General features: G+C 66.1%; 112 protein-coding genes and 8 pseudogenes (1 of these 120 cut by a window edge). 58 read left to right on the top strand and 62 right to left on the bottom strand.

What is annotated here, in order from left to right:
* Positions 1-161 precede the first annotated feature (161 nt).
* Together ACV7NQ_RS13980 and lpdA are read left to right on the top strand one after the other, a co-directional pair.
* Entirely contained in the window at positions 162-1,136 is a 975-nt protein-coding gene (locus ACV7NQ_RS13980) for a dipeptidase (RefSeq protein ID WP_463360039.1), read from the top strand.
* Between the two features lie 459 nt (positions 1,137-1,595).
* Positions 1,596-2,999, top strand: a complete 1,404-nt coding sequence (gene lpdA / locus ACV7NQ_RS13975) for a dihydrolipoyl dehydrogenase (protein ID WP_463360038.1) — start codon at positions 1,596-1,598, stop codon at positions 2,997-2,999.
* 316 nt (positions 3,000-3,315) lie between these two features.
* Here lpdA and ACV7NQ_RS13970 read toward each other — a convergent pair whose 3' ends face one another.
* From ACV7NQ_RS13970 to ACV7NQ_RS13960, 3 genes are read right to left on the bottom strand one after another with little or no spacing between them, the layout of a single operon-like run.
* The gene (locus ACV7NQ_RS13970; protein WP_463360037.1) at positions 3,316-3,732 is read right to left on the bottom strand and encodes a PPOX class F420-dependent oxidoreductase; all 417 of its coding nucleotides are present in this window, start codon (positions 3,730-3,732) and stop codon (positions 3,316-3,318) included.
* Between the two features lie 8 nt (positions 3,733-3,740).
* Positions 3,741-4,055, bottom strand: coding sequence for a hypothetical protein (locus tag ACV7NQ_RS13965; protein WP_463360036.1), 315 nt, complete (start codon positions 4,053-4,055; stop codon positions 3,741-3,743).
* A complete protein-coding gene (locus ACV7NQ_RS13960; RefSeq protein ID WP_463360035.1) occupies positions 4,055-4,432 on the bottom strand; it encodes a VOC family protein in 378 nt (125 codons plus the stop codon). Before ACV7NQ_RS13960 ends, ACV7NQ_RS13965 begins: the two co-directional genes overlap by 1 nt.
* A 129-nt stretch (positions 4,433-4,561) precedes the next feature.
* Here ACV7NQ_RS13960 and ACV7NQ_RS13955 point away from each other — a divergent pair, with 129 nt between their 5' ends.
* Positions 4,562-5,386, top strand: coding sequence for a TetR/AcrR family transcriptional regulator C-terminal domain-containing protein (locus tag ACV7NQ_RS13955; protein ID WP_463360034.1), 825 nt, complete (start codon positions 4,562-4,564; stop codon positions 5,384-5,386).
* A 34-nt stretch (positions 5,387-5,420) separates the two neighbouring features.
* Here the strand turns inward: ACV7NQ_RS13955 and ACV7NQ_RS13950 are convergent, their stop codons facing one another.
* Complete coding sequence (locus ACV7NQ_RS13950) at positions 5,421-5,966, bottom strand: carboxymuconolactone decarboxylase family protein (RefSeq protein ID WP_463360033.1); 546 nt, start codon at positions 5,964-5,966, stop codon at positions 5,421-5,423.
* A gap of 221 nt (positions 5,967-6,187) precedes the next feature.
* Here ACV7NQ_RS13950 and ACV7NQ_RS13945 point away from each other — a divergent pair, with 221 nt between their 5' ends.
* Entirely contained in the window at positions 6,188-7,075 is an 888-nt protein-coding gene (locus ACV7NQ_RS13945) for a nuclease-related domain-containing protein (RefSeq protein WP_463360032.1), read from the top strand.
* Between the two features lie 8 nt (positions 7,076-7,083).
* Here the strand turns inward: ACV7NQ_RS13945 and ACV7NQ_RS13940 are convergent, their stop codons facing one another.
* From ACV7NQ_RS13940 to urtA, 6 genes are all read right to left on the bottom strand, one after another.
* Positions 7,084-7,815: a GntR family transcriptional regulator gene (locus ACV7NQ_RS13940; protein ID WP_463360031.1), complete on the bottom strand. Its 732-nt coding sequence runs from the start codon at positions 7,813-7,815 to the stop codon at positions 7,084-7,086.
* Positions 7,816-7,825: 10 nt separating this feature from the next.
* Positions 7,826-8,518, bottom strand: a complete 693-nt coding sequence (gene urtE / locus ACV7NQ_RS13935; protein ID WP_463360030.1) for an urea ABC transporter ATP-binding subunit UrtE — start codon at positions 8,516-8,518, stop codon at positions 7,826-7,828.
* Positions 8,511-9,350 carry an urea ABC transporter ATP-binding protein UrtD gene (urtD, locus tag ACV7NQ_RS13930; RefSeq protein ID WP_463360029.1) on the bottom strand — a complete coding sequence of 280 codons (840 nt, stop codon included), beginning with the start codon at positions 9,348-9,350 and terminating at the stop codon, positions 8,511-8,513. The genes urtE and urtD overlap by 8 nt, the downstream gene beginning before the upstream one ends.
* Positions 9,347-10,513, bottom strand: coding sequence for an urea ABC transporter permease subunit UrtC (gene urtC, locus ACV7NQ_RS13925; protein WP_463360028.1), 1,167 nt, complete (start codon positions 10,511-10,513; stop codon positions 9,347-9,349). The genes urtD and urtC overlap by 4 nt, the downstream gene beginning before the upstream one ends.
* Positions 10,510-11,394, bottom strand: coding sequence for an urea ABC transporter permease subunit UrtB (gene urtB, locus ACV7NQ_RS13920; protein WP_463360027.1), 885 nt, complete (start codon positions 11,392-11,394; stop codon positions 10,510-10,512). The genes urtC and urtB overlap by 4 nt, the downstream gene beginning before the upstream one ends.
* A gap of 69 nt (positions 11,395-11,463) precedes the next feature.
* Positions 11,464-12,744, bottom strand: a complete 1,281-nt coding sequence (urtA, locus tag ACV7NQ_RS13915) for an urea ABC transporter substrate-binding protein (RefSeq protein ID WP_463360026.1) — start codon at positions 12,742-12,744, stop codon at positions 11,464-11,466.
* Between the two features lie 356 nt (positions 12,745-13,100).
* On the opposite strand from urtA, the gene ACV7NQ_RS13910 reads away from it, so the two are divergent.
* Positions 13,101-14,930: an acyl-CoA dehydrogenase gene (locus ACV7NQ_RS13910; protein WP_463360025.1), complete on the top strand. Its 1,830-nt coding sequence runs from the start codon at positions 13,101-13,103 to the stop codon at positions 14,928-14,930.
* A gap of 345 nt (positions 14,931-15,275) precedes the next feature.
* Here the strand turns inward: ACV7NQ_RS13910 and ramB are convergent, their stop codons facing one another.
* A complete protein-coding gene (gene ramB / locus ACV7NQ_RS13905) occupies positions 15,276-16,682 on the bottom strand; it encodes an acetate metabolism transcriptional regulator RamB (RefSeq protein ID WP_463360024.1) in 1,407 nt (468 codons plus the stop codon).
* A gap of 93 nt (positions 16,683-16,775) precedes the next feature.
* Between ramB and ACV7NQ_RS13900 the strand changes: the two genes are divergently transcribed.
* The 4 genes and pseudogenes from ACV7NQ_RS13900 to ACV7NQ_RS13885 all read left to right on the top strand — a co-directional run bounded on the left by ACV7NQ_RS13900 (position 16,776) and on the right by ACV7NQ_RS13885 (position 20,576).
* Positions 16,776-18,287 (top strand): ATP-dependent DNA ligase, encoded by a 1,512-nt coding sequence (locus ACV7NQ_RS13900; RefSeq protein WP_463360023.1) that lies wholly within the window; start codon positions 16,776-16,778, stop codon positions 18,285-18,287.
* A gap of 258 nt (positions 18,288-18,545) precedes the next feature.
* Positions 18,546-19,841 carry an anion permease gene (locus ACV7NQ_RS13895; RefSeq protein ID WP_463360022.1) on the top strand — a complete coding sequence of 432 codons (1,296 nt, stop codon included), beginning with the start codon at positions 18,546-18,548 and terminating at the stop codon, positions 19,839-19,841.
* 138 nt (positions 19,842-19,979) lie between these two features.
* Entirely contained in the window at positions 19,980-20,264 is a 285-nt protein-coding gene (locus ACV7NQ_RS13890; RefSeq protein WP_463360021.1) for a hypothetical protein, read from the top strand.
* 10 nt (positions 20,265-20,274) lie between these two features.
* Positions 20,275-20,576 (top strand): annotated as a pseudogene (locus ACV7NQ_RS13885) (DUF3349 domain-containing protein).
* Between the two features lie 175 nt (positions 20,577-20,751).
* On the opposite strand, the gene ACV7NQ_RS13880 reads toward ACV7NQ_RS13885, so the two are convergent.
* Together ACV7NQ_RS13880 and ACV7NQ_RS13875 are read right to left on the bottom strand one after the other, a co-directional pair.
* Positions 20,752-21,210, bottom strand: coding sequence for a DUF4254 domain-containing protein (locus tag ACV7NQ_RS13880; RefSeq protein WP_463365661.1), 459 nt, complete (start codon positions 21,208-21,210; stop codon positions 20,752-20,754).
* Positions 21,211-21,275: 65 nt separating this feature from the next.
* Positions 21,276-21,536 carry a hypothetical protein gene (locus ACV7NQ_RS13875; protein ID WP_463360020.1) on the bottom strand — a complete coding sequence of 87 codons (261 nt, stop codon included), beginning with the start codon at positions 21,534-21,536 and terminating at the stop codon, positions 21,276-21,278.
* A gap of 185 nt (positions 21,537-21,721) precedes the next feature.
* Here ACV7NQ_RS13875 and ACV7NQ_RS13870 point away from each other — a divergent pair, with 185 nt between their 5' ends.
* Both ACV7NQ_RS13870 and ACV7NQ_RS13865 read left to right on the top strand, forming a co-directional pair.
* Positions 21,722-22,591 (top strand): helix-turn-helix domain-containing protein, encoded by an 870-nt coding sequence (locus ACV7NQ_RS13870; RefSeq protein ID WP_463360019.1) that lies wholly within the window; start codon positions 21,722-21,724, stop codon positions 22,589-22,591.
* Positions 22,588-22,803 carry a DUF397 domain-containing protein gene (locus ACV7NQ_RS13865; protein WP_463360018.1) on the top strand — a complete coding sequence of 72 codons (216 nt, stop codon included), beginning with the start codon at positions 22,588-22,590 and terminating at the stop codon, positions 22,801-22,803. The genes ACV7NQ_RS13870 and ACV7NQ_RS13865 overlap by 4 nt, the downstream gene beginning before the upstream one ends.
* Before the next feature lie 473 nt (positions 22,804-23,276).
* On the opposite strand, the gene ACV7NQ_RS13860 is transcribed toward ACV7NQ_RS13865, so the two are convergent.
* The 5 genes from ACV7NQ_RS13860 to ACV7NQ_RS13840 all read right to left on the bottom strand — a co-directional run bounded on the left by ACV7NQ_RS13860 (position 23,277) and on the right by ACV7NQ_RS13840 (position 28,464).
* Positions 23,277-24,098 (bottom strand): class II fructose-bisphosphate aldolase, encoded by an 822-nt coding sequence (locus ACV7NQ_RS13860; RefSeq protein ID WP_463360017.1) that lies wholly within the window; start codon positions 24,096-24,098, stop codon positions 23,277-23,279.
* The gene (locus ACV7NQ_RS13855) at positions 24,095-25,045 is read right to left on the bottom strand and encodes a 1-phosphofructokinase (protein ID WP_463360016.1); all 951 of its coding nucleotides are present in this window, start codon (positions 25,043-25,045) and stop codon (positions 24,095-24,097) included. The genes ACV7NQ_RS13860 and ACV7NQ_RS13855 overlap by 4 nt, the downstream gene beginning before the upstream one ends.
* Positions 25,042-26,220, bottom strand: coding sequence for an N-acetylglucosamine-6-phosphate deacetylase (locus tag ACV7NQ_RS13850; RefSeq protein ID WP_463360015.1), 1,179 nt, complete (start codon positions 26,218-26,220; stop codon positions 25,042-25,044). The genes ACV7NQ_RS13855 and ACV7NQ_RS13850 overlap by 4 nt, the downstream gene beginning before the upstream one ends.
* Positions 26,217-27,236, bottom strand: a complete 1,020-nt coding sequence (locus ACV7NQ_RS13845) for an ROK family protein (protein WP_463360014.1) — start codon at positions 27,234-27,236, stop codon at positions 26,217-26,219. The genes ACV7NQ_RS13850 and ACV7NQ_RS13845 overlap by 4 nt, the downstream gene beginning before the upstream one ends.
* 283 nt (positions 27,237-27,519) lie before the next feature.
* Positions 27,520-28,464 (bottom strand): SIS domain-containing protein, encoded by a 945-nt coding sequence (locus tag ACV7NQ_RS13840; RefSeq protein ID WP_463360013.1) that lies wholly within the window; start codon positions 28,462-28,464, stop codon positions 27,520-27,522.
* Positions 28,465-28,610: 146 nt separating this feature from the next.
* Here ACV7NQ_RS13840 and ACV7NQ_RS13835 point away from each other — a divergent pair, with 146 nt between their 5' ends.
* The 4 genes from ACV7NQ_RS13835 (at position 28,611) to ACV7NQ_RS13820 (ending at position 32,827) form a co-directional block, all read left to right on the top strand.
* Entirely contained in the window at positions 28,611-29,861 is a 1,251-nt protein-coding gene (locus tag ACV7NQ_RS13835; RefSeq protein WP_463360012.1) for an extracellular solute-binding protein, read from the top strand.
* Between the two features lie 22 nt (positions 29,862-29,883).
* A complete protein-coding gene (locus ACV7NQ_RS13830; RefSeq protein WP_463360011.1) occupies positions 29,884-30,771 on the top strand; it encodes a carbohydrate ABC transporter permease in 888 nt (295 codons plus the stop codon).
* A 73-nt stretch (positions 30,772-30,844) separates the two neighbouring features.
* Complete coding sequence (locus ACV7NQ_RS13825) at positions 30,845-31,750, top strand: carbohydrate ABC transporter permease (RefSeq protein ID WP_463360010.1); 906 nt, start codon at positions 30,845-30,847, stop codon at positions 31,748-31,750.
* Between the two features lie 285 nt (positions 31,751-32,035).
* Positions 32,036-32,827, top strand: a complete 792-nt coding sequence (locus ACV7NQ_RS13820) for a DeoR/GlpR family DNA-binding transcription regulator (protein ID WP_463360009.1) — start codon at positions 32,036-32,038, stop codon at positions 32,825-32,827.
* A 160-nt stretch (positions 32,828-32,987) separates the two neighbouring features.
* Here ACV7NQ_RS13820 and ACV7NQ_RS13815 read toward each other — a convergent pair.
* Positions 32,988-33,158: pseudogene (locus ACV7NQ_RS13815) on the bottom strand (nicotinamide mononucleotide transporter); the annotation flags it as partial.
* A 164-nt stretch (positions 33,159-33,322) separates the two neighbouring features.
* Here ACV7NQ_RS13815 and ACV7NQ_RS13810 point away from each other — a divergent pair.
* The 4 genes from ACV7NQ_RS13810 (at position 33,323) to ACV7NQ_RS13795 (ending at position 37,049) form a co-directional block, all read left to right on the top strand.
* Positions 33,323-34,141, top strand: coding sequence for an ABC transporter ATP-binding protein (locus tag ACV7NQ_RS13810; protein ID WP_463360008.1), 819 nt, complete (start codon positions 33,323-33,325; stop codon positions 34,139-34,141).
* 76 nt (positions 34,142-34,217) lie between these two features.
* Positions 34,218-34,964: an ABC transporter permease gene (locus ACV7NQ_RS13805; RefSeq protein WP_463360007.1), complete on the top strand. Its 747-nt coding sequence runs from the start codon at positions 34,218-34,220 to the stop codon at positions 34,962-34,964.
* Positions 34,965-35,131: 167 nt separating this feature from the next.
* Positions 35,132-35,869 carry an ABC transporter permease gene (locus ACV7NQ_RS13800; RefSeq protein WP_463365660.1) on the top strand — a complete coding sequence of 246 codons (738 nt, stop codon included), beginning with the start codon at positions 35,132-35,134 and terminating at the stop codon, positions 35,867-35,869.
* A gap of 88 nt (positions 35,870-35,957) precedes the next feature.
* Positions 35,958-37,049, top strand: coding sequence for an ABC transporter substrate-binding protein (locus ACV7NQ_RS13795; protein WP_463360006.1), 1,092 nt, complete (start codon positions 35,958-35,960; stop codon positions 37,047-37,049).
* Positions 37,050-37,057: 8 nt separating this feature from the next.
* Here the strand turns inward: ACV7NQ_RS13795 and ACV7NQ_RS13790 are convergent, their stop codons facing one another.
* Complete coding sequence (locus tag ACV7NQ_RS13790) at positions 37,058-38,098, bottom strand: XdhC family protein (protein WP_463360005.1); 1,041 nt, start codon at positions 38,096-38,098, stop codon at positions 37,058-37,060.
* Between the two features lie 13 nt (positions 38,099-38,111).
* Positions 38,112-38,747: a nucleotidyltransferase family protein gene (locus tag ACV7NQ_RS13785; RefSeq protein ID WP_463360004.1), complete on the bottom strand. Its 636-nt coding sequence runs from the start codon at positions 38,745-38,747 to the stop codon at positions 38,112-38,114.
* A gap of 150 nt (positions 38,748-38,897) precedes the next feature.
* Between ACV7NQ_RS13785 and uraD the strand changes: the two genes are divergently transcribed.
* The 9 genes from uraD to puuE all read left to right on the top strand — a co-directional run bounded on the left by uraD (position 38,898) and on the right by puuE (position 49,088).
* A complete protein-coding gene (gene uraD / locus ACV7NQ_RS13780) occupies positions 38,898-39,401 on the top strand; it encodes a 2-oxo-4-hydroxy-4-carboxy-5-ureidoimidazoline decarboxylase (protein ID WP_463360003.1) in 504 nt (167 codons plus the stop codon).
* On the top strand, positions 39,398-39,715 hold the full coding sequence (gene uraH / locus ACV7NQ_RS13775; RefSeq protein ID WP_463360002.1) for a hydroxyisourate hydrolase: 318 nt from the start codon (positions 39,398-39,400) through the stop codon (positions 39,713-39,715). Before uraD ends, uraH begins: the two co-directional genes overlap by 4 nt.
* A 7-nt stretch (positions 39,716-39,722) precedes the next feature.
* Entirely contained in the window at positions 39,723-40,628 is a 906-nt protein-coding gene (gene pucL, locus ACV7NQ_RS13770; RefSeq protein ID WP_463360001.1) for a factor-independent urate hydroxylase, read from the top strand.
* Entirely contained in the window at positions 40,625-41,989 is a 1,365-nt protein-coding gene (locus ACV7NQ_RS13765) for an 8-oxoguanine deaminase (RefSeq protein ID WP_463360000.1), read from the top strand. Before pucL ends, ACV7NQ_RS13765 begins: the two co-directional genes overlap by 4 nt.
* A 295-nt stretch (positions 41,990-42,284) precedes the next feature.
* Entirely contained in the window at positions 42,285-43,142 is an 858-nt protein-coding gene (locus ACV7NQ_RS13760) for an FAD binding domain-containing protein (protein WP_463359999.1), read from the top strand.
* Positions 43,139-45,946 carry a molybdopterin-dependent oxidoreductase gene (locus tag ACV7NQ_RS13755; protein ID WP_463359998.1) on the top strand — a complete coding sequence of 936 codons (2,808 nt, stop codon included), beginning with the start codon at positions 43,139-43,141 and terminating at the stop codon, positions 45,944-45,946. Before ACV7NQ_RS13760 ends, ACV7NQ_RS13755 begins: the two co-directional genes overlap by 4 nt.
* The gene (locus tag ACV7NQ_RS13750; RefSeq protein WP_463359997.1) at positions 45,943-47,166 is read left to right on the top strand and encodes a DUF6986 family protein; all 1,224 of its coding nucleotides are present in this window, start codon (positions 45,943-45,945) and stop codon (positions 47,164-47,166) included. Before ACV7NQ_RS13755 ends, ACV7NQ_RS13750 begins: the two co-directional genes overlap by 4 nt.
* Positions 47,167-48,186 carry an allantoicase gene (alc, locus tag ACV7NQ_RS13745; RefSeq protein WP_463359996.1) on the top strand — a complete coding sequence of 340 codons (1,020 nt, stop codon included), beginning with the start codon at positions 47,167-47,169 and terminating at the stop codon, positions 48,184-48,186.
* Positions 48,183-49,088 carry an allantoinase PuuE gene (gene puuE, locus ACV7NQ_RS13740; RefSeq protein ID WP_463359995.1) on the top strand — a complete coding sequence of 302 codons (906 nt, stop codon included), beginning with the start codon at positions 48,183-48,185 and terminating at the stop codon, positions 49,086-49,088. The genes alc and puuE overlap by 4 nt, the downstream gene beginning before the upstream one ends.
* A 63-nt stretch (positions 49,089-49,151) precedes the next feature.
* On the opposite strand, the gene ACV7NQ_RS13735 is transcribed toward puuE, so the two are convergent.
* The gene (locus tag ACV7NQ_RS13735; protein ID WP_463359994.1) at positions 49,152-49,331 is read right to left on the bottom strand and encodes a hypothetical protein; all 180 of its coding nucleotides are present in this window, start codon (positions 49,329-49,331) and stop codon (positions 49,152-49,154) included.
* A gap of 276 nt (positions 49,332-49,607) precedes the next feature.
* On the opposite strand from ACV7NQ_RS13735, the gene ACV7NQ_RS13730 reads away from it, so the two are divergent.
* The 3 genes from ACV7NQ_RS13730 (at position 49,608) to ACV7NQ_RS13720 (ending at position 51,205) form a co-directional block, all read left to right on the top strand.
* Positions 49,608-50,006: a hypothetical protein gene (locus tag ACV7NQ_RS13730; protein WP_463359993.1), complete on the top strand. Its 399-nt coding sequence runs from the start codon at positions 49,608-49,610 to the stop codon at positions 50,004-50,006.
* Positions 50,007-50,011: 5 nt separating this feature from the next.
* A complete protein-coding gene (locus tag ACV7NQ_RS13725; protein ID WP_463359992.1) occupies positions 50,012-50,683 on the top strand; it encodes a TetR family transcriptional regulator in 672 nt (223 codons plus the stop codon).
* Between the two features lie 285 nt (positions 50,684-50,968).
* Positions 50,969-51,205: a hypothetical protein gene (locus ACV7NQ_RS13720; protein WP_463359991.1), complete on the top strand. Its 237-nt coding sequence runs from the start codon at positions 50,969-50,971 to the stop codon at positions 51,203-51,205.
* A 192-nt stretch (positions 51,206-51,397) separates the two neighbouring features.
* Here ACV7NQ_RS13720 and ACV7NQ_RS13715 read toward each other — a convergent pair whose 3' ends face one another.
* From ACV7NQ_RS13715 to ACV7NQ_RS13705, 3 genes are all read right to left on the bottom strand, one after another.
* Positions 51,398-51,541, bottom strand: coding sequence for a hypothetical protein (locus ACV7NQ_RS13715; RefSeq protein WP_463359990.1), 144 nt, complete (start codon positions 51,539-51,541; stop codon positions 51,398-51,400).
* Between the two features lie 193 nt (positions 51,542-51,734).
* A complete protein-coding gene (locus tag ACV7NQ_RS13710; RefSeq protein WP_463359989.1) occupies positions 51,735-52,466 on the bottom strand; it encodes a dienelactone hydrolase family protein in 732 nt (243 codons plus the stop codon).
* A 234-nt stretch (positions 52,467-52,700) separates the two neighbouring features.
* The gene (locus tag ACV7NQ_RS13705) at positions 52,701-54,140 is read right to left on the bottom strand and encodes an NF041680 family putative transposase (RefSeq protein ID WP_463358523.1); all 1,440 of its coding nucleotides are present in this window, start codon (positions 54,138-54,140) and stop codon (positions 52,701-52,703) included.
* A gap of 382 nt (positions 54,141-54,522) precedes the next feature.
* Here ACV7NQ_RS13705 and ACV7NQ_RS13700 point away from each other — a divergent pair, with 382 nt between their 5' ends.
* Entirely contained in the window at positions 54,523-54,648 is a 126-nt protein-coding gene (locus ACV7NQ_RS13700) for a hypothetical protein (RefSeq protein WP_463359988.1), read from the top strand.
* Between the two features lie 44 nt (positions 54,649-54,692).
* On the opposite strand, the gene ACV7NQ_RS13695 is transcribed toward ACV7NQ_RS13700, so the two are convergent.
* Positions 54,693-55,136: a winged helix-turn-helix transcriptional regulator gene (locus tag ACV7NQ_RS13695; RefSeq protein WP_463359987.1), complete on the bottom strand. Its 444-nt coding sequence runs from the start codon at positions 55,134-55,136 to the stop codon at positions 54,693-54,695.
* A 131-nt stretch (positions 55,137-55,267) separates the two neighbouring features.
* On the opposite strand from ACV7NQ_RS13695, the gene ACV7NQ_RS13690 reads away from it, so the two are divergent.
* Positions 55,268-56,146 (top strand): aldo/keto reductase family oxidoreductase, encoded by an 879-nt coding sequence (locus tag ACV7NQ_RS13690; protein WP_463359986.1) that lies wholly within the window; start codon positions 55,268-55,270, stop codon positions 56,144-56,146.
* A 513-nt stretch (positions 56,147-56,659) separates the two neighbouring features.
* On the top strand, positions 56,660-57,307 hold the full coding sequence (locus tag ACV7NQ_RS13685; protein WP_463359985.1) for a class I SAM-dependent DNA methyltransferase: 648 nt from the start codon (positions 56,660-56,662) through the stop codon (positions 57,305-57,307).
* A 333-nt stretch (positions 57,308-57,640) separates the two neighbouring features.
* Here the strand turns inward: ACV7NQ_RS13685 and ACV7NQ_RS13680 are convergent, their stop codons facing one another.
* The 5 genes and pseudogenes from ACV7NQ_RS13680 to ACV7NQ_RS13660 form a co-directional block, all read right to left on the bottom strand.
* A complete protein-coding gene (locus ACV7NQ_RS13680; RefSeq protein ID WP_463359984.1) occupies positions 57,641-58,084 on the bottom strand; it encodes a transposase in 444 nt (147 codons plus the stop codon).
* A gap of 24 nt (positions 58,085-58,108) precedes the next feature.
* Positions 58,109-60,439 (bottom strand): tyrosine-type recombinase/integrase, encoded by a 2,331-nt coding sequence (locus ACV7NQ_RS13675; RefSeq protein WP_463359983.1) that lies wholly within the window; start codon positions 60,437-60,439, stop codon positions 58,109-58,111.
* Positions 60,436-61,500, bottom strand: coding sequence for a tyrosine-type recombinase/integrase (locus tag ACV7NQ_RS13670; RefSeq protein WP_463359982.1), 1,065 nt, complete (start codon positions 61,498-61,500; stop codon positions 60,436-60,438). Before ACV7NQ_RS13670 ends, ACV7NQ_RS13675 begins: the two co-directional genes overlap by 4 nt.
* Positions 61,501-61,601: 101 nt before the next feature.
* Complete coding sequence (locus tag ACV7NQ_RS13665; RefSeq protein ID WP_463359981.1) at positions 61,602-62,096, bottom strand: IS3 family transposase; 495 nt, start codon at positions 62,094-62,096, stop codon at positions 61,602-61,604.
* An 80-nt stretch (positions 62,097-62,176) separates the two neighbouring features.
* Positions 62,177-62,419, bottom strand: a pseudogene (locus ACV7NQ_RS13660) (transposase); the annotation flags it as partial.
* A 267-nt stretch (positions 62,420-62,686) separates the two neighbouring features.
* On the opposite strand from ACV7NQ_RS13660, the gene ACV7NQ_RS13655 reads away from it, so the two are divergent.
* Positions 62,687-63,145 (top strand): nuclear transport factor 2 family protein, encoded by a 459-nt coding sequence (locus ACV7NQ_RS13655; RefSeq protein ID WP_463359980.1) that lies wholly within the window; start codon positions 62,687-62,689, stop codon positions 63,143-63,145.
* 984 nt (positions 63,146-64,129) lie between these two features.
* On the opposite strand, the gene ACV7NQ_RS13650 is transcribed toward ACV7NQ_RS13655, so the two are convergent.
* The 4 genes and pseudogenes from ACV7NQ_RS13650 to ACV7NQ_RS13635 form a co-directional block, all read right to left on the bottom strand.
* The gene (locus ACV7NQ_RS13650; protein WP_463359979.1) at positions 64,130-64,309 is read right to left on the bottom strand and encodes a hypothetical protein; all 180 of its coding nucleotides are present in this window, start codon (positions 64,307-64,309) and stop codon (positions 64,130-64,132) included.
* A 174-nt stretch (positions 64,310-64,483) separates the two neighbouring features.
* Positions 64,484-65,381 (bottom strand): annotated as a pseudogene (locus tag ACV7NQ_RS13645) (IS110 family transposase).
* Positions 65,382-65,630: 249 nt separating this feature from the next.
* Positions 65,631-65,763 (bottom strand): annotated as a pseudogene (locus ACV7NQ_RS13640) (IS5/IS1182 family transposase); the annotation flags it as partial.
* Positions 65,753-66,592, bottom strand: coding sequence for a helix-turn-helix transcriptional regulator (locus ACV7NQ_RS13635; protein ID WP_463359978.1), 840 nt, complete (start codon positions 66,590-66,592; stop codon positions 65,753-65,755). The gene ACV7NQ_RS13635 and the pseudogene ACV7NQ_RS13640, both read right to left, overlap by 11 nt.
* 186 nt (positions 66,593-66,778) lie before the next feature.
* On the opposite strand from ACV7NQ_RS13635, the gene ACV7NQ_RS13630 reads away from it, so the two are divergent.
* On the top strand, positions 66,779-67,531 hold the full coding sequence (locus tag ACV7NQ_RS13630) for an SDR family NAD(P)-dependent oxidoreductase (protein WP_463359977.1): 753 nt from the start codon (positions 66,779-66,781) through the stop codon (positions 67,529-67,531).
* A gap of 354 nt (positions 67,532-67,885) precedes the next feature.
* Here ACV7NQ_RS13630 and ACV7NQ_RS13625 read toward each other — a convergent pair whose 3' ends face one another.
* Genes ACV7NQ_RS13625 through ACV7NQ_RS13615 form a run of 3 tightly spaced genes read right to left on the bottom strand, consistent with a single transcriptional unit; the run spans position 67,886 to position 69,127 of the window.
* Positions 67,886-68,044, bottom strand: coding sequence for a DUF4158 domain-containing protein (locus ACV7NQ_RS13625; protein WP_463359976.1), 159 nt, complete (start codon positions 68,042-68,044; stop codon positions 67,886-67,888).
* A 17-nt stretch (positions 68,045-68,061) separates the two neighbouring features.
* The gene (locus ACV7NQ_RS13620; protein WP_463359975.1) at positions 68,062-68,505 is read right to left on the bottom strand and encodes a DUF2218 domain-containing protein; all 444 of its coding nucleotides are present in this window, start codon (positions 68,503-68,505) and stop codon (positions 68,062-68,064) included.
* Between the two features lie 4 nt (positions 68,506-68,509).
* Complete coding sequence (locus ACV7NQ_RS13615; RefSeq protein ID WP_463359974.1) at positions 68,510-69,127, bottom strand: class I SAM-dependent methyltransferase; 618 nt, start codon at positions 69,125-69,127, stop codon at positions 68,510-68,512.
* A 104-nt stretch (positions 69,128-69,231) separates the two neighbouring features.
* On the opposite strand from ACV7NQ_RS13615, the gene ACV7NQ_RS13610 reads away from it, so the two are divergent.
* On the top strand, positions 69,232-69,810 hold the full coding sequence (locus ACV7NQ_RS13610) for a TetR/AcrR family transcriptional regulator (protein ID WP_463359973.1): 579 nt from the start codon (positions 69,232-69,234) through the stop codon (positions 69,808-69,810).
* A gap of 51 nt (positions 69,811-69,861) precedes the next feature.
* Positions 69,862-70,542 carry a cation diffusion facilitator family transporter gene (locus tag ACV7NQ_RS13605; RefSeq protein ID WP_463359972.1) on the top strand — a complete coding sequence of 227 codons (681 nt, stop codon included), beginning with the start codon at positions 69,862-69,864 and terminating at the stop codon, positions 70,540-70,542.
* 18 nt (positions 70,543-70,560) lie between these two features.
* Here the strand turns inward: ACV7NQ_RS13605 and ACV7NQ_RS13600 are convergent, their stop codons facing one another.
* The gene (locus tag ACV7NQ_RS13600) at positions 70,561-70,983 is read right to left on the bottom strand and encodes a nuclear transport factor 2 family protein (RefSeq protein ID WP_463359971.1); all 423 of its coding nucleotides are present in this window, start codon (positions 70,981-70,983) and stop codon (positions 70,561-70,563) included.
* Positions 70,984-71,052: 69 nt separating this feature from the next.
* Here ACV7NQ_RS13600 and ACV7NQ_RS13595 point away from each other — a divergent pair, with 69 nt between their 5' ends.
* A complete protein-coding gene (locus tag ACV7NQ_RS13595; RefSeq protein ID WP_463359970.1) occupies positions 71,053-71,643 on the top strand; it encodes a TetR/AcrR family transcriptional regulator in 591 nt (196 codons plus the stop codon).
* 127 nt (positions 71,644-71,770) lie between these two features.
* Here ACV7NQ_RS13595 and ACV7NQ_RS13590 read toward each other — a convergent pair.
* Positions 71,771-72,010 (bottom strand): annotated as a pseudogene (locus tag ACV7NQ_RS13590) (ArsR/SmtB family transcription factor); the annotation flags it as partial.
* 371 nt (positions 72,011-72,381) lie between these two features.
* Here ACV7NQ_RS13590 and ACV7NQ_RS13585 point away from each other — a divergent pair.
* The 4 genes and pseudogenes from ACV7NQ_RS13585 (at position 72,382) to ACV7NQ_RS13570 (ending at position 77,010) form a co-directional block, all read left to right on the top strand.
* Positions 72,382-73,488 carry a tyrosine-type recombinase/integrase gene (locus tag ACV7NQ_RS13585; RefSeq protein WP_463359969.1) on the top strand — a complete coding sequence of 369 codons (1,107 nt, stop codon included), beginning with the start codon at positions 72,382-72,384 and terminating at the stop codon, positions 73,486-73,488.
* A gap of 197 nt (positions 73,489-73,685) precedes the next feature.
* Positions 73,686-75,527, top strand: a pseudogene (locus ACV7NQ_RS13580) (site-specific integrase); the annotation flags it as partial.
* A gap of 626 nt (positions 75,528-76,153) precedes the next feature.
* Positions 76,154-76,774 carry a hypothetical protein gene (locus tag ACV7NQ_RS13575; protein ID WP_463359968.1) on the top strand — a complete coding sequence of 207 codons (621 nt, stop codon included), beginning with the start codon at positions 76,154-76,156 and terminating at the stop codon, positions 76,772-76,774.
* A complete protein-coding gene (locus ACV7NQ_RS13570) occupies positions 76,771-77,010 on the top strand; it encodes a hypothetical protein (RefSeq protein ID WP_463359967.1) in 240 nt (79 codons plus the stop codon). The genes ACV7NQ_RS13575 and ACV7NQ_RS13570 overlap by 4 nt, the downstream gene beginning before the upstream one ends.
* 9 nt (positions 77,011-77,019) lie before the next feature.
* Here ACV7NQ_RS13570 and ACV7NQ_RS13565 read toward each other — a convergent pair whose 3' ends face one another.
* Complete coding sequence (locus ACV7NQ_RS13565; protein ID WP_463359966.1) at positions 77,020-77,379, bottom strand: GFA family protein; 360 nt, start codon at positions 77,377-77,379, stop codon at positions 77,020-77,022.
* A gap of 315 nt (positions 77,380-77,694) precedes the next feature.
* Positions 77,695-77,898, bottom strand: a complete 204-nt coding sequence (locus tag ACV7NQ_RS13560; protein WP_463359965.1) for a GFA family protein — start codon at positions 77,896-77,898, stop codon at positions 77,695-77,697.
* A 272-nt stretch (positions 77,899-78,170) separates the two neighbouring features.
* Between ACV7NQ_RS13560 and ACV7NQ_RS13555 the strand changes: the two genes are divergently transcribed.
* Positions 78,171-78,683: a DinB family protein gene (locus ACV7NQ_RS13555; protein ID WP_463359964.1), complete on the top strand. Its 513-nt coding sequence runs from the start codon at positions 78,171-78,173 to the stop codon at positions 78,681-78,683.
* Between the two features lie 91 nt (positions 78,684-78,774).
* Here the strand turns inward: ACV7NQ_RS13555 and ACV7NQ_RS13550 are convergent.
* A pseudogene (locus ACV7NQ_RS13550) lies at positions 78,775-78,957 on the bottom strand (hypothetical protein); the annotation flags it as partial.
* 1,164 nt (positions 78,958-80,121) lie between these two features.
* Here ACV7NQ_RS13550 and aceA point away from each other — a divergent pair.
* From aceA to ACV7NQ_RS13525, 5 genes are all read left to right on the top strand, one after another.
* A complete protein-coding gene (gene aceA, locus ACV7NQ_RS13545) occupies positions 80,122-81,405 on the top strand; it encodes an isocitrate lyase (RefSeq protein WP_463359963.1) in 1,284 nt (427 codons plus the stop codon).
* Between the two features lie 375 nt (positions 81,406-81,780).
* Positions 81,781-82,653 carry a 3-hydroxybutyryl-CoA dehydrogenase gene (locus ACV7NQ_RS13540; RefSeq protein WP_463359962.1) on the top strand — a complete coding sequence of 291 codons (873 nt, stop codon included), beginning with the start codon at positions 81,781-81,783 and terminating at the stop codon, positions 82,651-82,653.
* 125 nt (positions 82,654-82,778) lie between these two features.
* Complete coding sequence (gene metE, locus ACV7NQ_RS13535; RefSeq protein WP_463359961.1) at positions 82,779-85,082, top strand: 5-methyltetrahydropteroyltriglutamate--homocysteine S-methyltransferase; 2,304 nt, start codon at positions 82,779-82,781, stop codon at positions 85,080-85,082.
* 381 nt (positions 85,083-85,463) lie between these two features.
* Positions 85,464-87,170 (top strand): DEAD/DEAH box helicase, encoded by a 1,707-nt coding sequence (locus tag ACV7NQ_RS13530; RefSeq protein ID WP_463359960.1) that lies wholly within the window; start codon positions 85,464-85,466, stop codon positions 87,168-87,170.
* A 173-nt stretch (positions 87,171-87,343) separates the two neighbouring features.
* Positions 87,344-87,484, top strand: a complete 141-nt coding sequence (locus ACV7NQ_RS13525; protein ID WP_463359959.1) for a hypothetical protein — start codon at positions 87,344-87,346, stop codon at positions 87,482-87,484.
* Positions 87,485-87,499: 15 nt separating this feature from the next.
* On the opposite strand, the gene ACV7NQ_RS13520 is transcribed toward ACV7NQ_RS13525, so the two are convergent.
* Entirely contained in the window at positions 87,500-88,714 is a 1,215-nt protein-coding gene (locus ACV7NQ_RS13520; RefSeq protein WP_463359958.1) for an AI-2E family transporter, read from the bottom strand.
* A gap of 62 nt (positions 88,715-88,776) precedes the next feature.
* On the bottom strand, positions 88,777-89,829 hold the full coding sequence (locus ACV7NQ_RS13515) for an NAD(P)-dependent alcohol dehydrogenase (protein ID WP_463359957.1): 1,053 nt from the start codon (positions 89,827-89,829) through the stop codon (positions 88,777-88,779).
* Between the two features lie 117 nt (positions 89,830-89,946).
* Between ACV7NQ_RS13515 and ACV7NQ_RS13510 the strand changes: the two genes are divergently transcribed.
* Complete coding sequence (locus ACV7NQ_RS13510; RefSeq protein ID WP_463359956.1) at positions 89,947-91,065, top strand: S1C family serine protease; 1,119 nt, start codon at positions 89,947-89,949, stop codon at positions 91,063-91,065.
* Positions 91,066-91,077: 12 nt separating this feature from the next.
* Here the strand turns inward: ACV7NQ_RS13510 and ACV7NQ_RS13505 are convergent, their stop codons facing one another.
* From ACV7NQ_RS13505 to ACV7NQ_RS13480, 6 genes are all read right to left on the bottom strand, one after another.
* The gene (locus ACV7NQ_RS13505) at positions 91,078-91,647 is read right to left on the bottom strand and encodes a vitamin K epoxide reductase family protein (RefSeq protein ID WP_463359955.1); all 570 of its coding nucleotides are present in this window, start codon (positions 91,645-91,647) and stop codon (positions 91,078-91,080) included.
* Entirely contained in the window at positions 91,644-92,417 is a 774-nt protein-coding gene (locus tag ACV7NQ_RS13500; protein ID WP_463359954.1) for a DsbA family protein, read from the bottom strand. Before ACV7NQ_RS13500 ends, ACV7NQ_RS13505 begins: the two co-directional genes overlap by 4 nt.
* 193 nt (positions 92,418-92,610) lie before the next feature.
* Positions 92,611-93,456 carry a polyphosphate kinase 2 family protein gene (locus ACV7NQ_RS13495; protein ID WP_463359953.1) on the bottom strand — a complete coding sequence of 282 codons (846 nt, stop codon included), beginning with the start codon at positions 93,454-93,456 and terminating at the stop codon, positions 92,611-92,613.
* 56 nt (positions 93,457-93,512) lie between these two features.
* Positions 93,513-94,241 carry an ESX secretion-associated protein EspG gene (locus ACV7NQ_RS13490; RefSeq protein ID WP_463359952.1) on the bottom strand — a complete coding sequence of 243 codons (729 nt, stop codon included), beginning with the start codon at positions 94,239-94,241 and terminating at the stop codon, positions 93,513-93,515.
* Entirely contained in the window at positions 94,238-94,930 is a 693-nt protein-coding gene (locus tag ACV7NQ_RS13485; protein ID WP_463359951.1) for a hypothetical protein, read from the bottom strand. The genes ACV7NQ_RS13490 and ACV7NQ_RS13485 overlap by 4 nt, the downstream gene beginning before the upstream one ends.
* On the bottom strand, positions 94,927-95,346 hold the full coding sequence (locus tag ACV7NQ_RS13480; RefSeq protein ID WP_463359950.1) for a hypothetical protein: 420 nt from the start codon (positions 95,344-95,346) through the stop codon (positions 94,927-94,929). Before ACV7NQ_RS13480 ends, ACV7NQ_RS13485 begins: the two co-directional genes overlap by 4 nt.
* Before the next feature lie 157 nt (positions 95,347-95,503).
* Between ACV7NQ_RS13480 and ACV7NQ_RS13475 the strand changes: the two genes are divergently transcribed.
* Together ACV7NQ_RS13475 and ACV7NQ_RS13470 are read left to right on the top strand one after the other, a co-directional pair.
* Positions 95,504-96,247: a GntR family transcriptional regulator gene (locus ACV7NQ_RS13475; protein WP_463359949.1), complete on the top strand. Its 744-nt coding sequence runs from the start codon at positions 95,504-95,506 to the stop codon at positions 96,245-96,247.
* Between the two features lie 114 nt (positions 96,248-96,361).
* A complete protein-coding gene (locus ACV7NQ_RS13470) occupies positions 96,362-96,559 on the top strand; it encodes a hypothetical protein (RefSeq protein WP_463359948.1) in 198 nt (65 codons plus the stop codon).
* Positions 96,560-96,696: 137 nt separating this feature from the next.
* On the opposite strand, the gene ACV7NQ_RS13465 is transcribed toward ACV7NQ_RS13470, so the two are convergent.
* The 3 genes from ACV7NQ_RS13465 to ACV7NQ_RS13455 all read right to left on the bottom strand — a co-directional run bounded on the left by ACV7NQ_RS13465 (position 96,697) and on the right by ACV7NQ_RS13455 (position 100,276).
* Positions 96,697-97,947 (bottom strand): saccharopine dehydrogenase family protein, encoded by a 1,251-nt coding sequence (locus ACV7NQ_RS13465; protein ID WP_463359947.1) that lies wholly within the window; start codon positions 97,945-97,947, stop codon positions 96,697-96,699.
* Positions 97,948-97,975: 28 nt separating this feature from the next.
* The gene (locus tag ACV7NQ_RS13460; RefSeq protein WP_463359946.1) at positions 97,976-99,406 is read right to left on the bottom strand and encodes an ABC1 kinase family protein; all 1,431 of its coding nucleotides are present in this window, start codon (positions 99,404-99,406) and stop codon (positions 97,976-97,978) included.
* A gap of 174 nt (positions 99,407-99,580) precedes the next feature.
* Complete coding sequence (locus tag ACV7NQ_RS13455) at positions 99,581-100,276, bottom strand: TetR/AcrR family transcriptional regulator (protein ID WP_463359945.1); 696 nt, start codon at positions 100,274-100,276, stop codon at positions 99,581-99,583.
* Between the two features lie 362 nt (positions 100,277-100,638).
* Between ACV7NQ_RS13455 and ACV7NQ_RS13450 the strand changes: the two genes are divergently transcribed.
* From ACV7NQ_RS13450 to ACV7NQ_RS13430, 5 genes are all read left to right on the top strand, one after another.
* Entirely contained in the window at positions 100,639-101,856 is a 1,218-nt protein-coding gene (locus tag ACV7NQ_RS13450; protein ID WP_463365659.1) for a DUF445 domain-containing protein, read from the top strand.
* 103 nt (positions 101,857-101,959) lie between these two features.
* Positions 101,960-102,463: a helix-turn-helix domain-containing protein gene (locus ACV7NQ_RS13445; protein ID WP_463359944.1), complete on the top strand. Its 504-nt coding sequence runs from the start codon at positions 101,960-101,962 to the stop codon at positions 102,461-102,463.
* Positions 102,460-103,164, top strand: a complete 705-nt coding sequence (locus ACV7NQ_RS13440; RefSeq protein WP_463359943.1) for a heparin-binding hemagglutinin — start codon at positions 102,460-102,462, stop codon at positions 103,162-103,164. The genes ACV7NQ_RS13445 and ACV7NQ_RS13440 overlap by 4 nt, the downstream gene beginning before the upstream one ends.
* A 62-nt stretch (positions 103,165-103,226) precedes the next feature.
* Positions 103,227-103,532 carry a DUF2516 family protein gene (locus ACV7NQ_RS13435; RefSeq protein WP_463365658.1) on the top strand — a complete coding sequence of 102 codons (306 nt, stop codon included), beginning with the start codon at positions 103,227-103,229 and terminating at the stop codon, positions 103,530-103,532.
* A 391-nt stretch (positions 103,533-103,923) separates the two neighbouring features.
* Positions 103,924-104,205: a hypothetical protein gene (locus tag ACV7NQ_RS13430; RefSeq protein ID WP_463359942.1), complete on the top strand. Its 282-nt coding sequence runs from the start codon at positions 103,924-103,926 to the stop codon at positions 104,203-104,205.
* Positions 104,206-104,277: 72 nt separating this feature from the next.
* Here the strand turns inward: ACV7NQ_RS13430 and purU are convergent, their stop codons facing one another.
* Entirely contained in the window at positions 104,278-105,168 is an 891-nt protein-coding gene (purU, locus tag ACV7NQ_RS13425; RefSeq protein WP_463359941.1) for a formyltetrahydrofolate deformylase, read from the bottom strand.
* Between the two features lie 74 nt (positions 105,169-105,242).
* On the bottom strand, positions 105,243-105,836 hold the full coding sequence (locus ACV7NQ_RS13420) for a GNAT family N-acetyltransferase (RefSeq protein ID WP_463359940.1): 594 nt from the start codon (positions 105,834-105,836) through the stop codon (positions 105,243-105,245).
* A gap of 174 nt (positions 105,837-106,010) precedes the next feature.
* On the opposite strand from ACV7NQ_RS13420, the gene deoC reads away from it, so the two are divergent.
* Complete coding sequence (gene deoC / locus ACV7NQ_RS13415; protein ID WP_463359939.1) at positions 106,011-106,679, top strand: deoxyribose-phosphate aldolase; 669 nt, start codon at positions 106,011-106,013, stop codon at positions 106,677-106,679.
* A 20-nt stretch (positions 106,680-106,699) separates the two neighbouring features.
* Here deoC and ACV7NQ_RS13410 read toward each other — a convergent pair whose 3' ends face one another.
* The 6 genes in view from ACV7NQ_RS13410 to ACV7NQ_RS13385 are tightly spaced (at most 52 nt apart) and all read right to left on the bottom strand, a layout consistent with a single transcriptional unit that may run on beyond the window.
* Positions 106,700-107,938, bottom strand: coding sequence for an allantoate amidohydrolase (locus tag ACV7NQ_RS13410; RefSeq protein WP_463359938.1), 1,239 nt, complete (start codon positions 107,936-107,938; stop codon positions 106,700-106,702).
* A gap of 20 nt (positions 107,939-107,958) precedes the next feature.
* Entirely contained in the window at positions 107,959-109,269 is a 1,311-nt protein-coding gene (locus ACV7NQ_RS13405; protein ID WP_463359937.1) for an FMN-binding glutamate synthase family protein, read from the bottom strand.
* 15 nt (positions 109,270-109,284) lie between these two features.
* Positions 109,285-109,992 (bottom strand): GltB/FmdC/FwdC-like GXGXG domain-containing protein, encoded by a 708-nt coding sequence (locus ACV7NQ_RS13400; protein ID WP_463359936.1) that lies wholly within the window; start codon positions 109,990-109,992, stop codon positions 109,285-109,287.
* Positions 109,977-110,876 carry a class II glutamine amidotransferase gene (locus tag ACV7NQ_RS13395; protein ID WP_463359935.1) on the bottom strand — a complete coding sequence of 300 codons (900 nt, stop codon included), beginning with the start codon at positions 110,874-110,876 and terminating at the stop codon, positions 109,977-109,979. The genes ACV7NQ_RS13400 and ACV7NQ_RS13395 overlap by 16 nt, the downstream gene beginning before the upstream one ends.
* Positions 110,877-110,903: 27 nt before the next feature.
* Entirely contained in the window at positions 110,904-112,259 is a 1,356-nt protein-coding gene (gene glnT, locus ACV7NQ_RS13390) for a type III glutamate--ammonia ligase (protein ID WP_463365657.1), read from the bottom strand.
* Between the two features lie 52 nt (positions 112,260-112,311).
* On the bottom strand, positions 112,312-112,885 hold the final stretch of the coding sequence (locus ACV7NQ_RS13385; RefSeq protein ID WP_463359934.1) for an NAD(P)/FAD-dependent oxidoreductase. The gene runs 617 nt beyond the window's last position; only the last 574 of its 1,191 coding nucleotides appear in the window; its start codon lies beyond the right edge, outside the window; the stop codon is at positions 112,312-112,314.

The raw sequence follows: 112,885 nt of genomic DNA, 5'->3' as shown, positions 1-112,885 counted from the left end.
TGGAAGGCGCGTGGACGCCGAGCCCGACCGTTGTCCGGTCCCTGAACGAGCCAGCCGCGGCCACCTCGCTGAAGATGTTATCCGCTCGGCTCGGCCGCCGCGGCTTAACAAGATCGGGCTCCGTAGTATCGGCATTTCGGCCGAGCGATCAGGAGTTCAGGGTGTCTCCCTTTCTGTGGGAACAGCATTGTTGTCTGCCGCTGCTGCCGTCGGCGGATATCACCGAACTGGCCCGGTATCCACTCGGGTCCTATCTGTCGGTGAATATCGGCTACTCGCGGCAATCGACCGCGGACTCGCTGGCATTGGTTCGCCAATTCCGCCGGGATGCGTTGGAGGACGGGCGATTCCGTCTAGTGCAGCGCCGTGCTGATATCGGCGGCGATGACGCCATCGCGCTGGCCTTCGATCTGGAAGACGCCGGACCGTTGGGCGGCGATCTGGACAATGTCGAACGGTTCTACGAGCTGGGTGTTCGCTCACTGCTTCCCACCTATAACCACGCCAACGATGCGGGTTGCGGCTGCCTGGACGCCGAGGACACCGGCCTGACCGCCTACGGCCGCGACCTGGTCGTCAAACTCAACGAGGTCGGCATGTTCGTCGACGGCGCCCATTGCTCCCGTCGCACCGGCCTCGACCTGGCCGCGTGCACCGCGGTCCCGATGATCTACAGCCACGCCAATTTCGCCGAATTGTGGGATCACCCGCGCAATATCACCGACGAACAGGCCACGGCCTGCGCCGCCACCGGCGGGGTGATCGGTATCAACGGCGTGGGAATCTTCCTGGGACACAACGATCCCGCCGAATGCGCCGAACGCGTGGAAGCAATGGCCACCCACATCGAATACGGCGTCGAACTGGTCGGCATCGAACATATCGGCATCGGCTCGGACTATTCCTTCGACGCCGCCGATTTCAACGACATGCTGATGCAGGACCCGGGCGCCTTTTCTGACGCCTATACGAAAAGGGGCCCGCTGCAATGGGTTCCACCCGAGGACCTGCTCGGCCTGAGTGAACTACCCGGCCTGGACGAGCTACTCGCCCGCCGCGGATTCAGCGAGTCCGACCGCGCCGCAGTATTCGGCGGCAACTTCGCCCGAGTCGCGGCCCGAGTCTGGCGCGACTGACCCTGCCGCCCCGGCGTGGCGCGCCTGCGCGAGGACCAATCGGATCAGATGGGTCGAGGCGGTCTCGTTCGACGGATCGAGTGTCAGCGGTGCGGATCGCCGCGTGGCGAGCGGATCGCTGATCGTCGGTCCGCCATCTGCCACGCGTCCAGCCTGGTGAGCCGGTCGGACCGAGGGCTTTCGCGGATGGGCAGGCGGTCCGGGCCGGAATCTTTCCGGCTCGCGGCGGCAAGCGGTCCGGGGGCGTTCCGTTCATTTTGTTCTGCACCGCGGACCCGCCACCTCGATGTGGTTCACCGGCTGCGGTAGCGAGCCGGTCGTGATCTGGGGCGACGACCGGGATTCGGAAGGCACCGATATCCGACCGCTGACCAGGAGCTCTCCGCCGGGTGGTGCTCATGGTTCATCGTTGGGGGGACCGGTGGGTGAAGTTTGCGCGACGGAGTTAGGCTCGACAGCGTGACTTCCCATTACGACGTTGTCGTTCTCGGTGCCGGTCCTGGCGGTTATGTCGCCGCCATCCGAGCGGCACAACTTGGCCTTCGTACCGCGATCGTCGAGCAGAAGTATTGGGGCGGCGTCTGCCTCAACGTCGGCTGCATCCCTTCCAAGGCGCTGTTGCGCAACGCTGAACTGGCGCACATCTTCACGAAGGAAGCCAAGACCTTCGGCATCTCCGGTGACGTGAGCTTCGACTTCGGCGCGGCGTTCGACCGCAGCCGCAAGGTGGCCGACGGCCGGGTCAAGGGCGTCCACTTCTTGATGAAGAAGAACAAGATCGACGAGTTCGACGGGAAGGGTACCTTCACCGACGCGAACACCCTCTCGGTCGAGCTGAGCAACGGCGGCACCGAGACGATCACCTTCGGCAACGCGATCATCGCCACGGGCACCATCACCAAGCTGCTGCCCGGCACCTCGCTCAGCGCCAATGTGGTGACCTACGAGGAGCAGATCCTCACCCGCGACCTGCCCGGTTCGATCCTGATCGTCGGCGCGGGCGCCATCGGCATGGAGTTCGGCTACGTCCTGAAGAACTACGGCGTCGACGTGCGCATCGTGGAGTTCCTGGACCGGGCGCTGCCGAACGAGGATGTCGACGTCTCCAAAGAGATCACCAAGCAGTACAAGAAGCTCGGCGTCACCATCAGTACCGGTGCGGCCGTGCAGTCCATCGATGACGACGGCTCGAAGGTGACCGTCAGCATCAAGGACAACAAGTCCGGCAACGTGGAGACGGTCACCGTCGACAAGGTGCTGCAGGCCGTCGGCTTCGCGCCCCGGGTCGAGGGCTACGGCCTGGAGAACACCGGCGTCGCGCTCACCGACCGTGGCGCCATCGCCATCGACGACAACATGCGCACCAACGTGCCGCACATCTACGCCATCGGTGACGTCACCGCACAGCTGCAGCTCGCGCACGTCGCGGAGGCTCAGGGTGTGGTCGCCGCCGAAACCATCGCAGGCGCACCGACCGTGACCCTCGGCGACTACCGGATGATGCCGCGCGCGACCTTCTGCCAGCCGCAGGTCGCCAGCTTCGGACTCACCGAGCAGCAGGCCCGCGACGAAGGCTACGACGTGAACGTCGCGACCTTCCCGTTCACCGCCAACGGCAAGGCCCACGGCCTCGGCGACCCGACCGGTTTCGTCAAGCTGATCTCCGACAACAAGTACGGCGAACTCCTCGGCGGCCACCTCATCGGCCCCGACGTCTCCGAACTCCTGCCGGAACTCACCCTGGCCCAGAAGTGGGACCTCACGGTCAACGAGCTGACCCGCAACGTCCACACCCACCCCACCCTCAGCGAAGCCCTGCAGGAGGCCTTCCACGGCCTCGGCGGGCACATGATCAACTTCTGATCATTCGGCCTCGAGGGGGCGTTCGGTCCGTACTGGACTGGACGCCCCTTTGCCTTGCGTCCGGATCACTCGCTGCACAGCCAGATCCACGACGCATACCGATCGCTCGGTGACCCGACGAATCCAGTTGTCTCGCAGGAAGAGTCCATCGTGATCGTGGTAAGGCACCGCGAGGTCGTACCGGCCGGACCGGTAGATCAGATGGCGGGAGTAGTATGCGACGCTCGCCCGTTCGGCGAAACCGCCGGCCGTGCCGAGCTCACGGGATTGCAGTCTCGTGCGGTGTGCGAGGCCTGTGGAGCGAGGGGTTTTGCGGTCAGAGCATGCCGTAGGCATGGGTGGGAGTGAGGCGGACCAGGGCGCGGCGATCGGTGACCATCGCTTTGCGGTAGTCGTCCCAGTCGGGGTGTTCACCGGAGCCGGCGCGGTAGTAGGCGACGAGTTCGTCGACGGTGGGGTCGTCGGGGGCGGCGGCGACGGGGGAGAGGTCGACGGTGCCTTCGATGACGGCGTAGGCGAAGAAGTCGTCGCGGGTCACGTGGATCGCGGCCCATGGATCGCGCACGAGGTTGTGGTATTTGGCGCGGTCGGCGGTGATGGAGATGCGGATGATGCCGTCGTCACCGACCACGTGCAGCACGTTGGACAGTTGGGGGCGGCCGTTGCGGCGGATCGTGGTGAGCACGGACCGGGGGATGATGCGGGCGAAATCGATTGCGGCAGAGAGTTCCATGACCGTATTCAACCGACTGTGCGCGGCGGGCGTTCCCTGCTGACGCAGGATGCGGCGTGCCGGATGCGCGGGTATTCGGCCGGCAGTTCCTCGGATGCCGCCGCCGCGGCGATGAACGGCGCGAGCACGGCATCGATCGGCGACTCCGGCGCAGTTCGATCGGCGGCTCGGGTGACCCGGATGAGCAGGACCTCGACCGGTTCGCGCTCGGGGTAGTCGATCGGGGCGAAGGCCGAGTCGAGGATCAGTCGCGGTGGTAGGCGGCCTGGGCGTCGCGAACCCGGGGCATGTTGGTTTCGAGCACCTTGATCAGCGACTCCCACTACACCCACTGCACCAACTGCAGAATGATCCCGTTCGGATCGCTCATCTGGAAGTACCGCTCACCCCACGGCTCGGTCTCGATGGGCGTGACGATCGGTACGCCTTCGCCCTGTAGCCGCGCGTACTCGGCGTCGATGTCGTCGACCACCAGCGTGAGGAGCAGCCCCTCGCCCGCACTCCCCGCCGCACTCTTCGGTTTGAAGGAGCCCAGCCCGGTGCGCAGGTAGCACAGGGTGAATCCGGCGTCGGGTCGCGCGACGGAGATGAAGCCGTCGGAAGACATCTGCTCGGTGAAACCGAGGTGGTCGATGACGAACTTCGCCGAGGCCTGCGGGTCGGTGACGTTGAGGGAGATGGCGGAAGCGGTGACGTTCATGGGTCCTCCTCTGGCTCGCGAATCAATTCTATACTAAGTACTATGTACTTTGTAAAGAAATTTCCGCCGCGCTGCACTATGACCTGGGTCACGCCGATACGATTGGGTTTTCAGCCGAAAGGAGGACACGTGGCGGACGATCGCGGCACATCGTCGAAGGACCGCAGTGGCGCGGGTGATCCGGTGCGGGCCCTCGAGTTGCTGTGGCGAATACCGGGGACCTCCGCGCCGGCGCGCGGCCCGAAGCAGCGCAGCAGCGTGGATGCGGTGGTCGCGGCTGCCATCGAGATCGCGGACATCGAGGGCATCGGCGCGCTCACAATGCGCGCCGTCGCCAACCGGCTCGGACTCACGCCCATGGCCACCTATACCTATGTGCCGGGCAAGGCGGAGTTGATAGACCTGATGCTGGATGCGGTCTACCACGAGACGTCGCGCGCGGACCTGACCGACCTGCCGTGGCCCGACCGCGTCACCATGATCGCCGCGGAGAACCGCGCGATGCTCGCCATGCACCCATGGGTGGCCTATCTGCCGACCACCCGCCCGCCGCTCGGGCCGGGGCTGGCCGCCAAGTACGACCACGAGCTACGGGCCTTCGACGGCCTCGGCCTCGGCGATGTCGAGATGGATGCGGCGCTCACCTTCGTGCTCGGCTTTGTCACCTCGGTCGCCCGCATCGCCATCGACACCGCTCGCGCCGCCGCCGACAGCGCTATGTCGGACCACGAGTGGTGGGAACGCGCCGGGCCGGTACTGAACCAGGTCTTCGATGCCGAGCGCTACCCCCGGGCCGCCCGCGTCGGCGCCGCCGCCGGCCAGGCTCACGACTCCGCCTACAGCGCCGACCACGCCTATGAATTCGGCCTGGCCCGAGTCCTCGACGGCTTGGCCGAGCTCATCGAAAGCGTTGAGCCGCAGCCGCCGCCCGGCAGACGCCGGAACGCACCGTAAGTCACGGTGACGAACGGTCCGACCTTGCGGAGGATTAGATGCTGTCGCGCTGGATGCGCAAGGCGGTGATGGTGGCGGCCAAGCCCTCGTATTGATTGACCAGCAGCACGATCTCGATGAGGTTGCGCTCGTCGTAGTGCGCCGCCAGCGCCGCCCACTCGGCATCGTCGACATCGCGGGTTTCGACCAGTTGATCGACAACCGTCAGCAGCGCGCGGTGTTTCTCCGACCACTCGGGCGCGGCGGGCCCGCCGCGCAGCCGCTCCATGATCTCCGCGGTGACGCCCGCCCGCCTGCCGAGGCGGATGTGATGGTCCATCTCGTACTCGCAGTTGCGCAGGTGCGCCACGCGCAGGATGACCAGTTCCGATTCGTGCCGCGGCAGCCGTCCGCCGGGCATCAGCCTGCCGGAGAAGTGTAGCCAGCCGCGAAACAGGCCCTTGGTGCGCCCGAGGGTGCTGAACAGGTGCGCGTCATCGGTGCCCGTCGCCAGGGAAAGTACTTGCCAGACAACCCAATTGACCGGACCGAGTTCCCGGAATCGTCCGGGCGAAATACGTGGTTGCAACGCAGAAACCATGCTCGCGTCTCCTTCTCGCCGAAGTCCGAGCGTACTAGCCTGCCTCGGCGTGGGTTGGTGCATGGCAAGAATTACAGAACCGACCGGTCTGTGTTAGCAGCGGTTGTCGGCCTTTCTTTGTTTCCAGTGGTTTTCGCGGTGATAGCGCGTCATCATCAGTACCGGTGCCGTCGTGCGGTGGGTTGGCCGCGCTGGATCCGGAACAGGGGGCAGGAAACGCGATGCTGGTGAAGATCAAGACCGGAGCGAGTCTTTCCGGGGCCGAACAAGAGTTTGTGGAATCTCTGCGGTTGTTTCCGACGACCGGCCTCGCGGTGGTCGATCTGGAGGTGGGTGACAACGGAACCCGGCAGGTCGACGCGGTAATCCTCACACCGCGCGGCCTCACGGTGATCGAGGTCAGAGGCTTTCGGCGGCGCCAGAGCGGGCTCCTCAACGTCCCCGCCGATGGCCCGTGGACGATCAGTGACGCGCCCGTCGATATGGATGACGAGGGCCCTGTCAGCCCGACCGACCAGCTGGAACACGCGGTGTACGCGGTGAAGAGCAGGCTGGAGCGGGGGCTGCTCGATCCCGGTCATGTGTGCGGAGCCGTCGTGCTGGTGCCTTTCCGCGGCGTCGTGGTGCGGCCCGCGCGCACCAACCTGCGCCCCGGCATCGATGTGGTGGTCGCCAATGCTCGCGATGCGACCGAACTGCGTATCTACCTGGAGAGCTTCTCCGCCGGACCACGCAGCTGGACCGCAGATCGCGTCTTCGCCGCGTGCGACGAGCTCGGCATCACCAAGGGGTGGCCCTCCCGCGCCGAGTTGATCGCCGACGGCTTCGACGCCGTGCAACCCGAACCGCACGTGCCCCAGGTGCAGGAGGTCAAACCACGGGTCGCGCCCCTGCCCGGCGAGCCGTCGCGACGCCAGAGCGCGGCGTCCTGGTCCGTTTTCGCCCTGGCGATCGTCGGACTGTTGGTCGTACTCGGCGTGATCATCGACGCAGTGGTCCACGATTCCGGCCACCCCAACCCGGTATCGGACGACCGCACGACGAGCGTGACGCCCGCACCGCCCCCGTACCACCCGGTCGATTGCTGGCCCTTCCAACCGAACTGCTGATCGGCTGGTCAATCACGCACCGCGCGAGCCAGTTTGGTGAAGTCCAGGGCCTGCTGGGCGCGCGAGAGAACGCGGGCTCGGGAGCTATCGATATGGGCGGTGAGGGTGCGTAAAGCCATGTCGGGTTCGCTTGCCAACAGCTGCTCGGCGATGGTGATGTGCTCGGCGGTCATCGTGGCGATGCGCTCCGGTGTTGGCAGGTCCAACGTGCGTACCGGCCGGACCCGGACGTACACCCTGGTGAGCGCGTCGGCCAGCGCCGTATTGCCCGCCGCGGCAAGCAGCGTCGTGTGGAACTGCTCGTCGGCGGCGACCAGGGCGGGGCCGGGCTCGGGCGGGTTGTCGCGCATCCCGCGCCACCTGTCGAGTTCCGTGCGTACCAGTGACAGGTCGTGTGCGGGCGCCGGATCGAGACGCCGCTCCGCTCGCTCGGCGCCGCGCACGGTGTCGAGCACGCGCCGAATTCCCTTGGCTTCCAGGACAGTTCGCAACTCGTACAGATTGTCCAGCTCCTCCAGGCGCGGCCGGTACGGATATAGGCCGTCGGAGTGCCGCTCGACCAGACCGTCGGCCTGTAGCCGAGCGAGTGCTTCCCGCACGGGGGTGCGCGACACCCCGTAGGTCTCGGCGAGCCGCTCCTCGCCGAGGCGTTCGGTCGGCACGATCGCTCCCGTGGCCAGGTCCCGCCGCAGGGAGTGATACACCCGCTCGCTCAGCGGGACCCGCCCCCTGCGCGTCATGGCGGCCAGCTCAGATCGCGATCGCCGAGCGGACTGCGGTCTCCGCACCCGCGCCGCCCTCGCCCGTGGAGGTCACCCGTCCGGATTGCAGGACGTAATAGCGTTGCGCCGCCTGCAAAGCGAAGCCGATATGCTGTTCGACCAGCAGCACGCTCAAGCCGCCACGTCGCGTGAGATCGATAATGGTGCGCTCGATTTCGGCCACCACCGACGGCTGGATGCCCTCGGTGGGTTCGTCGAGGATGAGCAGTTCCGGCTCGGTGATCAAGGCTCGAGCGATCGCCAACTGTTGCCGCTGACCGCCCGACAGCAGGCCCGCTTTGCGGGTCAACAACTCTCGCAGTGCCGGGAACAGATCCAGCGACGCATCGATCAGCGCCTTGCCGCGTTTGCGGCCGTCGGCGACCACCTGCAGGTTTTCCGCGGTGGTCAGCTGCGGGAAACTCTGCTGTCCCTGCGGCACATAGGCGATGCCTCCGCGCACCCGGCGTGACGGTGAGTGTTTGGTGATCACTTCGCCGTTGAATTCGATCCGGCCGGACTTCGTGCCTATCAGGCCGACGGCAGTGCGCAACAGGGTGGTCTTGCCCGCGCCGTTGTGTCCCATGATGGCGATGACGCTGTCGTCCGGAACGGTCACCGAGACACCGTGAATCACCTCGGTGTGGCCGTAACCGGAGTGGATGTCGATGAGCTCAAGCATCGGCGGACTCCTTGCTCTGCACGGTCGTGGGATCTTCGAGGGTTGTGCCGATGGCGGCCGCGGTGCCGAGGTAGACCTCCTGCACCTTCGGATCGGCCTGCACCTGCTCCACGGTGCCCTCGCTGAGCACCTTGCCCGCGGCCAGCACGGTCACCGAGGTGGCGAAGGCGCGCATAAAGTCCATGTCGTGCTCGACCACGATGACGATGCGTTCGCCACCGATGCGGCGCAAGAGGTTTCCGGTCTCCTCGCGTTCCCCGGCGCTCATACCCGCGACGGGTTCGTCGAGCAGCAGCACCGAGGCGTTCTGCACCAGCAGCATGCCGATCTCCAGCCATTGCTTCTGACCGTGCGCGAGTACACCGGCGGGCTTGTCGCGCAGATCGCCGAGTCCGGTGATCTCCAGCGCCTCTTCGATACTCGGCAGCACCGACCTGCGCCGCCGCAGCATGGTCAATGTCGAGCGGCCCGCGCCGGCGGCGATATCGAGGTTCTGCAGCACGGTGAGCCGCTCGAAAACGCTTGCCGTCTGGAAGGTTCGGCCGATACCCATGCGCGCGATCTGGTGCACCTTCTTGCCGAGAAATTCGACGCCGGACTTCTGCGCCGATCCGCTGGCGGACACCAAGCCGGTGATCGCGTCGATGAGCGTGGTCTTTCCGGCGCCGTTGGGGCCGATGAGGAATCGCAGATCACCTTGCAGCACAGTGAGATCCACGGCGGTGACGGCCTTGAAGCCGTCGAAACTCACCGAAAGGCCACGGATTTCGAGGTACTCGCTCGACATTCCGGCATTGCCGCCGGGTTTCGGCTCGTGTGTGGTTTCGGTCATCGGGATTCCACTTTCTCCTCGGTCACCGGCGCCTTGTCGATCTCGGGCAGCCGCTCGTTCACCACCGGTCCCGGTTCGGTCGGCGCGGTCGATCGGCGAAACCGGCTGTCCAGCAAGCTCTTCAGCATCGGCCACACGCCCGCGAGGCCCGCCGGAATAAAGCCCACCACGACGATGAACAGCACGCCCTGCAGATAGGTCCAGCTGGACGGGAACTGCTCCGACAGCGCGGTCTGCGCCCAGGCGACGCCGATCGCGCCGAGCACCGGACCGAGTAGCGTGGTGCGGCCGCCGATCGCGACGCCGATGATGAATGCGATGGACGGCACCACACCGATATCGGCGGGAGAGATGATGCCGACGATCGGGGTGAACAGTGCGCCGGCGATCCCGGCGAAGAAGGCCGCGACGACATACGCGACGATCTTGACATCGGCCGGGTCGTAGCCGAGGAAGCGCACCCGCTCCTCCTGATCACGCACGGCCACCAGCAATTCGCCGTAGCGGCTGCGCATCAGCTGGCGCACCAGCGCGACCACCACGAGCAGTGTGCCCGCCGCGATGAAGAACAGCGTCTGCCGGTTCGCCGGATCCGACAGCTTGAACCCGAAGAAGGCTCGGAAGTCCGAGAGCCCGGTGAACCCGCCGATCTTCTGCTGTCCCGTGAGCAGGATCGCGAGCGCGGCGGCCAGCGCCTGACTCAGGATGGCGAAGTAGGTGCCCTTGACCCGGCGCTTGAACACGCCGTAGCCGAGTGCGGCCGCGACCAGCGCGGGCAGCACCAGGATGCCGATCAGTGCGACCGGTCCGGACGCGAAAGGCTGCCAGAACGCGGGCAATTCGCGAATGCCCGCGATCTCCATGAACACCGGCACGGTGTTGTGCAACCGGGCCGCGTCGGCCATCTGCAGGTGCATGGCCATGATGTAGGCGCCGATGCCGAAGAACACGCCCTGACCAAGGGTTAGCATTCCGCCACGGCCCCAAGCCAGTCCGATGCCCGCCGCGACGATGGCGAAGCACAGGAACTTGGCGAGCAGGTTCAATCGGAAGTCACTGAGCATTGCCGGCGCGACCGCGAACAGCAGGATCGCGGCGATAGCGAAGCCGCCCAACGTGGTGAGCGAGGAGTGCGCGCGCCACCGTTGTACAAGAGTTGTCACGCCAAACTCCTTGTCCGGACGGTGAACAGGCCCCGCGGCCGGACCTGCAGGAAGATGACGATGATGACGAACACCATCACTTTCGCGATGGACGCGGTGGTCGAGTATTCGATGTAGGAGTTCAGCAGACCGAGTGCGAAGGCCGCGATCACCGTGCCCTTGATCTGTCCGAGTCCGCCGATCACGACCACCAGGAAGGCGTCGATCAGATAACTCTGTCCGATGGTGGGGCTGGTCGAGCCGATCAGGGTGAGCGCCACGCCCGCGACACCGGCCAGGCCGGAGCCGATGAAGAAGGTGCTGATATCGGTGATGCGGCTGGAAACGCCACTGGTCTCGGCCAATCCGCGGTTCTGCACGACCGCGCGGATGCGACGGCCCAGCGGGGTCGTCTCGAGCACCGCGGCCAGCGCGGTCACCGCGACGACCGCGAGCACCAGGATGAAGATGCGGGTCTTGGGCACTACCGCGCCCATGATGGTGACGCCGCCGCCAAGCCATTCGGGCACCAGCACGTTCTTGGCGGGAGCGCCGAAGATATCGCGGGCCAGCTGCTGCAGCACCAGTCCGACACCAAAGGTGACAAGCAGGGTGTCCAGCGGCCGGTCGTACATCCAGCGGATGAGGCCCATTTCCAGCGCCGTACCCAGCAGGCCGCCGACGAGGAAGCCGATCAGCAGGGAGACGACCAATGAAACTCCGGCCGACGAAAAGACTTTCTGCACAACATAAGTCGTGTAGCAACCGGCCATGATGAACTCGCCGTGCGCCATGTTGATCACGCCCATCTGACCGAAGGTCAGCGAGAGGCCGAGCGCGGCAAGCAACAGAATTGATCCCAGACTCAGTCCGGTGAAGAGCTGGCCGATCAGCACGTCCATAAGGGTTCCTAACGGTGTCGGCCGGTGCGGGCCCGTCGCGATGACACGGCCCGCAGCGGCGCTGGTCGACTACTTGAGGCCCTTGGCCCAGTCGTAGGACGTCAGGTACGGGTCCGGGGCGACGGCCTTGCCTGAGTCCCATACCGTGTAAATGAGTCCGTCCGGGCGGATTTCACCGATGCGGGCGGTCTTGGTGATGTGGTGATTGGCCCCGTTGAGGGTGACAAGACCCTCGGGGGCCTGGAAGCTCACGCCCTCGGCCGCGGCCTGAATGTCGGCCACCTTGAACGACTTTGCCTTCTCGACGGTGTTCTTCCATAGGTAGACCGAGGTGTAGGCGGCCTCCATCGGGTCCGAGGTCGGCTTGTTCGCACCGTATACGGCCTTGTACGCGTCGACGAATGCCTTGTTCTGCGGGGTATCGACGGTCTGGTAATAGTTCCACGCGGTCAGTTGCCCGGCGATGTTCTGCGCGCCGATGCCGGCGACTTCTTCCTCCGCGATCGACACAGAAACCACCGGCATCTCAGCGGCTTTCAGGCCCGCGTTGGTGTATTCGCGGAAGAACGCCACGTTGGAATCGCCGTTGAGGGTGTTGAACACCGCGCCCGCCTTGGCATTTCGCACCTTGTTCACGATGGTGGAGAAGTCGGTCGAGCCGAGGGGGGTGTAGTCCTCGCCCTTGATCTCGATGCCGTTGGCCGCCGCGTACGCCTTGATCTCACGGTTGGCGGTCTGCGGGAAGACATAGTCGCTGCCGACCAGGTAGAGGGAGGTGATGCCCTTCTGCTTCAGGTAATCCAGCGCCGGGATGATCTGCTGGTTGGTGGTGGCGCCGGTGTAGAAGATGTTCTTGCTGTCCTCCAGACCCTCGTACTGGACGGGGTAGTAGAGCAGCGAGTTCAGGCTCTCGAACTTCGGCTTCATGGCCTTGCGGCTCGACGAGGTCCAGCCACCGAATACGGCGGCGACGCAGTCGGAGCTGATCAGTTTTTCGGCCTTTTCGGCGAAGGTCTTCGGATCGGAGGCGCCGTCCTCGAGTATCAGGTCGATTTTCTTGCCCATGACGCCGCCCGCGGCGTTGATCTGATCGACGGCCAGCTTGGTCGAGTTGGCGACGGTGACCTCGGAAATGGCCATTGTGCCCGACAGCGAGTGCAGCGAACCGATCTTGATCGAGTCCTTCGACGTGTCGACGCAGGACGCGGCGTTGGAGCCGCTGGTCGAGGCGTCGTCCTTGGCGCCACAGGCGGTCAGCAACAGACCGGCGAGTGCGACGGCCGACGGCGCGACCAGCGCTTTTGCGATGCGCCGTGAGCGCTGACGATGGATGTCACGGGAATCTGGCATGGGGCGGGACCCTTCTCACTTCATCAGGTGTTCGGCGGCGCTGCGTGCGCCGCGGGCGAATACGCCCGCCTTTGCACCGGTCAGACGGGTCGACCGGGATGTATACAACGGCTGTATTCGTGGTGCGAACAGTAGACAGAAGTTATTGCGCCGGAATGATTTTCGGTGACGCGTCGGTTGCCTATGTTTCCACCGTGTGAACCTTTGTGGTAAACGCTCGGGGAACGGTGGGAGACCTCGCCGTGGCTACGGTTGCGTAGCGTCGAGCCGGTACGGCAGGCTGCGTTTGTACATCGTCAGAACAGCCGATCCCGTGGTGAGTCCGGCCACGGAATTGTCAGTCGAGGAGGATTGCGATGGGCCACTACAAGTCGAACGTGCGGGATATCGAGTTCAATCTGTTCGAGGTGTTCGGGCTGGACAAGCTGCTGGACACCGGTGCCTACGGTGATCTCGACTCCGATACCGTGCGCGAGATCCTGGCCGAGGTGAAGCGCCTCGCCGAGGGGCCCGTCGCGGAGTCGTTCGCCGCGGCGGACCGCGACCCGGTGGTCTACGATCGGGCCACCTTCTCGATTTCGGTGCCCGAGCCGCTGCGCAAGACCGTCACTGCCGTGCGCGAGGCGGACTGGAGTCGCCTCGGCATGCCGGAGGGCATGGGCGGCACGCCGGCGCCCGCCGCAGTGGTGTGGGCGGTCAACGAGATGATCACCTGCGCCAACCCGTCGGCGAGCTTCTTCAATATGGGCCCGGTGATGGCCTCGGTGCTCTACAATGTCGGCACCGAAGAGCAGAAGGCATGGGCCACAAAGGGCTACGACCGCGGCTGGCAGGGCACCATGGTGCTGACCGAGCCGGACGCCGGCTCCGATGTGGGCGCGGGTCGCACCAAGGCGATCAAGCAGGAGGACGGCACCTGGCACATCGAGGGCGTCAAGCGGTTCATCTCCGGCGGCGATGTCGGTGAGACCGCTGAGAACGTCTTCCACCTGGTGCTGGCTCGTCCCGAGGGCGCCGGTACCGGTACCAAGGGGCTTTCGCTGTTCTATGTGCCCAAGTTCCTGTTCGATCACGAGACGCTCGAGCTGGGCGACCGCAACGGCGTGTACGTGACCGGCGTAGAGCACAAGATGGGCCTGAAATCCTCGCCCACCTGCGAGCTGACTTTCGGCGGCACCGCTGTACCGGCCAAGGGCTGGCTGGTCGGCGAGGTGCACAACGGCATCGCACAAATGTTCCAGGTGATCGAGAACGCGCGCATGGTGGTGGGCATCAAGTCCACCGGCACGCTGTCCACCGGCTACCTGAACGCGCTGGACTATGCCAAGCAGCGGGTGCAGGGCGCGGATCTGACCCAGATTTCGGACAAGGCCGCGCCGCGGGTCACCATCGCCCACCACGCGGATGTGCGCCGTTCGCTGGCCATGCAGAAGGCGTACGCCGAGGGGCTGCGCGCGGTGTATCTCTACACCGCGGCGCATCAGAATGCCGATGTGGCGCAACTGGTGTCGGGCGCGGACGCCGAATTGGCGCACCGTGTAGGCGATTTGCTGCTGCCGATCGTCAAGGGCGTCGGTTCCGAGCGGGCCTACCAGTACCTGACGGAATCGCTGCAGACGCTGGGTGGTTCGGGCTATCTGCAGGACTACCCGATCGAGCAGTACATCCGCGACGCGAAGATCGACTCGCTGTACGAGGGCACCACCGCCATCCAGGCGCAGGACTTCTTCTTCCGCAAGATCATTCGCGACAAGGGCGTGGCGATCGGACACCTCACCGGAAAGATCGCCGCCTTCCTCGACGCGAAGACCGGCCACTTCGAGGCGGAGCGGGAACTGCTGCGCACGGCGCTGGCCGACGTGCAGGCGATGGCCGCGACGCTGACCGGTTACCTGATGGCTGCGCAGGCGGAGCAGGCCGAGCTCTACAAGGTCGGGCTCGGCTCGGTGCGCTTCCTGTTCGCCGTCGGCGACCTGCTCATCGCCTGGCGGCTGCTGGTGCAGGCCGAGATCGCCGCCGCCGCACTGGTCTCCGAGACATCGGAGAAGGATCGGCCGTTCTATGCCGGAAAGGTCGCTGTCGCAAGCTTCTTCGCGAAGAACGTATTGCCGGAGCTGACCGCGGTCAAGGGCATCATCGCCGCGATCGACAACGACATCATGGTGATGGACGAGGCGGCGTTCTAGAGCGGGGTCCTGCTGGTCACCGCCCTCGGCCTGACCATGCTGGGAATGCGTTTCCAGCGCAAGGCAACAGCCGCGACGGCTGCGCAAGACCTTGCTCCGGCTGTGCGGGCTGCCTGCGCAATAGGGACGAATGACCAAGGCCGACACTGGTATTCACCGATGTAAGCATTGTCGTGTTATGCGGTGCTACTGGCGGATCGTGTAGTACTCGGTGTCGTACCGGAACGGCGTATATTCGTACCTGTCCGGGATATCCGAGTTCGGAATGGACGCCCGCAGTGTCGGACCCGTGCTGTAGACATGCCGAATCGGGCTGTCATATCGGGGATCGCAAAAGTGGGTCGACTATTTGAGGACGTACGGAGATACCGAGCTGCGGTGTTCGCTGATATCCAGTACTTTGCCGAGTGGTGGGAACGCGCGCTGTGGGCAATTGGCGCGTTCGCAGACGCGGCAGCCCGCGCCGATCGGGGTGGCCTCGGCCTCATCGAGATCGATGCCGTCGGCGTAGACGACGCGGCCCGCGTGGCGTAGTTCGCAACCGAGGCCGATGGCAAATGTCTTGCTGGGCTGGCCATATCGGGTGGCGCGACGTTCGACGGTGCGGGCGATCCACAGGTATTTGCGGCCGTCGGGCATCTGCGCGATCTGGGTCATGATCTTGCCGGGGTAGGCGAAGGTCTCGTAGACATTCCAGAGCGGGCAGGTGCCGCCGCTGGCCGAGAAGTGGAAACCGGTGGCGGACTGGCGTTTCGACATATTGCCCGCCCGGTCGACGCGGACGAACGAAAACGGCACACCGCGCTGCTTGGGGCGCTGCAGCGTCGAAAGTCGATGGCAGATGGTCTCGTAGCTCTGCGTGAAGGAGGCCGACAGTCGTTCGATGTCGTAGCGGAAGTCCTCGGCGACCTCGAGAAAGTGCGTGTAGGGCAGCACAGTGGCCGCGGCGAAATAGTTGGCCAGGCCGAGCATGGCCAGTTTGCGGGTGTCCTCGGAGGCGAAATTGCCTTCCTCGACCAGCTTTTCGAGCAGGTCGCCGCATTCGAAATAGGACAATTCGGCGGCGAGTTTGAAGGTGCGCTGGCCGCCGGACAGATGCGGCGCGATTTCGAGGTGCTGGGTGTCGGGGTCGTACCGGTGTAGTACGCCTTCGCCGAGGTCGATGCGTTCGACGATCCGCACGTCGTGCGCGCGAAGTGTGCGTGCGATCTCGCTGTTGATGTCACCACCGTGGAACCGGATGCGGGCGGTGAGTTCTTCTGCGGCAGTGTCCAATTCGTGGATATAGTTCTGGCGCTGATAGAAGAAGTCGCGCACTTCCTCGTGCGGTTTGCTGATCGCCGCGCTGCCGGAACCGTCGGCGAAGCGATCCTCGGTGGCGGCGGCCAACTGCGCGGAGGTATTGCGGTAGCGGTTGTGCATATTGACCAGCGCGCGGGCCATGCTCGGGTGCGCGGAGACCATGTCCGCGATCTCCTGGGTATCGGCCTCGATGCCGAGCTCCTGGTCCATCACGACCTCTTGGAGTTCGGCGATCAGTCGAGTGTCGTCCTGGGAGGAGAAGAACGTGGCGTCGACGCCGAATACTTCGCTGATCCGCAGCAAAACCGGCACGGTGAGCGGGCGCACATCGTGTTCGATCTGATTGAGGTAACTCGCCGAGATCTCCAGCTTCTGGGCGAGTGAGACCTGGCTCAGCCCTCGTTCGGTCCGCAGCTGACGAAGCCGCGCCCCGACGTAAGTCTTGGCCACTCGTCCAGTCTATGGGCGTCTTCGCAACTCTGCCAATGGGCAATTAGCAGCAGAGCTGAGCGATATGTCACATCCACGGGTTACCGTCATGTGGTGCTGTTCTCGGATGTTGTGCGGGCCTCGGAGACCGTCCGTGCGACGCGATCCCGGAAGACGAAGATCGCCTCGCTTGCCGGGCTGTTGTCCGAGGCCGTGCCGGAGGAGCTCGTCCCAGTCGTCGCCTGGGTCTCCGGCGAGCTGCGGCAGGGACGTATCGGCACCGGCTGGCGCACGCTGACCGCGCTGGATGGTCCGCCGAATACGGTTGCCACACTGACGGTTTCGGCGGTAGATAGCGCGTTCGAGGAATTGGCGACGATCTCGGGTTCCGGTTCGGCGAACCGGCGCAAGGAACTGCTGACTGCCCTGTGGGCCGCGGCCACCGCCGATGAGCAGACCTTCCTGCTGCGCCTGCTGACCGGTGAGTTGCGCCAGGGTGCGCTGACCGCGATCGTCAGCGAGGCGGTCGCGGCGGCGGCACAGGTGCCGGTGGATCTGGTTCGCCGCGCCTACATGCTGTCGGGCCAGCTGCCCGTCACGGCGGTCGCCGCGTTGACCGGCGGGGTGGATGCGCTGAGCGAATTCAAGCTGGAGGTTGGCCGCCCCATCCAGCCCATGCTCGCCTCGCCCGGTGCGACGCTGGATGAGGCGATGGCCGAGTTCGACGGCGACGTGAGCGTCGAGCACAAGATGGACGGCGCCCGCATCCAGGTGCATCGCGACGGATCGCAGGTATGGGTGTTCACCAGGACGCTGCGCGATATCACCGCGAGCGTGCCGGAGTTGGTGGACCTGGTCGCCGGGCTGCACTGCACCAGCGTCGTGCTGGACGGGGAGACGCTGGCACTGACCGATTCGGGTCGGCCCCGCCCATTCCAGGAGACGATGAGCCGCTTTGCCGAGGTGACCTCCACCAGGGAGCTGCTGCTGCACCCCTACTTCTTCGACTGTCTGCACCTGGACGGCCGCGACCTGCTCGACGCCCCGCTGCACGAGCGACGCATCGCATTGACGAAAGTTGCTGCGGTACACAGCATTCCCGCCCTGATCCGGCCCGATCCCGAGGCCGCCGCCGAGTACTTCGACGGCGCGCTCGCCGCCGGGCACGAGGGTGTCATGATCAAGTCGTTGACCGCGCCGTATGCGGCGGGCCGCCGCGGCCGTGCTTGGCAGAAGATCAAACCGGCGCACACCCTGGATCTGCTGGTGCTCGGCGCCGAATGGGGATACGGCCGCCGCACCGGCTACCTGTCGAACCTGCATCTCGGCGCCCGCGACCCGGAAACCGGCGACCCGGTCATGGTCGGCAAGACCTTCAAGGGCCTCACCGACGCACTGCTGCAATGGCAGACCGCCGAATTCCCGCGCCACGAACACGCCCGCGACAAGACCACTGTCTACCTGTGGCCGGAACTCGTCGTCGAGATCGCCCTCGACGGCGTCCAGGTGAGTTCCCGCTATCCCGGCGGCGTCGCCCTCCGGTTCGCCCGCGTCGTCCGCTACCGCCCGGACAAGGACCCCGCGGACGTGGACACCATCGACGCGGTCCGAGCGCTGCTGCCCTGACCGAGTCACCTCCACCGAGCTGCTGATCCGATCGACCGACGCCAAGGGCCGCCCGGTGCCGGTGGTCGCGACATTACCGGTGCGGTTCGCGCCGTGGACCGGGCCGGGTTCGCGGCCGCTGGTGGCCTGAAACCGCGGCGGGATGCTCGAGCTTCGGCAGGTAGGTGGCTGAAATTTGCATTAGCGCATCCGAAATGGTTGCCCAATAATCGGGTAACCCGCTGCCAACCGTCGACGCCTTTAACGCACACTTGATGGGTGACCGTCGAGTTGCTAGTTCTTCTGATCGTGATCGTCACAGCACTTGCTTTCGATTTCACCAACGGCTTCCACGACACCGCGAACGCCATGGCGACCTCGATCGCCACCGGCGCGCTGCGGCCGCGGATCGCGGTCGCCCTGTCGGCGGTGCTCAATCTCGTCGGCGCCTTCCTGTCCGTGGCGGTCGCCGCCACTGTGGCCAAGGGCATCGTCCGGCTCGATGCCGTGCACGGCCAAGAATTGTTGATCATCGTGTTCGCCGGCCTGGTCGGCGGCATCCTGTGGAACTTGCTGACCTGGCTGTTCGGCCTGCCGTCGAGTTCCTCGCACGCACTGTTCGGCGGCTTGATCGGCGCGACCATCGCCGCGCTCGGCTGGTGCGGGGTGATCTGGGCGTCCGGAGCGGACGGCGTGCTGACCACGATCGTGCTGCCCGCCGTGCTCGCCCCGATCGTGGCCGCGCTGGTCTCGGCCATCGGCACCTGGGGGGTCTATTGGATCACCAGGCGCTCGGATGCGGACAAGGTCGAGGGCGGCTTCCGCTGGGGCCAGATCGGCTCGGCCTCGCTGGTCTCGCTGGCGCACGGCACCAACGACGCGCAGAAGACGATGGGTGTGATCTTCTTGGCGCTGGTCGCGAACGGCACGCTCACCAAGAACGCCGACATGCCGCTCTGGGTCATGGCGGCCTGTGCCGTCGCCATCGCCTCGGGCACCTACCTCGGTGGTTGGCGGATCATCCGGACGCTGGGGAAGGGGCTCGTCGAGATCGATTCGCCACAGGGTCTCGCCGCCGAAACCTCGTCCGCCGCGATCATTCTCACCTCGGCGCATTTCGGGTTGCCGCTCTCGACCACGCAGACCGTCACGGGTTCCATCCTCGGTACCGGGCTCGGCAAGGGCGCGGAGGTGCGTTGGGGCGTGATGGGCCGCATGGTCGTCGCCTGGCTGCTGACGCTGCCGCTCGCGGCCGTGGCCGGGGCCGTGTGCTGGGGCATCGCGCACGTTATCGGCGGGCTTCCCGGGGTGCTCGTGGTGTTCGGGATCCTGGGCGTGCTTACGGCCGTGATGTACCTGCTGTCTCGGCGCCATCCGGTGAACACCACCAATGTCAACGAATGGCCCGGCGATACACCGGGCGTGGTCGACACGCCGGACGCCGCTTCCGATATTGCGAAGGGGAGTTCGACGTCGGCGGATGCCGCGGGCGGTGGGAACGCCGACGGGTTGTCGCCGCCTACCGACATGTCGTCGGCAGGACCTGATACTCAACCCCGTTCCGCACAGGTCTGAAGCATGTCGAACAACACCGAGTCGGGTGCACCGGTCCGCGAGACCGGCGTCGGGTTCGGGGCCGGCGTTGGTAGCCCGGCCGCCATTCGCCAGGCATCGGGAATCGTTCGCGACGTGTGGCTCACAGGAGGAGGATCCGTGCATACGCTCATAACGAATCTGAACGCGCTATGGAAGGTAACCGCCGCGGGTCTGGTATTCGGCGCCGGCCTTCCGATCATCTTCGCTTTCGGGGTGCGGTTCTGGTCGGCGGCCGATTCGGTCACCGCGGAAGGCCGTGCCGCACCACGCAATTACCCCGCTGTGGCCGGGGCGCTGGTGTGCTTCGGGCTGGTAATTGCCGCGGTCGTCACCGGCATCCTCTACATCGCGAAGGCATTCATCGCCGCCAAGTTCGGCAGCCATTTGTTCGGACAGTCCTGAAGGGCGCACGGTGACCGATCAACCGAAAATCACGCAGGCGCGGCCGAACGTGCTCAGCCGGGTCATCGGCTGGTTGCGCGCGGGATACCCGCACGGGATTCCCAGTTCCGACTATGTGGCACTGTTTGCGGTGCTATATCGGCATCTGACCGATTTCGAGGCGTCGCGATCGTCGAAGAAATGGTGAGCGAGAACCTCGACACCGAGATCAGTCACGCCGATATCGAGGCGGCGATCGCCCGGTTCGCCGTGGAGCAACCGGACACGCACGATATCGCCAGGGTCGCTTCCCATCTCGCCGCAGGCGGATAGCCGCTGGCCACACCCATCGCCGACGTCGAGTGAAAATCGTCGATGGGGTATGGCTGGGGCGAATTCGAGGCCACGATGGCCGGGCCGTTCGAGATGTCGGACATGAGACCGTTGCTCGGGTGTTGCAAGGCTGGGCCTTTACCGAGCGCGGGGGAGCGCTGCCCTGGTCCCGGAGTCAGAGCCAGCGTCGATCGGAGTCGTAGGGGCGGTGGCCGCCGAGGTCGGGGAGGCGGCGGATGCCAGCGGAGACTTCGAAGGCGAGGTCTTGGTAGCCGAGAGCGAGTTCCGCGAGTCGTACCCAGGCATCGTGCACCACCCATTCCGGTGCGCCGAACAAGGTTTCGTAGGCACAGATGGAGAATTGGGCCATGCGGTCGACCACCGTACCGACCGTCTCGGAATGCATGTGCGCGCCGCCGTGGGGGAGTGGGACCTCGGTGGCCACCCAGCGGTCGATGGCGAGCACGAGGCGGGCGCGGTGCTGGTCGATATCGGCGGTAGAGCCCAGCGCGGCATGCCTGCGGCGCTCGTGCAGTTCCGCCAGTAGGTGCGCGGATTCCAGCACCGGATGATTGCTGCGTGGCATGGCGCGGCACGCTTCCAAAATGTGTTCCTTCGACGGCAGTGGTTCCATCACGATTACCCCCTCATTCGAATAATGTTGCTGGACAACGATCTATGCGCACGACCCACGCGTACTTACCGCCGGTGCCGCCCATTGATCTTGGGAATGCGATGGCGATGCCGAGATGGCATTGTCTCCCAAGGGCTTTCGGTAACCGCAAGCCCCAAAGCCTCCAGCGCGGTGAGCCCGATCCGCCCCGCGAGCTCATCCATCACCGCAACAATCTCGGCCGCCTGAATAGCCGCGGTCGCCTGCTCAGTAGTGAGCATCCGCCCCCGCAAATACGAAACCACCCAAGCATCGTCACTGACCCGCCGAGCCTGATGTGCGGTCAAATCACCAACCATCCACGCCCGATCGACAACATGCACAGCCATACGACCCCCCTCGACCTGCGCCGTGCGGGCCCGGCTGAACGCTCCCGCCTGTGATCTATAACACGCAGACTGTAGATTCGTAAAGTATACGAGTCAAGCTACTGGCAAACTTCCGCGAGAGTTTGGGTTGTACTATGCGCGACATGGCCCTGTCACCTGCGGTTGCACGCTGGGAGCTGGCGCTCCGGCTGCGGCAACGACGCCTGGAGTTGGGCATCGGCGCCTCCTCGATCACCAAGGCGCTCGATGTATCGCCCGCCTATTGGTCGCACATCGAGAACGAACGCAACCTCCTGCCCAAGGACAAGCTCGAGCAACTGCTGGACATCCTGGAGATCGACGACAAGGAACAGGACGAGCTACTTGGCCTGCGCGAGGTGGCCAAGGGCCGTGGGTGGTGGACGCGCTATTCGGCGCTATTCGGTGACGACATCATGCGGTACTACGGCATGGAATGGGGTGCGGAATGCATCCGGACGTACGAAAGTGTCCTCATGCCAGGGCTACTCCAAGGTGAGGAGTTCATCCGGGCGCTGATGACATCCGGCAGCGCAACAGTGCCGGCGATCGAGGTCAATCAGCGAATCGAGGCGCGACTACAGCGCCAGCAGCGGCTAGGAGGCAGTGCCCCGCTGCAGCTGCTGGCGGTCATCGGTGAGGCTGCGCTCGTGCACCAAATCGGCGGGCCCGATGTGCTTGCGCGCCAACTGATTCACCTGGCCGATGTTGTCGAGTCCCATCCGGACAATATCGACCTACGAGTCATCCCGTTCACCGCATCGCACAGCCTGCCGACCGGATCGACGTACCACCTCTTGGATTTCGCGAGTCCGCGCCTGCCGACCCTGGCGTGGCACGAATCAGCGGTGTTCGGCCAGATCATCGTCGACGACGTGGGCAGGAAGGAAACCAAGGTGCGCGACCTGCGCTTCGTACACGACCGCGTACAGTCGCTCGCCCTCGCCCGCGCGGACTCGTTAGCGCTGATAAGGACCGCAGCCCGTCGATTATGATCCAGGGGGTGAGCAGTACCGGTTGGTTCAAGTCTTCTTATTCGAACGACAGCCAAACCTGCGTCGAGATCCGATACGTTGGTGATCGAGTCCTCGTGCGAGACAGCAAGTATCGGGGCCTGCCTGATGCTCGACCCATCCTCGGGTTCGAGGGTGAAAGCTGGTCAGCCTTCATAGCCGCCGTCCGAGCCGCCCAGTTCCCGTTCGCCTGATGAGTGCGATCGGGCAGCCGAGTGGTCCGCCTTCATGACAGCCAACCGAGCTGTTGTCGCGTTTCCGCCCGCTTGATCCGCAGCCGACACGCGGCGGGTTCTCCCGGGGGTGCGGCATTCGCGGCGGCAATTCGAGTAGCTGGATCTCCTATCGGTAGGGCAGGGCGATTCATTCTCCTGGCGCACCACGGTTTGAGCTGCGTCGCTACTCGTGGACCAGTGGTGCCGGCCCGCTTCCCAGCAGACTCACAGGCTCGTCGCGGTAACCCTCGAGGTCGCTGGCGCAGGATTGTTTCGTCGGCGAACGGAAGCGGCTCATCCACCCCTTCCGTCCCGACCCGGTGGTTCACTGCCCTGAACCACCTCCCCGCCGACCGGCGGCGCCGGACCCTCGCCGCCGCCGCCGGTCCGCAACTCTCCTCGACCCCGAATGGCACATCGGGATTCGGCACCGCCGTCGACATAGGGCAGGGTTAGGGGGCTAGGAGGTCGAGGAGGTGCACAACCTCCTGCTGGACGGCGGTGCGGGCGGGGGTTAGGTATTTGCGGGGGTCGGAGAGGTTGGGGGTGAGGGTGGTGCGGATGGCTTCGGTGGCCAGGACGTTCAGGCGGGTGGCTATGTTGATTTTGGTCATTCCGTGTTCGACGGCGGCGCGGAGGCCTTCGTCGGGGACGCCGGAGGAGCCGTGGAGGACGAGGGGGACGGGGACTTTCGCGGCCAGGCGGGAGATGAGGTCGTTGTCCAGATCGGCGGTGCGAGTGTGCATGGCGTGGGAGGAGCCGACGGCTACGGCCAGGGCGTCTACTCCGGTGCTGGCGACGAATTCGACGGCTTCGTCGGGGTCGGTGCGGACGCCGGAAGCGTGGGCGCCGTCTTTGCCGCCGACCTCGCCGAGTTCGGCCTCGACGAAGACGTCGCGGGCGTGGCAACAGCGGGTGACCTCGGCGGTGGCGGCCACGTTGGCGGTGTAGTCGAGGGTGGAGCCGTCGTACATGACCGAGCGGATGCCGAGATCGACGGCCGCTTCGATGAGCTCGAACGAGGTGGCGTGGTCGAGGTGCACGGCGATGTCGGCGGTGCTGTCTGTCGCGATGCGCAGGCAGGCGAGCGCGATGGGCGCCAGGCTGCCGTGGTAGTGGACCGTGTTCTCCGAAAGCTGGAGCACCACTGGACGTTTCGTGGACTCGGCCGCCGCGGTGATAGCTTCGGCATGCTCCAGTGTGATTACGTTGAAAGCGCCGAGGCCGCCAGGACGCGCGGCGGCGATCAGATCGGGAACCGACGTGAGGGTCACGTGGCCTCCGAAGTGCTCGGTTCGGGGAGTTCTTCGACGCGCACGGTGGGGGCTATGCGGGTGCGCAGGCAGCGGTCGATTTCGCCGGCTACGGGGATGACCACCGCGGCGGCAGAGGTGGCTACGGCGTCGACGAGGATGGCGGGCCAGTCCGGTTCGGCTTCTTCGGAGAGTGCCGCTATTACTGCTGCGGTTGCGGAATCGCCTGCGCCGGTGGGGTTTCCGGCGAGGGGCTCGGGGAGGGTCGCGGACCAGGCGCCGTCGGCGGTGATCGCGATCATGCCCTCCGCGCCGCGGGTGGCGATGATGGCGCGGATCCCGCGTTCGAAGAGCGGGCGGGCGGCGGTCACGACCTCGTCCGGGGTGATCGGGACTCGGCCGGTGAGGCGTTCGAGCTCTTCGGTATTGGGCATCAGGATGACGCCGGGGACCTGGGCGGCCAAACGTAGTGGCTCGCCGTCGACATCGCAGATGGTCGCAACGCCCGCGGCGATGGCGGTGCGCGCGAGCTCAGCGGGCAGCGCGGGATTGATGCCGCCCGGCAGGGACCCGGAGATCACCAGGCCGTTGATGTCGGGCAGCAGGCCCGCGACTCGGACGGCTAGTTGGTCGGCGGCGTGCGGATTCGATACGCGCGCACCGGGCTCCCATAACGCGGTGGCGGTGCCGTCCTCGGATTCGCTGATCACCACCGTGCGCCGGACCCAGGGCAGCGCGTGCACGAAATCGACCGGCATTTCCAGTTCGGCCGCCGCCGCAAACGCATGATCGGAGAAACCTGTTGCGCGGGCGTACTTTCCGAGCTGATTCAGCACCCGCGTCACATTGATGCCTTTGCCGCCGATGCGCTGTTCGACCGAGCGGACCCGGTGCGCTTGGCCGCGCTCGAAACGCTCGACGCGATAGGTCATGTCGTAAGCGGGGTTCATTGTCACGGTGAGGATCACGTCAACCACTGTCCACGTCTGAGTACTCGGCGCAACAGTACGTTGTCATCGACTATCAGTAGGTCGGCAAACTGGTCGGTACGTAGGTCGCCCACATCGGGCAGTCCGGCCGCGGCGGCCGGAATCGAAGTGGCGGCAATCACGGCATCGCGCAGCGGAACGCCGCAATCCCGGACCGCCCAGGCCAGGCAGTGCCGGAGATCGGCGATGCCGCCCGCGATGGATCCACTGGCAATCCGGGCCACCCCGTCGGCCACCCGGACAGCCTGCGGACCCAGTTGATATTCGCCATCGGGCATGCCGACGGCCTGCATGGCATCGGTGATCAGCGCGATGCGTCCTGGTGCGGATGCGAAAACCAGTGCACCGAAACCGGAATCGATATGCACACCGTCACCGATGAGCTCGATCACCGCGTGCCCGGTCGCTGCCGCGACAAGTGCGGCGGCAACCGGGCCGGGCGCCCGATGGTGCATCGGCGGCATGCCGTTCGCGAGGTGGGTGACCAGACTGCCGAACCCATTGGGCCGCAACGCCTGCCGGAACCGGGCGAAGTCGGTATCGCTGTGGCCCAGCGACACCACCACGCCACTGTCGGAAAGACGCTGCGCCACCTTGTCATAACCCGGCAGCTCGGGAGCCAACGTCATCACCCGCAGATGCCCGTTCGCGGCGGCCAGCAGCTGATCGGTGAGATCGAGATCGGGATCGCGCAGGAAGCGTGGATCCTGAGCCCCGCAACGCGCGGCCGCCAGAAACGGGCCCTCGGCATGGATTCCGCCGATGACCCCGGCCTCCGCCACCTCGCGAAGCGCACCGACCTGCGCCACCATATCCGCCGCGGCCCCGGTGACAACGCTCGCCAGCACCGTCGTCGACCCGCGCGAATGATGAAACTCCGCCGCCGCCCGCGCCTCGTCGGCATCGACCGTATCGAACCGATGCCCGAACCCGCCGTGATTATGAATATCGACAAGCCCGGGAAACACCGTGCCCGAAAACGCCGGAGCAGCCGAATCGGGATGCACCGCATGCCATTCCGCGAACGACCGCACCGCCGCGATCCGCTCCCCACGAACCGAGACCACCCCGTCGTCGAGCACTCGCGCCGCCGAAACGATCCGTCCACGAACCTCGAGATCGGCCGCTGCTCGCATGGATGCCTGCCTGCTCATCCGAGCACTCCTTGGCGGGCGAAGCGGGCGGCGCCGACCAGTCCGGCGCGGGCGCCGAATTCGCCGACTACAACCGGGGGTGGGGGAACTAGGCGGGTTCGTTCGGCGAGGGTTCGGTAGAGGGGGTCGGTGAGGGCGGCGCCGGCGCCGGCGAGGCCGCCGCCGAGGACGATCAGTTCGGGGCAGGTGGCGTGGATGATGCCGAGTAGGCCGTCGGCCAGGGCGCTGATGGCGTCGTCGACTACCGCCTTGGCGTCTGGATCGGCATCTAGTAGCGCGAAAACGTCGGCGGCGCTGTCTATTTCGTGTCCGGTGCGGCGGCGGTAGGCGCGGGCGATGGAGGCGCCGGAGGCCACGGTTTCGACGCAGCCGATATTGCCGCACGGGCAGCGCAGGCCGTCGGCATGGCGGACCGGGATGTGGCCGTATTCGCCGGTCTGGCCGAATCGGCTACGCACGAGCTTGCCGCCGACCGACAGGGTGCCGCTGATGCCGGTACCGAGTATGACGACGCACACGTCGTCGTGGTCGCGCCCGGCCCCGAATCGCCATTCGGCCCAACCAGCCACTGCGACATCGTGTTCGATCAGCACCGGTATGCCCCAGCGGGCGGTGAACCGATCGCCGATGTGCACGTCACGCCATCCGACATTGCTACTGAATATCGCAATCGACCGCACGGGGTCGACGATCCCGGGCAGCACCACCGCGGCCCGAGCCACCCGGCCGCGCTGTTCATCCGTCAGCTCGGCCAGCAACTGATCACCCAGCACCCCCATGGTCTCGAACGCCGCCTCGCCCTGCGGTGTCTCGAGGACGGCCGCCGCCAGCACCGCGCCGGTCGAGCCGGTGATCTCGCCCTTCATCGTGGTCCCGCCGACATCTACGCCGAGCACCAGTGCGTCCGCGGGCAGAGTCGAGATGTCCGGCTGTAGCACCGCATCGGAGCGGACTGCATCGGTCGCATGGCTCGCTGTATCGGTATGTTCGGCTTCGGGATTCGCGGTGTCTGTCATACCGGCGGCCCGGCTAGCTCCGGGTGCACTGGAGGATGCTCCTGCGTGCGACCCCGGAGCTGTCCAGGCCTCGGGTCCGGCAGTTCCCGAGGTGGATTGTGTCGGGTCCGTGGACCTGGTCGGCGCGGCCGCCTGTGATCCAGACCGACTCGTTGCGGCGTCTGGTCGTGCGATTGCCACCTCGGACTGCGCCGTTCCCATATCTGGCAGCGTAGTGATCCGCGCCGGTGTCGGCGCTGTGAGCAGCGCAGATCTGTCGGTTGGCGAGGGGGTCACGCCCGGTTCACTGGTCCAGGACAACCGAGCGGTTGAGGTTGCGGGGATGGTCGGGGTCGAGACCTTGGTCGGCGGCGCGCAGGATGCAGAGTTGGTGGACTCGCATCAGGTCGGCCATCGGGTCGATATCGCGGTGCTCGAAGTGAGCGCCGGTGACGGCCACGTCGGCTTCGAAGTTGGGGACCAGCGGACCGAAGGCCCAGACCGCGCGGCCGGGGGTGGAGATGCTGATGGGGCCGTGGCGGTATTCGGTCTGCGGGTATGCCTCGGTCCAGGACTGGCAGGACTCGCGTAGCTTGAGGCCCGCCTCTTCGGCGATTGCGGCGGCGAAGCCCATGCCGACGAAGCTGATCTGTTCGGCGTGGCGCACCGACGCCAGTGACGCGGCAGGGTCCTCGGCGAGCACGGCCCGCGCCTGGGCGATCGCCGGATTCAGGTCTTCGCCGAGATGCCAGCGCAGGATGGCCAGCGTGGTGGTGGCGAAGCGGGTCTGCACCACCGACAGCTCGTCGACCTCGTCGATGAGGATCGGGTCACCCAGCTCGAGGACCGGGGTGCCCGGGCTGCTGCAGATGACGGTGCGCGGAATGTGTGTTGGGATCTCCCGCATGGCGTTCACCACCTCGGTCGTGGTGCCCGAGCGGCAGATGACGAGATACCGGTCGTATTCGCGACCGGAGCGGACTTCACTGGCGGGCCAGGCGTCGGTGATGCCTTGGCCGGAGCCCTCGCGCAGTGCGGCGATGGCTCGGGACATGAACAGTGAAGTACCGCAGCCGATGACGGCCACGCGTTCGCCCGGTTGGGGCAGCACGGCGCGCTGCTCGGCAGCGATGGTTGCGGCGCGCGCCCAGTCGTCCGGCTGGGTGGCGACCTCGTTGGCCAGATGAGTCACGGGAGTGGGGTGAGCGGAGATCGGCACGACAACAGAATCGCCCTGATGATCGTTCATGTCAAATTTACGGGCGAAACAGTCACATTTGATCACTCTTGGGTTTACATTATGGTCAGTCGATACGTTCGCTCCATCATCGGCGGTCCGCCGTCGCCGGGTGTGCGTATTTGAAAGGTTCTGCTCGTGTTTGAAAGGTTCTGCTCGTGAAAAGACCACTCCACGGCGTGCTCGCAGGGATTGCGATGGCCACCGGCCTCGCGCTCGCAGTCTCGTCCTGTGGGTTCGGCTCGAAGAATTCCGCCGACTCCGACACTACGATCAACTTCCTGGCCCCCGCCTACAGCGACGGCGCCACCGGCACGAAGGCGCTGTGGGACGGCATCATTGCCGACTTCGAGAAGGCGAACCCGGGTACCAAAGTGAATCTCCAGATGGAGTCCTGGAACTCGATCAACGACGTGGTGCGCACGAAGTTGCAGTCGCAGTCCACCACGCCGGACATCCTGAATATCGACGCCTACGCCAGCTTCGCCAGTGACGGCATGCTCTACCCGGCGTCGGAGGTCGTGTCCCCGAATGTGCTGTCGGACATCCAGCCCGGCTTCGCCAAGAACGCGTCGCTGAACGGGCAGCAGTTCGCGCTGCCGCTGTTCGCCTCCACCCGCACCCTGTTCTACAACACCGACCTCTTCGCCAAGGCGGGCGTCGCGACGCCGCCGAAGACGTGGGCGGAGCTGACCGATGCGGCCAAGAAGATCCAGGCGCTCGGCGGCGGAGTCTCCGGGTACGGTCTCCCCCTGGGTAGTGAGGAGGCCCAGGGCGAGACCTCCATCTGGACCTTCGGCGCGGGCGGCAACTGGTCCGACGGCGACAAGATCACCGTCGACACCCCGCAGAACCTCGAGGGTGTCAAGGCCATGCGTGAGCTCATCGATGCCGGTGCCACACAGCCGAACCCGGGTGCCACCGACCGCAAGGACGTCATCAATGCCTTCATCCAGGGCAAGATCGGCATGATCGAGGGCCTGCCGCCCACCATCGGCCAGATCGCGTCCAAGAACGCGTCCCTGCAGTACGCGACCGCGCCCTCGCCGACCAAGACGGGCGACCCGGTCACCCTTGGTGTGGCCGATCACCTGATGGCCTTCAAGAAGGATGGCAAGAAGACCGACACGATCAAGAAGTTCCTCGATTTCTTCTACGGCGCCGACACCTACTCCAACTTCGTGCAGCATGAGGGCTTCATCCCGATCACCAACAGCGCGGCCGCCAAGCTCGCCGGTGACCCGGTGACCAAGGCGTTCGGGCCGACCTTGTCGGTGGCGAAGTTCTACCCGAGCAACAACGCGAAATGGGCTGCGGCGCAGGGCGCCATCCGTCAGCAGATGGGCACCATCGCCCAGGGCGCGGACCCGGCCCAGGTGTTGCAGCGTATCCAGGAAGCCGCGAAATAAGGTGGGGCGCACAGGAACCCGGGTGCGACCAGGGCGGTCTGCCGCGCTAAGGGCGATCCCCTGGCTCGGCCCCTCGCTGGTGTTGATCGCGGCCATCGTCGCCTTCCCGGTCTGCTACATGATGTGGACCAGCACCCGGGACCTGAGCGCCTATGGCCAGGATCGCGGCTCCGCGGGGCTGGCGAACTTCCGCAATCTGTTCGACATCAGCGAACTGGGCTCGGTGTTGCTGCACACCGTGATCTGGGTGATCAGCGTCGTGCTGATCACCGTGGTCCTCTCGGCGGCACTGGCCCAGTTCCTGAACAAGGACTTCCCCGGACGTACCGCGGTGCGGATGGCGATCCTGGTGCCGTGGGCGGCCTCGGTGGTGATGACGACGACGATCTTCTATTACATGCTCGATCCCGACGTCGGCATCGCGAACCGTTTCTTCGTCGATATCGGGCTGCTGGATCGGGGGTATGGCTTCACCAAGCAGCCGACCCCGGCCTTCCTGGTGGCCATCGGGGTCGCGGTATTCGTCTCGATCCCATTCACCACCTACACGATTCTGGCTGGGCTGCAAGGTATTCCGAAGGAGATCGAGGAGGCGGGCCGGGTCGACGGCGCCAGCCAGTGGCAGCGCTACCGGTATCTCACACTGCCGCAACTGCGTCCGGCGATCGCGGTGGCCACCATCATCAACATCATCAATGTGTTCAACTCGCTCCCGATCCTGCAGGTGATCACCGGCAGCATCGCGGGCTTCTCCGCCGACACCACAACCACATTGACGTTCAAGCTGATTCGGCAGAATCAGCAGATCGACACGGCGGCCGCGATGAGCGTGCTGAACTTCGCGCTGATCGTGGTGATCATCGCGATCTACGTGAAGGTCATCAAGCCGACCCAGCAGGTGGACGGATGAGTGATCATGGCGAAGCCTCACTCATCCCGGCCGACCGGGTGCGGGTGTCCCGCATGACACAGCAGGTGGACCGATGACGACACAAGCCGATATCCGCAGAGAGGGCGTCGACATTCCGCCCGACGCAACGACCGCCGAAACGACGGGTGGCCGCGGCAAGCGGCGACGCTGGGAGCTCACCGCCGTGGGCGTGGTGGTGGCCGCGATCTTCCTGATCCCGTTCATCGTCATGGTGCTCGGCTCGCTGAAGAGTCGAGCCGAAATCCTGCGCATCCCGCCGACTTACCTGCCGCAGTCGTGGCATCCGGACAACTACGGCACGATGTGGAACACTCCGGAGACGCCGCTGCCGTTCAATATGGCGAGCACGATCATCATCTCGGTCTCCGCCACCGTGCTGGTGCTCATCGTCGCCATCCCGGCCGCGTATTACACCGCGCGCCACCGCTTTCCGGGCCGGGCCGCGTTCCTCGGGCTGGTGCTCATCACCCAGATGTTGCAGCCGACCGTGCTGGTGACCGGTTTGATCCGGCAGTTCTTCGTGCTCGGCATCAACGACACCTGGCTGGCCATGATCCTGGTGAACGCGGCGTTCAACCTGTCGTTCGCGGTGTGGATTCTGCACAGCTTCTTCGCTGCGGTCCCGGTGGAGATCGAGGAGGCCGCCCAACTGGACGGATTGAGCCGCTGGCAGATTCTGACCAGGGTGAGTCTGCCGCTGGTGTGGCCGGGCATTGTCACGGCGACGATCTTCACCGTGGTCGCCTGCTGGAACGAATTCGCGGCCAGCCTGGTCGTGCTCACCACCCCGGAGAATCAGCCGCTGTCGGTGGCGCTGACGAAGTTCGTCGGCCAGTACGACACCGCGTGGCAGTACGTCTTCTCCATCTCGACGGTGGGCATCATCCCGGTGGTCATCCTGTTCGCGTTCATCGAAAAGCGCCTGGTCGCGGGGCTCACCGCGGGCAGCGTCAAGTAGTCGCCGCACCGCGAATCGCCGCATCCGAGTGCCACTCGGGTGCGGTGATTCGTCGTGTGGGTGCGGGACCGTCGCGATCCGGCGACTATCAGGGTCCGAATTCCGCGTACGGCGCCTCCCGAATGAACGCGCAGGCCACCCTCGATGGCATTCGCGCGGCGGAAAACTCCGCGCCCGCGCAGTTGAGTGGGGCGCCGGCGTGGACCCTGTCATCCCGCTGTCCGCGCCCGCCCGACCGGTAACATCGAAACGTGGCACGCCAGGACTCGACCGGAATGGGGTGAGATGACCGGACCGACGGACCGGCCGCAGCGATGGAACCGGCTGCTGGAGTTGCTCGCCGACGCCGGGCGGCTTTCGGTGGAGGAAGCTGCCGAGCGCCTCGGCGTATCACCGGCGACGGTGCGCCGCGACTTCACTGCGCTCGCCGAGCAACAGCTGGCCACCCGGACGCACGGCGGCGTGGTGGCCACCACGGTCGCCTACGAGCTGCCCGCCCGTTACCGGCAGACCGGCGGCGAGGCCAAGCAGCGGATCGCCGAATACGCTGCGACACTGGTGAATCCGAGTGCGGTGGTCGGGATGAACGGTGGCACCACCACGACCGCGGTGGCGCGGGCGTTGGCCGGGCGCACCGATCTCGCGAATACCGGTGGCGATCAGCTGACGATCGTCACCAACGCGCTCAATATCGCGGGTGAGATGGTGCTGCGGCCGCATCTGCGCACCATTTGTCTCGGTGGGGTGGCGCGCCGGGAATCCTATGAGCTGCACGGGCCTTTGGCCGAGCGCGCGCTGGCGGAACTGCGACTGGATTCGCTGATCCTCGGGGTGAATGCGATCTCGGCCGAGGGCGGCGCCCAATGTCGGCACATCGACGAGGCGGGGGTGACGACCGAAATGGTGCGCCGCTCCGGGTATGTGATGGTGGTGGCCACCGCCGACAAGCTGGAGCGGTCCGCGCTGGCCCGGATCTGCGGCATCGAGCAGGTCGACGTGCTGGTCACCGATTCCGATGCCGAGCCGGCGGCGGTGGCGACGATCCGCGCCTCCGGTGTTCGGGTCGACATCGTGTAGTCCGATTTCTTATAGCGCGGCCCGGCAGCCCATGCGGCTTGCCGGGCTGTTTTGTCGAGGGCAGGTGCACGGTGATGCTTCCCGGGAGACCGGCCTGGTGACCGCCCGCGCACTCGATCGCATCTTCTTCCCCCATGACTTGCCATAGATACTCATGACTACTGAACAACAGTGCGTTGCCCGCGATGCCGATCGGCCATGCCCACACCCGGCGGCGCATGCCGCCGATCGCGGACGCGAGACCGAACCCGTTGCCGATCACCTCGCGCCACAGGATCTGCGAGCCTGCGATATGCAGCTTGGCGTCGAGCAGCGCGTAGATCGGGTTCACGTCCGGGTGTAACCCGGGGGACGCGGTTTCTCATCCACAACCCGGGATTCGGTTCAGCCGGATTCGAAGGAATAACCCGCCGAACCTGCGCCACTTAACGATTGCGCAATCTGGGATGGCGATTCGCAATATCGGTGCAACGACCTGCTCCTAGGGTTTGCTTCATGAGCACGGCAAGCGATACCGGCGAGCGGGAGCCCATCGGGGGCACGGGCATTCACATCAGCGGGTTGACGAAGACCTTCCGCGGCGGCAGGCGCACGGTGCAGGCGTTGGATTCGGTGGATCTGCATACCGAGCAGGGGGCGTTTCTTTCGCTGCTCGGGCCGTCGGGGTGCGGCAAGTCGACGGTGCTGCGCATCCTCGCCGGGCTGGAGACGCCGACGGCGGGCAAGGCGCTGATCAATGGCGAGACGCCCGCCGAGTTGCGCGGTCAGCACGAACTCGGCATCGCCTTCCAGGATTCGGCGCTGCTGCCATGGCGTTCGGTGGAGTCCAATATCAAGCTGCCCTTGCAGGTCGCGGGACTCGAGCCCGAGCCGGCGCAGATCGCCGACCTGGTGCGGCTGGTCGGGCTGGAGGGCTTCGAGAAGGCCAAGCCCGCGCAGCTGTCCGGCGGTATGCGGCAACGAGTTTCGATCGCCAGGGCCCTGGTGGTGAAGCCGACGGTGCTGCTGCTGGACGAGCCGTTCGGCTCGCTGGACGACATGACCAGGCAGCGGCTGAATCTCGAACTGCTGCGGATCTGGACCGAGAAGCCCGCGACCACGCTGATGGTCACGCACGGCATCGCGGAGGCGGTGTTCCTCTCCGATGTGGTCGCGGTGATGAGCCCGCGACCGGGCCGGCTGCTGGAGCTGGTGGAAATCGACCTGCCGCGTCCGCGCACGCCGGAGATGATGCGCACCCCCGAATTCCACAAGCTGCACGACTACCTGTCGGAGCTGCTGTTCGGGAAGTCGGGGAAGGACGGCGTCGCATGAGTGGGCAAGACCGTCCGCGCGCTGGGATGGCCGGGTCGCACAGACCCTGTCCGTCGTACCAGGCGGGAGGCAGGGCATGAAACGCATCGGTGGACTACTCGGCATCGTCGGGTTGATCGCCATCTGGTGGCTGCTCGCGGCGCTGGGTGTCGCGGGTGGCACGATTCCCAGTCCGTGGAAGGTGTTGGACACCATGTACAACGACGGCTGGGCGCTCTACGGGCCCAACTTCCGGGTCACCGCGCTCGGCGCGCTGAAGGGCTTCGTGTGGGGAAATGCGCTGGCCATCGGCCTGGCGATCCTAATCATGTTGATTCCGCCGATCGAACCGCTGGCCACCCAGCTGGCCATCCTGAGTTACTGCACGCCGCTGCTCGCGCTGGGGCCGATCATCCTGGTGGTTTTCGGCGGGCGCACACCGACGGTGTTCCTCGCCGCGATGTACTGCTTCTTCACCACCATGGTCGGGACCGTGACCGGGCTGCGCTCGGCCGACCAGACCAGCCTCGACCTGGTGCGCGCCTACGGCGGCGGGCGCTGGCAACAGCTGTATCGGGTGCGGGCGATCGCGGCGCTGCCGAATACGTTCGCGGCGTTGAAGATTGCCGCGCCATCGGCGGTGCTAGGCGCGATCATCGGCGAGTACCTCGGCGGTGTGGACAGTGGCATCGGCGTCGCGCTGACGGCCGCGCAGACCGCCTACAATGTGCCGCGCACCTGGGGCATGGCGCTGGCGGCGGCCGCACTGGCCGGTCTCGGCTATGCCGTCGTCGCGTTGGCTGCCCGGGTGGTCGCGCCGTGGACGACACAGGAGGCCCGATGAGCGACCACGCCGACGGCAAGGTGACGGACCCGACCAAGGCCTCGGCGGGTGATGCTGCGGTAGTCGCCGACGCGCGGGTGTCGAGGCCGAGCGGTGCCGCGGGCACCGTGGACGTACTGCTGCGGATCGGTCGCTTCCTGTTCCCACTGTTCACCTCGCTGCTGTTGATGCTGGCGATCTGGTACGTCTTCCTGAAGGCATTCCCGCAGGTCGGGCCGCGCGTGGGCAAGACGCCGAGCGATATCTGGAAGTACCTCGTCACCTCGGAAAGTGCGTCGACGGCGCGGCAGGCGATCCTCGACGACCTCCAGATCACATTGCGGGACGCGGCGATCGGGTTCGGTGCGGGGATGGGTGCGGCGCTGGTGGTCGCCGCGCTGTTCGTATCGTTCGCGGCGGTCGAGCAGACCTTCCTGCCGGTGGCCATGCTGCTGCGGTCGGTGCCCCTGGTGGCGCTGACGCCGATCATCGTGCTGGTTTTCGGGCGCGGGCTCGCCGGGGTCACGGTGATTGCCGCGATCGTGGTGTTCTTTCCGGCGCTGGTGATGATCATGGCGGGATTGCGCAACGCACCGCGGGAGGCGATGGACCTGGTGACCGCTTACGGTGGCTCACGCTGGACCGGGCTGCGGATGGTCGCCGTCCCGGCCGCGCTGCCCTCGCTGTTCGCCGCGGCCCGAATCTCGGTGCCCGGCGCGCTGATCGGCGCTTTGCTCGGTGAGTGGCTCGGCAGTGGAACGGGCTTGGGGGCCAGCCTGATTCGGGCCATCCCGACGTTCCAATACAACAAGCTGTGGGCGTCGATCGTCATCGTCACCATCGTGTCGGTGATCCTCTACGCGATTGTCGGCGTGATCGAGAACCTCGTGCTCGCCCGATTCGGCCCCGAGGCGGGTCGCCGCTGACGGACCGGGCCGCCTGCAAACTCGCGCCAATCAATGCTCGGAACCTGAAAGTAAAGAAATCGAAACGGAATCGACCTAGATTCGGCAGATGACACCCGCGCAACGCTATTCGTTCGGGCCGCACCTGGACCGCCGTTCGTTTCTCCGTTACTCCGCGCTGGCCGGCGCCGTCCTCGGCGGCACCGGGCTGCTCGCCGCCTGCGGTTCCGATTCCAGCAGCTCATCGGGCGGCTCGAGCGCCGATGGTTCCAAATACGGCACCGTCGCGATCCAGCTCTCCTGGCTCAAGAACATCGAATTCGCAGGCGAATACTTCGCCGACTCGAAAGGCTATTACAAGGACGCGGGTTTCGGCTCCGTCAACCTGATCGCGGGTGGCGCCGCGAGTACCTCGGTGGAGGCGGGCCTCGATACCGGAAAGGTGTGGCTCGGCACCTCGGCGGTGCAGACCACCGCCCCCGCGATCCTGGAGGGCCTGCCCGCGAAGATCGTCGGCACCACCTACCAGAAGAACCCCTTCGCGATCGTCAGCTCGGCCGCCAAGCCGATCAAGACGCCGGAGGACATGAAGGGCCGCAAGATCGGCGTACAGGACACCAACCAGTTGATCTTCGGCGCGCTGCTGGCCGCCAACGGCATGAAGCCGAGCGATGTCACCATCGTGCCCGCGCAATTCGATCCGACCCCGCTGGCCAACGGCGAGGTCGACGGTTGGGTCAGCTATGTGACCAACGAGCCGATCACCTTGGCCGCCAAGGGATTCGAGAACACACACTTCCTGTTCGCCGATTACAACCTGCCGCTGGTCGCCGAAACGCTGACCGTCAAGCAATCCACCATCGACAAGGAGCGCGACAAGCTCGCGGCATTCCTGATCGCCGAGATCAAGGGCTGGAAGGACGCGGTCGCGAATCCGGCCGAATCGGCCAGGCTGGCGGTCGAGGTGTACGGCAAGGATCAGAAACTCGATCTGGATGAGCAGACCAAGGAGGCGACCGCGCAGAACAGCCTGGTCGTTTCCGCGGACTCGACGGCCAACGGCCTGCTGACCATGACCGATCAGCTGATCGAGCAGAACATCGCCGCGTTACGCAATGCCAAGATCGATATCAAGGCCGACCAACTGTTCGATCTGTCGGTGCTGCGCGAGGTGTATGCGGAGAACCCCGGCTTGAAGTAGCTCGGGTGCTAAAGCCCCACAGTGGCTTTGGTGGAGAGAGACCCGGATTCCTGCTCGGTGTTGCCGCTGCCGGATAAGTGTCGCCCGGACCGTCCGGTCCGGGCGGCAATCAGTTCGGCGGCGATCGAGACCGCCACTTCGGCGGCGGTCCTCGCGCCGATGTCCAGCCCGGCGGGCGAGTGCAGGCGGGCGAGCGTCGCGTCGTCGAAGCCGCCCGCCTGGAGGTCTTCGATGCGCCTGACGTGCGCGGAGCGGGAGCCGATCGCGCCCAGGTAACCTAGCTCGGGTAGTCGCAATGCCACTGTCAGCAGCGGGATCTCGAACTTCGGATCGTGTGAGAGCACGACAATTCCGGTGCTGCTGTCGATTTCGCCCGCCGCCGACAGCGTGTTCAGGTACCGGTGCGGCCAGTCGACGACCACCTCGGCGCCGGGGAACGCATCCGGGGTAGCCACGGTGTCGCGCGAGTCGCAGATGGTGACGCGATAATCGAGCAGCTTCGCCTGCACGGTGAGCGCAGCCGCGACGGCGTTGGCGCCGAAGATGAGCAGCCGCGGCGGCGGCGGGAACGATGCGACGAACAGGTCCGATTCGGGCAGCGCGACCAGTTCGGTCGCGTGCCGCTTGTCGGTAACCAGATGTTGGCCGATCAGGTCCGGGTCTGGGTTCCACACCACGGTGAATACGGTAACCCGCCGATGCGCGGCGATTTCGGCAGCCACGCTGGGGAATTCAGGAAAATCCCGGCGCGAGAACGGCTCGATGAACACATCGATCATGCCGCCGGAGTCCAAGCCCGCCTCGCCGATGGGGACACCGAACCGGTGCAGTCCGCGCCTGCCGGTCCGGGCCGCCTCGACGGCGGCGTCGCAAATGGTCGACTCGATGGAGCCGCCGAGGACCGAGCCGTAGATGGCGCCGTTGGCGTCGACCAGGATCGATGAGCCCACCGGCAGCTCGTTGGAGCCGACGGTACGGACGATGGTGGCCAGCCCTCCGGTGCGTCCGGAATGCCACAGCCGCAAGAGGTCATCGACGATGTCGCGCATCAGTTAGCTCCGATCACCGTGCGGCCGAGGCCGGGTAATCACGATCGTTCCCCGTCGCCAAATCGTCGCACGTGACGCACACCATATCGTTCTTGCCTGATAAATAGGTGCGCGCGCCGGAATCTCCTACGGCAGCGACACCTGCCGAGGTCCAATGCTTCTGCGCGAGCACGACGGGATGCCCGGGTGCATCGTGGAACGCAGCCCGGGCCAGTCCGCTCGGTGTCGCGAAAGCCGCCGCGGTCACCCGCGCGACGACATCGGCTCCGACGTCGGGGGTATCTACCGGCATGATGGCGGCGTATCGGGCGGAGGTGTTCGCCGCCGCGATCAGCCCGGCCCGGAACGAGGCGCCGAGACCGGTCGCCCAGTCCGCGGCCCAGACATGGCGGACGTCGGCGGGTAGGTCGACGAGTTCGGGCGACGGGCCGGTGGCGCCGAGCACCACGATGACCGGGTCGCAGCCGCCGTCGCGCAGCGCCGCCACCGCCGCGCGCAGCCAGGCGCCCCTTTCGGCCAGCACCTTCGGCTGCCCGTAGCGCTTTCCCGCGCCCGCCGCGAGCACGATTCCTACGCACTCGGGACCAGCGGTGCCTCGGTCTGAATCAGCGCCGTGATCAGGGGCGGCGCGATGGTTGGGAACACCCATGCTTCGCACGGTAGTCCGGCTGTGTTGCCAGTGGGTTTCTCACAGGTAGTGTGTATTCAACGAATAGCTACCAATCGGCCACGCGACACGCCGGATATGATCTATCCCTTTCGACTGGCAGCCCGACTGTTCGTATTCGATGCTGGAACGATGACACACGACGGGATGGGCTTCGCGCAGTTCGACGCGCTGTCCGAGGCGGACGCCGTCGCGGCATTGCTGACCTGTTGCTCATCGCCCGCGTGGGCTGGTGCGGTGGCTTCCGGACGGCCGTATGCCAACATCGACGTCTTGCTGGAGACGGCCGACGCGGTGCTGGTCGAGCTGCCCGAAGCCGAGATTGATCGCGCGCTCGAGGGGCACCCACGCATCGGGGACCGTCCGGATACTTCGGCCTCGGCGCGCGAGCAGGCCGCGGTGGCCACCGCGGAGGACTCGATACGGGCCGCGCTCGCCGAGGGCAACCGCCGCTACGAGGCGAAGTTCGGCCACATCTACCTGGTGTGTGCGACCGGTAAATCCGGGGCCGAGCTGCTCGAGCTGCTCCACCGCAGGCTCGGCAACGATCCGCAGACCGAAAGGCGAATCATGCGAACGGAATTGGCGAAGATCAATCGAATCCGGTTGAACCGACTGCTCGGAGCCGCCGCATGAGCACGCTGAGCACGCATGTGCTTGACGCGGTGCGCGGTGCGCCGGCCGGGGGTGTCGCGGTGGCGCTGTATCGCGGCGCCGAGCTGCTCGATTCCAGCGTGACCGATTCGGACGGCCGCATCGGTGCGCTCGGCGTGACCCTCCCCGGGGGCGCTTATCGGCTGGTATTCGACACCGGCGCCTATTTCGCCGCGCTGCGGGTCGAATCGTTCTATCCCGAGGTTTCCGTCACGTTCGTCGTCACCGAGGAGCGGCACTACCACGTCCCATTGTTGCTGTCGCCCTTCGCTTTTTCCACCTATCGAGGGAGCTGATCCATTCATGGAACTGACCGGGCCGATTGTGCTGTCCGACCACCGATACGGCAAGGCCGAGAACCGGGTCGTCCGGATCTATCGGGACAACGCGCGACATGAGATCCGCGACCTGAACGTATCCACGGTGCTGCGCGGCGATTTCGCCGACGCCTACACCGCCGGTGACCAGTCGAAGGTGCTGCCCACCGACAGCCAGAAGCACACCGCGTACGCCTTCGCGAAAAGGCCGGGGGTGCAGACCATCGAGGACTATGCGCTCGCACTGGCCGCCCACTTCGTCAACGAGACGGATCCGGTGGACAGCGCCCGGATCGAGGTCGAAGAGTATGCCTGGCAGCGGGTTTCGATCGGCCGGACCGAGCACGACTACACCTGGACCCGTAAGGGTCCCGAGGTGCGCACGGCGACGGTCACGGTGGCGGGCAAGGGCGACGACCAGCGGGGTTGGGTCATCGGCGGCGTGCAGGATCTGGTGCTGCTGAAGTCGACCGGCTCCGAGTTCGCCGACTTCCTCACCGACGACTTCACCACGCTCGAACCGACACACGACCGCATGCTGGCGACCTCGATCGTCGCGCAATGGCGCTTCACCGCGACCACCGGCGTCGACTGGGACGAGGTGTACAACGGAATCCGGGCCAAGCTGGTCGAGACGTTCGCGACGCTGCATTCGAAGGCATTGCAGCAGACACTGTTCGCGATGGGCACGGCCGCGCTGGAGGCGTGTCCGGTGCTCGCCGAGGTCCGGCTGGCCGCGCCGAACAAGCACCACTTCGACTACGACCTCGGCCGATTCGGGATCGAGAACCACGGCGAGGTGTTCCACGCCGACGACCGGCCCTACGGGCTCATCCACGCCACGGTGGCGCGGGCCGACGCCCCGGATGCCGGATTGGCATGGCGGCCATGACTGAGCCGACGCTGGTCGTCGACGGTTGCGCTATCGCAACCGTCGATGCGGCGGGTACCGAATTCCGCCGCGGCTATGTGACGGTGCACGGCAACAGGATCGGCGCCGTCGGGGAGGGTGACGCACCCGATTTCGGTGCGGGAGCGGCGCGCATCGATGGTCGCGGCTGCCTGCTGACGCCCGGTCTGGTGAACACCCACCACCATCTCTATCAGTGGATTACCAGGGGTCTGGCGGCGGACAACACGCTGTTCGAATGGCTCACCACGCTGTACCCGATCTGGGCGGGCATCGACGAGCAGGCGGTGCGGGTGGCGGCGACCGGAGCGTTGTCCGCGCTGGCCCGCACCGGTTGCACCACCACGACCGACCACCACTATGTGTTCCCGCGTGCGGGCGGCGACCTGCTCGGCAGCGAGATCGCGGCCGCCGCCGAGGTGGGGTTGCGCTTCCATCCGTGTCGGGGCTCGATGGATCTGGGCGCCGACTCTGGTGGACTACCGCCCGAACATGTGGTGGAACCACTGGACGCCGTGCTGGCCGCCAGCGCGGACGCGATCGCGCGCTGGCACGATCCGTCTTTCGATTCGATGCTGCGCATCGCCCTCGCACCGTGCTCGCCGTTCTCGGTCACGGCCGACCTGATGCGCGAATCCGCCGCACTGGCCCGTGATTCCGGCGTCCGGCTGCACACCCACCTTGCGGAGACCCTCGACGAGCAGGACTTCTGCGCGGCGCAATTCGGTTGCACGCCCGCGGAATACATGGAGCGGCTCGGCTGGATCGGCCCCGACGTCTGGTTCGCGCACGCCGTGCACCTGGACGACGCGGCGGTCAGGACGATTGCCGAGTCCGGCACCGGAATCGCGCACTGCCCCACCTCGAACGGCCGCCTCGGCGCCGGCATCGCCCGCACCGCGGACCTGGTCGCCGCGGGTGCGGTGGTGGGGCTCGGGGTGGACGGCCCGGCGAGCAACGAGTCGAGTTCGATGATCGAGGAGCCGCGCAACGCGCTGCTCTACGCCAGGGCCAGGGGCGGCCCGCGGGCGTTGAGCGTACGAACTGCGTTGGCGCTGGCCACAATCGGTGGTGCACGGGTGTTGGGCCGGGATGCGGAGATCGGCTCGATCGAACCGGGCAAGCTCGCCGACCTGGCGTTATGGCGGCTCGACACTCCCGCGCACGCGGGCATCGCCGACCCGGTGACCGCACTGATCCTCGGCTCGGCGCCGCCACTGGCCGCACTGATCGTGAATGGCCGGGAGATCGTTCGCGATGGTGAGGTTCGCACGGTCGACGAGGAGGTCGTCGGTGCGCAGGTAGCCCGGGCTCAGGCCGCGCTTGTCGCGAAAGCGGGGTAGGACGGCCCGGCCCACGAAGCTCATGAGTGGACGCTATGCAGCGGCACCGACGCGTCCGCGCTGGAAGTGGGAGGCTGGATGGTGCCCGGCTTGCACGAATCCGGGCCGGCCTGCGGGTAGGCATGCGGGGGTGCCGCGAGCGGCTGGGATGCCGGTCGCCGAGGGGCGCAGGGTGGCGTCGCGGTAACGGCCGCGCAATGTGGAGCGGGTGTCGCGCAACATTGCGGCAACTCTCGGCTTCTACTGTGGCGGCAGAGGCAGAGGCAGAGGCAGAGGCAGAGGAGTGAGGTGAGACGTGGACCTGGACACGATCCGGGAGGTGATGGTGCCCCGGGAGCGGGCTGACCTGGAGGTTTTAGGTGGCTCGTGCGCGGTTCTCGCCGGGGGCACCTTCCTGTTCTCCGAGCCGCAGGAGCGGTTGGAGCGGCTGGTCGACATCACCGCGTTCGGCTGGCCCGCGTTGTCCGAGACGCCGGACGGGCTGGAGATCGCGGCCACCTGCACGTTGGCCGAGTTTGCCGGGGCGGCGCCGGGCCGGGAGCTCGGGGCGCCGCTGCTGCGTGCGGACTGGCCGGGGACGGCGTTGTTCGCACAGGCATGCCGGGCTCTGGTCGCTTCGCACAAGATCTGGCGGACCGCGACGGTCGGCGGGAACGTGTGTCTGTCGTTGCCCGCGGGGGCGGTTCTCGCCGCGGTGACCGCCCTCGATGGTATCGCGTTGGTCTGGTCGCCCGACGGTACGGACCGGCGGATTCCGTTGCGGGAGTTCGTTATCGGACTCGGGAGCAATGCCCTGCTCCCCGGCGAGGTACTGCGATCCATCACTGTACCGACGCGAACCCTGCTCTCGCGCACCGCTTTCCGAAAGATCGCGTTGGCGCCCCTTGGTCGATCCGGTGCCGTGGTGATGGGCCGCCGCGAGTCCGACGATCGGTGCGCGCTCACCGTCACCGCGGCAACCAGCAGGCCGATCGTGCTGGATTTCGCCGAACCACCCAGCGCAGCCGAGGTGCGGGCCGCCATCGACTCGATCGACCCGACGCTGTGGTTCGACGACCCGCACGGCGCCCCCGACTGGCGCTGTCACGTCACGGGCCGGCTCGCCGAGCAGGTGGCCGATGAGCTACGCGCCGAAGCGGGTGGGCGGCAATGAAATTCGAGGTCGACGGCAAGACCGTCCATGCCGATCCCCGCCCGGGCCAATGCCTGCGCAGCCTGCTGCGCGAGCGCGGCCACTTGGCAGTGAAGAAGGGCTGCGACGCTGGCGACTGCGGCGCCTGCTCGGTGCAACTCGACGGAATACCGGTGCACTCCTGTGTCATCCCGGCCTACCGCGCCGCCGACCGCGCCATCACCACCGCATCGGGCGTCGGGACGACCGACGACCCACACCCGGTCCAACAGCAATTCGTCGACGCCGCGGGCTTCCAATGCGGCTTCTGCACCGCGGGCATGGTGGTCACCGCGGCGGGCCTCGGCTGCGGCAGTCGAACGACGACACCGAACGCGTCGGACCTACCCGAGCTGATGAAGGGAAACCTTTGCCGCTGCACGGGTTATCGCGCCATCGCTGAGGCGCTGACGGGCGCCACGTCCCTCGTCGAGGCGAGTGCCACCTCGGAAACAGGTCGGGCGGAAGCGGGAATCGAATCGGCGTTGGGGCAGGTGGGTGCTGGAGTAGGCGCTCCCGCAGGGCTTCGAGTCGTAACCGGTACGGAGCCATTCACTTTCGACGTCCTGCCCGCCGATCGGGACCCGACTACCGCGGACGAATCCGTTGCGCCGCCGACCGCGCCCCTGCATATCGCGGTGCTGCCCAGTCCGCACTCGCACGCGCGGATTATTTCGATCGATACCGCTGCCGCGGAGGCGCTGCCCGGGGTGCATGCCGTGCTGACCTATGCCGATGCGCCGGATGTCGCGTTTTCCACTGCACGCCATGAGTTTCGGGCGGACGATCCCGATGACACCTATGTGCTGGATCGGACGGTGCGGTTCGTGGGGCAGCGGGTGGCCGCTGTTGTCGCCGACAGCCTCGATCTTGCTCGGGCGGGGTGCCGGGCATTGCGGGTACGGTACGAGGTACTGCCCGCGGTGTTCGACTCGGTGGCGGCATTGCGGCCGCAGGCACCGAAATTGCATGAAGGTAAGCCGGTTTCGGCTCGAATCGCCGATGCGAAGCGCAACCTGGTCGCCGAGGTGCACGGTGGGGTGGGCGATGTGACGGCCGGGTTGGATGCCGCCGCCCAGGTGGTGCACGGGGTTTGGCATTCGCCGCGCGGACAGCACGTGCACTTGGAAACGCACGGCGGGATCGGATGGTTGGACGAGCACAGCAGGCTCGTGATCCGGTGCAGCACCCAGGTGCCGTTCCTGGTGCGTGACGAACTGTGTCAGGTGTTCGGGCTGCCGCGGGAACGGGTACGGGTATTCGCGACCCGGGTCGGCGGCGGTTTCGGAGCCAAGCAGGAGATGCTGGCCGAGGATCTGATCGCGTTGGCGGTGCTGCGGACGGGGCGACCGGTGCAGTACGAATTCACCAGGTCCGACGAGTTCACCGCCGCCACCTGCCGCCACCCGATGCGGGTAGCGGTGACGGCGGGCGCCGCGGCGCACGGCGAGCTGACCGCGCTGGCGGTCGACGTGCTCGTCGACGCGGGCGCCTACGGCAATCACAGTGTCGGCGTGATGTTCCACGGCGTCAGTGAATCGGTGGCGGTGTACCGCTGCGCCAACAAGCGGGTCGACGCACAGGCGGTGTATACCAACAACATTCCCTCAGGCGCGTTCCGCGGCTATGGCCTGGGGCAGGTCATCTTCGGCATCGAGTCGGCGCTCGACGATTTGGCGCGGGCGCTGGACATCGACCCGTTCGAGTTCCGCCGGCGCAATGTGATCGTCCCCGGTGACCCGTTCGTCGGGGCACAGGTCGACGACGGTGACCTGATGATCGGCAGCTACGGCCTCGACCAGTGTCTGGACCTGGCCGAGCGAGCACTGCTGCGGGGCAACGGCATTCCGGCGCCCGGCGCGGATTGGCGGGTTGGCGAGGGCATGGCCCTGTCGATGATCGCCACTATTCCGCCGCGTGGACACCGCTCCGAGGCGACGGCGACGCTGCTGGCCGATGGTCGCTACGAGATCCGGGTCGGCACCGCGGAATTCGGCAACGGCACCACCACCGTGCATGCCCAACTCGCGGCCACCGCGCTGAATACCGATGTGCGGCAGGTGGTGATCCGGCAGTCCGACACCGACCTGGTCGGCCACGACACCGGCGCCTTCGGCTCGACCGGAATCGTGGTGGCGGGCAAGGCTTCCTATGCAGCGGCTCATGCTTTACGTGGACGGATGTCGGCCCGCGCAGCCGAGCTGACCGGGGTCGCGGAGTCGGAGTGTGTACTGGAACCCGATGGCGTCCGCTGTGGCGATCGGCTGCTGCGCGCGCCCGAACTCCTGGCCGACGGCGAACTGTCCGCTCGTGGCGAGCACGACGGCAGTCCCCGCTCGGTCAGTTTCAATGTGCATGCCTTCCGGGTCGCGGTCCATCCGGAAACCGGATCGGTCCGCATCCTGCAGTCCATCCAGTCCGCCGACGCGGGCACGGTGCTCAACCCGGTGCAGTGCCGCGGCCAGGTGGAGGGCGGTGTCGCGCAGGCAATCGGCACCGCGCTGTATGAGGACATGCGCAGCGACAACGGCGTGGTGACCACCCAGACGCTGCGGCACTATCACGTTCCGCAGTTCGCGGACGTGCCGCGCACCGAGGTGTACTTCGCCGACACCGCCGACGACCTGGGCCCGCTCGGCGCCAAGTCGATGAGCGAATCCCCCTACAACCCGGTCGCGCCCGCACTGGCGAACGCCATACGCGATGCTGTCGGGGTACGACAGGACCGGCTGCCGATGACGGCGGACCGCGTCTGGCGTGCCATTCAGAAAGGAGAGCAGGGTTGACGCGGCTGCCCGAGAATGTTCGTGCCCGAATCGAGGCGGTGCTCGACACGGTCGATGCCGAACTACGCTCGCGCTACCCGGGCCCCGATGGCCGGGCCCAGCCGATCCACACGGCGTATGTTCCGGCCGATCGGGTCACCGCCGAGACACCCGGCGATTGGGGCGCGGCGGCGACAAAGCTCCTGAACGTGCACCACGACATGCTGGCCGAGCTCGACGGCACGGCATCCCTGCCCGCCGTGCGGGAACGGCTCGAGCGCGACCCGATCCAGGACCTGCGCATCGACTTCGAGGACGGGTACGGGTTCCGTTCGGACGACGAGGAAGATCGAGCGGCCACCGCGGTGGGCACGATCCTGTCCGGCTGGGCGCGGGCCGGTAGGCCGGCCGGCGTCGGTGTCCGGACCAAGGGGCTTGCCGGCGCCGAACGCCGCCGCGCCCTGCGCACTCTCGAACTGGTACTGGACGCGGCGGGCGGCGTGCCCGCGGGATTCGTCTTCACCGTTCCGAAGATTCGTGCGGCAGAACAGGTTTCGTCTGTGGTCGCGCTGTGTGAAGGATTCGAACGCGGCTACGGCATCGCCGAGGGCACCCTGCGCTTCGAGCTGCAGATCGAAAGCCCGCAGGCGATCGTCGCCGCCGACGGCACCGCGCCGATCGCCCGAATGATCGGGCTTGCGGACGGACGCTGCAGCGGATTGCATTTCGGCACTTACGATTACACGGCCGCGTGCGGTATCGCCGCGACGAATCAGGCCCTCGATCACCCGGCCGCGGATTACGCCAAAGCGGTGATGCAGGTCGCCGCGGCGCAGACCGGCGTGTGGATCTGCGACGGCTCCACCCAGATCGTGCCCGACACCGACCCGGAAGCCGCACTGCGCAACCATCATCGGCTGGTCAACCGCTCGCTGCGGCGCGGCTACTATCAGGGCTGGGACATGCACCCCGGCCACCTGATCACCCGCTGGCTGGCCACCTACGAGTTCTTCCGACAGGCCATCGACGTCGCCGTCCCGCGCTTGCAGGCGTATCTCGAACGCCGCTCCGGCGGCGTGATAGACGAACCGGCCACCGCGGAAGCCTTGGCGGCCACCGTTTTACGCGGCGTCAACTGCGGCGCCCGCACCGCCGAAGAACTGCGCGAACTCGCGCCCGCACTGACCACCGAGGTGTTGGCGGCGCTGGTCTCGCGAGCGCCGATCCCGCAGGGAGCATAGATGACCAACCATGGCGCAGCCCCGCACGACACAGGAGGTTTGGTGAGCGACCCGGTCCACAACGAGGACTTCACACTGCTGCCGGATCTGGCGGTCCGCCCGCTGGGCGGGTCGGTGATCTGGGCCAATGACGAATTCTTCGCGGAGAAGGAGAATTTGATCAATCCGGGGCCCTCGGAATACCGTCCATCGACCTTCGGGCACAAGGGCCAGATCTACGACGGCTGGGAGACTCGCAGGCATCGGGGCAGGCCGGGCGACGACGTCGCCATCGTGCGGCTCGGCGTGCCGGGCGTGATTCGCGGGATCGTGGTGGACACCGCCTGGTTCAAGGGCAATTATCCGCCCGCGGTATCGGTCGCCGCCCTCGATATCGATGGCTATCCGGACGCTGATGCCATCGCCCGACGCGACGACTGGGTGACCCTGGTCGACCGGGCGCCCGTCTCCGGGGACAGCCGCAACCCCTTCTCGATCGAGATCGAAAAGCGGTGGACCCATGTGAAACTCACCATGCATCCAGACGGCGGTGTGGCCCGGCTCCGGGTCTACGGCGAGGGCCGCCCCGATCCCCGGCTGCTCGGTCTCGGCCCGCTGGACCTGGCCGCGCTCGAGAACGGCGCGCTGGTGATCGACTGTTCCAACCGCTTCTACAGTTCACCCAACCAGCTGCTCTATCCCGGTCTGGCCCGGAAGATGGGCGACGGCTGGGAGACCGCCCGCCGCCGCGACGACGGCAACGATTGGGTCCAGATCCGGCTCGCCGGACCCGGTTTGATCCGGCTCGCCGAGATCGACACCTCATACTTCCTCGGCAACAGCCCTGGCGCGGCCCGGCTCACCGGCCGCACCACCGACGGCACCGAGGTGGAGTTGCTGCCGCGCACCGAACTGCTGCCCGATACCCGGCATCGATTCCCGATCACCCCGATGGCGGCGTTGGTAGAAGAGGTTCGCCTGGACATCTACCCTGACGGCGGCTTGGCACGGCTGCGGCTATATGGAGAGTTGGGCGGATGAGCGAGCGGGACTTCATCGGCTACGGATCGAAGCCGCCGGATCCGAAATGGCCTGGGGAAGCGCAGATAGCGGTTCAGTTCGTGCTCAACTACGAGGAGGGCGCCGAGAACAATGTGCTCGACGGTGATGCCCACTCGGAGACCTTTCTCTCGGAAATGACTCCGGCGGAAGCCTTTCCGAACCGGCACATGAGCATGGAGTCGCTCTACGAATACGGTTCGCGCGCGGGCCTGTGGCGGGTACTGGGGGTGTTCGAGCGACGTGGTCTGCCGCTCACCATTTTCGCGGTGGCCCGGGCCATGCAGCGAAACACCGAGGCGGTAGCCGCCTTTCGGGAACTCGGCCATGAGATCGCCGGCCACGGCCTGCGCTGGAAGTCTTACCAGCTGGCCGACCGCGAGACCGAGCGGGCGCACCTGGCCGAAGCGGTCCGCATTCTCACCGAGCTGACCGGAGCCCCGCCGCTCGGCTGGTACACCGGGCGCGATTCCCCGAACACCCGACAGCTGGTGGTCGAGCACGGCGGATTCGTCTACGACTCCGACTCCTACGCCGACGACCTGCCCTACTGGGTCACCGTCCACAACCGCGACCACCTGGTCGTTCCCTACGCGCTGGACACCAACGACATGCGTTTCGCCTCGCCCGCCGGATTCCCCAGCGGCGAGCAGTTCCTCACCCACCTGCGCGACGCCTTCGACGTGCTGTATCGCGAAGGCGCGGAAGGCAGCCCGAAGATGCTATCGGTCGGCCTGCACTGCCGCATCGTCGGTCGCCCGGCCCGCATCGCCGCCCTCGAACGCTTCCTCGACCACATCCAATCCCACGAGGACGTCTGGATCACCCGTCGCATCGACATCGCCAACCACTGGCGCCACACCCACCCGCCTCGACGCCACTGACGCGCAGGCTTCGCACCCGTCTCCAGTTCCGCACCTTTTCCGAACCCTGACCGCCCCGAATGTTCACTTCTCGGCGGCCGCTCTGACTTCCTTCTTACGGCGGCGGTAGATCGCCTGCTTGCAGGCGGCCCTGCGATAGACCTGTGGGCGGCCGCACAGGTTGATGAAGTCCCCGTCGCGGTCGAGGGTGTTGCCCGCACGCCGGGTGCTGTGTGTCGTTTGCCACCATTGTGGGACCAGCACGTTGCCAGTCGTGGGACCACCGACAGCAGGTGATCCGCTGAGAGAACATGTTCCAGATCCGTTATGTGGACCGATCATGGCTACGGCAGCGGAGTGATGAACGTCGGCATGGGGCGCGGTGCCGGTTTAATGTCCGGCCCGTTTCGCCATGCCGCGCTCCCGAACCGGGCAGGCCAGCTTTCCCGGCACGGTGTCGCGGCACTCACACTTGAACGTGTTCAACAAATAGCCTAACCTCATAGTTGAACACGTTCAAATAAGTAAGGAGCTGGGACAATGAACCTCGTCGTCGCCACATACGCGACCTACGCGACCATCAGCTTGGCGCTCACGTTCTGGGTGGCACGCACCCTGCACCGCACCGGCGCACGGTTTCTGGTGGATGTCATGAATGGAGACAGCGATCTCGCCGAAGTCGTGAATCATCTGCTGGTCATCGGGTTCTGGCTCGTCAATGCGGGCTTCGTGGCGCTGGCCTTGCGCATTAGCGGCCCAGTCATCGATGCGCGCGCCGCAATCGAGGAACTCGCCATGAAACTCGGCATGGTTCTGCTAGTGCTCGGCGGCATGCACTTCGCAAACCTGATCGCCCTGAACAAGATCCGCCGCAGCAGGCACCAGGAGAAGCAGGCCACCGTCCCTCCCGTTCCGGTCGCCGCAGCCACACTAGCCTGAGCCGCATGACCCGCCCCGAGCCCGCGACCGCGCGCGGCGAGGAAACTCGCCAGCAGATCATCGACGCTGCCCTGCGCCTGTTCGAGCAGAACGGCTACACGAAGACCACCATGCGCGCGATCGCGGGCGAAGCCGGCGTCAGCGTCGGCAACGCCTACTACTACTTCACTTCCAAGGAACACCTGGTTCAGGGCTTCTACCAACAGATCCAGACCCTGCACGAACAGCAGGTCGAGCAGACCACTCGCGGCGACTCTCTCGCCGCCCGATGGCAGACGATGGAACTGGCCTTCGTCGACGTAGCCGCCCCCTACCACGAGTTCGGCGGCAAGTTCTTCGCCAGCGCCGCCGAGCCCACCAGCCCGCTCAGTCCATTCAGCGACGAAAGCCGGCCCGCCCGAGAGGCATCCACCGCCATCATGCGCAACCTGGTCATCGGCAACGACGTCAAGGGTGACAAGCGGCTGATGGCCGAGCTACCGAATCTGCTGTGGCTGGCCCACATGGGCATCGTCCTGTTCTGGGTCCACGACCGCAGCCCCGACCAGGAACGCACCCGACTGCTGATCCGCCGAATCGCCCCACTCGTCGAACGCGTCGTGGCGCTGTCGAGACTCCGTCCACTGCGCCCCGTCCTGTACCCAGCCCTGGATCTCATCAAGGACCTCGGTAATTAGACGTATATGCAGACGGAGGTAGCAGGCCCATCGTCGAGGCGCGGTCAACCCACGTCCAGACCTGGACGCACAAACGTAAGGAGGCTGGCCGAATGCACCCTCGTAGCCGCTTATCGGTCGTTCGGGAACGCTGTGTTCGCCGATCGGCATAGCGATAACCTGTTTCACTTCCGTACTGCTGCCGGTGGTCCCACGACTGGCAACGTGCTGGTCCCACAACGGTGGCAAACGACAGCTGTGAAAGGTGTACGGCGCGTTCGTAGCACACGCCGTACACCCCAGGTCATGCAGACTGCAGTGGTTGGTTTTGGTATAGCCGTCCGCATTCTTGACTGCGACACTGGCGAACGCATCAACGTCACCATGCACGAGGACTACTGCTTCTGGCGATGGGCAACGTTCGAGATTCTTCGCCTGTCGGGCATCCGGATCGAGGAGCTGGTCGAGCTCACCCAGTTGAGCATCCGGCAATATCGGCGGCCCAACGGCGAAGTGATCCATCGCACCTTCCAAATCCGATAGGGAGAGAGTGATACCAATGTCGGCCGAGCTGTTTCACGTTGTCGCGCAGGTCATTCGACGTCTCACCCGAGACGGACTGAGCATCGCGCTCCTTCCTACGGCAGAAACGAGAGGAGACCAAGCGCCTGGCCCGCATCGCGCCGGTCGACCTCGGCATACCCGTCATCGCGGCGCCGCGATGACCTGTTCCCGTCAGGTCGTTCCCAACGCCAGTATCGAGCTGGGAACGAACTCACCCTGACCTTCCTGCGCGACAAGCGTGCCGAGGCGCACCGCATTCAGCAGCGAGAGCCGATCCACCTCGGCCTCCCAGCCGTCGGCTCCTGGACGGATCATGACACCAACACCAGCGGGACCTTCACCGACGTCAATCTGGAGACGCGCCGGCCCCGACCGGCCGGTACCGCCCCGGTCGGGGCGGTTGCGCATCTGCTGGCCACCGCCATCGAGGAGGGCCGGGACCTGTCCTCGATGAGCGGCATCCTGGCCGACAGCTCCTATCGTCTGCTGCCGGCCTGACGGGCCGGCCTCACTTCAGGTGCCGGGCGAAGAACCGGTTCCCCTCCTCCCCCGCGTGCTGCGGGACGCCGGTGTGCCCGCCCATATTGGCGTGCAGCGTCTTCTGCTTGGAGCCGAAGGCGTCGAACAGGTCCAGCGCCATCTGCCGGTCGTTTCCTTCGTCGTCCCACTGCAGCAGCACCTGCAGCGGAATGATGACCTGCCGGGCCTCCTCGAGTATGGTGCGGGGCACGAAACTCCCCGCGAACAGAACGGCGGCCGAAATGCGCGGCTCGACCACCGCCAGCCGGACGCCGATGGCGATCACCCCTCCCGAGTACCCGACCGGGCCGCCGATCTCGGGCAGCGAAAGGAGGGCGTCCAGGGCGGCCCGCCATTCCGGGACCGCCTGGTCGACCCCCGGGAGGATGAGCCGGTCGACGATCTCGTCGTCGACCGGCCCGCCGGCTTTCAGAGCCCGCTGCAGGTCGGCGCGGGCCTGATCGGCGGCGGCGGAGCGGGGCCGGTCACCGCTCCAGGGGAGCTCGATGGTGGCCGCGGCGTAGCCCTCGGCCGCGGCGTGCCGGGCCCGGGCCACCAGTCGGGGGTACATCTTCTGCAGTCCGCCGGGGTGGCCGAGCAGGATCAGCGGGGCCGGTGCGGATGCGGATTCGGGCGTCCACACGATGCCGGGGATCTCGCCGAGGGTGAATTCGCGTTCGAGGACGCCGTCGTCGAGGCGCTGTTCGGAAGTGAATTGCATGGTCGTGCCTTTCGGGAGTGCTGTTGAACGGCGCTCCCGGACGACCTATCGCCCGACCGTGACCCCGGAGGGGAGCACCCATGTCGATACTGCGTTCACGGGTACCACCTCCTCGTTCTCTCGCACGGCCTCCCGAAAAGTAGCAGTGGTCGCTGTGGTCCGCCAACAGGTTTTTGCGCCAGGCTCCGTGGCCGGACGCCACGGAGCCACTCGCCTAAGCTTGATTTTTAACCTCTAACTGGCAGCCGTGGTGGTCTTACCGACCGCCTGGTGTGGTGCGCGTCGGATGTTTTTTGCGCCGGGCGGGCGTCCGGGACCCGGCCGTGAGGGTTTCGGCGCGCGGGCCGGAAGAGCGGTTGTCGGGCGGAGGTGGCGAAATCCCCTGCGGACGCGGGCTGGGGTGAGGCGGCTGGGGCTGGTTGGTTTTCTCTCCCAGGGGTGGCGGAGGTCTTCGGTGAGTCCTCGGGCGAGGCGGAGTTGGGTGTGTGCGGCGATGATGAGCCAGGTCCAGCGGTCGGCGGCGGCGGAGTCGCGGATACGCGGCTTGGTCCACCCGAGGGTCTGTTTCAGGAACCGGAAGGTGTGCTCGATGTCGAAGCGCCGCAGGAAGGTTCGCCAGATTCGGTCGATAATGGCGGGGTCGGCGATGTCGGGTTGCGAACACCATAGCCACAGTGGTTTCGGGTTGCGGTCGCCGGGTAGCCGGTCCACCCGAAGCCCGATGACGACGCCCTCGATGATCGGCAGTTCCCCGTCGTGGTAGGCCCAGGATCCTCGGCGGGCGAGTTTGGGGTGCAGACGGTTCCATGCCGTCGCACGCACGGCGCCGTAGCGGTCGGTGTCGGTGGTGGTGACGACAGCGGGCTCGGGATGGGTCCCGGTGTCGGACAACGCGAAGTCGGGGCCGTGCTTGGCGGGACGGCCCCTCTTGCCCGCACGGGGTTCGGCGGGGAAGGCCAGGACGCGGTCGGAGCGTATTCGCCCGATCAGGACCACGGGCAGATCCGCGAGCTCGTATGCCAGGCATGTGATGTCGTAGCCCGCATCGAACACGATCTTGATGTGCGGGTCGCCGGGAACATGGAGGTCGGCGGCTTGCAGGCGTTGCACGACTTCCCGGATCTGGGCGGCGGTGACCTCGGTCGCGTCGTCGTCGGGGTGCAGCCGTATCGCGTCGAGGATCGTGGTCCAAGAGGTCCGGCCGGGCTCCAGCGCGGCGACGTAGGAGAACAGCCAGCCCGGGATCATCTGCGCTTGCCCCCTGCCACGGCCATAGACATGGCAGAACGATCGATCGGGGCTGGTCGCCGCGTCGGGACGCAGCCACGGACTGGCATCGACGGCCAGCATGATCGCACCTTCGTCGTCTCGCCCGACCGTGGTCGTGGCGGTGATCGCGCGCCGGAGCCGGGCGATGTCGATACTTCCGGCGTTCAGACCGTCGTAGAGGGCGCCGTGGCCGCGTCGATATTCCCCGGTCAGACACAGTCCGACCAGCGTGGTGACCGGTCCGTCGTCGCACAGCACCGCGTCGGTGAGTTCGAACAGCGCGTCGGCGCGCGCGGTCAGGCTTTCATAGAACGAATTGCGGAACGCGGCAAGCGATTCCGGTCCCGACGGGCGCGCCGACTCGACCGGACGAAATACTTCGGGCACACTGACAGGCACGGCCACCACAACTTCTCATCAGGCTCTTTAGCGGGAACCCGACGATGATGATGCGGTGGCCGCTCCATGTCACGGCGACACGCCGAAATTCGTCCCTAAATCAACACGGCAGCAACACGTTTCGATGATCGAACCGCTCCAACACCGACCCGGACGGTCGGCGGGCAGTGACCCGGAGGTTAAAAATCAAGCTAAGAGGGCGTATTCGTCAGGCGCCTCATCGCCGCCAGGGTCTGGTTGATGGTGGCCGGGAGGTCACAGCCGCTCGCTTGACAAGTGCAGAGAAACTTCGAGAAGCGGAAGGTGTCGGTCGGGACCTGCGCGCGAGCATTTTCCACGCCGTGCATCCATGTCCCTGTCCAGTCTGGCTGTGTTGTGAATCTGCCCAGTGATCGTCGTCGAGCCGCTGGTCGTCCAGATCGAGGCAGACGCTTCGGTGGCGACTGGCCTCCTGCGCCATGGTGCCCGGCTGTACCGTGCGCGGCCGGACCTCGACGTCGACGAGTTGGGGTAGCGGGTAAAAGGGAGAGACTGAATGTGACGTCTCCGCTGCTTGGTTCAGGCGGTGCGGGTGTCGTACGTCGCGCGGTTGGCGAGCACATCGTCCATGTGCATCTCGGCCCAGCTCTTCACGCCGCGCATCATGTGGTGCAGTGAGAGACCGAGGTCGGTCAGCTCGTAGGAAACCGTGACCGGCACGGTCGCCGTCGCGGTGCGGGTCACCAGGCCGTCCCGCTCCAAGGAGCGCAGCGTCTGGGTGAGCATCTTCTGGCTCACGCCGACCAGCAGCCGAGCCAGCTCCGAGTAGCGCATCGCCCGGGGCTCACCGGCGCCGTCGCCGACTGGCTGGTACGAGCCGCCGCTGCCCAGCGCGCACAGAATCAGCGTGACCCATTTGTCGGAGATCCGGTCGAGCAGCTTGCGGCTGGGACACACCGCCACAAAAGCGTCATACTCCGCCTTCGCCTGTGTCCTCTTCTGCGCCGCCGTCATCGTCGCCATCGACCACTCCTCTCACCCGCAGGTACCTTACGCACCCCGAAGTGCCTACTTCCCATCAGGAAGCTACATATCCATGATGAAGCAAGGAGCCGTGAGGCACCAGCCCCAATCCCGACACGAAAGGCAGAGATTTGAGCACGCTCTCCACGTCGCTTCCCGGCGGCACCTGGACCCTGGGCGACCTGACCGTCACCCGGTTCGGCTACGGCGCTATGCAGCTTGCCGGCCCCGGGGTCATGGGTCCGCCCGCCGATCACGACAGCGCACTCGCCGTCCTGCGCGAGGTACTCGATCTCGGCATCACCCACATCGACACTGCCGACGCCTACGGACCGCGCGTCACCAACCAGCTGATCCGTGAAGCGCTGCACCCCTACCCCGAAGCGCTGCACATCGTGACCAAGGTCGGCGCGACCCGCGACCATCAGGGCGGCTGGCCCCCGGCCCGACAGCCCGACGATCTGCGCCGTGCCGTCCACGAGAACCTGGAAACCCTCGGCCTCGAGGTGCTCGACCTGGTCAACCTCCGGCTCGGCAACGCCCAGGGACCCCAACCCGAGTCGGTCACCGAGGCGTTCGAGACGCTCGTCGAACTCCAGCAACAGGGCCTGATCCGGCACCTCGGCGTGAGCAACGCGACAGCGGAACAGGTCGCCGAGGCACAGACGATCGCGCCGATCGTGTGCGTGCAGAACATGTACAACCTCGCCTACCGCCACGACGACGAGCTGATCGACAGGCTCGCCAAAGAGGGCATCGCCTACGTGCCCTTCTTCCCGCTCGGCGGCTTCAGCCCACTGCAGTCCTCGGCGCTGTCGACCGTAGCCTCCCGGTTGGACGCGACGCCGATGTCGGTCGCCCTGGCCTGGCTGCTGCAGCGGTCGCCGAACATCCTGCTGATTCCCGGCACCTCATCGGCGGCGCACCTGCGCGAGAACGTCGCCGGCGCGGGACTCTCGCTCTCCGACGAGGAGCTCACCGAGCTGGACAAGATCGGTCACAGGGTGTGATGTCCAGGCTGATTCCTGGGTGAAAGAGTCTGTCGTTCTCGCTGGTGAGGACGTTGGCGAGAGGCAAACTCACCGCTGGAAGGCGTAGAGCGTCCGATCTCTTCGCGAGCTTGGCGCCCGCTTGCGGCACCGGATTCCCTGGATGGTTCAGCCGTGTTGCTTGCTGACGTGTTGTGATGCGCCGCATGGAATCTGGTGCTCGGCGCGGGAGCTGGCCGCGTTCAAGCTGTTTTACGGGTGGGCCGTGGCGGTCGCCCCCGGCGAAGCGCTCGAACTCCAGGATCGAAGGTCTCCAGGTCAGCTACAGCGGCGTCAACGACAAACTCGCCGGGATCGACGCCACGCTTCTACGACAAGCACCAGGAACTGAACTCGGCATACCCAAGTTCGGCGCGATCTCCGGAAGAGCCTCTGCCCCATGAGAATTAACTTCAGAGAAGCAGCGAGTGATGGACCAGCTCAACCAGCCCAGCGTCGGTTGTGGGGCACCGGCAACGGACTATGGTTCCCGCTGTGACCGAATCCTCCGTCTTACACAACACCAGGGCTGCCTACGACGCCGTTGCCTCCCTCTACGCCGAGCTTGTCAGTAACGTGCTTGAGACCTTACCGCTGGAACGTGCGCTGCTGGCCGCGTTCGCCGAACTCGTGCAGGCCCACAATGTCGGACCGGTCGCCGACATCGGATGTGGCCCCGGCCACGTGACCGCACACTTAAACGCGCTCGGGCCGAACACCTTCGGCATCGACCTGTCCTCCGAGATGGTCGCCCTGGCCCGCCGAGATCATCCGGAACTGCGGTTCGACGAGGGGTCGATGACCGCCCTGGACCTCCCCGACGGAGTTCTCGGCGGCATTCTCGCGTTCTACTCCACCATCCACACACCGCCGCAGCAACTGCCAGCCGTGTTCACCGAGTTCCAGCGAGTGCTGGCGCCGGGCGGCCACCTGCTGCTCGGATTCTTCGCCGGCGACGACCCGCTGCCGCAGGAATTCGACCACAAAGTCACGCTCGCCTATCGATGGTCGCCAGACAGTCTCGCGGAACTGTTGCGCCAGGCCGGGTTCGTCGAGGTCGCCCGGATGCTGCGCGAGCCTCACGAAAACGAACGGCAGTTCCAACAGGCCCAACTGCTGGTACGCAAGCCCCAGAAGCACTGATCGCCCCGCCAGGCCGTCATCGGCGAGTGTCCTCTCAAGCTTTGACGAGGCACTCACGCACCCACACCCGCAATCGAATTGGCCACAATGGACGGTGAGTTAGTTCAGAGAAGCCTGCATCCGGTGCCCCATGCTCAACATCAACCCAAAGATGCTCTCGCGACTGGCCGAGATCGAAGACGACCTGATTGGCCGGCGGAAGCGCGCCGAGCATCACCGGGCAGCCACCCAACTTCTGGCAGTGCGGGCACGAACACAGTTCCCTGTCAAGTGCTTCTGTTCAAGCCGTGCGCGACACCACTTTGAGGTTCACCCCGAACGGTGGACAGGGGGCTATGCGGCTTCCGCTGCGGCTGTCGCCAGGGACTGCTCGTAGCGTAGCGGACTGATCATCCCGATCGCAGAGTGACGGCGACCGGTGTTGAACCATCCTATCCAATCATCAACGGCGGCAACAAGTTCAGCCTTCGTCGCGTAGGCGTGACGGTAGTAACACTCGTGCTTGAACGTGGACCAGAACGATTCGGCGGGACTGTTGTCCCAGCATATTCCGGTTTCGCCCATCGACCGCCGAAGCCGGTGTCTGGCACAGGATTTCGCCGTCAGACCAGCGGTGAACTCGCCACCACGATCGGAATGCAGCACGGTGTCCTCGCATCGGCCGCCGCGGGTGGCCACGGCCGCATCGATGGCCTCACAGACCATGTCGGCGCCGATGTGGTCGGCCACGACATGCCCGAGCACGCGGCGGGAGTGCCCGTCCCGGATCGCACACATTATGTGGAATCTGAATTGTCCGGTTTATATGGATTTGCTTGGGTCTGCAGGGGTTATGGGCAACAGGGTGGCGGTGGGCGGGACGCCGATCTCGCGGGGCGTGGCGCCAGTTGGGGCGGGGACATCGATCAGTCGTTCGAGGAGCTGATCGAGGGCGCTTTGTCCCTCGTCGACGGCGACCCGTTCCTCGTCGGTGAGCGGGATGTTGGCCAGCATCCGCTGCAGGTTCTCTTTGGCCTCCAGGAGTTGCCCCTTGCTGGAGTTCTTGGGGGTGTAGAAATCGCAACGAGCGCAGGCCATTCGGTGCGGGCATTGTTCGAAGAAGGTGTAGGTGCAGAAGCCGTGACCGAGGTCGTAGTGCTGCCAGGGTTCTCCGGCGGCGGCTGCGCCGGAGGTGACAGCGTCTCGGTCGACGAGGACCTCGATGGTGCGGATGTTGCGGGCGAAGTACCCGGCCTCGGAATACGCCTTGGACAGGGTGTTCGGGGTGATTTTGGCGTAGTGCTGGGTGGTGTTGGGGGTGCGATGTCCGAGCCATGCCTGCAGCTCGAACAGGGTCATCGGTTCCTTGGCGTTGTAGAGCTGGCTCGCGATCGTGGACCGGGCGCGGTGGCTGGTGATGTTGCCGCGGACGTCGGTGGTGGGGACACCGGCTTTGGCGCAGAGCGCCGGGATGACGGTGCGGTTGATGTAGTACTTGGCGACGGGCTGGGCGCGGACCGAGAACAGCATGTCGACATGTTCATTGGTCTTGCGGTCGAGCCGTTTCGGCTGGTGCGGCCGTATTTTCTGCCAGGCTTCGATGGCTTGTCCGACGATCGGGTCGACCGGTTTGGTGAACGCGGTGCCGGTCTTGTGGACGGGAACGTCGAGCAGGCAGACCGCGTCCTCGGCGAGGACGTCGTCGGAGTCACCGGGGATGGGCAGTCCGGCGTGTTGCCAGCGGATGCAGCCCACCCGCAGGCGGGAGAGCTCGTCGCTGCGCAGCCCGGAGAACAGCCACGTCACCGTGATGGCGCGGACCAGCTCCATCGGATAGGCGGTATCGCCGGAAGTGCCGGGCAGGTCGGGGGGTTCCAGGTTGAGCCCGGCCCACAGCAGTTTGGCCCAGACCTCGTCGGCGATCACGCGGGGGTTGGGGCCGATCAGCGCGGCGACGCTGCGGGGGACGGCCAGCGCCCGGTTCGGGTCGAACCGGCGATCGATCCACTCCCATTCCTGGCAGTCCCGGAAGAACGTGCGGGTGGCATTGAGGTTCTGGGCCTTGGTGCGTGGTGAGATCGGAGTGCCAGCGCGGTCGCCGAGGGCGTCGTGGCGCTGAACCCAGTCACCGACACTCATCCGGTCGACCACGGCGACCCAGGCTGCGCAGGTCGCCCTGGTCCAGTGGCCCGGTTCGGTGATCTCGGGGTGCTCGGCGGCCAGCCAGCGGCCGGCTTTGGCCATGATATTGCGGACTGAGGCGCGGACTTTCGGGGTCAAAGTTGATGTGGCATACCATCGTTCGACCCACGGCGCCCACTCAGGATCGGTTTCTTCGATGCCGAGGACAGGGTTGTATCCGCTGCGCACCGGCGCCTCACAGTGCCCCAGTTCCGCCACGACGCGTTGCAGCGCGAACAGCATCGACCCCTGATGCCCCTCAGTTGCCGGATGCGCTCGCAGGGCCGCGAACGCCGTGGTGCTCAACTCGTCGAGGCGGGGACTGCCGTTGAGCAGCAGGGCTTGACTGACCCCGCCCCGCATCCGATGCTTGGCGTCCATGACGTCGCAGTAGCCCCACCGTTGCAGCGTCTCGCCGGTAGTTCGCAGGGACTGCTCTACGTCGGATTCACCGAAAATCAAGCAGGCCAACCGAAAACGGTTGAACGTGCCCAACCGGTGGAAGTCGGTGAACCCGCCGAGCAAGTAAGCCAGCGCCACGACGAACGGCCTGACCGTCGACTCGGTCGGCAGCGGCTGGGCGGTTTCGAACTCCCGCGCGCTGCCGCCACACACCCTGGCCCACTCCCACGGTGTCCACCCCCAATACGACCGGCCAGTGTCCGCGCAGTGCGCCAGCACGATCGCCGCGGCGTGCAAGCCAGCCCGCCGGAACCGGACATCCTCACCATGATGCAGCCCGGCCAGAGTCTCATCGAGCGGAACGACCAAGCGGGTCACCGCATTCCAGTGCCGCGCCGTCCGCCGCGGGACACCGGTGGACCGTTTGCGCCGCAGCCCCGCGGGCCCCAACGCCAGCACCGCCGCAGCCTCACCGTCGAGCAACACACCACGGCGGTCCCAGCCGCGGCGGCGGCGCGGCAGCGCGGCGACACCGCTTGCCGCCGACGACACCGCCTCGGCCGCCGTCACGCCGGCCCGTCCTGTCGGCCGTCACCGGTTCCGGTGAGCATTCCGATCCGCCATGCGTGGACGTGCGTCATCGAGGAATTCAGTTTTGCCGACAACTCCCGCCCGGACAGGTGGATGTACTGCAGTGTGGAATCGGTGCTGCGATGCCCAGCGAAACTGGCGATCGCGTGCAGCTCCCACCCCATCCGGGCCAGATCCGTCAAACACAGATGCCGGGTGGTATGGGTGGAGAACCGAGAAACATCAGCCGCCAACGCAATGCGCCGCACCACCTTCGACCACGTCCACAACGTCAGCGGCTCCGCGCGATTACGGCGTGACTCCGACAGAAACAGCGCGCCGCGAGCCCTGCTCAGGGTGGCCCGGTGCTGCAAATACTCCGACAGCAGCACCCCGGTCGGCGCCGAATACGGCACCACACGTTCCCGGCGGGTCTTGGTCGTCTCCGCCCGCACCCGCACCGTGCGGTGCGCCGGATCGATATCGTCGCTGCGCAACGAGCACAACTCCTCCCGCCGCAACGCCGCGTCGTAGGCCAGCGCCAGCATCAGCCGATTACGGATCGGCTCCTCGGCGAACACCCCCAGCAGCCGCAGCCACTCCTCCTCGCTGGGAATCCACGGCAGCTTCACCATGCGAGGCACCAGCGACCGCGCCCGACCGCTGACCACCCGGCCAGGCGTATACCGGCCCCGGCCAACAGGATTCGAGTCCCGCACCCCCTCCTCAACCAAGAAATCATAGAACAGCCGCACCGGCACCAGACGCTGCTGCATGGTCGCGTTCGCCAGCCCCGACCCCGAATCCAACGCCACCACATTCGCCCCTCGCCGACTCGGCCGCGACGTCAACTCCCGCACGAACACCGCCACCTGAGCGCGAGTCGCGGTCAGCGGATCGAAACCCTCCCGCTCACAGACCAGCAGATACTCACCCAAACCCCGCGCATACGCATTGATCGTTCGCGGCGCACGCCCCAGATCGGTCCAGATCCGCAACCACTCCGCCGCCCGCACGTGCCGACCGAGAACCGGCCACTTCGCCTCCACCGTCTCCGGCATGCACCAGCCCCGTCTGTCCGTCGAGTTCGAAAGTTCGCCGCGACGTTACTGAGCCCAGGCCCGGACCCCGCTGACCGACACACGGTCAGATTCCACGTAACTTATAGGTACATGTCGCCTTCACCGCAGTTCAGGTAGGTGATGTCGGTCAGCCAGACGGCATCGAGCCGACCCCGATCGAAGTCGCGTTGCACCAGATCCGGCGGGAACGACGCGGTCGGGTCGACCACGGTCGTTCTTACCTTGAAGGTGCGCGGGCTGATGCCCTCGATCCCGATCCCGGCCATGATCTTGGCGACGGTCTTCTCGGTCACCCGCTCACCGCGTTCGCGCAGCTCGGTGGTGATTCGTGGCGACCCGTAGGTGCCGTCGGAGTCGGCGTGCACGTCGAGGATCTTCACCGTCAGATCCGCCCGCCGCTGCGCCTGTGGAGTGAGTTCTGTTGCCGTGCGCCGTTTTCGCCACTGGTGATAGCCGGAAGTGGAGACCTCCAGCAGGCGCGCCATGCGGGTGAGGTCGAACCGCGGCGTCAGCGCGGCGGGGGTGCCGGCAGTCTCGGCGACCTCGGCGTTGTCGGGGGCGGCGTACTTTCCCATCAGCTCGAACCGCTGCGCGGGTGCTGCATCGCGGCAAAGTACGCCGAAGCTTTTTTAAGGAATTGAATGTCCTTGTCCTGCTCGGCAACTCGCTTTCGCAAGGCCAGCAGCTCGGCTCGCTCAGCCGGATCCAGCGCGGTATCACCGCGTGCTGTCGCCGCACCCATCCGGCGGCGTTCGGCTTTAACCCAATTGCTCAGCAGGCCGTCGTTGAGTCCCAACTCGCGGGCGACCTCAGCGATCGTGCGACCGGAATCGATCACCCGATGCGCAGCCTCGACCTTGTACTCGGCCGTAAACGACCGACGCTTGCGAGGAGGCATATGGACATCCTTCCAGCAGGACCGTTAGTCCTGCGAATCAGGTGTCCACTTTCCGGGGGGAACCTCACTTCCCCTATTTCTCATTTGCTGCACCTTCTGTCGCAGTTGCAGGTCGTCCGGGCCGCCGACATCCTCGGTGACCGGGTACCCAGAGCAGGGTCGACAAATCCACACCCCGCGTCCAGCTGCGGAACTTATGCGCCGCAGCCGATTACGGGGTCGCGTAGACATCGGAACGACGTAGGGTATTACACGCGTGATGACCATGTGGGCGAGATCGGAAGCAGTCGTTTCGCCGAGGTACTGACGGTTACTACAGAGGGTGATCTGGTGAACACTGAGGACCGCGAGGCAATAACCCGCCTCATCAATCGGCACGGCTATCTGATCGACACGGGCCAGCTCGATTGCCTGCATGAGATCTTCACTGCAGGCGTTGTGTACGACGTGAGCGACTTCGGCGGCGGAGAAGTCAACGGGCTGGAGGCCATGCGAGAATGGGTGCTGGCCCTTGGTGACAGGAACCCGGTAGCCCACCATGTCACCAACATCGTTCTGGATGAGATCACCGATGACGTCGTGCGCTGCCTCTCAAAAGGGATCGGCATCGATGTCGATGGGACTGTGCGCAGTGTCACCTATGACGATCACATCGAACGATCTGAGGCAGGGTGGCGCGTCACCCGCCGCGCTGTCAAGGCCCGACGATCGCCCCTGCACCCATAAATTCCATTGTCGGGACTTCTTCATCGCCGGTGGCAAGCGAGCTTGTCCCCTCGCGCATGATGGGGACCCAACGGAACCGCGGAACGGGAAGGCCATCCTCGAAGATCGACCATCCCACTCCCAGATACCACAACCTGACTTAGTTAGACCGCAAGACCAGCGAACGGGTGCACCTGCGTTGTCGTCTGCGACGACGGTGTAGTCCAGAAGCAGTTCCTTGCGAGGAACTGCGATGTGGGTACCCGGCGCGAGCCGCCCGTGGGCCAGTGCCGACCGTGAGACCGCGCAGTCCTGTGCGCCGACGATCGGAAGCCACGGGACGGCGTTGTGGCGGAAACTCTGTCGCTCGGGTACCAACCCGCTGTGATCATCGAGGCTCATCATTGTGACACCCACCAGCTCCGCGTCACCATCGTCCTGCGCATTAGCGCCCGTCCTTAAGGTGTTCGCGATGTTCGTGGTTAGCAGTCCGCACCTGTGTGCCGGACGAACGTAGGTCAGGTGTCCGCCAAACTTCATCGACGACCTCGCCGTGTAGTTGCCGCGGTTGAGCATTCGCCCGACGATTCGACCGGCAACACCTGTCGGTCGGCCCAGCTGCATCGGTGTGCGTCGGCAGGGCGTTCAAGGCGCGACGCGGGTGGCGTCGCCGACGGTACCGCACGATGCGGTATCCGACGAGGACGGCGACTTTCGCCGCGACGATCGCTGCTGCGGCGCCGACGGTCCAGTTTCAGTGGGTGAGTGCGTATCCGCCCAGTCCCAGATGCACCGCCACCATGACCACGATGACTGTGGCGATCAGGATTGGGCCGCGTCGGCCTCGAAACACCGAGCCAGGGTGTGCCGGGGTCATCCGACGGTTCCGTCGCCGGGGTGGGCGGGGGTTTCGACTGGGGGTCGCCGTAGTATCGGCCGAATTTCGGGCGGATATGGCCCTCAGGGAGTATCCGAACGGAAATTAGCGGTAGCCGCTGACCCGGATCATGGTCTGGTCGAGATGAGGGCGCTGACGCGGTTCTCGTACTCGCGGCGGGCCTTGCGCTGTGCCGGGACAGTCGGGGTGCCTTGGCCGCCGTCGAGGGGCCGGCAGCGGGCGAGGATCTGGCGGTGGATCGCCAGGGTGGTGCTGACGCGCAGGGTGTAGCCCTGGCCGCGCCGCACGGTGACCCCGTGGTCGAGCGCGGCCTGCTCCCCTGGCTGTGCGGTGTGCCTGGCTGGATGGTCTGGCGTGCGGGTGGTGACGGTACGGCTCGGCGGTACTGCCGGGAGTGTGGTGATCCGCTGCCGCAGACGACGGCGTTCACGCCTCTTTGAGACATCCCAGGGCTTAGCTTGTCAAGCTGCGGCTTGTTGATCTTGGGTGTGGTGTGTCCAGGCGGTGGTCTCGTTGTAGAGGGTTCCGGATTTGAGGCAGCCGTGGAGGATGCCCACGAGCCGGTTGGCGACCTGACGCAGGGCGGCACGGTGGGCTAGGCCGCGGGCGCGTTGCTTGTCGTAGTAGGCGCGGGCTCCCGGCGATACGTTGAGCGCACTGAATGCTTGGGCCATCAGCGCGTCGACGAGCCGGTCCTGGTGCACGAACCGGGCCGCGACGACCTTCATTTTCCCCGAGGCGCGGGTGATGGGGCAGCGCGGCCCGGATCTGGTTGAGCGACAACCGCGCCGCGGCGGCCGGGTCGGGTGCCTTGCCGAGCAGCTCCAGGGCGTCGGGAGCGTCGAGGTCGTCGAACGCTTCCAAAGCGGCGGGGAAGTACTCCCGCAACGCGTACCGTAACCGCTGCGTGTGGCGGGTGCGTTCCCAGATCAACGTTTTATGTGCTCGCGCAACAACTTTCACCGCTTCTGCGGCGGGACTGTCCCCGGCGACCGGACGCAACTGGTGCGCGTCGGTACGGACCATGTCGGCAAGGGTATGCGCGTCGGCGGCATCGCTCTTCGCACCCGAAACGCTGCGGCGTTCCCGGAACCGGGCCGCCTGCAACGGGTTCACCGCGTACACCGTGTAGCCGGCCGCGATCAACGCCGCGACCCACGGGCCACGATCGGTTTCGATCCCGATCCGTACCTGCGCGGCATCGGCGTCGTCGCCGAGGTGTTCACCGATCATGGCGTGCAGCCGGGTGATCCCGGCGATCCCTTCCGGTAATCGAGCCTTGGCCAGCCGTTTCCCGGCCTCATCCATCAGCTCGACATCGTGGTGGTCCTCGGCCCAGTCATCACCGACCAGCAGCACAGCTGTTCCCTCTTCATCGTTGTCGGACACCAAATCCGGCAGCGTGCGGGAGAACGTCGGCGACCTAATGAATCGGTGCTCACGCCGTCATGCGGCAGGCACGACATCCCATCAGCGATCCATTTCTCCCGGCCGACCGGCAGGGGCACGATCTCAAAGCAGGACTCGAAGTCCGGGGCGAATCAGTGCTCACCTACCAGCCGCTACCAGTAGCGAGTCTGCCCGATCGACCGACCCGCTACATCTCATTAGGGTCCGGACGCTGACGAAGTCGATCGCGCACCGCGACCAGTCCAGTCCGCTGCGGGCACCGAGTTCGTCCAGGACCAAGGCGGTGGAGCTTGGCCCATACCCGGGCCTCGGTCCATTCGTCACAGGTGCGTCGCCCGGCGCAGCAGGCGGTCGATGTTCTCGCGGCTGCGCCTGTCGGTGGGGGTCTGGACGACGAGGCGGACGCCGGGGTGGTCGGTCAGTTCCATGCCGGTGGCACGCAGGCTCACTTCGCCGATCCCCGTGACGTCATAGCGCTTGTCGCACAGGTGCGGTGGAGCGACGTCGTGCGTGGCCCAGAGCCGAGAGAACAACGGGCTGGCGATGCACAGACGGGCGACGAAGTCCTGCCATCGCGGGTCGCCCACGTTCTGGCTGTAGCGATAGCGAAACCCTGCCACGGCCTCGGGCGCCTGCTCGTCGCGGTTGACGATGTGGTGCTGCCCCTCCGGTGCCGCGAAGAGGTGCCAGAGGGTGTTGCGCTTGCCGGGCGGAGCACTGACCAGAGCGGGGTGCAGGGCCGCGTATGCGCGGTTCCAGCGCAGCACGTCGGTGCGGGCGTCGACCAACATGGCGGGCAACGGGTCCAGGGCTCCCAGGACGGTGTCGAGGTGGCCGGGGAGCTCGGTCGGCGGATCACTGATGACCGGGGGCTGGGGGACCTCGGCCAGACGGTAGAGGTGGTCACGCTCGGCGGCACCCAGAAACAGCGTGCGGGCCACCGCGTCGAGCACCTGGGAGCTGACGTTGATCGGCCGCCCCTGCTCCAGCCACGTGTACCAGGTGATGCCGACACCGGCCAGCTGGGCGACCTCCTCGCGGCGCAGTCCGGGGGTGCGCCGACGGACTCTCGGGGGTATGCCGACATCCTCGGGTGAGACCCGCGCGCGTCGTGAGCGCAGGAACTCCCGTAGTTCGGTCCGGTTCGTGGTCGTCGGCACCTGTCCACTGTGCCAGAGCCGGGAGGCGTCGGCCTGGTGCTGCCAGTACCAGTATCAGCAGGCTTCTGGCACCGGTGTCAGCACAAGGCGCAGGCTCGTACCGCCTGTGTTCCTCAGGACGTTCCCGGGACGTCTTGCACGACATTCCCCAAGGACGGCTACCCAGATGAACGGACGACGAGTTCCATGAGCAACGCATTTCACAACAAGGTCGCGGTCGTGACGGGTGGAAGTGCCGGTATCGGGCACGTCACCGCACGGAAGATCGCCGAAGGGAGCGGCACCGTCTACATCACGGGACGGGACCAGGACGCCGTGACGGCGGCGGCCGCGGACATACCGGGTGATGTCATCGGGGTGCGGGCCGACTCGCGCTCGGCCGACGACCTCGACCGGCTCTTCGCGCAGGTGGAGCGGCGCAGCGGCCGGCTGGACGTGCTGGTCGTCAACGCGGCGGCGATCGCGACCGCACCGCTGGGAACCATCACCGAGGACGTCATCAGGACGGTCTTCGACGTCAACATCACCGGCACGATCATGACCGTCCAGAAGGCGCTGCCGCTGCTGGCGAACGGTGGCGTCATCGTCCTCACCGGCTCGATGGCCGCGCACAAGGCGTCGCGCGGGCGGAGTCTCTACGCGGCCTCCAAGGCCGGGGTCCGCGCCCTCGCCCGTACCTGGGCCCTTGAGCTGACCCCACGCGGGATCCGGGTGAACGTGGTGAGCCCGGGCCCGACGGATACGCCCGGTATCGCACAGCTGGCCGCCACCGCCGAGGAACGCGAGGCGCTCATCGCCACGATGGCCACCGGGACCCCGATGACCCGGGCCGGTACCGCGGAAGAGGTCGCCGCCGTCATCGCATTCGTCGCCTCGGACGCGGCCTCCCACGTCAACGGCGCCGACTACCAGGTCGACGGCGGATATGGCCAGGTCTGACACCCTCACGGGGCCGTCACGGACTACCTGGACACGGCCGAATGTCCTCGATCACGGCTTCGGGGAACATCGGTACAGCGGTTGGCGGTGAGAATGATCATGCTCCGGGCGGTGTGAGTGTGCTGACGCGGTTCTCAAACTCGCGGCGGGCCTTGCGCTGGGCCGGGACCGCCGGGACGCCTGGGCGCCGTCGAGCGGCTGGCAGCGGTTGAGGATCTGGCGGTGGATCGCCTGGGCGGTGCTGACGCGCAGGGTGTAGCCCTGGCCGCGCCGTACGGTCATCCCATAGTCAAGCGCGGCCCGCTTGGCGGCCGCGACCTCGGTCATCGGCGGCATGGTCCGGATCGACCCCATCTATACCCCGGCCCACCTCCGGGGCCCAGCCGCGAAGTCCCGGTAGCCGTAGGTGTCGCGGATCTCCCACGCGTGTTCGTACACCGTCTGCACACGCGTCCCGTACTCGGCGAAATGCTCGCCACGAACCCCGACCTCCACCACGCCAACCAGACCCATCAGCGCCCAGCCAATCACTACCAGCCCAAACCCGCACCCTGAGCACGAAATAAGCTCGCCACCAACGCATTACGCATATCCGTTGTTTTTTCGGCGATTACTACCGGAACCCCGACTGGCCGCCAGTCGAGGGTGAGTTGGTGGCGGCTGAATCGGTCCAGGTCGTTGCCGATGATCTGTTGGATGCGCTGGAGATCGTCGATGGTGGTGGCTTCGACCCGGACGGTCAAGGTGTTGTCGTCGCAGTCGAGCACGGCGCGGCCCCACGGGTCGAACTCGACGCTGCCGTGGGTGTCGGACCATTCGGCGTGGACCTGCACGTCGCCGCGTGCGGCGGCGCTGCCGCCGTGGGGGCGGAAGCGGTGGCCTCGGCTGCTGCCCATCGCGTCGGCGTGTTTGCAGAACTGAACGAGGTAGCGGGCGGGGCGTTCGGTGTCGATACGGGCTTCGGTGATGAGCATGTCGTTACTTCCTGGTGAGTTCGACCAGCCAGGCGGCGACACTGCCCGGATCGGGGGTGATTTCGATGACGGCCGGTTCGATCGAGTCGACCCGCCATCCTTCGGTGAAGGCGGCGGTGATCTCGTCGCGGGTCAATCGGTGCGGACCCCATCCTGCGGGTTGAGCGTCGCTGAAGCCGAGCATGAAATAGCGCCCGCCTGGCCGGATCGCCGCGCGCAGGCTCTCGACGTATGCGGTGCGGGCGTGACCGGTGAAGATGTGGAACAGGCCGCAGTCGAGCACGGTGTCGAAGACCTCTGCGAGTTCGGCCAGTGTGCAGGCGTCGTGGCGGATGAACCGCACCTCCAACCCACGGTCGCGGGCTTTGCGTTCGGCCTGTTCGAGTGCGGTGGCCGACTGGTCGACCCCGACCGCCTCGTGGCCGAGGTTCGCGGCCATCAGGGCGTGTTCGCCTGTGCCGCAGCCGATGTCGAGGACCCGTCCGATGAGGTCGCCGGTTTCGGCGAGGGAGACGAACGCGGGCTGGGGTCGGCCGATGTCCCAGGGCGGTGGACTGCCGTAGAGGTCGTCCGGCCCGGTCGCGGTGGGGGTTGGGTGGGGGTCGTGAGTGGGGGTGAACATGGCGCTTCTCCTTCTCGGAATGCGAACCACCTCAATTTATCGAGACAATGTGTCTCTAGTCAACATATCGTGTATTTATCGAGGTCGTTGTGTATGGTTGGGTTGTGCCGAAGCTGTGGAACGAGACGATCGAGTCGCATCGCTCGCAGGTGCGCGACGCGATCCTGGACACGACGGCGGCGTTGGTGTTCGAGCACGGGTTGCGGGCGGTGACGATGTCGCAGATCGCCGAGCGGACCGGCATCGGGCGCGCCACGCTGTACAAGTACTTCCCCGACGTGGACGCGATCCTGCACGCCTGGCACGGCCGCCAAATCGACGCCCACCTCCGACAACTCACCGAAGTCCGCGACGGCATCGGCAGTCCCGGGCAGCGGCTCACAGCGGTGCTGACCGCGTATGCCCACATCGCGCAGCAAACACGAAGCCACGACACCGAACTCGTGAAATTCCTGCATCCCGACGAGCAGATCACCCACGCCCAACACCAGCTCCACGACATGGTTCGGCAGCTGATCGCCGACGGTGCCACAGCAGGCGACCTGCGCGACGACGTCGAACCGGGCGAACTCGCCAACTACTGCCTGCACGCCCTATCAGCCGCAGGTCAGGTGACCTCCGATGCGGCCCTCACCCGACTCATCGACGTCACGTTGACCGGGCTGCGACGGCCCGCGCGGTAACGTCGCCGCCAACTCGCGATGGGCAGCCCGTGACGACGTGCGGAAGTTGATGTGCGCGCATCGAAACAGACTCGACTGATCGTCGTGCTGATTCTCAACCTGGTGCTCATCACCGGGCTTGTCGTGGTGGGCCTGTGCGCGCACTCGCTGGGCGTGCTGGCGGCCGGCGTCGACTACCTCGCCGATGCCTCGGCCATCGGTGTCTCGTTGCTGGCTATCCGCCTCCCGGCCACACCGCCCAGTCCGCATCGCCCAGGCGGCTATCCCAACGCCGGCAATATCGCGGCCCTGATCAACGCGGGCTGGCTACTGCTGCTCAACATCGGCGTCGGTGTCACCGCGACCCGACGACTGGCCACGAGCACGCCGCAGGTGCATGGACTTCCGGTACTGATCGTCAGCGCTGTCGCAGCCGCCGTCATGCTGGCAGGTGCCCTCATCCTCGGGGCCGACCTCGACGACGAGGACGACGAGGACGAGGATTTGAATGTGAAGGCAGTGCTGCTCGATACAGCCGCCGACGCTGCCGCCGCAGCCGGGGTCGCGGCCACCGGTGCGATCATCCTGGCCAAGGGTGGCTGGTACTGGCTGGACCCCGCGGTCGCCCTCGTAATTGCCGTGGTCGTCGGATACCACGCCGTTGCCCTGATCCGGAAAGCCGCCAGGGCCATGACCGCGACATCCCGGTCGGTCCCCGTGGGCGGCGAATCGCCGACCGACGACAACCGATGAGGGCTCCCACAAACTGTTCTAGTGGTCGGGAACCCCTTCTGGCGCTGCACCGTTCGACTGGGACAGGTCGCGAGTGATGGCGTCGACCCGGCGCAGTCGGCCGTCCGGGGCAAGGTCGCCGAACATGTATACCTCGGTGATGATCGTGCGGCCGGTGCGCATCGTGGCGGTGACCGTGTAACGGGCCGCGACATGATCACCCGAGGCAATGGTGTCCGCGACGTCGACCCGGCACTGGGTCACGTTCTTGCGACTCGGTTTCGCGTGCGCCACCAACCGATTCCGGTCCATAGGGTGCCCGTCGCTGAACCACACGATATCGGGAGTGTGGTACCGATCCGCGATGATCTCGGGCAGCTCCGCGCCGAACGCCAATTCCGCCACGTACGCAGTGAGATACGCGGCGACGTCGCGTCCGGGGAGGGTGATGGAAGTAGCCATGTCCGTTCGCCTTTCAGATAACTCTTACAATACTGTCAAGGTTATCTCGATCGGCTAGACTTGACAAGGATGTCAGAGAAAACCAGGCCCACCCGCCGCCGTCGAAGCGACGGCCTTCGCAGCGCCGAGTCGGTGCTCGATGCCGCCATACTTCTGCTCGGCGAGCGACCCGACGCAAGCCTGGAGCACATCGCCGGGGCCGCGGGAGTGAGCAGGCAAACCGTCTACGCCCACTTTCCGTCCAGGGAGGCGCTGATCCAAGCTGCGGTCACCCGCATCACAGCGCAAGTCGTCACTGAGATCGACGCGGCCCACCTCGGCGAGGGCTCGGCAACCGACGCCCTCCAACGGTTCCTCGACGTCTGCTGGCGCATCATGGCGCGCTACCCGATGCTGATGCACCTACCCCCGACCGATCCAGCCGACGACCACGACGTTCACGCACCGGTCCTGGAGCCGCTGGATCGGCTGATCCGACGCGGCCAAGCCACCGGCGAATTCGATGCCGACTCCGCACCCGAGTGGCTGCTGACCGCCGTCATGGTGCTCGGTCATGCGGCCGGTTCCGAGGTGTCGGCCGGTCGCATGACAGCAGACGCGGCAATCACGTCCTTTCAACACAGCGCACGAAAACTGATCGCAGCGCAATCAATCCCATAGCGGCGCGGCCCTCGGAAGCCGGGACACAGCGGCACCGGCCGAGCATCTCCGCCAGGCGAACGGCACGTCCTTGCGTTGTTCCAGAACCGATTTCAGCGTCGCCGTCGCGATCACGGGTCCGCTGGTGTCAGCCGGCCGTGTCGGTTCGGTCGGCCAAGCCCAGGCGCAGATGCTCGCTGTGGTAAACGGCCTCGTCGAGCAGTTGGGCGACGTGGTTGTCGTAGAGGCTGTAGACGATGCTGCGCCCGGCGCGGGCACCGGTCACCAACCCCAGGTTGCGCAGTAACCGCAACTGATGCGAGACCGCCGATTGCTCCATCCCCACCGCCTCGGCCAACTCGGTGACCGGGCGCGGGCCTTGCCGCATCGCGCACTGGCTGGTCCCCGTCGTGTTCATCGGCGTGGGACTGCTCCTCATCATCAACAGCGGCACCCTTGCGGCCGTGTCGCGTGCGGTGTGAGGTTCACGCCAAATCCAGGACGCCCGAGTCTCGCGTCAGCTTCATCGGTGGTTACCCATTGCGTGGCCGGCGTTCACGTGCCGTGCCACGGTCACCCATCCGGACCTGTGTGCCGGACGAATCCAACTCAGGTGTCCGTCACGTTGCAGGTTCGGCGGAAGGCGAGGATTTGGACCTGGATCGCTTCACCGTTCGACGAGTGCCCCACCGAGACGGCACAGAGTCGTATTGGATATTCGGCCCCGACGCAGAAGTTCATCGTCCATCGTCGAACGTCTTGGCCCGCTACGGCACTTCGACGCAGCAGACCTACGCCTACAGCCTGGTCGATCACCTCAACTGGTTGCACACCAATCGTCGTGACATCAGCTCGGTGACGATGGATGACTTGCGCCGCTATATGAACGGGGTCACCGGTCAGGCCGACGGAGTTTACGGCGTGGCCTGGCGCGGACCGAAACAGAAACCGCTACGCGAGTCCGCGGCCGGGAATGTCGCGTCGATCGTCAGGGCGTACTACCTCGGACAACCCGAGTCCGCGCATGTTCGTCGCGAGATCATCGATGCGTTCACCGGCCGCGGCACGGACGGGTCCGCAAGCAAAGGTCGGGGAACGATGCGGTCGAATCCGCTGGCACCGAGCCGGGCGTCGCGGCGGCCCCGCCTGCTCCCGGACGAGGTGGTGGCGGCTTTGTTCGAGCCGGGCGTGTTGACTACCGCCCGTGACGTCATGATCGTCACTTGGCTTCATGACAGCGGGCTGCGTGTCGGCGGATTGTGCGGGCTGCGGTTCACCGATCTTCATCTGGTCCGCAACCATCCCTGCGGTCAGCGGGCGGACCCGCATGTACATGTGGTGGGGCGTGAGGACAATCCCAACCGGGCACGGGGGAAGGCATACGGTTCGGCGCACGTGAGCAAGGAGGGCTACGTGCTCGACGGTGTGATCCGTGCGGTCAGCGACGACATGCTGAGCACCTTCTATGCCTACCTGCTCGATGAGTATCACCCGGTCCAGCACATGGTCGATCACCAGCAGATCCTGGTTCACCTCGGCGGCCGTGCTCGCGGCGCCGCGTTGCACACCGGCGGCGTGCGCAAGATGCTCGGCCGGGCCTGCATCCGCGCTGGTCTGAACGTGCGGGTGCATCCACATAGCTTTCGGCACAAGGCCGCCGCAGCGCTGTATGCAGCGTCGGACTTCAACGCCGAGCTGGTCGCCCAGGAGTTCGGCTGGGCCAGCCCATCCATGGTCACCGACGTCTACGGCAAGTCTGCCAACAGCCAGGCGATGAAGTTCCTGCGGCAGGCGTGGGAAACCACAGCTCGGCCACCATCGGAACCGGACCTGGTACCCGGCGGGGCATACGAGGGACAGCGGTGAGCGCCAGCGCCGCGACATCGGGAACCTTGTCCACCGCGCCGTCCACAGCGACCGACTTCCTCGGGCTGAGCCCGCATGGGCGTTACGACCTTGTCAGTCAACGCTTTCCGCCGTGGCTTCTAACGGAACCGGTCGAATTCCCCGCTCACCACCCGACCTATGGGTGGGCCTGCCGAGTTCGTGGATGCGACGGCGGTATGCACCCGACCGAGACGAAACTACTGTGCATCGAACACTCACGGCTCTATCGACCAGTCCGGGACACAACCAGCATCGAGGAGTTCGCGGCCACCGCGCGCCCGTCTCGGTCGAAACGCTTCGCCACAGCACTGGTCCGCAGGGGAAACTGCGACATCACAGGATGCCCACGCGAACGCCGCGGAGCCGCCTACTGCCAGGAACACGCAAAGAAGCTTCGGGACGCTCAGCTCGCGGGAATCAGCGAAACAGACTGGGCCTCAACGCAAACGCCGCTGTCGGCTCCGGTTGTCTGCACGGTCCCCGAATGCCTCCACGACGGACGACAGTATGCGCGCCTCACGCCCGGGAAGTACCTGCTCTGCGCCACCCACCACAAACAGGCGTGTCACTGGCAGGCCGAATCCAACACGGCAGCGGACACCCGCACCTGGCAGGACTTCCTCCAGTCTCCGTCGGTCGTGGCCTCGGTATCACCGGTGACCAGTCGCGGCCTGCTGTCGCTGAGGATGCTTCCGCCCAGCCTGCAACGTGAAATCCGCTACGCCCTGCACCGATACGCCAACACGGCGCAGCGCTCAGTCTGGAGTCCGGCCGCCCTACAACATGTTCTCGACCGGCTTGCCGCCGGCAACGTGCAGTCGCTCTACGACCCGATCGTTGCCGAACTGGCAGCCGAGTACAGCGGTTCCCATCCGTGCCGACGAATCTGGGTGCATATGCCGATCGCGGCACGCAGCCTGATGATCACGGCCGACACCGCGAAAGCCGAAGGATGGTTCGACCCCGTCCTGGTCGGCGCGTCGCCGTTCACGGGAACCCAAGGCGACAAGAACCGACGCAAGCCCTGGGACCTCACAGCAGTCACCCAACGGTGGCTGCGTGATCTGCTCTGGGATCACCTGCACGACCTCGTTCTCATGCCGCCGGGCAAGCGCCCGGCGGGCGCGGCGGTCAACGTCCGGATCTCCGGGGTCGCCCTCGTATCGCACATCTTGCGGCAGAACCGGCCCGACAACGGCGAGGTGCCGCAACGAATTACAGGGGCCGACGCCCGGATGGTCAAACACACCTGGGATCTGTGGTTCCAGGAACAGATCCCCCTGCCCGTCATCTCGACCCACATCGCACCGCGGGTGCTGACCGACTCCACTCGCACGAAGTTCATGGCCGGTGTGAAAACCGTGCTGCGTGGTGCCCGAGAACACCAGCGGACCCCGGCCGCGCTGGATTCGTTCATCCTCGATCTGCCCGACTACTCCCAACCTGTCCGCAACCCCCGGCCGCGGCCACTGAGTTACGACAACTTCCGGATGTTGCTCGACGCCGACAACCTGCGTGCGCTCGACGCCGCAGACAGCGACAATGTCGGGTACTCCGACATCTGGCTGACCCAGGCGTTTCAAGGTGGACGGATCGGCGAGACGCTCACGCTGCATCTCGGATGCGTCGGCCTCGTGGGCGCTGCCCAACCCTACATCTGGCGCGACATCACCAAAGTCGGCATCATCGACTACGGGATGCCCTGCCATCTGCCCGTCTACGAACGCCTCTTGCGCCGTCAAGAGATCACCCGTGCCAGACTCCGGGACCGCTACCGCCAGGAACTCGGAGAACTCGACGACCACGGCCAGGCGAAACTCGAAGCCCGCTGGGACCGGGAAATGCCGCTGTTCCCCAGCAGCCAGCGCAATATCGACCTGAAAGTCGAAGTGTCCCAGTCCCGATTCCGGGACGTGTGGGTGGAATGGTTCGAAGGCCTCGGCCTGACCGGGCTGACCACACATCAAACCAGAGCCACGCTGGCCACGTCACTGTTGAACAACGGCGCACCCCCGGCCCTGGTACGTCAACTGCTGGGGCACTTCTCCGAAGAAGCCTTGGCCCACTACGCCAACTACAGCAACGCCACCCTCACCAAACACCTTCAGACAGTGTGGGCGGCCAGCCCCGGCATGGACAAACCCGGCACCATCCTCCTGCGTCCCGCCGACTTGAAATCCGACAACCCCGCCGCCGCAGCAGCACGCATCGACCTGGCCATCGTTCCGGTCGAACACGGCCTGTGCCGCTACGGACCCGTCGTCGGCGGTGCGCACTGCCCGATCGGCAAGAACTGCACTGGCGGACCCCGCGGCACCTGCGAACACTTCGTACTGACCGGTGCCGACCTGGCGTACTGGGAACGCAAACGGACGCCGCCGCCCACTTCGCCGAAGCCGCACCCAACGACGAAGCACGTGAATACATCCTCAGCCAATGGCTGCCCTGGGAACCGGTCCTGACCGCGCTTCGCGAGGCCCTCGACGAACTCGGCCTGCTGGAAGAAGCCGAAAAACTCGACCTGCGCAGCCCGGTCCACGACTACTTCGACCCGCTGTTCTCCACCGGATTCCAACTCCCCCAACCACCTTCACCCAACGAAGCGGCCTGACAGCAGCCGTCTCACGAACAGGGAGCACGCCCGATGGCACAAACAACCCGCCGCCGGCCGGTCGAGATGATCGAACAACGCTCGCGCGTCGGTGACGAATGCGAGAAGCGTGTCCGCAAAGCCCTCACCAAGTTGACCAGGACCGGTGCCCCGTTCACCATCCAGAACATCTGCGACCTCGCCGGCGTCGGCCGAACATTCATCTATGACAAGAGTCGCCCCGACCTGCTCAACGCCGCACTCGCAGCCCGCGACGCATCCAATGCCGCCAGCCCGGCCCGAGCGGCACAGGCGCTCGATCGAGACACCGCATCGTGGCGGGAACGCGCACTCAACGCCGAGAGCCTCGTCAAATCGCTTCGCGCCGCAGTCCAACAACGCGACGGCCGCATCGCCGACCTGACCGGCCAGCTCATCGATCCCGATGGAATCCACCTCGTCGAGCAGAACGGCGAACTCCGCCGACTTGTCCTCACACTCAACCAGAACCTCCGCAGCGTTGAAGCCGAGAACGCACAGCTGCGCCGCTCGCTCGACGGCGCGCGGGCAAACATCAAACGCGAACGCGAACGCAATGTCGCGATCGTCGGCATCAACAGCCGTCCCACGTCCGCAGCCGGGATCGACACTGCTGCGGGAGGGCACCGATCATGAGCGACTACAGAGGTGTCCAGCTCGCCACGGTGGACGCTATCGAGCTGTTCGAGATGCTCCAGTTCGTCAACGACTGGGTTGCCAACGACCCCATTGCGCGTGCAAGATTCGACCGCTTCGTCGGCAACCCAGCCTATTCCGCCGACAACCTCTGTACCGACCTGGACAGGTTCATCTTTCTGCTCGGCGGAAACGACGCCGAATACCTGCTTCGGCCAACAGAATTCACCGAATGAGCCTACTCACTACAACGGCGGCAGCCACGGGACCGCATTCGACGCGAAACTCTGCTTGACCGGCACCAGGCTGCTGTGATCGTCAAGAGCCATCATCGTGACCCCGACCAAGCCAGCCTCATCACCTTTTGATGCCATGCTCGATCCGCAGACCGGGCAGAACCCACGGCAAATCTGCGGGAACGTCTCGAACCAGGTCGGCTCCCCGCCTGGACCGGTCCACTCGAATCCTTCCTCGGGGAAAGACACCCATGACATCACCGGGGCACCCGAAAGCCACTGGCAGTGCTCACACGAGCATAAGTGAGGGAAATCAGCGTCACCGGTCGCAGAAAACCGGATATTGCCGCAGAGACAGCCGCCGGTCATCGAGCCTGACATTCAAACTCCTAGTTGTTGGTGACAAACGCACATTGAAATCGGACCAACGTCCATGTCGATCGACGCGAGACTGACAACAGCCCCAACATCCGCGAAGAACGCGAATCGCTATTACGCTGCGACTGTGAACGATTCGGTGGACGTCGCGGACATGTTGTCGACATTCCTGCCAGGTCCAGTGCCGTCCTCGAAGTAGGTGGGGGCACTAATCTGGGCGGCGACAGGACTCCCGCAGGTACCGCAGAAGCCACGCTGGGAATCGGGGAAGGTGTTGTACCAGACCGGTTCACCGCCGGGTCCGATCTACTCGAACCCGTCGCGAGGGAAGTCGACCCATGACATGACCGGTCCACCGGACAATTTCTGACAATGAGGGCAAGAACAAATATGTGGAAAAGTCAGATTTCCCGACGCCTGATACCGGGTGTTGCCGCAGAGACAGCCGCCGTTCACTTGACTCCTTGCTTGTTGGGCACCATGCGCGAATAAGTAGGGCTTCTCGTCCATCCGATGCCCGCACGCGTGGACTACGACGCCGACGTTCGGCCTCGAACAGCCCTTCGCCCCCCACCGGGCACCGAGCAGGCGCGAGCACACTCTGCCACGCTGGTGAATCCCGACGTCGGTCATCGGAACTATCACGTCGGTCGGCGGGGCCGAGATCGCCTGGTATCGCGGAAATCTGACGCCCCCCAGTCGCGTCCTTCCCTCTGGGCGTGTCTGGCCAACGCACTGTAATGCCGAATGCGGTGCGTTGGATGTCCCGGCATCATGGCCGAATGGAGCTAAGCCAGCGGGTAGAACCACCACGAATCGCTGGTGAGCGCGAGACGCTCACCAGCTTCCTCCAGTATCAGCGGGAGACCTTGGCTTGGAAGTGCTCGGGGCTCACTGCTGAACAACTTCGGCAACAAGCTGTCCCGCCCTCGGCGTTATCGCTGCTCGGCATCGCCCGCCACATGACCGACGTCGAACGCACATGGTTCGCTCGTATCTTCGCCGGTGCACACGCACCTGCGGAGTATTGGCGCGAAGATCCCAGTGAGGACACCGATTTCGAGGTCACCGACGCGGACGCCGAGGAATCGATGCGGCTGTGGCGCAGCGAATGTGATCGGTCCCGTGAGATTGTGGACGCGTGCGAATCGCTGGACGAGGTTGGCGTGCACCGCCCGACCGGATCCAGCTACACGCTGCGATGGATCCTGACACACATGATCGAGGAGTACGCCCGCCACAACGGGCACGCCGATTTGCTCCGCGAGCGGATCGACGGGCGTACCGGCGAATAGACAGACCTATCCACTGCGCCCAGTCGTGGCGATGACCCAGTAGCTGCCAGACGAATCAAATCATCTGTGAAATGGTCTATTTGGGTGCTCGCTATCGCGCTGTTCGTGCGCGCTGCCATGCTGCGGACCGCAGCAGGCGTAGTCCGTTGAGTCCGACGATCACGGTGGATCCTTCGTGTCCGGCCACACCCAGCGGGAGCGGGAGGTGTCCGACCAGGTCCCAGATGACCAGGACGGTGATGAAGGTGGCCGCGATGGCGAGGTTGGCGATCACGAATCAATGTTCGGCGGCGGCGAGTGCGGCTTCAGCTGCCGCAGCGACCTCCGCCGCGGTCGATATCCGAGTCGACGGAAAAGCGCCGCCCAGCACTCGATTTCTCTGTCTTCGAGGCCGCATCCGCTCAGGAAAGCGAATACTGGCTCCCACCGTAGTTCGACACGGTCGGGCCGGAACAGGTCGTGCAAGGTGGTGTGTTTGACCAGCCCAAGCCCACCAAACAACTTCCGATTGGCCCACCACTCGGGCGCGATCGGCAATCGCCCGGTACGAGGGTTTGTTCACCGAGGCGCGAAGTTGGCGCAGCGCGCCAACGTAGTCGGGCACCGTGCGCACGGTGCCCGGCTCTGGCCAAAACAGCGGGTGTAGCTTCACCCAGACCGCTCACGGCCCGTAAGCCCCTACCAGCCAAGGGATTACGTCATATCTGTTGTTTTCCGCGCCGTTTCTGCCGGAACCCCGTCCTGCTCGGCATCGCAACAGAATCCGTGCAAGGCCCCATGTCCTACTAGGACTAGTTAGCTAGCGCCATCCCCCGATGGGGTGGTCTGGCACTACCCATCACTGTCGAGGCAGAACCAATGCCAGTCACCATTCAGGTGATGGAATGTGCCATACGCGGGAGGGGCGCCGGTAAGCTGGGCAAACCCTCCGCCCCCGCTCGAGCAGTTGCTCGCCATGGGGCTGGTCCTGAAGTTGCTCCTGCCCGGTTGAAGTTGGATGCGGGTCCGAGAGTGGATTCGGCCCCCGTCTGCCCAACGGCACGAGCAGCATCCCACTAGAAGGTGGCGCAGCCCACACTGCCGGCGGCCGCTGGAGCCCCTGTGAAGGTGCTCACAGCCAGGAATGTTCGGCCGGGTCGGCGGCGCACCATCCGGAGATCGCTAACAGTACGAGCGTTACGCTAAAACCGCATGTCAGAGCTACCCGCTGGTAGGTTTCATCGCTGCAATTCGCCAGCGAATTTTGCAGAGTTAGCAATGGCCTGCGGAAACATAGCTGAGATTCACATTAGCAACAGGTAGACGGCTATTTCCTGGTGTGTCATCGTGTGGAAGTACACCCCATGGACCTAGCAAGTCTGCAAATTGTCGCTCCAGCAGTTCGAGTCACGCTCGACCGTGGGACATACCCCGACCAAATGAGGAAGTGGAGTCAGAGATGACCACCGGCACCCCGAAGACCGCCGCGGAAATCCAGCAGGATTGGGACACCAACCCCCGCTGGAAGGGCGTCACCCGTCACTACACTGCGGAGCAGGTGTCGAAGCTCCAGGGCACCGTCGTCGAAGAGGCCACTCTCGCCCGCCGCGGTTCGGAGATCCTCTGGGATCTCGTGAACAACGAGGACTACATCAACTCCCTGGGCGCCCTCACCGGCAACATGGCCGTGCAGCAGGTGCGAGCCGGCCTCCAGGCCATCTACCTGTCGGGTTGGCAGGTCGCCGGTGATGCGAACCTCTCCGGCCACACCTACCCGGACCAGAGCCTCTACCCGGCCAACTCGGTCCCGGCCGTCGTGCGTCGCATCAACAACGCGCTGCTTCGTGCCGACGAGATCGCCAAGGTCGAGGGTGACACCTCGGTCAAGAACTGGCTCGCCCCGATCGTCGCCGACGCCGAGGCCGGCTTCGGTGGCGCGCTGAACGCCTACGAGCTGCAGAAGGCCATGATCGCGGCCGGCGCCGCGGGCGTGCACTGGGAGGACCAGCTCGCCTCGGAGAAGAAGTGCGGCCACCTCGGTGGCAAGGTGCTGATCCCGACCCAGCAGCATATCCGCACCATGACCTCCGCGCGTCTCGCGTCCGATGTCGCCGACGTGCCGTCGGTGATCATTGCCCGCACCGATGCCGAGGCCGCCACCCTGATCACCACCGACGTGGACGAGCGCGACAAGCCGTTCCTCGACGGCACCCGCACCGCCGAGGGCTTCTTCGGCGTGAAGAACGGCATCGAGCCCTGCATCGCCCGCGCCAAGGCCTACGCCCCCTACGCCGACCTGATCTGGATGGAGACCGGCAAGCCAGATCTCGAGGTGGCCAAGCAGTTCGCCGAGTCAGTGCGCAGCCAGTTCCCGGACCAGCTGCTGGCCTACAACTGCTCGCCGTCCTTCAACTGGAAGGCGCACCTGGACGACGCCACCATCGCGAAGTTCCAGAAGGAGCTCGGCGCGATGGGCTTCAAGTTCCAGTTCATCACCCTGGCCGGCTTCCACTCGCTGAACTACGGCATGTTCGACCTGGCCTACGGCTACGCCCGCGAGGGCATGACCGCCTACGTCGAGCTGCAGGAGCGCGAGTTCGCCGCTGAGGAGCGCGGTTACACCGCCACCAAGCACCAGCGTGAGGTCGGCGCCGGCTACTTCGACCTGATCGCCACCACCGTGGACCCGAACACATCGACGGCCGCCCTGAAGGGCTCCACCGAAGAGGGCCAGTTCCACTGAGACATGGCGGCGCCTCCGCCGCGTGTCCGCGGCCCCCAAGGCTCGCTTCCGAGCACTCGAGACTCGCACCTTCGGCGCATGCGCTTCGAGTACTCGGAAGCGAGCCGGCCGCGAACGGGGGTTCGTCGAGCTCACCCCGTACGGGGTTGCGAAAGCATCCGACGTCACCAACCGTGATTCGCACAAGGAATGAGGTTCCCGACGTGAATACCTATAGCCCTCTACTCCAGTAGGGGTGTACCGCCCTCCCCCGCCGAACAGCCCTCGGCGGGGAGGGCATATCCCTATACCTTGGACCATCGAAGGCTCGCCGCGGACCGCGTCGCTCCTTCGCCACAAGCCACCCGATTGCCAGACAACCAGCAGGAGCGGGACGTGAGCAGCGAGAAGATTCAACGCGTCGGTGTTATCGGCGCCGGACAGATGGGTGCCGGAATCGCGGAGGTGTGCGCCCGCGCGCATATCGACGTGCTCGTCTTCGAGCAGACTCGGGAACTAGCCGCCGCCGGCCGCTCCCGCATCCTGCGGTCGCTCGATCGTGGCGTCAGCAGCGGCAAGATCACCGAACGGGAGCGCGAGCAGGCCGCTTGGCGGCTGCGGTTCACCTCCGACCTCGGCGACTTTGCCGACCGCCAGCTGGTGGTCGAGGCGGTGCTCGAGGACGAGAAGGTGAAGACCTCGATTTTCAGCGAGCTCGACAAGGTCGTCACCGACCCCGACGCGGTGCTGGCCTCCAACACCTCCTCCATCCCGATCATGAAGATCGCGGTCGCCACGGCGAACCCCGAGCGTGTGGTCGGTATGCACTTCTTCAACCCGGTTCCGGTGCTGCCGCTGGTCGAGCTGGTCACCACGCTCAAGACGAGCGAGTCGGTGTCCAAGCGCGCCGAGGCATTCGCCGGTGACGTGCTCGGCAAGCAGGTCGTGCGCTCGGCCGACCGCTCCGGCTTCGTGGTAAACGCGCTGCTGGTGCCGTACCTGCTTTCCTCGATCCGGATGGTCGAATCCGGCTTCGCCACAAAGGAAGACGTCGACAAGGCGATGGTGCTCGGCTGCGCCCACCCGATGGGCCCGCTGGCGCTGACCGACCTGGTCGGCCTCGACACCGTCAAGTCGATCGCCGACTCCATGTACGCAGAGTTCAAGGAGCCGCTGTACTCGGCCCCGCCGCTGCTCATGCGCATGGTCGAAGCGGGCCTGCTCGGCAAGAAGACCGGCGCGGGTTTCTACCAATACAACAGGGCCTGATTTTGCAGCGCCTGCGGCGCTGCGTGTTCGCGGCCCCGAAGACTCGGGTGCCGAAGGTAACCCGGCTTCTGAGTCTTACCGGGCCGATGCCGTTGTCGGCATGATCGAAAGGGAGCATCCCGCGCATGGTCAACGTCACCGATGGTTACGGGTCGAGCATCCTCGGCTACCCGAGGATCGGGCCGCACCGGGAACTCAAGCGGGCCCTCGAGGCATATTGGCGCGGTGGGGGTTCCCGCGACGAGCTGCTTGCGGTCGGGCGCGATATCCAGGAGCAGCAGTTCAACGAGCTCGCCGCCACCGGGCTCACCCAGGTACCCGGCAACACCTTCTCCTTCTACGACCATGTGCTCGACAACGCGCTGCTCTTCGGCGCGGTGCCGACCCGGTTCAAGCCGCTACAGGACGAGCTGGATCCGCTGGACTTCTACTTCCTGATGGCGCGCGGTCGGCCGGACCTGCCGCCGCTGGAGTTGGTGCGCCTCTTCGGCACCGCCTACCACTACCGCCAGCCCGAGCTCGACGAATCCACCAAGTTCTCACTGCATCCCGAGGCGCTGCTCGACGAATTCGATCGCGCCAAGGAGCGCGACATCGAGCTGCGCCCGGTGGTGCTCGGCCCGCTGTCGCTGCTGCTGCTGTCCAAGGCTGGGCACGTCCCTGGTGAGGCGGAATTCGATATTCTCAGCCTGCTGGACAAGCTGCTTCCGGTGTACGAGCAGCTGTTCGAGATTCTCGCCAAGCGCGGCGCCACCTGTGTGCAGCTGGACGAGCCCTGCTTCACCACCGATCGCAGTCCCGCCGAGCTGGTCTCGTTCGAGGCCGCCTACCAACGACTTTCGACGTCGGCGCTGCGTCCGCGCATGTTGGTCACCGGTCAGTACGGCGACTTCGGCCAGGCGCTGACCATCCTGGCCGGCACCAATGTCGAGGCCATCGGCCTGGACCTGGCCAGCTTCCGGATGGATCCGGAGGAGCTCGCGAAGGTTCCCGGTATCCGTCGTAAGCGTCTGTACGCGGGCGTGATCAGCGGGCTCAATGTGTGGCGCGCGGATCAGGTGGTGACCCTGTCCTACCTCAATGAGTTGGCCAAGGTCTGCCCCGACCTTGTCGTCTCCACCGGCACCACACTGCTGCACGTGCCATACGACGTGCTCGCCGAATACGACATCGAGGGGAATGTCGCCGATCGCCTCGCCTTCGCGAAACAGAAGGTGGGCGAGGTGGTTTCGCTCGCCAAGGCGCTCACCGAGGGTCCGTCGGAGAAATGGCGCAAGCGGCCGACGGAGGTGCACTTCAAGCAGAAGCACGCGGTGCGGCAACGGGTTTACGCGGTCACCCCCGACATGCGTGAGCGCGAGCCGTACGAGGTGCGCCGAGAAGCCCAGCAGCGCAAGCTGAATCTGCCGCTGGTCCCCGCGACCACGCTGGGTTCCTTCCCGCAGACCACCAGGATCCGGCAGGCCCGCCAGGACCTCGGCCAGGGGCGACTGTCCTACGACGAGTACCGCAAGAAGATCGAGGCCGAGATCGAGGCCACGATCCGGCTGCAGGAAGACATCGGTCTCGACGTGTTCGTGCACGGCGAGCACGAGCGCAACGACATGATCCAGTACTTCGCCGAGCTGCTCGACGGCTTCGCGACCACCCGCTTCGGTTGGGTGCAGGTGTACGGATCCCGTTGTGTCCGACCGCCGATCATCTATGGCGACGTGTCCCGCCCGGCGCCGATGTCGGTCGACTGGATCACCTACGCCCAGTCGCTGACCGACAAGCCGGTCAAGGGCATGGTCACCGGTCCGGTCACCATGATCGCGCGCTCGTTCGTCCGTCAGGACCAGCCGCTGCACGAAACCGCCGACCAGGTGGCTCTCGCGATCCGCGACGAGGTGGTGGACCTGGAGCGCGCCGGCATCTCGATCATCCAGGTCGACGAGCCCGCCGTCCGCGAAATGCTGCCGCCGCGGCCCGTCGGTCGCGCGGAGTACCTCCGCTGGGCCGTCGGCGCGTTCCGGCTGGCCACCTCCGGTGTGCGGCCGGAGACCCAAATCCACACGCACATCAACTATTCCGGCCGCGCCGAGGTGGTCGAGGCGATCGAGCAATTGGACGCAGACGTCACCGCGATCGTCGCCACCCGATCCATCGAATGGGTCCTCAAGGCGCTCGCGGACGACTGTGCCTCCGGGCAAGGGCTCAGCCACGGTCTGGGCCCCGGTGTCTACGAAAGTCGTTCGGCGCGTATCCCGGACATCGATGAGCTGGACGAATTGCTCACGGCCGCAGCCGAAGCCGTCACCCCGGAACGACTATGGGCGAACCCGGACGGTGGGTTGAAGACTCGCCACTACTGGCAGCTGGAACCGTCGCTGCGCAATATGGTCGCGGCAGCGCGCCGGGTCCGTCGGCGCGCGACCGCGGCCGAATAGCCGAAATCGAAGGCCGCCTGCCCTATGGATGGGGAGGCGGCCTTTGTGCATCCGTCCGCGGGTTGCAGTGCGGTCTCGATGTATTCGCGGACGCAGCGGACGGTGCTTTCCGGAGGGGTGAGGCGGCCCGGCGAGCACTCATACCGCCATCCCAATAGTGACCTACGACGCCTCCGGCGCGGAAAGGCCCATAACTGCGCTATGGTTGCTAGTCGGCGAGTGTTGATCTTGCACGCTCGCCCCATGTCCGTCGTGGATGTCTTTCTCTTTCGCGTCGGCCCCGCAGCTGGGTGTCATAACACCGAACGCAGGTATGGGCACCCCATTCTTGCGCGCCGCTGCGGTACAACACCCGATGCCGGAAAGGCACCCGTACTTCTTATGACGACCCGTTCCTCGAGCTCTGCCACTGTTCCCTCGTTCGCCGCGCTCGGCGTGCGCAAGAAGCTGGTCGACGCCTTGACGGTGAGCGGCATCACCGCGCCGTTCCCGATCCAGGCCGCCACCCTGCCCGACGCACTCGCCGGGCGTGACGTGCTCGGTCGCGGCAAGACCGGCAGCGGTAAGACGCTGGCCTTCTCCATCCCCATGGTCGACCGGCTCGCCGGCGGTACACGCAAGCCCGGCCGTCCCACCGGTCTGATCCTCGCCCCGACGCGTGAACTGGCGACCCAGATCACCGCGACACTGGAGCCCATGGCGATCGCCTGTGGGTTACAGGTGACCACGATCATCGGCGGCGTTTCCCAGCAGCGGCAGAGCCGGGCGCTCGCCGCGGGTGTCGATATCGTCGTCGCCTGTCCGGGTCGGCTGGAAGATCTGATGCGCCAGCGCGTCGTGCACCTGAACGATGTGCAGATCACCGTGCTCGACGAGGCCGATCACATGGCCGACCTCGGCTTCCTGCCCTCGGTCACCCGGATCCTCGCGGCGACGCAGCCGACCGGTCAGCGACTGCTGTTCTCCGCCACCCTGGACAACGGTGTGGACAAACTCGTGAAGCGATTCATGCGCAACCCGGCGACGCACTCCGTCGACGAGGCCAACTCGCCGGTGGCCGCGATGACCCATCACGTCTTCGAGGTCGGCGGCGTCGATGCCAAGAACGCGCTCGTGCGCACCCTGGCTTCCGGCGGCGGCCGTCGAATCCTGTTCATGCGCACCAAGCATCAGGCGCGCAAGCTCGCCAAGCAGCTGACCACCGCCGGGATTCCGGCGACCGATCTGCACGGCAACCTGTCGCAGGTCGCCCGTGACCGCAACCTGGCCGCCTTCACCGATGGCACCGCCCGCGTGCTCGTCGCGACCGATATCGCCGCGCGAGGCGTGCACGTCGACGATGTCGAGCTGGTCGTACACGTGGACCCGCCCGCCGAGCACAAGGCCTACCTGCACCGTTCCGGCCGGACCGCCCGCGCGGGCAGTGCCGGTGACGTGGTCACCGTCGTATTGCCGGAGCAGCGCAGGGACGTCGCCGGACTGCTGCGCAAGGCGGGCATCCAGGTCAGTCCGCAGCGCGTGACCGCGGATTCCGCGCCGGTGACCGAACTGGTCGGCGAGATCGCGCCGCTGGTCGTGCCGACCTACAACCCCGTGTCGTCGAATACCGGTGGGCAGCAGCGCAATAGGAATGCGCGCGGCGGCTCCGCGAATGGCGCCGGACAGTCGCGTGGTCGTGGCGTGAGCACTCCGGTCGGCCGTGATGGGCAATCGCGCAGCCGGGACGAACGTGGTGGCCAGCCGCGTAGTCGCACCGAGCAGGCCGGTGGCCAGTCGCGTAACCGGAACGGGCGCGGCGCGGGCGACTCGGTGGCGCACGGTGCCGCCGGGAGCGGACAGTCACGTGGTCGTGGCGCCAGCCATGGTGCCGCAACCGGTGGTCCGTCGCGTGCTCATACCGAGCATGGTGGCGCGGCCGGTGGCCAGTCCGGTAGCCGAAACGGGCGTGGCGCAGGTGCTGCGGTCCCGCGTAGCGCCGATACCGCGGGCAGCCGAACCCAGGGCCGCCCCGCGCGCACCGGTTCGTCGCACACACGTAGCTTCGCGTCCCGCGACCAAGCCGCCCCGACCAGGACCGGCCGTCGCTGATCACCGTTAGCCGGCATCGCTGCGCCCGAGCGTCGACCACCTGAACGAATTACCCTCTGGCACAACCGAACGGCCCCGTCGAGCAACCGCCCACGGGACCGTTCGGCGTATGCCTTCCGTCGCGATGTGGACGACCGGCCGGCGAACGGGTTGCGGCGGGCATGCAGGCGTCGGTGGAGCGCCACGAACCCGGTCGGTTCCTGGTTGCCGCGCAGCGCGTTCGGGACGACGACACCGCGCACCACAGCCGAGCGAAGATGGGCAAGGTGATGCTGGCTATGATCGAGGCATTGCGGGCGGCTCGCGGCCAATAGTGTTGTGCGTCAGCTCTATTCGGACGGCGGTTGTCCGCTGCCGCTGTATCGTGTGGTCAGCTGCCTGGTCCAGTTCCGCCGCTTCTTCGGCGGTGGATCGAGTTCCGTTGTGTCGTTATCGGTTTCGACCTCGTAGCGACGGATGTAGGCGCTCGAGAAGGCATGCACCGTCGCAGTCACCGGTATAGCGAGTAGTGCGCCCGTCGCACCGAGTAACGCCGCACCCGCCAGAACCGCACCGAAGGCGACGGCGGGGTGCATGTCCAGCGTGGTCGCGGTGATTCTCGGTTGCAGGACATAGTTTTCGAACTGCTGGTAGATAATGATGAAGCCGAGAATCCACAGGGCGCTCGTCGGACTGTGCACTAGTGCGACGATCACCGGCAGCGCACCCGCGAGATACGTGCCGACGGTCGGAATGAACTGCGAGACCACACCGACCCACAGCGCGAGCGCGATGGCCGACGGCACGTCCAACACCCGCAGCGCCACATAGTGCGCGATGGTGGAGCAGAGCGCGAGCAGTCCGCGCGAATAGATATAGCCGCCGGTCTTCTCCACGGCGATATCCCAGGCGCGCAGCACATGCCGCTGGCGGCGCGGCGGCAGCAGTGAGCAGACGGCGTTGCGGAAACGCGGCCCGTCGGCGGCGAAATAGTAGGTGAACAGCAGCACGCCGAGGGCCTGGAAGACCGCACCGATTGCGGCGGTGCCGACGCCCCACGCATTGTCGACCAACCCGTTCAGATAGCCCTCGACGGTGGAGCTGCGGTCCTTGGCGATCCTCCCGATATCCGTGCCGGACAGGTCGGTCTTGAAGGTGTGGTTGACCCAGGTGACGGCCTTGTCGGCATAGCTGGGCGCGTTCTTGACCAGGGTGGTGACCTGGTCGACGAGCAGCGCGCCGAGTGTCCAGGCGAAGGCGACGATGACGACGGTCAGGCCGAGGAAAACCAGCCCGGTCGCCAGACCGCGGCGCATGCCGCGAGCCGCGAGCCAATTGACCGCGGGCTCGATGGCGAAGGCAAGGAACAGCGAGACCAGCAACACGGTGAGCAGCCCCTGCAGCCGCATGAGCACCCAGAAGCCGCCGACCAGTCCGGCCACCGTCGCCGCGGCGAGCAGAAACGCGCGCAACAACCACGGGGGCGGCGCTGTCGTCACATCGGCGGTCGGCACCGCCTCCTTGGCGGACTTCGGAACATCCTCGGGCGGCGAGTCGTCGGACATCACGCCAAACTACCCACGTGTCGCGCGGTTTCGCCCGTCGACATGCGCGGGTCGGCAACCCCTCAGATCGTGGAGGCGTCGATGACGAAGCGGTAGCGCACGTCGCTGGCGACCACCCGGTCGTAGGCGCCGTCGATCTCGTCGGCGGAGATCAGCTCGATCTCGGCGCCGATGCCGTGTTCGGCGCAGAAGTCCAGCATCTCCTGGGTCTGCGCGATACCGCCGATCATCGAGCCCGACAGCGAACGACGGTAGGCGGCGAGGTTGAAAGCCTTGACGCTCGTCGGGTTCTCCGGCAGACCCAGCTGTACCAGGGTGCCGTCCACCGCAAGCAGTCGCAGGTAGTCGTCCATCGGCAGGTCCGCCGAGACCGTGTTGATGATGAGATCGAACCGGCTTTGCAGGGCCTTGAAGGTCTGCTTGTCGCTGGTCGCGTAGTAGTGGTGGGCGCCGTAGCGCGTGCCGTCGTCCTGCTTGCTCAGCGAATGGCTGAGCACGGTGACCTCCGCGCCCATCGCCGCGGCGATCTTCACCCCGATATGCCCGAGGCCACCCATGCCGATGACCGCGACCTGCTTGCCCGGTCCCGCCTGCCAGTGCCGCAGCGGCGAGAACAGCGTGATGCCCGCGCACAGCAGTGGCGCCGCGACATCCAGTCCGATGCCCTCCGGGATCGACAGCACGAAGTTCTCGGTCACCACGACCTGGGTCGAGTAGCCGCCCATCGTGTAGCCGCCGGGCTGGATGGCCTCATCGACAGGGGTGTTGTAGGTAAACGTGGCGCCGTTGGCGCAGTACTGTTCCTCATCGGCCAGGCAGGGTCCGCAGACGCCGCAGGAATCGACCATGCAGCCGACGCCGACCCGGTCCCCGACCTTGTGTTTGGTCACCGTCGAACCGACCGCGGCGACAATGCCCGCGATCTCGTGCCCGGGCACGCACGGATAACTCGTGCCGTCCCACTCGTCGCGCGCGGTGTGGATGTCGGAGTGGCAGATACCCGCGTATTGGACGTCGATCAGCACATCGCGCGGCCCCAGCGCACGGCGCTCGATGGTGACCTTCTCGAAGGCGCCATCCGGCGCGGGCATGGCGTAGGCAGCAGCTGTGCTCATGCGTACATGCCTACCGGCGCATGCGTGGGTTTGCAAACGCCTCGCCGGATACACCGCCTGTGGTGATCATCTCCGGCCACAATGGAATTTGTCAGATCCAGCCGAGGCGGGAGAGCGATGGACGACGAATGGCACCGCGCGCCCGACAGACCCCGCGTGGCCGGTGGTGGGCGGGCGTTCGCGCTGGTCATTGCCGCTCTGCTCGCGGTTGCGGCCTTCCTCGGCTTTCGGGGGGAACTGCCCGGCTTGCCGTCCGGCGGCACGAACACCGCGGCGCCGGTCACGCTGGAGCCGGTGCCGCCGATCGACCCGATAGCGGTCGCGGACGCTGTCGACCCGGCACTTGTGAACATCAGCACATCGAGCCGTCTGCTTGGGCTGGGCGCGGCTGGGTCCGGCATCGTGCTCACCGCGGACGGACAGGTGCTGACCAGCCATCATGTGGTGAAGGGCGCCGACACGGTGACCGTCACCGATATCGGTAACGGCCTCGTCTACAACGCCACCGTGCTCGGCTACGATTCGAACGCGGACATCGCCCTGCTGGAACTCGGCGGTGCGGCCGACCTGATGGTCGCCCGCATCGGCAACTCCGCCGACATACGGATGCATGACGAGGTGCTTGCGATCGGCAATGCGGGTGGCGCCGGCGGCACCCCGACCGCGATCGCGGGCAGCATCACCAATCTGAACAGCACGATCGTCGCGCTCAATTCGGCCGATCTGTCCCGCAAGGCGCTCTCGGGCATGGTCGAGGTGGCGGCGGCGGTCACGGCGGGGCAGTCCGGTGGCGCGCTGGCCGACCGGACAGGGGCGGTGGTCGGCGTGGTCACCGCGGCGTCCGGCCAGCCCGCGCGGGAGGTCGGGCGTCCGCCGAACGGCTACGCGGTGCCGATCGCTGCCGCGATGCGGGTGGTGGAGCAGATTCGATCCGGCACGCCCACCGACACCGTGCACATCGGGCCGACCGCCACGCTCGGCGTACTGATCTCCGACGCGAAACCCAGCGGTGCCCGCATCGATGTCGCGCTCTACGGCCAGCCCGCGTATGCCGCCGGGCTCACCGGCGGTGAGGTGATCACCTCGCTGGACGGCCGCGCGATCGGGACCTCGACCGCGTTGCGGGCCGCGATCAACGTGCACAAGCCCGACGACATGGTCCGGCTCGGCATCACCGGCGCGGACGGTGCCGAGCGGACCGTCGCCGTGGTGCTCGCCCTCGGTACTCCAAACTGATCGGAACCCGAATCAGAACAGCGACAGCCAGTAGTCCTGGAACCGCAGGAACACCAGCAGCAGCACGACCGCGTAGAACAGCGCGACCAACGTCCATCGCCACTCCGCGAGCACGCCGAGCGGTCCGCGTGAGCGGCCCCACAGCTGGTCGGTCACCACCGCGAGCAGCGGCGTGATGATCGCCCACACCACAATGCAGTAGGGGCACAGCGCGTTGATTCGGTACAGGCTCTGGAAGATCAGCCAGCAGATGAAGGCGACGCCGAGCACGATGCCCAGCCACAGCCCGCCCCAGATCCAGCGCGGGAACCGCACCCCGGCGACCGAGAGGACGCCGAGGGTGACCACCACGGAGAAGCCGACGATGCCGATGATCGGGTTGGGGAACCCGAACTTTGCGGCCTGATCGGTCGCCATCACCGACCCGCAGGACAGGATCGGGTTGATGCTGCAGGAGGGCTTGTAGCCCGGATCGATGAACAGCTTGAAGCGCTCGATGGTCAGCGTGACCGAGGCGAGCCAACCGGCGAGCCCGCCGATCAGCAGCACCCATGCGGACCGCGCCGCGGCTGCGTCGTTCACTGACCCGCGGCGGCGGCAATCGCGGGAGCGAGGCCACCCTGGCCGAAGATCTCCTGGCTGGAGTCGATCTGCTTGCCGTTTACGAACACCGATGGGGTGGACTTGATGCCGCTGTTGAGCACGGCCTGGGTCTTGTCCTGGACGTACTTGTCGTACTTACGATCCGTAATGCACTGGGCCACCGACGGATCGGTGTAGCCCGCGGCCTTCGCGATCTCGATGATCTTGTCGTCGGGCAGGCCGTTGCCGCCCTCGGCGGGCTGCTGGGTGTACATGGTGGCCAGCCACGCCTGGTACTTCGAGGGATCCGATTCCGCGACGCAGTATGACGCGTTCGCCGCGCGCGAGGAGTACTGCGTGGTGGATGCCTTGTCCAGGAAGGCGATGACGTTGTATTCGACCGCGGCCGTGCCGTTGTTCATGTCGTCGGCAAGCACCTGGGAGTTGGCCGCCTCGAAGGCCTTGCAGGCCGGGCACTGCAGGTCGGCGACCACGCGAATAGTGACCTTCGCGTCGGGCTTGCCGATGCGGATCGCGCCGTTGTCGGTGATGTTGCCCGGCACCGAGCCGGTGTTCTGGCCTGTCGCAATGACAGGGGCGGCGCCGGAGTTATTCTTTTTGTTGTTCTTCACCGCGAGCCCGATGCCGATGGCCGCGACGAGCCCGATCAGCACTACAGCAACGCCTACCTGAATGAGGATCTTGCGAGTGCGGTCGGCGCGCTCCGCCGCCGCCAGCGGATTCTTCCGTCCACCCGGGTTGTTGCTCACCGTGCGTTCACCACGCCTTTCGCTAGCCTGCCGGTCTCCTGCCGCCACGATGGTAGTTCCAAGACTGACCCCGGCGTGGACGGGCACGGCCCACATCATCACGGGTCAACCTGAGAGATTCCGAAATGTCGGGCGGCGACTGGCAAGATCCTCCGCGAGGACCTGCGGCAGCGAGAGCGGACCGGCTGACCCGTCAGGCATTCTCCAGTCGCCGCTTCTGCTCCTCGACATCGAACTTGGGAGGTGGCCAGTCGAGTTCCAGGCTGTCCAAGGCGTCGATGAGCAGTTCGGTGACAGACACGCGGGAGAACCACTTGTGGTCGGCCGGGATCGCGAACCACGGCGCGTAGTCGGTCGAGGTGCGGTCCAGCATTACCTGGTAGGCCTCCTGGTATGCGGGCCAATAGGCGCGTTCGTCGATATCGGCCGGATTGAACTTCCAATACTTGTCCGGCCGCTCGAGGCGTTGCATGAGCCGCTTCTTCTGCTCGTCGAGGGAGACGAACATGGCCACCTTCACCAGCGTGGTGCCCTCGTCGACCAGCTCCCGCTCGAAGGCGTTGATCTCGTCGTAGCGTCGTTCCCAGACCTCCGGTGGCACCAGGTTGTGTACCCGCACCACCAGTACGTCCTCGTAGTGCGACCGGTCGAACACGCCGAGTTGCCCACCGCGCGGCAGCGCCTTGCGGATGCGCCACAGGTAGTGGTGGCGCTTCTCCTCCTCGGTCGGCACCCCGAACGAGGCGTGGTCGACGCCTTGGGGATCCACCGAGCCGATGACGTGCCGGACGATGCCGCCCTTGCCCGCGGTGTCCATGCCCTGCAGCACGAGCAGCACGCTGCGCGGATAGCCGGAACGGCCGTTGGCGTAGAGCTTTTCCTGCAGATCCGACAGCACGGTGGCGCGTTCGGCCCGCAGTTCCTGGGCCGTCTTCCTGTCACCCTTGAATCCGGGGGTGCCGGAGGTGTTGAGATCAGCAATCAGCAATCCATCGGCTTTCAGGGCCTCGGTGACCGGAACAGACCAGATCTCCGCCATCCCCCACATCTACCACGGCTATCGGGCGATTACCGCGCCTTCGCACGGCGGTTTGCTCAGCTGATCTGCGCCAGGCGCAGCAGTTGGTCGGCGAAATCCTCGTCGGACACGGGGGTGAGCACCAGGTCGTGTGCGGAGGTGAGCAGGTAGCGGCCATCACCGGTGAAGTCGAGCCAACTGCGGTGCCGGGTCGGCGGAGACATCGGATGGTCGGGTGCCACGGTCACGGTGATGAACCCGCGACCGTCGACGGGTTTTCGCAGCGTCTGACGGAAGCGCGCGGCGCCGCGGTGACCGTTGGTGACGAACGGTTCGGTGCGGTCGGAATTCAGCACCGCGTCCTGCGGCTCCCGCATCGGACCGAGCCGGCCCGCCTGCGCCGGACCGATGATCTGGACCAGGCGCTCGCCGAGATTACGGGCGTGGCACATCTGCACGGTCACCTTGTCCGGTGCGGCGACCAGGATGCCCGCGTGATTGTGCACCACCGCGGCGAAGGCGAGAATCCGCGCGGCCTCGGGCGTATTGCCATTGCGCGCTTGGGTGCTGCGGTCGCCGGAGACGGTGATAGTGGTCGCGTCGGTGCGGGCGCACATCATCAGCGCGGCGGCCAGGTCCGGGTCGGCCTGGCGGGCGAAGCGCTGCGGCAATCGCAGTGCGGCGTACTCGGTTTCGGTGCGCACGGTGGCCGCCGGGATCATGTTGACAGGATAGGGTCGCCGGTCCAGGCTCGTTTCGTTCTCCCAGACGTGTGTGAATTCGTCCAGGGTGAGAATCCATTTCACCGCGCGCCGCCCCTGCCGACGGAGGTGGGCCGGACGGGGGAGCCAGTGGGGGGCGTCGGGCCTTCGGGCGGCGGGCTGAACCGGGGCACGCGGTCACCGGAGGCGGGCATGGTCGGGGAGTAGACGTAGGTCATCGTGTCCTGGACGTCGGCCTGGGTCGCGGCGGCCGCGATGTCGTGGTCCATCCGGCACGCGCCGCCGTGCACGGCCTCCGCTGCCGCGTCCTGGAATGGACGGTACTGCTGAGGCTGCGGTATCGCGGATCGAACTGCTTGCGCAGCTTCACAATTCAGTTCCATCAGGCGCGCAACCGTGCGGCACACCTCATGTGCCTCGGTACCCGCACGGACGAAGTCGCGGGTGGCCTGCTGTGCGGCGTCCGCGGTTCGGCCCGACCAGTGCGCGAACTCGCGGTTGGCGGCATCGGAAAAGGCTTGAAAGGCGTCTGCGAGCGCGACGGCGTTCGACTGCCAGGCGGCGGCCACCGCGCCGAGCGCGGCGGGATCGATGGCCTCGTGCACGAGATCCCAGATCTCCTGGTGGGAGTAGGCGCCGAAGCGCTCCCGCTCGGGGGCATACGCGGGATCGGTTCCGCCGCTGCCGAATCCGGCGTTGGTCGCCAGCATCCGCTGCTGGACCCGGATTTCGTCGGCGGCGGCCCTGGCCGCGGCATCACGGGGCGCGCTCACCGTGGCTCCAGGTATTCGGTGATCAGTTCGAGGGCGGCCTTGTTCGCGGCATCGGCATCCTCGAATCTCTTGCCCGCGGCCAGATACGCGGCCTTGTACAGCAGGGCGGTCTCCTGGAAGGCGGTCATGGTGTCCAGGTACTGCCTGCCCTTGTCGCGGAACCCCTGCGTAAGGCCATGTCCGGTGGTCAGATCCGGGAAGCCGGACACCTCGGTGACGAGATGTCCGGTGGCCATGGCCTTTTGCAGATCATCGACCAGCTTGTCGCATGCGGCGGCGAGGTTTTCGGCAACATCCTCGGCCAGCTCGAACGGCTCGCCACCGCTTCCGGTGGCAGCCGCGTACAACTGCCTGGCCATTCGCTGCCCGGTATCCGGTACCGCCATCTGGGTCGCCCCCTGCTGTTCGGTCCGCACCCACCGCACCTACTAGTGGTTGGCACTCTACCGGTCGGTAAGGCGCGAGGGGACCTCGTTTCCCGCTGCAGCTGGGTCGCACCCTTGTGATGTGCCGCACGCGTGGCGGTTACACTGGCCAGTGGTCTAGGGAGGTTTCCGAAGCGGAAGGCGTCCGGTGCCCGAAATCGAAGAAGTACTCCCGAAATATCTGCAGATATCGGGGTATATCCGCAAACAGATCGAGCGCGGCGAACTCGCCGCGGGTGCGGAGGTGCCGTCTGAGCGGGAGCTCGCCGGCAGCTGGCACGTGGCGAGGCCGACCGCTGCGAAGGCGCTGAATGAGTTGCGGCAGCAGGGAATTGTGGAGTCGCGGCGCGGCTCCGGCACGTATGTGGTCGATCGCAGCGGGGTGCCCGCGGCGCGCGAACAACCCGGGCGGGCTTGGCAATACGGCGCGGCGTACTCGGAAAGCGAGTCGGTGACGATCCTGCAGGCCGGGATGGTCGATGGTCCCGTGTTCGTCACCGAGGGTCTCCAGGTGTCGGTCGGTAGCTCCGTACTCGTCCGGAAACGGCTGGTGTCCAAGGATTCCGGAGCGGTCGAGTTGGCCACCTCGTGGTTCCCCGCCGATTTCGCCGAGTCCGCACCACGGTTGCTCGTTGCCGAGCGGCTGTCCGGCGGAACCGCCGGATACCTCGAGTCCGCCACCGACCGGCGGGTGGCTTATGCGCGCGACCGGGTGAGCGCCCGCCTCGCCACCGCCGACGAACGCCGCTACCTCGATCTGTCCCGGCCCTCGGCTGTCCTCGCGTACCGCCTGACCCTGCACGACGAGCAAGACGCGGTTCTCCAGTTCGACGAGGTGATCTACCCGCCGGACCGCTGGGAATTCCAACAGGAATACTCCACCGGTCGCTGACCGGGTGCGTGAATCCCGCCGTGCCGCCCCGGTTTTCGCCGTTGACACACCCCACTCTCAAGTGGCATAGTCCACTTGTCTGGAGTGGCATAGGCCAATAGGCGGGAGGGTGCGATGTTCGATCAACTGACCATCGGTAGCTGGGTCATCGTGGGGGAGCACTGCTCCGTTCGCCGCGCACCCCTGCACCGTGACGATTACCTCACCTTCGTCTTCGAAAGCGGCGGACGCGAATTCGAATTCGCGCTCGCGCCGGAAATGCTGCGCAGAATGGTCGACCTCGGCGCCGCCGCGCCACCCGAGCCGGACTGACCGTATGCGGAGTGAAACTTCGCGTGCTCACCCGTTCGTCGTTCGGACTGTCACGAGACAGTCGGCGAGTGGGCGCGCGAGGCTTCGAAAGAGGTTTGTCAGGTCGCGCATCCGATCACCGCCTACCGCAGGGCAATTCAGGACCGGCTGACCTCGATCGTGAGCCCTGCCGCCCGCAGTCGGTCGGTGAGCGCATCGCCCATCGCCGCCGCCGGGGTGAGAATGCCTGCCAGTTCCGGCTGCTTGTCCCCATCGAATGCCAAGCACAGCCCGCTCTCGCCGAGCATCACGGCGGTCGCCTGGTAGCCGGGATCGCCGGTACCCGCGAAGGTCGCCACATACTTCGCGCCCGAGGAGGTCCGCGTGAACGTCTTCATCGTGAACCAGCCACTGGTGCGGACCTTTTCGCTCGGCCCGGTGCCCGGCTTCGGCAGCATCCGGTCCAGCAGCTTGCGCCCGACCGATACCCGCGACAGCACCGCGCCCGCCGCCATGGTGGCCACGATGCCGCCCGCCATCCCGGCCGCGACCAGCGGAGCCACCGGCGATTTGCCCGCGCTCATCACCTCGCGGTAGCGGAAGTTCTTGCCGTACACCCAGCCGAGCAGGCCGTTGGTGCGGCGCACGATCTTGGTGTTGTGCGCGCCCATGATGAAGGTGGCTACCCAGCCGTCCAGGCTCGGGTCGATGCTTCCGGCCCGCTGCAGCGCCTGATCGGTCTGCCTGCCCACATCCGGGTCCATCGACTTGTCCGGGCTCAGCGAATAGGGGTGCGAGAGCACCGAACCCTTGGCGGGATCTTCGGCGATCGCCTCCATCATGGCCCGGCCGGAGTCGATAGTGCCGCCGCTGGCGCCGCCCTTGAGCCAGGCGACCAGCGTGGTCTCCTCCAGCTCGCCGGTTTTGTCCGCGACCGAGCGCTTGTAGAGCTGGTACACGCTCACATCAGACGGAATCGAGTCGTAGCCACAGGAATTCACGATCTTGGCGCCGGTGGCGACGGCCTGATCGTGGAACTGGTCGATCGCCTCCCTGATGAACAGCGGCTCACCGGTGAGGTCGGCGTAATGGGTGCCCGCTTTCGCGCAGGCCGCGACCAGCGGCAGACCGTAGCGCAGGTACGGGCCCACGGTGGTGACCACGACGGTGGTCCGCGCGGCCAGCGCATCGAGCGCGGCCTGATCGGTGGAGTCGGCCACCACCAGATCCCAGCTCGCGGCGGCCGGGCCCAGCTCGTCGCGCACCGCGGTCAGCTTGTCCAGCGAGCGACCGGCCAGCGCGATGCGCGCCGATTCCGGTGCGGCGCCCGCCAGGTATTCCGCGGTGAGCTTGCCGACGAAACCTGTTGCGCCGAACAGGATGAGGTCGAATTCTCGATTGTCTGCCATTGCTTATCTGCTCCTGATCAATGCTTGGTCATGCCTGCTCGCGCGCCGGCTTCTGTGCCCGCACCCGCTGCTTCTTCGGCGGAACCGGCGAGTGCTCGGCCAGCCAATCGTGGTGGATCCGGCCCAATTCGGTGACCGGTGGTTCGTCATAGAGCCATTCCCGCGAGATGCGATGCCAGTTCGCGGTGCAGCCGAGCTGCCCGAGCATGCCGAAGGTGAGGAAGTCGGCGCGCCGCGAAAACAGGTGCTCCGGCGGCAGATTCTGCTGCTTCATTCCGGCGAACTCACTGGCCCTCGGGTCCACCGCGAGCAGGAAGGCGCCACTTGCCAGCTCCGGGGTGATGGTGAGTTGCTCGTCGATCAGACACCATTCCGACGCGGCGAGCACGTATTCCAGGCATTCCTCGGCGCCGATCTCCTCGGGTGAGTCGATCACGCCGCGCTCGATCATCAACTGCCGCAGATCTTCCGCGCGATCCTCGGCCGCGGCGCGCAGGCAGATGATCTCGAACCGCACGTGTTCGGGATCCATCCGATTGAACAGACCGAAGTCCAGGAAGCCGATCTTGCCGTCGGTGGCGAGCAGCACATTGCCGGGATGCGGGTCGCCGCAGAACTCGTGGAAGGTGAACAGCGAGCCCACGTAGAAGCGATAGATGATCTCGCCGATCCGGTTGCGTTCGGCATCGGGCAGCTGGCGAATCTCCTCGAATCCACCGCCTTGCACGTACTCGCTGACCAGCACCCGCGTCGTGCTGAGTTCCGGCATCGAGCGCGGCACCACGATGAACGGGTGCCCGGCGTAGAGCTCGGCGATCTGCAGCTGGGTGTTGGCCTCGGCCTGGTAGTCGAGCTCGCTTTCCATGTTCAGCCGCAGCTCGTCCAGTACGGCCGGGGTCACCCACGGCATCGCCGATTGCAGCACCCGCCGGAACATGGCCAGGTTCTTCAAGTCCGCGCGCACCGCCGCGTCGATGCCGGGGTACTGCACTTTGACCGCGACCTGACGGCCGTCGTGCAGCCGGCCCCGATACACCTGACCGATCGAAGCCGCCGCGATCGGCGTCGGCTCGAATTCGGCGAACACCTTCTCCAGTGGCTGCCCGAAGTCCTCCTCGATCACCTGCCGCATCGATTCGAACGAAACCGACGGCGCCGCATCGCGTAGCACGGCGAGCCGATTCTGGAAGCGTTCGCGATGATCCTCGGGCACCAGGTCCAGATCGAGCACCGACATCATCTGGCCCAGCTTCATGGCCACGCCCTTCATGGTCCCGAGGACCATGACCACCTGCTCGGTGGTGCGGATCATCGACTCCTCGGCCATCTTCGCCCGCACGGCGTCCGACCTCCCCCGCATCGATAGCCGCGTGCGCTGCGTCCGGATGACCGAACTGGCCGCCACCGCACCGAGCTTGGTGCCACGAGCAAGCCGGGAAGTCGGCACTTGCTTCGCCATCGAGGTACCTCCATTGGTGCCAACGTGCCGGGCGGTACCCATCCCACTCCGACGCACCGCTCGGGTTCAGACTAGCCAACTGCGCGGCATTCGGAGGCGGGCATCACACCTCGAGCGGCGGGAGGGGCGATGACCTGTGGCGGGGCGCTTGCTAGCTGCAAGCGCAGGTAGCGGTTAGGTCTTCGGCTCGGCGGTGCCGGTCGAGCCCGGCGTTGGGAGCACGTGCGGCTGCTCGTTGAAGCGGGTCCGCGAGCCACCCGCCCGCGCCATGCCCTCGATGGCGCTCCACGTCATCATGATCAAGTAGTCGATCACCTGTTCGCGCGTCATCGCCTTATTGGTCGTCCACCAGTGCGTGGCCAGCTGAATCCCGCCGACGAGCACATACGACCACAGCAGCGCGCCTTCGGTGTCGATCTCGTGCTCATGCCCGCGATCGGTGATGACAACGGAAACGACCTCGGCGAACAGCTTCTCGAACTCAGCGAGCGAGGACTGGTCGGCCGAGCCGTTGCCCATGATGAAGCGATACACCTCGGGGTCTTCGTCGACCGTGCCGACGTAGGCCGACAGCGCCGAGCGCACCAGCTGGTATTCGTCGGCGTCGAGGCTGATCGCCTCGTAGACCCGCGGCATCAGGGTGGTCTCGATGAACCGCTGCATGGTCGCGTGGACCAGGTCGTTCTTATCGGAGAAGTACCGGTAGAGCACGGTTTTCGAGACGCCGATCTCGGCCGCGATCTCGTCCATACCCGCGCTGCTGCCCCGGGCGCGGATCGCGGCGAGGGTGCCATCGACCAGTTCCTCGCGTCGGTCGATCTTGTGCTGCCGCCACCGGCGCTTGCGTCCGTCCGTCCGGCCGGTGCGCACCGCCGCCGGTCGCTCGGCACGCTCGCCGACGTCGACAAGGTCATCGGTGGACAGCGGGAACTCCCTCGTTCGTAGGGCTTCGTAGCACCACCAGCTTAGGTCCCGGCAACCACCCAGATGGGCGTTTGGGTCGCTGATGCGTCAGGAACCACATATTCGCCGCCTCGAAACGGCGTGTCCACACACGCCGCCGGTGCGTGCGACCACCCGGGCCGCGCGCCGGGCACCGCAGAATGGGAGGCATGGAGAAAGCTCCCGGCAACATCGCGGTTCTTGACACGCGCAGCCAGCCTGCCGCAGCAGCACCCGATACCTTCGCGGCCTTCGTGGACGAGGAGGGCAAGCGGCGGGACTTGTTTCGAATGAAGGCGTTCGCCACCGGACTGTTGGCGTTCGCGACGGTGATCTATCTGTTCTGTCGCTGGACGGAATCGCGCGGCGTGGGCGGCGACTGGGTCGGCTATGTGCGCGCGGCCTCGGAGGCCGGCATGGTCGGTGCGCTGGCCGACTGGTTCGCGGTGACCGCGCTGTTCCGGCATCCGCTCGGCCTGCACATCCCGCACACCGCCATCATCCGTAAGAAGAAGGATCAGCTCGGCGCCAGCCTCGGCTCCTTCGTCGGCTCGAATTTCCTTGCACCGGATGTGGTTTCGGCGAAGGTGACCTCGGCGCAGATCTCCTGGCGGGTCGGGCGCTGGATGGCCGACCCAGGTCATGCCGCCCGGGTGGCCGAGGAGAGCTCGACCCTGCTGCGCGCGGTGGTGGGGGTGCTGCGTGACGAGGACGTCGAGCAGGTCATCGACAACACGATCGTTAAGCGGATCGCCGAACCGCTGTGGGGTCCGCCGATCGGGCGGGTGCTTGCCGAACTGCTCGCCGACAACCGCCAGCTGGCGCTGCTGGACATGCTTGCCGAGCGCGCACACCAGTGGGCGCTTGGCAGCCAGGAGACGATCGACCGGATTGTTTTGCGGGACGCGCCGCAATGGGCTCCGAAATTCGTAAACATTCTGCTTTCAGAAAGGATCTACCGGGAGCTAGTCGAGTTCACCTGGAAGGTCCGTTCGAACCCCGAACACGAGGTGCGACTCGCGGCGAATCGGTTCCTCGAGGAATTCGCCTATGACCTGCAGCACGACGACGCGATGATCAAGAAGGCCGAGCGGATCAAGGCCCAGGTCATGGGCCGCGAGGAAATTACCGGTATGGCCGCGGCGACCTGGCGTGCGGCCAAGCGGCTGATACTCGAATCAGCCGATGATCCGAGCAGTACGCTGCGCCGGAAGGTGGCCGAGAACGTTCAGCAACTCGGCGAGCGGCTGCGCGACGACAACGAGATGCGCGCGAACGTGGACGGTTGGGTCGACCGAGGCGCACGCTATCTGGTGGAAAACTATGCAGTGGAGATCACCACCCTGGTAACCGACACGGTTGCCAGGTGGGATGCCGAGGAAGCAAGTAAGAAGATCGAATTACAGGTTGGGCGTGATCTGCAATTCATTCGAATCAACGGAACGGTGGTCGGATCGCTGGCCGGGCTGGTGATCTACACGATTTCTCAGCTGCTGTTCCACGGCTGAATACAGCGCGCCCGATGTTTGCTCGAAGGGTGCTTACAGCGTGCTTGCAATAGTTAGCACCCTCCTCTAGGATTTAGAACGTGCAACCGCCAGAAGGTGAGTGATGGCAGACCAGCCCGAGGTTTCCGCCGAGTACACCGAAGGTTCGACCGAGCAATCGGCCGGCGTCGGAGAAAAGGCGGCCCGCGTCGTGAACGCGGCGCACGACATCGGAGGCTTCATCAGGGCACAGCGGGAGGCCGCGCAAGTCTCGCTGCGTCAACTCGCCACCCTTGCGGGAGTGAGCAATCCGTACCTCAGCCAGATCGAGCGCGGATTGCGCAATCCATCCGCCGAGGTACTCGCGCAGATCGCCAAGGCACTGCGGGTGTCCTCGGAGGTGCTGTACGTACGGGCTGGCTATCTCGAGCAGCGGCCACACAGTCCGGTCCGGGATGCCCTGCTTGCCGAAACCGGGATCACCGAGCGGCAGAAGCAGGTGCTGCTGGACATCTATGAATCGTTCCGCCGTGAAAATGGAGGAAACGAGTCCGGGGGGGATCAATGGGACAGCGACGTTCCGCGCACGACAACCGACACTCCGCCACGCCAGGAGAGCGAAGAATGACCGAGAAGAACCCAACCATCAAGCCACTGTTCGCCACCGTCGGCGCCGGTGATGCCGTCTACGCCGCCGTCGTCGACGCCGTCGCCCAGGTGCGTGAGCGCGCCGCCACCGCCGATGTGCCCGGCCGCGTCGAAGAGGCCCGTGAGCGCTTCGCCAACGTGCCCGCCGACGTGCAGGCCCAGTTCGAGACGCTGCGCGAGCGGCTGTCCGGGCTGCCCTCGGAACTGCCGGAGGACCTCGCCGAGCTGCGCGAGAAGTTCACCCCCGAGGAGCTGCGCTCGCTCGCCGAGAAGTACTACGCCAAGGTCATCGAACTGTACGCGGACCTGGCCGTGCGCGGCGAGGAGACCGTCGAGCGGCTGCGCGCCAACCACCTGGTCGAAGATCAGGTCGAGCGCGTCGAGTCCATCTACAAGGACGCGGCCACCCGCGCGGAGGACGTCCTCGGCCGGGTCAACGACCTGCTCAGTCGTCCGGCCAAGGTCGAGGAAGAGACGGAAGCCGAGCCTCTCGTCGAGGCCGAGGTGCTGACCGTGACCACCGAGACCGCGCCCGCCGCGCCCGCCGCGCCCGCCGCGCCCGCCGCGCCCGCCGCGCCCGCCGCGCCCGCCGCGCCCGCCGCGCCCGCCGCGCCCGCCGCGGCCAAGAAGGCGCCCGCCAAGAAGGCTCCGGCCAAGAAGGCTGCGCCGAAGAAGGTGTAATCGCGTTACCGCACGATCAACGACCCTGCACATCCCTGGTGTGCGGGGTCGGTGCTTCTATGATGGGTGGGGTGAATATTGCGCACGATTTGACCGGCATGATCTTGTTCGTGCTGCGGCTGGTGGCACTCGGCGCGACGATCTTCGCGCTGATTCATGCCGTTCGGCAGCGCCCGGACGCTTTTACGGCGGTGGACAAGCTCACCAAGCCGATCTGGATCGCGATTCTGGTCGCTGCGCTGTTGTTCCTGCTGCTGTCGTTGGCGGTGACGAGCCTGCTCGCGCTCGTCGCGATCATCGCGACGGGCATCTATCTGGCCGACGTGCGGCCGAAGGTGGACGAGATTCAGCGTGGTCCACGCTGGTAGGCGGAGGCTCCGCCAAGCACAAGGGACTAACGACGGACTGCGTCCGGCTGCGCCTCATTGGACAGAATTCGGCATAACATTTTGAGTGCTAGCAGTAGCTAGCAGCGCGAATCGTGGTTACTGTATCGAGCAGTAACACAAAGAAGTGTCCGATGCGTGCAATGCTGCCGTCTGCGTTGGGGAACTTCCCGGACAGGTCTGGGCCCTGGTCGACGTACACCGCGCCAACCTGCGGAACCGTACCTACGCGACCGCGGCGATGAACCCGCCGACCGTTGCAGATCGTCCCTGTGATCGCCCGTGACGGCGCCCGGCTGCGCGTGCACGCCTATGGACCGGCCGGCGGCCAGGTTCCACCGCACCCGGTCGGCTGATCGCCGAGACCACCGTCGTGCCGCTGCTGAACCGCCCGCTGCCGCTGCTGAAGCGGCGAATTCCGTTGCCGTTCTTCATCGGTAGCCTCGGGCTGGGCTCGCCCATCGTCTTCCTGCCGCTGGCGCCGCCGGCGCTCTCGGAGCGGATCGTCGAAATGCTCAGCGAGACCGGCAGTTTGGTCCGCTACGAGGTGCTGGAGACCGGGCACCTCGGCAACGCCGAAGTGAACGAGCGGTTCAACGAAGAGCTCGCTCAGGTGCTCGAGTCGGCACGTCAACCGGTCGAAGCCGTCGGCTGAATTGGATGGCGGCCCTGCGCGTGAACGTCGCTCGTAAGACAGCTCCGTTGTGGTCGCCAGTGTTGGATCGGATCAGTTGAAGACCACAGTCCGGCGGCCGTGCACCAGCACTCGGCCCTCGAGATGCCAGCGCAGGCCGCGGGCGAGCACGACGCGTTCGATGTCGCGGCCCTGCCGGACCATGTCGCGGACCTCGTCGGCGTGATCGATGCGGATCACGTCCTGCTCGATGATCGGACCCGCGTCCAGTTCCGCCGTCACGTAGTGACAGGTCGCGCCGATCAGCTTGACGCCGCGGGCGAACGCCTGGTGGTACGGGCGGGCGCCGACGAACGAGGGCAGGAAGCTGTGGTGGATATTGATCGCCCGGCCCGCCCAGTGCGCGGTTAGCTCCGGCGGCAGCACCTGCATGAATCGGGCCAGCACCACCGCGTGCGGGTCGTGCGCGTCGACCAGCGCCTCGACCTTCGCGAAGGCCGGGCCGCGCTCGGCCGGATCCTTCGGGAACGGCACATAGTGGAACTTCACACCGTGCGCCTCGGTCATCCCGGCCAGATCCGGGTGATTGCCGATCACCGCCTCGATGGTGGCGGGTAGCTCGCCGCTGGCGGCTCGGCCGAGTAGGTCGTGCAGGCAGTGCCCGTCCTTGCTGACCAGCAGTACCGCGCGGCGCCGCTCCCCGGAATCCAGCAGCTGCCATTCTGTCTCCGGCCCCAGGTCGGCGGCCACCCCCGCGAAATGGTCGCGCAGTTCCGCGAGCCCGAACGGCACCGTCGACGCCTTGATCGCCTGCCGGGTGAAGAACCACCCGCTGTCGACATCGGAGTGGTAACCGGCCTCCACGATCGACCCGCCGAACTCGGCGATGAACGAGGTGATCCGGGCAATGATGCCGGGACGGTCCGGGCAGCCGAGGCCGAGCACGAAGCGGCGGTCGTCCAGGGCGGATGGAGCGGAACTCATCGCAACATCTTCCCAGGTCGGGTGCGGTGGATTTGCCGCGCCTCTGCGCCAGCAAATCGCGGCCGGGTCCCCGATCAGGATCGAAGGTCGTAAAATGGTTCGGCGTAATGGAATTCGCCGACTATCTGGGATTCGTAGGCCGTCAGTGGTCGGACCTGGAAGTGGGTGATCCAGGCGGGTTCGTCGGGGAAGATGCTCAAGCGGGCGGCCGGGATGAAACCGAATTGCGGGTAGTAGTCGAGGCTGCCGAGCAGCCCGACCAGGGGTTCGTCGAGGGCGTCCGCGGCGCCGAGTGCGGCGTGCATCAGGCCCGTGCCGACACCGTTGCCCTGGCGTTCGGTGACGACGCCGATCGGGCCGAGGGCGAGCACGGGGAACGGGCCGACGGCGGCGCGGGTGAGGCACAGGTGGCCGATCACCCGGTCGTGCTCGATGGCCACCAGCGAGAGGGTGGGCATCCAGCCCGCGTCGGTGCGCAGGCGGGCGACCAGATCGACCTCGGGTGGGTCGGCGACACCGTCGTCGATGACCTCGCCGGTCATCTCGGCGATATCGGCGTCGGCGAGGGTGTACTCGGCATCGCCGTTCGCGTACTGCGGTCCGAACGCACTGCGATGCACGGCCGCGATGGCAGCGGCGTCTTCGGTGCGTTCGCGACGGATCAGCACGGTTTCGTCTCCTCCTCAACGAGTAGGGGCATCCGTACATGCTCTGGTGTCGGTGGCGGCGGTCACATGCTCCGTCCCTATGCACTACCCGCGAATCGCCGACAGTAACGAGTGTGCGCGAAGTACCCGAGGCGCGCAATGGAATTCGCCACCGGTATGCCAAACTCTGGACCCATGGCAAATTCCGCGCCGCTGACCCGGGCCGAAGTGGCCGCCATGATCGACCACACGCTGCTGGTGCCCGAGGCGACGACCGCCGATGTCGCCGCCCTGGTGGATGAAGCGCGGGCGCTCGGCGTGTACGCGATCTGCGTGTCGCCGTCGATGCTGCCGGTGCGGGCGCCGGGTGTGGTGGTCGCCACGGTCGCCGGATTCCCCTCCGGCAAACACCATTCGCTGGTGAAAGGCGCCGAAGCCCGTCTCGCCGTGGAGCAGGGTGCCGCGGAGGTGGACATGGTCATCGATATCGGAGCCGCGATAGCGTGCGATTTCACCGCGGTCATGTCCGACATCGTGACGGTCCGCGAAGCGATGGGCGATCGCGCACTGCTCAAGGTGATCATCGAAGCCGCGGCGCTGCCCGATGCCGCGATCGTGGAGGTCTGCCGTGTCGCCGAACATGCGGGCGCCGATTTCGTGAAGACCTCCACCGGATTCCATCCCGCGGGCGGTGCCAGCGTGCACGCGGTCGCGCTGATGGCCGAGACCGTCGGAGGCCGCCTCGGCGTCAAGGCCAGCGGCGGCATCCGCACCGCCGAAGCCGCCGCCGGACTCATCGCTGCCGGCGCGACCCGCCTCGGCCTGTCCAAATCCCGTGCGGTGCTGGACGGTTTCCCCGCCTGATCCAGACCCGCATCTGCGACCTAGACGGTTTCGGGCGCGAGCACCCACTCGGCCATCACATCGGCGAGGGCCTCGGCTCCGGCGCGGCAGTCCTCTGGCTGCGCGAATTCCACCGGCGAGTGCGAGATTCCCGTGGGATTGCGGACGAACAGCATGGCGGTGGGGACCTTGGCCGACAGGATGCCCGCATCGTGACCCGCGGCGGTGGGGAGCACCGGGATGTCGCCGAGGTGGGCGAGGGCCAGGTTGATGCGGTCGCGGGGGCCCGGCGGGAATTCGACGATGGGCGTGATGGATTCGGCCTCGATATGCAGGCCGATGCCGTCGAGCGCGGCGTGACCGCGGGCCTCGGCGGTGATGCGGTCGACGAGTTTGCCGAGGGTGTCTTCGTCCGCCGCGCGGGCGTCCAGCCAGGCCGTGATCTCCGAGGGGATCGCGTTCGCGCCGTTCGGCAGCACCCGTAGCTTGCCGAAAGTGGCTACCGCCTTGTGCAATTCGGCCGCATGGCGGGCAGTGTGCACCGATGACGCGAAGGCGAGCATCGGATCGCGGCGATCCACCAGACGGGTGGCGCCCGCGTGGTTGGCTTCGCCGGTGAAGGTGAACAGCCAGCGGCCGTGCGGCCAGATCGACGAGGCAACCGCGAGTGGACGGTCCACGAGATCGAGCGCACGGCCCTGTTCGACATGCAGTTCGACGTAGACGCCGACGCGTTCGGTGAGCGTCGGGTCGGCACCGAGGTGGTGCGGGTCGCGACCTTCCTTGCCGAGTGCTTCGGCAAGGGTGATCCCGTCGGCATCGCGCAGTGCCAAGGCCCGCTCGGGAGTCAACGCGCCCGTGGTGAGTTGTGAACCGACACAGGCCACTCCGAAGCGTGCGCCCTCCTCGTCGGAGAATGCGGTCACCGCGACCGGCCGGGTCGGGACGATGCCGCGGGCTCGGACGATATCCACGGCCGCGAAGGCGCAGACCACGCCGAGCGGCCCGTCGTACGCGCCGCCATCGGGCACCGAGTCCAGGTGGGAGCCGGTGACGAAGGCGTCCTTGGGATCTCCGCTGCAGCCCTCGGGAAGCCACCACGCCCACAGGTTGCCGTTGCGGTCCTCCTCGACGCTCATACCGCGTTGTTGCGCTGCTCCACGGAACCATTCGCGCAGCGTCATATCGGCGTCGTTCCAGGCGAATCGACGATAGCCGCCGGTCGCCGGCTCGCGGCCGACATCGAGGATCGAATCCCACAGGGAGTCGAACGAAGTCATCAGGGATCTTTCCTTTCGCCCTAGAACTGCCCGGGGATCCAAGTGGTGCCCGCGAGTGGTACCCGTGCCATGGCCGAGGCTTCGACGGTGAGCGCCACCAGATCCTCGGGTTCGAGGTTGCGCAGGTGTGATTTTCCGCAGGCGCGCGCGAGTGTCTGCGCCTCCATGGTGAGTACCCGTAGATAGTTCGCCAACCGCCGTCCGGCCGCGACGGGATCGAGGTTGCGCGCCAATTCCGGGTCCTGCGTGGTGATTCCGGCCGGGTCGCGGCCCTCCTGGAAGTCGTCGTAGAAACCGGCCGCCGAACCGAGCGCCGCATACTGCTCGGCGTAGTGCGGGCTGTTGTCGCCCAGCGCGATCAGCGCTGCCGTGCCGATGGCCACCGCATCGGCCCCCAGCGCCATCGCCTTGGCCACGTCGGCGCCGCTGCGGATGCCGCCGGACACAATGAGCTGCACCTTGCGGTGCACGCCGAGTTCTTGCAGCGCCTGCACGGCCTGCGGGATGGCGGCGAGGGTGGGAATGCCGACGTGCTCGATGAAAATGTTCTGGGTGGCCGCAGTTCCGCCCTGCATGCCGTCCACCACGACCACGTCGGCGCCCGCCTTCACCGCGAGCTTCACGTCGTAGTAGGTGCGGGTGGCGCCGACCTTGATGTAGATCGGCTTCTCCCAGTCGGTGATCTCGCGCAGCTCGATGATCTTGATGGCGAGGTCGTCGGGCCCGGTCCAATCGGGGTGCCGACAGGCCGAGCGTTGATCGACACCCTCTGGCAGCGTGCGCATCCCGGCGACCCGCTCGGTGATCTTCTGCCCCAGCAGCATACCGCCGCCGCCGGGCTTGGCGCCCTGACCGAGCACGATCTCGATGGCATCGGCCTTGCGCAGGTCATCGGGGTTCATGCCATAGCGGGACGGAAGGTATTGGTACACAAGATTTTTGGCCTGGCTGCGTTCCTCCGATGTCATGCCGCCGTCGCCGGTGGTTGTCGAGGTACCGACCTCGCTGGCGCCGCGTCCGAGGGCTTCTTTCGCCTGACTCGACAGCGCACCAAAGCTCATGCCCGCTATGGTTATCGGGATATCCAGGTGCAGTGGGAATTTCGCGTACCGGTCGCCGAGGACGACATTGGTATCGCAGCGTTCGCGGTAGCCCTCCAGCGGATAGCGCGACATCGAGGCGCCGAGGAACAGTAGATCGTCGAAATGCGGCAGGGCCCGCTTGGCGCCCCAGCCGCGGATGTCGTAGATGCCGGTGTAGGCGGCGCGCTGGATTTCGGCAATGACACTGCGGGGAAAGGTTGCCGATTCGCGCAGCACGGGATTGGTCACGGTCGTCTCCTGCCGTCAGTAGGCGCCGACATTGTCGACATGGAAGTTGTAGAGGGTGCGCGCCGAGCCGTACCTGGTGAATTCGGCCGGATCGGCGTCGAATCCCGCGGCCTCGAGCAGCTCGCGCAATTCCGCGAGATGCTCGGCGCGCATTTCCTTCTGGACGCAGTCCGCGCCAAGCGACGCGACGGCGCCGCGGACATAGATTCGCGCCTCATACAGCGAGTCACCCAGTGCCTCACCGGCATTGCCGCACACCACCAGGCGTCCGGCCTGCCCCATGAACGCGCTCATATGGCCGATATCGCCCCCGACGACGATATCGACACCCTTCATCGAAATGCCGCAGCGTGCCGCCGCATTCCCCTCGATGACCAGCAGTCCGCCGTGTGCGGTCGCGCCGGCGGATTGGGACGCGTCACCGGTGATCCGCACCGTGCCCGACATCATGTTCTCGGCCACGCCGGTGCCCGCGTTGCCGTGCACCGTCACGGTGGCGCGCTGGTTCATCCCGGCGCAGTAGTAGCCGACATGTCCTTCGATGGTGATGTCGAGGTCGTCGTCGAGGCCGCAGGCCAGTGCGTGCGCGCCACGGGGATCGGTGATGGTGGCGCGCCGGGGTGTGCCGGGGGAGTGCAACAGCTCGTTGATCTCCCGGACGCTGGATTCCCGCAGATCCAGTGCGGCGGTTTCGGTCGCCACGGTCGTCACTGCCGGTGCCATACGTAGACCTCTTCCGGTTCGGGTTCGAAGATTCGGGCGTCGTGCACGCCGGGCAGGTCGGCCAGCGCGCGATATTCAGATGCCATCGCGACCCAACGGTCGGTCTCGGCGATGATCGCGGGCTTGCAGGCGATCGGATCACGCACCACGGCAATGGATTCCCGGTTCGCGACCAGCAACGTGTAGAAGCCGTCGAACCGCTCGTTGAGCAGCAGCAGCGCCTTCTCGAGGTCGACACCCTCGGCCAACTGCCGCGCGATGAAGCGTGCGCCGACCTCGGTGTCGTTCTCGCTGTCGAACCGCACGCCAGCGCGCTCCAGGTCGTGCTTGATACTCATGTGGTTGGAGAACGAACCGTTGTGCACCAGACACTGATCCGGTCCGACCGAGAACGGATGCGAACCCGCCGCGCTCACCCCGGATTCGGTCGCCATTCTGGTGTGCGCGACACCCTGCCAGCCGGATGCGGCGGGCAGGCCGAAACGGCGCGCCAGCTCGGTCGGATTGCCGATGCCCTTGAGTACGGTCAGGTCTTCGCCGAAGCCGATGACGCGGGCGTCCGGCGCGATTCGGCGTACCGCCTCGACGATGGTGGTGGCATCGGCGGGCGCGTTCAGCACCGTCGTCGGATCGAGATCGATGCCGGTGACCGGGATGCCGAGTTCGTCGCCCAGCCGTGCGGTGAGCTCGTCGCCGGGCCCTTCGACATCGAGCAGCGACACCGTGGACCCACCCGGCGGCGACCATGTCGGATCACCGTAGATGGCCATCCCCGCGGAATCCGGTCCGCGGTCACACATCTGGTCGAGCATTTCGGTCAGCAGCATACCTAGGCTCGGGTACAACGCGGGATCACGCAGGTGAAGCCCGACAATTCCGCACATGTGGAACTCCTTGTTGCAGTGCGCTTTTCAGAATGCGGTCAGATATTGGTCGATCTCCCATGCGGAAACCGTGTTGTGCCAGGCGAAGAATTCCTCGCGCTTGAGCTGGGTGAAGTACTCGCTGACCCCGGGGCCGGCGATATCGAGCGCGCCCGAGAGCACGGGATCGGCCTCGAGCGCGTCCATCGCGTGCAGCAGGGTCATCGGCAGCATGTCGCCGCGGCGTTCGCCGACACCCGGCGCGCCGGGGTCGAGCGCGCGGTCGATGCCGTCCAGGCCAGCGGCGACGGTGGCCGCCATGGCGAGATACGGATTCGCCGATCCGTCGCCGCCGCGCAATTCGACCCGATGGTGGTCGGGCACTCGCAGGTAGTGGGTACGGTCATTGCCGCCGTAGGTGGCGTAGCGCGGTGACCAGGTGGCGCCGCTGCTGGTGGAGGTGGCGCCGATGCGCTTGTAAGAGTTCACCGTCGGAGCGATTACGGCTTGCAGCGCACAGGCGTGTTCGAGGATGCCCGCGATGAACGAGTAGGCCATCGAGGAGAGTCCGAGGCCGCGGTCGTCGGTGGCATCGGGAAAGGTGGACCCGGCAGAATTCCACAGCGACAGATGCAGATGCATGCCGGAACCGGTGCGGTCGGCGAAAGGTTTGGGCATGAATGTCGCACGCATGCCCCGCTTTTCGGCGATCACCGACAGCAGGTAGCGGGCCGTGATGACGCGGTCCGCGGTCGTCATGGCGTCGGCGTAGGCGAAGTTCTGTTCGAACTGGCCGTTGGCGTCCTCGTGGTCGCTGGCGTAATTGCCCCAGCCGAGGGTGTTCATCGCCGCGGCGATCTCGGTGAGGTGGTCGTACATACGGGTCACGTCACGCGCGTCGTAACAGGGCTGACGGCTGGTGTCGGCGGTGTCCGCGGTGCTCAGCGCACCGGCGGCGTCCCTATTGACCAGGAAGTACTCGATCTCCGCGCCGACATTCACGGTGAGCCCGCGCGCCGCGGCCCGGCGCAGCATGGCCGCGAGGATCACGCGCGGCGCGAACGGCCACGGCTTGCCCTCGACATGCGGATCGCAGTGCACCAGTGCCAGACCCGGCCGGACGAACGGAATGGGGGTGAAGGAGGTTGGATCCGGGACGGCGATGAGGTCCGGATCGCGGGGCTGCTGACCCATGGTGCCCGCCGCGTACCCTGCGAATCCGGCGCCGTCGGTCGCTAGTTGATCGACCGACTCGACCGGAACGAGCTTGGCGCAGGGCTTTCCGGACAGAGTGACGAACAGCGCCAGAATGTATCGGGTGTCGCTGGCCCGCGCAAGCTCGGCGAGAGTGCCTGGGGCGGTGCTGGTTTCCGGGCTGAGTGCTTCTGCGGTATCGATGGCCATGGGTGTGCTCCAGGTGAAGTGGTCGATCGGTTGGTGCGGAAGTTCGATGGCGTCAGCGCATTTCGCCCGCGCCCTCATAGGGATGCAGGCTGACCAGTGGGTCGCCTTCGGTGAAACGCGAGTAGCGGAAGTCGTCTGGGTCCACGTTCGGGAGCTCGGTCTTCCCATCGATGACGAGATCGGCGACGAGCTTGCCGACGGCGGGGGAGATCTTGTAGCCGTGGCCGGAGAAGCCGGTGGCGAGGAACAGGCCGTCGACCGGGGCGGGACCGATGATCGGATTGTAGTCGGGGGTGACGTCGTAGGCGCCGGCATAGGACCCGGTGATCCGCGGATCGGGCATATCGGGCAGGCGGTGGCCCAGCTTGTCCACGGTCTTGTCGACGGTGGATTCGTCGGCGCGGTTCACGTAGTCGTCGGGATCGATGTACTGCGGCGCTTGATGATCCGAATTGCCCACGAGCAGTTCGCCATTGGGCTCTCGACAGATATACGACAGGCCCGCCAGATCGGACAGAACCGGGACGACCGGTGTTGGCACGCCCTGGTCGACCAGCACCAGCTGGGCGCGCTGGGCGCGGACATCGAGCTCGACCCCGACTCCGGCGGTCAGTTCGGGAGTCCAC

This window comes from Nocardia sp. Tas62D01 (assembly GCF_055232035.1).
This window is presented reverse-complemented; position numbering and strand designations above follow the sequence as displayed.

Bases quoted from the DNA above. Each gene is read 5' to 3' on its own strand.
- ACV7NQ_RS13630 (WP_463359977.1), top strand. From the start codon at position 66,779: ATGAGCAACGCATTTCACAACAAGGTCGCGGTCGTGACGGGTGGAAGT.
- pucL (WP_463360001.1), top strand. From the start codon at position 39,723: ATGGAACTGACCGGGCCGATTGTGCTGTCCGACCACCGATACGGCAAG.
- ACV7NQ_RS13595 (WP_463359970.1), top strand. From the start codon at position 71,053: ATGTCAGAGAAAACCAGGCCCACCCGCCGCCGTCGAAGCGACGGCCTT.
- ACV7NQ_RS13625 (WP_463359976.1), bottom strand. From the start codon at position 68,044: ATGGGTCTGGTTGGCGTGGTGGAGGTCGGGGTTCGTGGCGAGCATTTC.
- ACV7NQ_RS13785 (WP_463360004.1), bottom strand. From the start codon at position 38,747: ATGGGTGTTCCCAACCATCGCGCCGCCCCTGATCACGGCGCTGATTCA.
- urtE (WP_463360030.1), bottom strand. From the start codon at position 8,518: ATGCTTGAGCTCATCGACATCCACTCCGGTTACGGCCACACCGAGGTG.
- ACV7NQ_RS13615 (WP_463359974.1), bottom strand. From the start codon at position 69,127: ATGTTCACCCCCACTCACGACCCCCACCCAACCCCCACCGCGACCGGG.
- puuE (WP_463359995.1), top strand. From the start codon at position 48,183: ATGAGCGAGCGGGACTTCATCGGCTACGGATCGAAGCCGCCGGATCCG.
- uraH (WP_463360002.1), top strand. From the start codon at position 39,398: ATGAGCACGCTGAGCACGCATGTGCTTGACGCGGTGCGCGGTGCGCCG.
- ACV7NQ_RS13395 (WP_463359935.1), bottom strand. From the start codon at position 110,876: ATGTGCGGAATTGTCGGGCTTCACCTGCGTGATCCCGCGTTGTACCCG.
- ACV7NQ_RS13820 (WP_463360009.1), top strand. From the start codon at position 32,036: ATGACCGGACCGACGGACCGGCCGCAGCGATGGAACCGGCTGCTGGAG.
- ACV7NQ_RS13560 (WP_463359965.1), bottom strand. From the start codon at position 77,898: ATGGACGAGAAGCCCTACTTATTCGCGCATGGTGCCCAACAAGCAAGG.
- ACV7NQ_RS13720 (WP_463359991.1), top strand. From the start codon at position 50,969: ATGCAGACTGCAGTGGTTGGTTTTGGTATAGCCGTCCGCATTCTTGAC.
- ACV7NQ_RS13565 (WP_463359966.1), bottom strand. From the start codon at position 77,379: ATGACCGGCGGCTGTCTCTGCGGCAATATCCGGTTTTCTGCGACCGGT.
- urtD (WP_463360029.1), bottom strand. From the start codon at position 9,350: ATGACCGAAACCACACACGAGCCGAAACCCGGCGGCAATGCCGGAATG.
- ACV7NQ_RS13465 (WP_463359947.1), bottom strand. From the start codon at position 97,947: ATGGCAGACAATCGAGAATTCGACCTCATCCTGTTCGGCGCAACAGGT.
- ACV7NQ_RS13400 (WP_463359936.1), bottom strand. From the start codon at position 109,992: ATGGCACCGGCAGTGACGACCGTGGCGACCGAAACCGCCGCACTGGAT.
- ACV7NQ_RS13510 (WP_463359956.1), top strand. From the start codon at position 89,947: ATGGACGACGAATGGCACCGCGCGCCCGACAGACCCCGCGTGGCCGGT.
- ACV7NQ_RS13515 (WP_463359957.1), bottom strand. From the start codon at position 89,829: ATGAGCACAGCTGCTGCCTACGCCATGCCCGCGCCGGATGGCGCCTTC.
- ACV7NQ_RS13845 (WP_463360014.1), bottom strand. From the start codon at position 27,236: ATGACAGACACCGCGAATCCCGAAGCCGAACATACCGATACAGCGAGC.
- ACV7NQ_RS13620 (WP_463359975.1), bottom strand. From the start codon at position 68,505: ATGCTCATCACCGAAGCCCGTATCGACACCGAACGCCCCGCCCGCTAC.
- ACV7NQ_RS13530 (WP_463359960.1), top strand. From the start codon at position 85,464: ATGACGACCCGTTCCTCGAGCTCTGCCACTGTTCCCTCGTTCGCCGCG.
- ACV7NQ_RS13840 (WP_463360013.1), bottom strand. From the start codon at position 28,464: ATGAACGATCATCAGGGCGATTCTGTTGTCGTGCCGATCTCCGCTCAC.
- uraD (WP_463360003.1), top strand. From the start codon at position 38,898: ATGACACACGACGGGATGGGCTTCGCGCAGTTCGACGCGCTGTCCGAG.
- ACV7NQ_RS13570 (WP_463359967.1), top strand. From the start codon at position 76,771: ATGAGCGACTACAGAGGTGTCCAGCTCGCCACGGTGGACGCTATCGAG.
- ACV7NQ_RS13850 (WP_463360015.1), bottom strand. From the start codon at position 26,220: ATGAGCAGGCAGGCATCCATGCGAGCAGCGGCCGATCTCGAGGTTCGT.
- ACV7NQ_RS13495 (WP_463359953.1), bottom strand. From the start codon at position 93,456: ATGGCGGAGATCTGGTCTGTTCCGGTCACCGAGGCCCTGAAAGCCGAT.
- ACV7NQ_RS13795 (WP_463360006.1), top strand. From the start codon at position 35,958: ATGACACCCGCGCAACGCTATTCGTTCGGGCCGCACCTGGACCGCCGT.
- ACV7NQ_RS13410 (WP_463359938.1), bottom strand. From the start codon at position 107,938: ATGACTTCGTTCGACTCCCTGTGGGATTCGATCCTCGATGTCGGCCGC.
- ACV7NQ_RS13940 (WP_463360031.1), bottom strand. From the start codon at position 7,815: ATGACGCGCAGGGGGCGGGTCCCGCTGAGCGAGCGGGTGTATCACTCC.
- ACV7NQ_RS13810 (WP_463360008.1), top strand. From the start codon at position 33,323: ATGAGCACGGCAAGCGATACCGGCGAGCGGGAGCCCATCGGGGGCACG.
- ACV7NQ_RS13680 (WP_463359984.1), bottom strand. From the start codon at position 58,084: ATGTGTGCGATCCGGGACGGGCACTCCCGCCGCGTGCTCGGGCATGTC.
- aceA (WP_463359963.1), top strand. From the start codon at position 80,122: ATGACCACCGGCACCCCGAAGACCGCCGCGGAAATCCAGCAGGATTGG.
- ACV7NQ_RS13670 (WP_463359982.1), bottom strand. From the start codon at position 61,500: ATGCCGGAGACGGTGGAGGCGAAGTGGCCGGTTCTCGGTCGGCACGTG.
- ACV7NQ_RS13960 (WP_463360035.1), bottom strand. From the start codon at position 4,432: ATGAACGTCACCGCTTCCGCCATCTCCCTCAACGTCACCGACCCGCAG.
- ACV7NQ_RS13445 (WP_463359944.1), top strand. From the start codon at position 101,960: ATGGCAGACCAGCCCGAGGTTTCCGCCGAGTACACCGAAGGTTCGACC.
- ACV7NQ_RS13800 (WP_463365660.1), top strand. From the start codon at position 35,132: ATGCTGGCGATCTGGTACGTCTTCCTGAAGGCATTCCCGCAGGTCGGG.
- ACV7NQ_RS13765 (WP_463360000.1), top strand. From the start codon at position 40,625: ATGACTGAGCCGACGCTGGTCGTCGACGGTTGCGCTATCGCAACCGTC.
- ACV7NQ_RS13755 (WP_463359998.1), top strand. From the start codon at position 43,139: ATGAAATTCGAGGTCGACGGCAAGACCGTCCATGCCGATCCCCGCCCG.
- ACV7NQ_RS13880 (WP_463365661.1), bottom strand. From the start codon at position 21,210: ATGGAACCACTGCCGTCGAAGGAACACATTTTGGAAGCGTGCCGCGCC.
- urtA (WP_463360026.1), bottom strand. From the start codon at position 12,744: ATGCCAGATTCCCGTGACATCCATCGTCAGCGCTCACGGCGCATCGCA.
- ACV7NQ_RS13555 (WP_463359964.1), top strand. From the start codon at position 78,171: ATGGAGCTAAGCCAGCGGGTAGAACCACCACGAATCGCTGGTGAGCGC.
- deoC (WP_463359939.1), top strand. From the start codon at position 106,011: ATGGCAAATTCCGCGCCGCTGACCCGGGCCGAAGTGGCCGCCATGATC.
- ACV7NQ_RS13435 (WP_463365658.1), top strand. From the start codon at position 103,227: ATGGGTGGGGTGAATATTGCGCACGATTTGACCGGCATGATCTTGTTC.
- urtB (WP_463360027.1), bottom strand. From the start codon at position 11,394: ATGGACGTGCTGATCGGCCAGCTCTTCACCGGACTGAGTCTGGGATCA.
- ACV7NQ_RS13460 (WP_463359946.1), bottom strand. From the start codon at position 99,406: ATGGCGAAGCAAGTGCCGACTTCCCGGCTTGCTCGTGGCACCAAGCTC.
- ACV7NQ_RS13665 (WP_463359981.1), bottom strand. From the start codon at position 62,096: ATGGGAAAGTACGCCGCCCCCGACAACGCCGAGGTCGCCGAGACTGCC.
- ACV7NQ_RS13945 (WP_463360032.1), top strand. From the start codon at position 6,188: ATGCTGGTGAAGATCAAGACCGGAGCGAGTCTTTCCGGGGCCGAACAA.
- ACV7NQ_RS13470 (WP_463359948.1), top strand. From the start codon at position 96,362: ATGTTCGATCAACTGACCATCGGTAGCTGGGTCATCGTGGGGGAGCAC.
- ACV7NQ_RS13710 (WP_463359989.1), bottom strand. From the start codon at position 52,466: ATGCAATTCACTTCCGAACAGCGCCTCGACGACGGCGTCCTCGAACGC.
- ACV7NQ_RS13520 (WP_463359958.1), bottom strand. From the start codon at position 88,714: ATGTCCGACGACTCGCCGCCCGAGGATGTTCCGAAGTCCGCCAAGGAG.
- ACV7NQ_RS13440 (WP_463359943.1), top strand. From the start codon at position 102,460: ATGACCGAGAAGAACCCAACCATCAAGCCACTGTTCGCCACCGTCGGC.
- metE (WP_463359961.1), top strand. From the start codon at position 82,779: ATGGTCAACGTCACCGATGGTTACGGGTCGAGCATCCTCGGCTACCCG.
- ACV7NQ_RS13825 (WP_463360010.1), top strand. From the start codon at position 30,845: ATGACGACACAAGCCGATATCCGCAGAGAGGGCGTCGACATTCCGCCC.
- ACV7NQ_RS13695 (WP_463359987.1), bottom strand. From the start codon at position 55,136: ATGGCGACGATGACGGCGGCGCAGAAGAGGACACAGGCGAAGGCGGAG.
- ACV7NQ_RS13950 (WP_463360033.1), bottom strand. From the start codon at position 5,966: ATGGTTTCTGCGTTGCAACCACGTATTTCGCCCGGACGATTCCGGGAA.
- alc (WP_463359996.1), top strand. From the start codon at position 47,167: ATGACCAACCATGGCGCAGCCCCGCACGACACAGGAGGTTTGGTGAGC.
- ACV7NQ_RS13725 (WP_463359992.1), top strand. From the start codon at position 50,012: ATGACCCGCCCCGAGCCCGCGACCGCGCGCGGCGAGGAAACTCGCCAG.
- ACV7NQ_RS13575 (WP_463359968.1), top strand. From the start codon at position 76,154: ATGGCACAAACAACCCGCCGCCGGCCGGTCGAGATGATCGAACAACGC.
- glnT (WP_463365657.1), bottom strand. From the start codon at position 112,259: ATGGCCATCGATACCGCAGAAGCACTCAGCCCGGAAACCAGCACCGCC.
- ACV7NQ_RS13870 (WP_463360019.1), top strand. From the start codon at position 21,722: ATGGCCCTGTCACCTGCGGTTGCACGCTGGGAGCTGGCGCTCCGGCTG.
- ACV7NQ_RS13790 (WP_463360005.1), bottom strand. From the start codon at position 38,098: ATGCGCGACATCGTCGATGACCTCTTGCGGCTGTGGCATTCCGGACGC.
- purU (WP_463359941.1), bottom strand. From the start codon at position 105,168: ATGAGTTCCGCTCCATCCGCCCTGGACGACCGCCGCTTCGTGCTCGGC.
- ACV7NQ_RS13600 (WP_463359971.1), bottom strand. From the start codon at position 70,983: ATGGCTACTTCCATCACCCTCCCCGGACGCGACGTCGCCGCGTATCTC.
- ACV7NQ_RS13450 (WP_463365659.1), top strand. From the start codon at position 100,639: ATGAAGGCGTTCGCCACCGGACTGTTGGCGTTCGCGACGGTGATCTAT.
- ACV7NQ_RS13865 (WP_463360018.1), top strand. From the start codon at position 22,588: ATGATCCAGGGGGTGAGCAGTACCGGTTGGTTCAAGTCTTCTTATTCG.
- ACV7NQ_RS13730 (WP_463359993.1), top strand. From the start codon at position 49,608: ATGAACCTCGTCGTCGCCACATACGCGACCTACGCGACCATCAGCTTG.
- ACV7NQ_RS13910 (WP_463360025.1), top strand. From the start codon at position 13,101: ATGGGCCACTACAAGTCGAACGTGCGGGATATCGAGTTCAATCTGTTC.
- ACV7NQ_RS13715 (WP_463359990.1), bottom strand. From the start codon at position 51,541: ATGATCCGTCCAGGAGCCGACGGCTGGGAGGCCGAGGTGGATCGGCTC.
- ACV7NQ_RS13970 (WP_463360037.1), bottom strand. From the start codon at position 3,732: ATGGAACTCTCTGCCGCAATCGATTTCGCCCGCATCATCCCCCGGTCC.
- ACV7NQ_RS13805 (WP_463360007.1), top strand. From the start codon at position 34,218: ATGAAACGCATCGGTGGACTACTCGGCATCGTCGGGTTGATCGCCATC.